General features: G+C 71.2%; 101 protein-coding genes and 2 pseudogenes (1 of these 103 only partly in view). 49 read left to right on the top strand and 54 right to left on the bottom strand.

Features of this window, described 5'->3' with window-relative positions; all coding sequences use genetic code 11:
* The 3 genes from CW359_RS11200 to CW359_RS11190 all read left to right on the top strand — a co-directional run.
* A protein-coding gene (locus CW359_RS11200) for a cation:proton antiporter (protein WP_105969709.1) crosses the window boundary here: on the top strand, positions 1-866 show its 3' portion. The gene continues 367 nt to the left of window position 1, outside the view; only the last 866 of its 1,233 coding nucleotides appear in the window; the start codon falls outside the window, past its left edge; its stop codon occupies positions 864-866.
* Positions 867-1,059: 193 nt separating this feature from the next.
* The gene (locus tag CW359_RS11195; RefSeq protein ID WP_105969708.1) at positions 1,060-1,599 is read left to right on the top strand and encodes a hypothetical protein; all 540 of its coding nucleotides are present in this window, start codon (positions 1,060-1,062) and stop codon (positions 1,597-1,599) included.
* A gap of 92 nt (positions 1,600-1,691) precedes the next feature.
* Positions 1,692-3,887, top strand: coding sequence for an immunoglobulin domain-containing protein (locus tag CW359_RS11190; protein WP_105969707.1), 2,196 nt, complete (start codon positions 1,692-1,694; stop codon positions 3,885-3,887).
* Here the strand turns inward: CW359_RS11190 and CW359_RS11185 are convergent.
* From CW359_RS11185 to CW359_RS11160, 6 genes are all read right to left on the bottom strand, one after another.
* On the bottom strand, positions 3,856-4,062 hold the full coding sequence (locus CW359_RS11185) for a hypothetical protein (protein WP_105969706.1): 207 nt from the start codon (positions 4,060-4,062) through the stop codon (positions 3,856-3,858). The two genes, CW359_RS11190 and CW359_RS11185, sit on opposite strands and share 32 nt — an antisense overlap.
* Complete coding sequence (locus tag CW359_RS11180) at positions 4,059-4,742, bottom strand: response regulator transcription factor (protein ID WP_105969705.1); 684 nt, start codon at positions 4,740-4,742, stop codon at positions 4,059-4,061. Before CW359_RS11180 ends, CW359_RS11185 begins: the two co-directional genes overlap by 4 nt.
* Positions 4,739-5,956 (bottom strand): sensor histidine kinase, encoded by a 1,218-nt coding sequence (locus tag CW359_RS11175; protein ID WP_105969704.1) that lies wholly within the window; start codon positions 5,954-5,956, stop codon positions 4,739-4,741. The genes CW359_RS11180 and CW359_RS11175 overlap by 4 nt, the downstream gene beginning before the upstream one ends.
* Positions 5,957-6,098: 142 nt before the next feature.
* Positions 6,099-8,312 carry an MMPL family transporter gene (locus CW359_RS11170; RefSeq protein WP_157968520.1) on the bottom strand — a complete coding sequence of 738 codons (2,214 nt, stop codon included), beginning with the start codon at positions 8,310-8,312 and terminating at the stop codon, positions 6,099-6,101.
* Between the two features lie 217 nt (positions 8,313-8,529).
* The gene (locus CW359_RS11165) at positions 8,530-11,334 is read right to left on the bottom strand and encodes a beta-L-arabinofuranosidase domain-containing protein (protein ID WP_105969703.1); all 2,805 of its coding nucleotides are present in this window, start codon (positions 11,332-11,334) and stop codon (positions 8,530-8,532) included.
* Between the two features lie 55 nt (positions 11,335-11,389).
* The gene (locus CW359_RS11160) at positions 11,390-12,802 is read right to left on the bottom strand and encodes a family 43 glycosylhydrolase (RefSeq protein WP_105969920.1); all 1,413 of its coding nucleotides are present in this window, start codon (positions 12,800-12,802) and stop codon (positions 11,390-11,392) included.
* A gap of 209 nt (positions 12,803-13,011) precedes the next feature.
* On the opposite strand from CW359_RS11160, the gene CW359_RS11155 reads away from it, so the two are divergent.
* Complete coding sequence (locus CW359_RS11155) at positions 13,012-13,515, top strand: phosphatase domain-containing protein (protein WP_105969702.1); 504 nt, start codon at positions 13,012-13,014, stop codon at positions 13,513-13,515.
* Positions 13,516-13,533: 18 nt separating this feature from the next.
* On the opposite strand, the gene CW359_RS11150 is transcribed toward CW359_RS11155, so the two are convergent.
* From CW359_RS11150 to egtA, 5 genes are all read right to left on the bottom strand, one after another.
* A complete protein-coding gene (locus CW359_RS11150; RefSeq protein ID WP_105969701.1) occupies positions 13,534-13,749 on the bottom strand; it encodes a dodecin in 216 nt (71 codons plus the stop codon).
* An 88-nt stretch (positions 13,750-13,837) separates the two neighbouring features.
* Complete coding sequence (gene egtD / locus CW359_RS11145; RefSeq protein WP_105969700.1) at positions 13,838-14,800, bottom strand: L-histidine N(alpha)-methyltransferase; 963 nt, start codon at positions 14,798-14,800, stop codon at positions 13,838-13,840.
* Complete coding sequence (gene egtC, locus CW359_RS11140; RefSeq protein WP_105969699.1) at positions 14,797-15,588, bottom strand: ergothioneine biosynthesis protein EgtC; 792 nt, start codon at positions 15,586-15,588, stop codon at positions 14,797-14,799. Before egtC ends, egtD begins: the two co-directional genes overlap by 4 nt.
* On the bottom strand, positions 15,588-16,919 hold the full coding sequence (gene egtB / locus CW359_RS11135; RefSeq protein WP_105969698.1) for an ergothioneine biosynthesis protein EgtB: 1,332 nt from the start codon (positions 16,917-16,919) through the stop codon (positions 15,588-15,590). Before egtB ends, egtC begins: the two co-directional genes overlap by 1 nt.
* Entirely contained in the window at positions 16,916-18,247 is a 1,332-nt protein-coding gene (gene egtA, locus CW359_RS11130) for an ergothioneine biosynthesis glutamate--cysteine ligase EgtA (RefSeq protein ID WP_105969697.1), read from the bottom strand. Before egtA ends, egtB begins: the two co-directional genes overlap by 4 nt.
* Positions 18,248-18,525: 278 nt before the next feature.
* On the opposite strand from egtA, the gene CW359_RS11125 reads away from it, so the two are divergent.
* Entirely contained in the window at positions 18,526-19,347 is an 822-nt protein-coding gene (locus CW359_RS11125) for a TIGR02452 family protein (RefSeq protein ID WP_198655178.1), read from the top strand.
* Positions 19,348-19,407: 60 nt separating this feature from the next.
* Here CW359_RS11125 and CW359_RS11120 read toward each other — a convergent pair whose 3' ends face one another.
* From CW359_RS11120 to CW359_RS11105, 4 genes are all read right to left on the bottom strand, one after another.
* A complete protein-coding gene (locus CW359_RS11120; protein WP_105969919.1) occupies positions 19,408-19,854 on the bottom strand; it encodes a type II toxin-antitoxin system PemK/MazF family toxin in 447 nt (148 codons plus the stop codon).
* 69 nt (positions 19,855-19,923) lie between these two features.
* Positions 19,924-21,405, bottom strand: a complete 1,482-nt coding sequence (locus CW359_RS11115) for a flotillin family protein (protein ID WP_105969695.1) — start codon at positions 21,403-21,405, stop codon at positions 19,924-19,926.
* 155 nt (positions 21,406-21,560) lie between these two features.
* Positions 21,561-21,779, bottom strand: a complete 219-nt coding sequence (locus CW359_RS11110; RefSeq protein ID WP_232838349.1) for a hypothetical protein — start codon at positions 21,777-21,779, stop codon at positions 21,561-21,563.
* A gap of 27 nt (positions 21,780-21,806) precedes the next feature.
* The gene (locus CW359_RS11105) at positions 21,807-23,231 is read right to left on the bottom strand and encodes an amidase (RefSeq protein WP_105969693.1); all 1,425 of its coding nucleotides are present in this window, start codon (positions 23,229-23,231) and stop codon (positions 21,807-21,809) included.
* A 268-nt stretch (positions 23,232-23,499) separates the two neighbouring features.
* Here CW359_RS11105 and CW359_RS11100 point away from each other — a divergent pair, with 268 nt between their 5' ends.
* On the top strand, positions 23,500-24,888 hold the full coding sequence (locus tag CW359_RS11100; protein ID WP_105969692.1) for an AbfB domain-containing protein: 1,389 nt from the start codon (positions 23,500-23,502) through the stop codon (positions 24,886-24,888).
* A 365-nt stretch (positions 24,889-25,253) separates the two neighbouring features.
* Here the strand turns inward: CW359_RS11100 and CW359_RS11095 are convergent, their stop codons facing one another.
* Entirely contained in the window at positions 25,254-26,276 is a 1,023-nt protein-coding gene (locus tag CW359_RS11095) for a LacI family DNA-binding transcriptional regulator (protein ID WP_105969691.1), read from the bottom strand.
* Positions 26,277-26,643: 367 nt separating this feature from the next.
* Between CW359_RS11095 and CW359_RS11090 the strand changes: the two genes are divergently transcribed.
* The 5 genes from CW359_RS11090 to CW359_RS11070 all read left to right on the top strand — a co-directional run bounded on the left by CW359_RS11090 (position 26,644) and on the right by CW359_RS11070 (position 33,333).
* Positions 26,644-27,912 carry an ABC transporter substrate-binding protein gene (locus CW359_RS11090; RefSeq protein ID WP_105969690.1) on the top strand — a complete coding sequence of 423 codons (1,269 nt, stop codon included), beginning with the start codon at positions 26,644-26,646 and terminating at the stop codon, positions 27,910-27,912.
* 89 nt (positions 27,913-28,001) lie between these two features.
* The gene (locus tag CW359_RS11085; RefSeq protein ID WP_105969689.1) at positions 28,002-28,874 is read left to right on the top strand and encodes a carbohydrate ABC transporter permease; all 873 of its coding nucleotides are present in this window, start codon (positions 28,002-28,004) and stop codon (positions 28,872-28,874) included.
* Between the two features lie 41 nt (positions 28,875-28,915).
* Positions 28,916-29,782 (top strand): carbohydrate ABC transporter permease, encoded by an 867-nt coding sequence (locus CW359_RS11080; RefSeq protein WP_105969688.1) that lies wholly within the window; start codon positions 28,916-28,918, stop codon positions 29,780-29,782.
* A 112-nt stretch (positions 29,783-29,894) separates the two neighbouring features.
* Positions 29,895-30,740, top strand: coding sequence for a glycoside hydrolase family 43 protein (locus CW359_RS11075; protein ID WP_105969687.1), 846 nt, complete (start codon positions 29,895-29,897; stop codon positions 30,738-30,740).
* A gap of 115 nt (positions 30,741-30,855) precedes the next feature.
* A complete protein-coding gene (locus CW359_RS11070) occupies positions 30,856-33,333 on the top strand; it encodes a carbohydrate binding domain-containing protein (RefSeq protein WP_105969686.1) in 2,478 nt (825 codons plus the stop codon).
* 22 nt (positions 33,334-33,355) lie between these two features.
* On the opposite strand, the gene CW359_RS11065 is transcribed toward CW359_RS11070, so the two are convergent.
* Complete coding sequence (locus tag CW359_RS11065; protein WP_105969685.1) at positions 33,356-34,396, bottom strand: helix-turn-helix domain-containing protein; 1,041 nt, start codon at positions 34,394-34,396, stop codon at positions 33,356-33,358.
* Positions 34,397-34,813: 417 nt separating this feature from the next.
* Positions 34,814-35,797: an alpha/beta hydrolase gene (locus CW359_RS11060; protein ID WP_105969684.1), complete on the bottom strand. Its 984-nt coding sequence runs from the start codon at positions 35,795-35,797 to the stop codon at positions 34,814-34,816.
* A gap of 295 nt (positions 35,798-36,092) precedes the next feature.
* On the opposite strand from CW359_RS11060, the gene CW359_RS11055 reads away from it, so the two are divergent.
* Together CW359_RS11055 and CW359_RS11050 are read left to right on the top strand one after the other, a co-directional pair.
* Positions 36,093-37,070 (top strand): TerC family protein, encoded by a 978-nt coding sequence (locus CW359_RS11055; protein ID WP_105969683.1) that lies wholly within the window; start codon positions 36,093-36,095, stop codon positions 37,068-37,070.
* Positions 37,071-37,139: 69 nt separating this feature from the next.
* On the top strand, positions 37,140-38,021 hold the full coding sequence (locus CW359_RS11050; protein WP_105969682.1) for an LLM class F420-dependent oxidoreductase: 882 nt from the start codon (positions 37,140-37,142) through the stop codon (positions 38,019-38,021).
* 145 nt (positions 38,022-38,166) lie between these two features.
* On the opposite strand, the gene CW359_RS11045 is transcribed toward CW359_RS11050, so the two are convergent.
* On the bottom strand, positions 38,167-38,727 hold the full coding sequence (locus CW359_RS11045) for an NADPH-dependent FMN reductase (RefSeq protein ID WP_105969681.1): 561 nt from the start codon (positions 38,725-38,727) through the stop codon (positions 38,167-38,169).
* Between the two features lie 127 nt (positions 38,728-38,854).
* Between CW359_RS11045 and CW359_RS11040 the strand changes: the two genes are divergently transcribed.
* From CW359_RS11040 to CW359_RS11030, 3 genes are all read left to right on the top strand, one after another.
* Complete coding sequence (locus tag CW359_RS11040) at positions 38,855-39,532, top strand: TetR/AcrR family transcriptional regulator (protein WP_105969680.1); 678 nt, start codon at positions 38,855-38,857, stop codon at positions 39,530-39,532.
* Positions 39,533-39,831: 299 nt separating this feature from the next.
* Positions 39,832-40,866, top strand: a complete 1,035-nt coding sequence (locus CW359_RS11035; protein ID WP_105969918.1) for a LacI family DNA-binding transcriptional regulator — start codon at positions 39,832-39,834, stop codon at positions 40,864-40,866.
* A gap of 267 nt (positions 40,867-41,133) precedes the next feature.
* Positions 41,134-42,579 carry an aldehyde dehydrogenase family protein gene (locus CW359_RS11030; RefSeq protein WP_105969679.1) on the top strand — a complete coding sequence of 482 codons (1,446 nt, stop codon included), beginning with the start codon at positions 41,134-41,136 and terminating at the stop codon, positions 42,577-42,579.
* A gap of 97 nt (positions 42,580-42,676) precedes the next feature.
* Here the strand turns inward: CW359_RS11030 and trxA are convergent, their stop codons facing one another.
* Positions 42,677-43,045, bottom strand: a complete 369-nt coding sequence (gene trxA / locus CW359_RS11025) for a thioredoxin (RefSeq protein WP_105969678.1) — start codon at positions 43,043-43,045, stop codon at positions 42,677-42,679.
* A gap of 129 nt (positions 43,046-43,174) precedes the next feature.
* Here trxA and CW359_RS11020 point away from each other — a divergent pair, with 129 nt between their 5' ends.
* Complete coding sequence (locus CW359_RS11020; protein ID WP_105969677.1) at positions 43,175-44,611, top strand: dihydrolipoyl dehydrogenase family protein; 1,437 nt, start codon at positions 43,175-43,177, stop codon at positions 44,609-44,611.
* 21 nt (positions 44,612-44,632) lie between these two features.
* On the opposite strand, the gene CW359_RS11015 is transcribed toward CW359_RS11020, so the two are convergent.
* Entirely contained in the window at positions 44,633-45,274 is a 642-nt protein-coding gene (locus CW359_RS11015; RefSeq protein ID WP_105969676.1) for a peptide deformylase, read from the bottom strand.
* A gap of 210 nt (positions 45,275-45,484) precedes the next feature.
* On the opposite strand from CW359_RS11015, the gene CW359_RS11010 reads away from it, so the two are divergent.
* Positions 45,485-46,912, top strand: a complete 1,428-nt coding sequence (locus CW359_RS11010) for a PepSY-associated TM helix domain-containing protein (protein WP_105969675.1) — start codon at positions 45,485-45,487, stop codon at positions 46,910-46,912.
* A gap of 96 nt (positions 46,913-47,008) precedes the next feature.
* On the opposite strand, the gene CW359_RS11005 is transcribed toward CW359_RS11010, so the two are convergent.
* The 5 genes and pseudogenes from CW359_RS11005 to CW359_RS10985 all read right to left on the bottom strand — a co-directional run bounded on the left by CW359_RS11005 (position 47,009) and on the right by CW359_RS10985 (position 49,875).
* Positions 47,009-47,359: a tetratricopeptide repeat protein gene (locus CW359_RS11005; protein ID WP_105969674.1), complete on the bottom strand. Its 351-nt coding sequence runs from the start codon at positions 47,357-47,359 to the stop codon at positions 47,009-47,011.
* 41 nt (positions 47,360-47,400) lie between these two features.
* Positions 47,401-47,859 carry a CBS domain-containing protein gene (locus CW359_RS11000; RefSeq protein WP_105969673.1) on the bottom strand — a complete coding sequence of 153 codons (459 nt, stop codon included), beginning with the start codon at positions 47,857-47,859 and terminating at the stop codon, positions 47,401-47,403.
* Positions 47,856-48,332 (bottom strand): MarR family winged helix-turn-helix transcriptional regulator, encoded by a 477-nt coding sequence (locus CW359_RS10995; protein WP_105969672.1) that lies wholly within the window; start codon positions 48,330-48,332, stop codon positions 47,856-47,858. Before CW359_RS10995 ends, CW359_RS11000 begins: the two co-directional genes overlap by 4 nt.
* Before the next feature lie 93 nt (positions 48,333-48,425).
* A pseudogene (locus CW359_RS10990) lies at positions 48,426-48,833 on the bottom strand (AraC family transcriptional regulator); the annotation flags it as partial.
* A 76-nt stretch (positions 48,834-48,909) separates the two neighbouring features.
* Positions 48,910-49,875 carry a pirin family protein gene (locus CW359_RS10985; RefSeq protein WP_105969671.1) on the bottom strand — a complete coding sequence of 322 codons (966 nt, stop codon included), beginning with the start codon at positions 49,873-49,875 and terminating at the stop codon, positions 48,910-48,912.
* A gap of 131 nt (positions 49,876-50,006) precedes the next feature.
* On the opposite strand from CW359_RS10985, the gene CW359_RS10980 reads away from it, so the two are divergent.
* Positions 50,007-51,524: a carboxylesterase/lipase family protein gene (locus CW359_RS10980; RefSeq protein WP_105969670.1), complete on the top strand. Its 1,518-nt coding sequence runs from the start codon at positions 50,007-50,009 to the stop codon at positions 51,522-51,524.
* Between the two features lie 7 nt (positions 51,525-51,531).
* On the opposite strand, the gene CW359_RS10975 is transcribed toward CW359_RS10980, so the two are convergent.
* The 4 genes from CW359_RS10975 to CW359_RS10960 all read right to left on the bottom strand — a co-directional run bounded on the left by CW359_RS10975 (position 51,532) and on the right by CW359_RS10960 (position 55,448).
* Positions 51,532-52,308: an SDR family NAD(P)-dependent oxidoreductase gene (locus CW359_RS10975; RefSeq protein ID WP_105969669.1), complete on the bottom strand. Its 777-nt coding sequence runs from the start codon at positions 52,306-52,308 to the stop codon at positions 51,532-51,534.
* On the bottom strand, positions 52,305-53,537 hold the full coding sequence (locus tag CW359_RS10970; RefSeq protein WP_105969668.1) for an amino acid deaminase/aldolase: 1,233 nt from the start codon (positions 53,535-53,537) through the stop codon (positions 52,305-52,307). Before CW359_RS10970 ends, CW359_RS10975 begins: the two co-directional genes overlap by 4 nt.
* The gene (locus CW359_RS10965; protein WP_105969667.1) at positions 53,534-54,364 is read right to left on the bottom strand and encodes an SDR family NAD(P)-dependent oxidoreductase; all 831 of its coding nucleotides are present in this window, start codon (positions 54,362-54,364) and stop codon (positions 53,534-53,536) included. The genes CW359_RS10970 and CW359_RS10965 overlap by 4 nt, the downstream gene beginning before the upstream one ends.
* A gap of 109 nt (positions 54,365-54,473) precedes the next feature.
* Positions 54,474-55,448: an SMP-30/gluconolactonase/LRE family protein gene (locus tag CW359_RS10960; protein WP_105969666.1), complete on the bottom strand. Its 975-nt coding sequence runs from the start codon at positions 55,446-55,448 to the stop codon at positions 54,474-54,476.
* 173 nt (positions 55,449-55,621) lie between these two features.
* Here CW359_RS10960 and CW359_RS10955 point away from each other — a divergent pair, with 173 nt between their 5' ends.
* From CW359_RS10955 to CW359_RS10935, 5 genes are all read left to right on the top strand, one after another.
* A complete protein-coding gene (locus CW359_RS10955; protein WP_105969665.1) occupies positions 55,622-56,215 on the top strand; it encodes a TetR/AcrR family transcriptional regulator in 594 nt (197 codons plus the stop codon).
* 33 nt (positions 56,216-56,248) lie between these two features.
* The gene (locus CW359_RS10950) at positions 56,249-57,406 is read left to right on the top strand and encodes an alpha-hydroxy-acid oxidizing protein (RefSeq protein WP_105969664.1); all 1,158 of its coding nucleotides are present in this window, start codon (positions 56,249-56,251) and stop codon (positions 57,404-57,406) included.
* 180 nt (positions 57,407-57,586) lie between these two features.
* Positions 57,587-58,738, top strand: coding sequence for an ABC transporter substrate-binding protein (locus CW359_RS10945; protein WP_105969663.1), 1,152 nt, complete (start codon positions 57,587-57,589; stop codon positions 58,736-58,738).
* Between the two features lie 117 nt (positions 58,739-58,855).
* Positions 58,856-60,097: a sensor histidine kinase gene (locus CW359_RS10940; RefSeq protein ID WP_105969662.1), complete on the top strand. Its 1,242-nt coding sequence runs from the start codon at positions 58,856-58,858 to the stop codon at positions 60,095-60,097.
* Positions 60,094-60,750, top strand: coding sequence for a response regulator transcription factor (locus CW359_RS10935; protein WP_105969661.1), 657 nt, complete (start codon positions 60,094-60,096; stop codon positions 60,748-60,750). Before CW359_RS10940 ends, CW359_RS10935 begins: the two co-directional genes overlap by 4 nt.
* A 48-nt stretch (positions 60,751-60,798) precedes the next feature.
* On the opposite strand, the gene CW359_RS10930 is transcribed toward CW359_RS10935, so the two are convergent.
* A complete protein-coding gene (locus CW359_RS10930; protein ID WP_105969660.1) occupies positions 60,799-61,860 on the bottom strand; it encodes a DUF2235 domain-containing protein in 1,062 nt (353 codons plus the stop codon).
* Positions 61,861-61,988: 128 nt separating this feature from the next.
* Between CW359_RS10930 and CW359_RS10925 the strand changes: the two genes are divergently transcribed.
* The 5 genes from CW359_RS10925 to CW359_RS10905 all read left to right on the top strand — a co-directional run bounded on the left by CW359_RS10925 (position 61,989) and on the right by CW359_RS10905 (position 66,841).
* Entirely contained in the window at positions 61,989-63,185 is a 1,197-nt protein-coding gene (locus tag CW359_RS10925) for a caspase family protein (protein WP_105969659.1), read from the top strand.
* On the top strand, positions 63,182-64,471 hold the full coding sequence (locus CW359_RS10920) for a hypothetical protein (RefSeq protein WP_105969658.1): 1,290 nt from the start codon (positions 63,182-63,184) through the stop codon (positions 64,469-64,471). Before CW359_RS10925 ends, CW359_RS10920 begins: the two co-directional genes overlap by 4 nt.
* A 28-nt stretch (positions 64,472-64,499) precedes the next feature.
* On the top strand, positions 64,500-65,543 hold the full coding sequence (locus CW359_RS10915) for a ComEC/Rec2 family competence protein (RefSeq protein ID WP_105969657.1): 1,044 nt from the start codon (positions 64,500-64,502) through the stop codon (positions 65,541-65,543).
* Positions 65,544-65,653: 110 nt separating this feature from the next.
* Positions 65,654-66,022 carry a cupin domain-containing protein gene (locus CW359_RS10910; RefSeq protein WP_105969656.1) on the top strand — a complete coding sequence of 123 codons (369 nt, stop codon included), beginning with the start codon at positions 65,654-65,656 and terminating at the stop codon, positions 66,020-66,022.
* Between the two features lie 117 nt (positions 66,023-66,139).
* Positions 66,140-66,841 (top strand): SDR family oxidoreductase, encoded by a 702-nt coding sequence (locus CW359_RS10905; RefSeq protein ID WP_105969655.1) that lies wholly within the window; start codon positions 66,140-66,142, stop codon positions 66,839-66,841.
* A gap of 10 nt (positions 66,842-66,851) precedes the next feature.
* Here the strand turns inward: CW359_RS10905 and CW359_RS10900 are convergent, their stop codons facing one another.
* Both CW359_RS10900 and CW359_RS10895 read right to left on the bottom strand, forming a co-directional pair.
* Positions 66,852-68,231, bottom strand: a complete 1,380-nt coding sequence (locus tag CW359_RS10900; protein WP_105969654.1) for a vWA domain-containing protein — start codon at positions 68,229-68,231, stop codon at positions 66,852-66,854.
* Complete coding sequence (locus CW359_RS10895; RefSeq protein WP_105969653.1) at positions 68,228-69,085, bottom strand: AAA family ATPase; 858 nt, start codon at positions 69,083-69,085, stop codon at positions 68,228-68,230. Before CW359_RS10895 ends, CW359_RS10900 begins: the two co-directional genes overlap by 4 nt.
* A gap of 151 nt (positions 69,086-69,236) precedes the next feature.
* On the opposite strand from CW359_RS10895, the gene CW359_RS10890 reads away from it, so the two are divergent.
* Positions 69,237-69,806: a TetR/AcrR family transcriptional regulator gene (locus CW359_RS10890; protein WP_105969652.1), complete on the top strand. Its 570-nt coding sequence runs from the start codon at positions 69,237-69,239 to the stop codon at positions 69,804-69,806.
* A gap of 82 nt (positions 69,807-69,888) precedes the next feature.
* On the opposite strand, the gene CW359_RS10885 is transcribed toward CW359_RS10890, so the two are convergent.
* The 8 genes from CW359_RS10885 to rhaI form a co-directional block, all read right to left on the bottom strand.
* A complete protein-coding gene (locus tag CW359_RS10885) occupies positions 69,889-71,199 on the bottom strand; it encodes an ABC transporter permease (protein WP_105969917.1) in 1,311 nt (436 codons plus the stop codon).
* A gap of 9 nt (positions 71,200-71,208) precedes the next feature.
* The gene (locus CW359_RS10880; protein WP_105969651.1) at positions 71,209-72,003 is read right to left on the bottom strand and encodes an ABC transporter ATP-binding protein; all 795 of its coding nucleotides are present in this window, start codon (positions 72,001-72,003) and stop codon (positions 71,209-71,211) included.
* Between the two features lie 144 nt (positions 72,004-72,147).
* Entirely contained in the window at positions 72,148-72,801 is a 654-nt protein-coding gene (locus CW359_RS10875) for a LutC/YkgG family protein (RefSeq protein WP_105969650.1), read from the bottom strand.
* Positions 72,798-74,279 (bottom strand): LutB/LldF family L-lactate oxidation iron-sulfur protein, encoded by a 1,482-nt coding sequence (locus tag CW359_RS10870; protein WP_105969649.1) that lies wholly within the window; start codon positions 74,277-74,279, stop codon positions 72,798-72,800. Before CW359_RS10870 ends, CW359_RS10875 begins: the two co-directional genes overlap by 4 nt.
* Entirely contained in the window at positions 74,276-75,031 is a 756-nt protein-coding gene (locus CW359_RS10865; protein WP_105969648.1) for a (Fe-S)-binding protein, read from the bottom strand. Before CW359_RS10865 ends, CW359_RS10870 begins: the two co-directional genes overlap by 4 nt.
* Positions 75,032-75,123: 92 nt before the next feature.
* Positions 75,124-76,563 (bottom strand): rhamnulokinase, encoded by a 1,440-nt coding sequence (locus tag CW359_RS10860; RefSeq protein WP_105969647.1) that lies wholly within the window; start codon positions 76,561-76,563, stop codon positions 75,124-75,126.
* Positions 76,560-78,599: a bifunctional aldolase/short-chain dehydrogenase gene (locus CW359_RS10855; protein WP_105969646.1), complete on the bottom strand. Its 2,040-nt coding sequence runs from the start codon at positions 78,597-78,599 to the stop codon at positions 76,560-76,562. Before CW359_RS10855 ends, CW359_RS10860 begins: the two co-directional genes overlap by 4 nt.
* 194 nt (positions 78,600-78,793) lie before the next feature.
* A complete protein-coding gene (gene rhaI / locus CW359_RS10850; RefSeq protein ID WP_105969645.1) occupies positions 78,794-79,954 on the bottom strand; it encodes an L-rhamnose isomerase in 1,161 nt (386 codons plus the stop codon).
* Positions 79,955-80,242: 288 nt separating this feature from the next.
* Here rhaI and CW359_RS10845 point away from each other — a divergent pair, with 288 nt between their 5' ends.
* The 8 genes from CW359_RS10845 to CW359_RS10810 all read left to right on the top strand — a co-directional run bounded on the left by CW359_RS10845 (position 80,243) and on the right by CW359_RS10810 (position 89,302).
* Positions 80,243-81,760, top strand: coding sequence for a sugar ABC transporter ATP-binding protein (locus CW359_RS10845; RefSeq protein WP_105969644.1), 1,518 nt, complete (start codon positions 80,243-80,245; stop codon positions 81,758-81,760).
* Complete coding sequence (locus tag CW359_RS10840) at positions 81,757-82,797, top strand: ABC transporter permease (RefSeq protein ID WP_105969643.1); 1,041 nt, start codon at positions 81,757-81,759, stop codon at positions 82,795-82,797. Before CW359_RS10845 ends, CW359_RS10840 begins: the two co-directional genes overlap by 4 nt.
* Positions 82,790-83,767 carry an ABC transporter permease gene (locus tag CW359_RS10835; RefSeq protein WP_105969642.1) on the top strand — a complete coding sequence of 326 codons (978 nt, stop codon included), beginning with the start codon at positions 82,790-82,792 and terminating at the stop codon, positions 83,765-83,767. Before CW359_RS10840 ends, CW359_RS10835 begins: the two co-directional genes overlap by 8 nt.
* A 100-nt stretch (positions 83,768-83,867) precedes the next feature.
* A complete protein-coding gene (gene rhaS, locus CW359_RS10830) occupies positions 83,868-84,950 on the top strand; it encodes a rhamnose ABC transporter substrate-binding protein (protein ID WP_105969641.1) in 1,083 nt (360 codons plus the stop codon).
* A 17-nt stretch (positions 84,951-84,967) separates the two neighbouring features.
* Complete coding sequence (locus tag CW359_RS10825) at positions 84,968-85,288, top strand: L-rhamnose mutarotase (protein WP_105969640.1); 321 nt, start codon at positions 84,968-84,970, stop codon at positions 85,286-85,288.
* A 49-nt stretch (positions 85,289-85,337) separates the two neighbouring features.
* Positions 85,338-86,762, top strand: coding sequence for a BNR repeat-containing protein (locus CW359_RS10820; protein WP_105969916.1), 1,425 nt, complete (start codon positions 85,338-85,340; stop codon positions 86,760-86,762).
* Between the two features lie 92 nt (positions 86,763-86,854).
* Positions 86,855-87,886, top strand: a complete 1,032-nt coding sequence (locus tag CW359_RS10815) for a LacI family DNA-binding transcriptional regulator (RefSeq protein WP_105969639.1) — start codon at positions 86,855-86,857, stop codon at positions 87,884-87,886.
* Between the two features lie 111 nt (positions 87,887-87,997).
* On the top strand, positions 87,998-89,302 hold the full coding sequence (locus CW359_RS10810; RefSeq protein ID WP_105969638.1) for an alpha/beta fold hydrolase: 1,305 nt from the start codon (positions 87,998-88,000) through the stop codon (positions 89,300-89,302).
* 14 nt (positions 89,303-89,316) lie between these two features.
* Here CW359_RS10810 and CW359_RS10805 read toward each other — a convergent pair whose 3' ends face one another.
* Together CW359_RS10805 and CW359_RS10800 are read right to left on the bottom strand one after the other, a co-directional pair.
* A complete protein-coding gene (locus CW359_RS10805; RefSeq protein ID WP_105969637.1) occupies positions 89,317-89,517 on the bottom strand; it encodes a DUF5999 family protein in 201 nt (66 codons plus the stop codon).
* A 107-nt stretch (positions 89,518-89,624) separates the two neighbouring features.
* A complete protein-coding gene (locus tag CW359_RS10800; RefSeq protein ID WP_105969636.1) occupies positions 89,625-91,100 on the bottom strand; it encodes a cytochrome P450 in 1,476 nt (491 codons plus the stop codon).
* Positions 91,101-91,217: 117 nt separating this feature from the next.
* Here CW359_RS10800 and CW359_RS10795 point away from each other — a divergent pair, with 117 nt between their 5' ends.
* Together CW359_RS10795 and CW359_RS10790 are read left to right on the top strand one after the other, a co-directional pair.
* On the top strand, positions 91,218-91,826 hold the full coding sequence (locus CW359_RS10795; RefSeq protein ID WP_105969635.1) for a TetR/AcrR family transcriptional regulator: 609 nt from the start codon (positions 91,218-91,220) through the stop codon (positions 91,824-91,826).
* A gap of 116 nt (positions 91,827-91,942) precedes the next feature.
* Positions 91,943-92,668 (top strand): DUF2470 domain-containing protein, encoded by a 726-nt coding sequence (locus CW359_RS10790; RefSeq protein ID WP_105969634.1) that lies wholly within the window; start codon positions 91,943-91,945, stop codon positions 92,666-92,668.
* Here CW359_RS10790 and CW359_RS10785 read toward each other — a convergent pair.
* The 3 genes from CW359_RS10785 to CW359_RS10775 all read right to left on the bottom strand — a co-directional run bounded on the left by CW359_RS10785 (position 92,636) and on the right by CW359_RS10775 (position 96,630).
* The gene (locus CW359_RS10785) at positions 92,636-93,862 is read right to left on the bottom strand and encodes a lactonase family protein (protein WP_198655176.1); all 1,227 of its coding nucleotides are present in this window, start codon (positions 93,860-93,862) and stop codon (positions 92,636-92,638) included. The two genes, CW359_RS10790 and CW359_RS10785, sit on opposite strands and share 33 nt — an antisense overlap.
* Positions 93,863-94,256: 394 nt before the next feature.
* Positions 94,257-95,300: a hypothetical protein gene (locus tag CW359_RS10780; protein ID WP_105969914.1), complete on the bottom strand. Its 1,044-nt coding sequence runs from the start codon at positions 95,298-95,300 to the stop codon at positions 94,257-94,259.
* 82 nt (positions 95,301-95,382) lie between these two features.
* Positions 95,383-96,630 carry an FUSC family protein gene (locus CW359_RS10775; protein ID WP_105969633.1) on the bottom strand — a complete coding sequence of 416 codons (1,248 nt, stop codon included), beginning with the start codon at positions 96,628-96,630 and terminating at the stop codon, positions 95,383-95,385.
* A 178-nt stretch (positions 96,631-96,808) separates the two neighbouring features.
* Between CW359_RS10775 and CW359_RS10770 the strand changes: the two genes are divergently transcribed.
* Entirely contained in the window at positions 96,809-97,675 is an 867-nt protein-coding gene (locus tag CW359_RS10770) for a DUF3626 domain-containing protein (RefSeq protein ID WP_105969632.1), read from the top strand.
* Here the strand turns inward: CW359_RS10770 and CW359_RS10765 are convergent.
* A complete protein-coding gene (locus CW359_RS10765; protein WP_105969631.1) occupies positions 97,672-98,754 on the bottom strand; it encodes a S1C family serine protease in 1,083 nt (360 codons plus the stop codon). The genes CW359_RS10770 and CW359_RS10765 overlap by 4 nt on opposite strands.
* A gap of 214 nt (positions 98,755-98,968) precedes the next feature.
* Between CW359_RS10765 and CW359_RS10760 the strand changes: the two genes are divergently transcribed.
* From CW359_RS10760 to CW359_RS10745, 4 genes and pseudogenes are all read left to right on the top strand, one after another.
* Positions 98,969-99,937, top strand: a complete 969-nt coding sequence (locus CW359_RS10760; protein ID WP_105969630.1) for a phosphotransferase family protein — start codon at positions 98,969-98,971, stop codon at positions 99,935-99,937.
* Positions 99,938-100,005: 68 nt separating this feature from the next.
* Complete coding sequence (locus tag CW359_RS10755) at positions 100,006-101,556, top strand: helix-turn-helix domain-containing protein (RefSeq protein ID WP_105969629.1); 1,551 nt, start codon at positions 100,006-100,008, stop codon at positions 101,554-101,556.
* A gap of 22 nt (positions 101,557-101,578) precedes the next feature.
* Complete coding sequence (locus tag CW359_RS10750) at positions 101,579-102,151, top strand: transcriptional regulator (protein ID WP_105969628.1); 573 nt, start codon at positions 101,579-101,581, stop codon at positions 102,149-102,151.
* A gap of 47 nt (positions 102,152-102,198) precedes the next feature.
* A pseudogene (locus tag CW359_RS10745) lies at positions 102,199-102,624 on the top strand (M15 family metallopeptidase); the annotation flags it as partial.
* Positions 102,625-102,728: 104 nt separating this feature from the next.
* On the opposite strand, the gene CW359_RS10740 reads toward CW359_RS10745, so the two are convergent.
* Both CW359_RS10740 and CW359_RS10735 read right to left on the bottom strand, forming a co-directional pair.
* Complete coding sequence (locus CW359_RS10740) at positions 102,729-103,691, bottom strand: SDR family NAD(P)-dependent oxidoreductase (RefSeq protein WP_105969913.1); 963 nt, start codon at positions 103,689-103,691, stop codon at positions 102,729-102,731.
* 73 nt (positions 103,692-103,764) lie between these two features.
* The gene (locus CW359_RS10735; RefSeq protein ID WP_105969912.1) at positions 103,765-104,841 is read right to left on the bottom strand and encodes a PHP domain-containing protein; all 1,077 of its coding nucleotides are present in this window, start codon (positions 104,839-104,841) and stop codon (positions 103,765-103,767) included.
* A gap of 180 nt (positions 104,842-105,021) precedes the next feature.
* Here CW359_RS10735 and CW359_RS10730 point away from each other — a divergent pair, with 180 nt between their 5' ends.
* On the top strand, positions 105,022-105,255 hold the full coding sequence (locus CW359_RS10730) for a hypothetical protein (protein ID WP_105969627.1): 234 nt from the start codon (positions 105,022-105,024) through the stop codon (positions 105,253-105,255).
* 50 nt (positions 105,256-105,305) lie between these two features.
* Here the strand turns inward: CW359_RS10730 and CW359_RS46375 are convergent, their stop codons facing one another.
* From CW359_RS46375 to otr(A), 3 genes are all read right to left on the bottom strand, one after another.
* Positions 105,306-106,043, bottom strand: a complete 738-nt coding sequence (locus CW359_RS46375) for a VanZ family protein (RefSeq protein WP_105969626.1) — start codon at positions 106,041-106,043, stop codon at positions 105,306-105,308.
* 85 nt (positions 106,044-106,128) lie between these two features.
* A complete protein-coding gene (locus CW359_RS10720; protein WP_105969625.1) occupies positions 106,129-106,788 on the bottom strand; it encodes a DUF4230 domain-containing protein in 660 nt (219 codons plus the stop codon).
* A 97-nt stretch (positions 106,789-106,885) separates the two neighbouring features.
* Positions 106,886-108,778, bottom strand: coding sequence for a tetracycline resistance ribosomal protection protein Otr(A) (otr(A), locus tag CW359_RS10715; RefSeq protein ID WP_105969624.1), 1,893 nt, complete (start codon positions 108,776-108,778; stop codon positions 106,886-106,888).
* Between the two features lie 488 nt (positions 108,779-109,266).
* On the opposite strand from otr(A), the gene CW359_RS10710 reads away from it, so the two are divergent.
* Positions 109,267-110,217 (top strand): ribose-phosphate diphosphokinase, encoded by a 951-nt coding sequence (locus tag CW359_RS10710; RefSeq protein WP_105969623.1) that lies wholly within the window; start codon positions 109,267-109,269, stop codon positions 110,215-110,217.
* A 50-nt stretch (positions 110,218-110,267) separates the two neighbouring features.
* On the opposite strand, the gene CW359_RS10705 is transcribed toward CW359_RS10710, so the two are convergent.
* Entirely contained in the window at positions 110,268-110,681 is a 414-nt protein-coding gene (locus tag CW359_RS10705; protein WP_232838348.1) for an anti-sigma factor antagonist, read from the bottom strand.
* A 175-nt stretch (positions 110,682-110,856) separates the two neighbouring features.
* Entirely contained in the window at positions 110,857-111,285 is a 429-nt protein-coding gene (locus CW359_RS10700; protein ID WP_105969621.1) for a MarR family winged helix-turn-helix transcriptional regulator, read from the bottom strand.
* A gap of 103 nt (positions 111,286-111,388) precedes the next feature.
* On the opposite strand from CW359_RS10700, the gene CW359_RS10695 reads away from it, so the two are divergent.
* Positions 111,389-112,843 (top strand): aldehyde dehydrogenase family protein, encoded by a 1,455-nt coding sequence (locus tag CW359_RS10695; RefSeq protein WP_105969620.1) that lies wholly within the window; start codon positions 111,389-111,391, stop codon positions 112,841-112,843.
* Positions 112,844-112,908: 65 nt separating this feature from the next.
* Positions 112,909-114,018, top strand: coding sequence for an NAD(P)-dependent alcohol dehydrogenase (locus CW359_RS10690; protein WP_105969619.1), 1,110 nt, complete (start codon positions 112,909-112,911; stop codon positions 114,016-114,018).
* Positions 114,019-114,159: the final 141 nt, after the last annotated feature.

Here is a 114,159-nt window from a genome sequence, read left to right as displayed (position 1 = left end):
TCACCTGGATCTCGTCCTCCGGGGTCATCGCGAAGGTGCTGGGCGACCTGGGCCGGGTCGGCAACCGGGAGACCCCGGTCATCCTCAGCATCCTGGTCCTTGAGGACCTGGCGATGGCGGTCTATCTGCCCATCGTCACCGCGCTGGTCGCCGGAGTCTCGCTCGCCGCGGGCAGCGTGACCCTGGCCATCGCGCTCGGGGCCGCCGGACTCGTACTGTTCGTGGCCGTCCGCTTCGGCCGGGTCATCTCCCGCTTCGTCTCCAGCGACGATCCCGAGAAGCTCCTGCTGGTCGTCCTCGGGCTGACCATCCTCGTCGCGGGCATCGCCCAGGAGCTTCAAGTCAGCGCCGCCGTAGGGGCGTTCCTCGTCGGGATCGCGCTCTCGGGGGAGGTCGCGGAGGGCGCGCACACGCTGCTCAGCCCGCTCAGGGACCTGTTCGCGGCCATCTTCTTCGTCTTCTTCGGGCTGCACACCGACCCGGCCAGCATCCCGCCCGTCCTGCTGCCCGCCCTCGCCCTGGCCGTCGTCACGGCGGGCACGAAGATCGCCACCGGCTACTGGGCGTCCCGGCGCGCGGGAATCTCGGTCAAGGGCCGCTGGCGCGCGGGCGGCGCGCTGGTCGCCCGCGGTGAGTTCTCCATCGTCATCGCGGGCCTCGCGGTCACCGCAGGCGTCGAGTCCGACCTCGGTCCACTGGCCACGGCGTACGTCCTGATCCTGGTCGTCGCCGGTCCGCTCACCGCCCGCTGGACCGAGCCCCTGGCGGCCCGCTTCGGCGCGTGGCGGGCCGGTCGCGCCGGTGCCGTGACCCCGGCCACGGCGCCGCCGGACGAGGCGGTGCAGCCCACCACCGTCGGCGACTGACACCAACCCCCGCGAAGCCACCCACCGCTCACGGTGGGTGGCTTCGTCATGTCCGGCTTCGTCGCCGTTTGCCGCAACTGCCGTATCCCCTGGGGTAATTGACGGTCTCTTTGCTTCCCGTTGACATTCTTCGCGGCTTGAAGTTAGGTATGCCTTACCTAATATTCGGTTCGAGAAGGGTGCTCCTTCGATCATGAGATCTCTGCTGTCCGCACGTTCCGCCGCCCGTACCGGTCTTGCCTTCGTCGCCTCCGCCGCGCTGACCCTGGGTCTCGCCACCTCGGCGTCCGCCGCGACCTCGACCCGCACGATCGTCGACGGCACGACCACCTACAACCTGTCGCTCACGGCGCCCGACACCGCCGCCGCGACGGGCCAGGTCATCACCGTCACGGGCAGCGGCTACAACACCGGCCAGGGCATCTACGTCAGCCTGTGCGTGGTGGACGGCGCCCAGGGCGCCACCAAGCCGACCCCCTGCCTCGGCGGCCAGGACGAGAGCGGTACGACCGGCGCCTCGCACTGGATCAACAACACCTTCGGCGGCCTGTTCGCCAACAGCTCCAAGTTCGGCACCGGCGGCACCTTCAGCGTGCAGATCTACGTCAAGGCCACCCTCGACGACGGTCAGGTCTGCGGCGAGGACGTCACCTGTGCCGTCGTCACCCGCGCCGACCACTTCGACACCAACGACCGCAAGTACGACGTCCACGCCCCGATCACCTTCCAGTAGTCGCCACCCGTAGTCGTCCGCAGTCGTCGCGCGGGGCCCGGCCGGTCGACACCCGGCCGGGTTCCGTGTGTGGCTCATCCACCGAGGACCCCATGACTCCCTCACGCCGCAGACTCTGGGCGGCGGCCTCGCTGTCCGCCGCCTCCGCCCTCTCGCTCGCCACCCTCGGCGCCGGTTCCGGTGCCCAGGCCGCCGACACGCCGAAAACCGCCCTCGGCAAAGAGGGCCAGCGGCTCACCGTCTCCGCCTCCGCCGGTCTCGCCCCCGACGGCGAGACCCTCCAGGTCACCGGCGCGGGCTACGACCAGGCCAAGGGCATCTACGTCGCCCTGTGCAAGGACAACGGCGACAACCGCGTCCCCAGCCCCTGCCTGGGCGGCGCCGACACCTCCGGCGACGGCGCGTCCTCCCGCTGGATCGTGCCGAAGGGCGACACCTACGAGGGCGACCTCGCCGTGGCGTACGGCGACGGCGGCACCTTCGACGTCACCCTCGACATCAAGGCCGCGGGCGACGGCCTCGACTGCGCCACCGTGTCCTGCGCGGTCGTCACCCGCGTCGACCACCGGGGCAGCGGCGACCGCTCCCAGGACGTACGCGTCCCCGTCACCTTCACCGGCCAGGAGCCCGGAGGCGGCGGCGAGGGCGTCGACGTACCCGCGGGCACCGTCAGCTACCGGCAGGCCGCCGAGTTCACCACCACCGGCAAGCCCCTCGACGTGCTCCTGCACCCCGACTCCGGGAAGCTGTACGTCGGTTCGGACAACCTCGCCGACACCGCCGACGTCGACGAGCGCGGCCTGTACGTCCTCGACCCGGTCACCGGCGCCGTCCGCAGCCACATCACCCAGGCCCCCGGCACCAACGGCGTCCTGCGCGTCGCGGCAGCCGCCCAGATCGCCGCAGCGCTCCCCGGGGACGGCGTCCTCTACCGCTACCCCCTGCGCGGCATCGGCACCGCGAAGGACGGCGACGCGAGCGCCAAGGGCGTCTGGCTGACCGGCGCGACCATCACCGACCTCGCCCCCGGCACCGCCGCCGACAGCGTCCTGGTCGCCCGGGGCGCCACCCTGTCCGAGCTGGAGACGGCCACCGGCGCCGTCCGACGCACCCTCACCCTGGACGGCGGCGGCCGAATCTCCGTCGACTCCACCCGGGCCGTTCTCTGGTCCGTGGGCTCCTCCGGCGGCGAGCTGCGCCGCGTCGACACCGGCACCTTCACCGTCACGGCGACCGCCACGCTCCCGGACGCCGCCATCGGGTTCGTCGAGACCGACCCCGCGACCGGCAACGTCTGGGTGGGCGTGGGCAGTTCGGTTCTTGTCTTTGACCAGGCCGCGAAACTCCTCGCCACCGTCGAGGGCACCGACGAGGCCGCCGCAGCCGCCTTCGACACGTCCACCGGCCGGGTCTTCGTCGTCCGGCAGGACAACGGCGACACCGGCAGCGGCGGCGACAACATCGGCTCGCTCGCCCTGTACGACACCACGACGTACAAGGCCGCTGCGGAGGCGGCGGCGCTGCCGGGCAACCACTCCCAGCTCGGGTCGGCCGCGATCACCGTCGCCGCCGGCGGCTCGACGGTCTATGTGACCAGCCCCGCCGAGGGCAAGGTCGTCAAACTGGACCGGTTCGTCTCACCCAAGGTCGTCCAGGCACCGACCGACCAGACGGTCGTCGTCGGAGACACGGTCACCCTCATCGCCCAGGCGGAGGGCACCCCGGAGCCGACCGTGCGCTGGCAGGTCAGCACGGACGGGGCGCAGACCTGGCAGGACGTACCGGACGCGACCGCGAACACGTACGCCTTCACCGCCCAGGCCGGTCACGACGGGCACCGCTACCGCGCCGAGTTCACCAACTCGGCCGGCACCACCCGCACCACGCCCGTCACCCTCACCGTGACCGCCGAGTCGACCACCGGCGGCGACACGGGCGGGGACACCGAGGGTGACACGGGCGGTGACACCACCGGCGGGACCGACGGGGGTTCCACCACCGGCGACGGCACCAACGGCGGTACGACCGGCGGCGGTTCGACCGGAGGGAGCGCGACCGGGGGCTCCACCACGGGCGGCACCGACAGCACCGGCGGCTCGGGCTCAACCACCGGCGGGACCACGGCCACCGGCTCCACCGGCGGCAGCCTCGCCTCCACCGGTGTCGGCGTCATCGGGATGGCCTCGGCCGCCGCCGCGCTCACCGCGGCCGGTGTGCTCGCCCACCGCCGAGGGCGGGGGAAGGGCACCGACGGGCTCAGCCCTCACACCGGAACAGATCGAACCTGAACGACTCCATGTCCCGCCGCCTGACCCTCCCCAGCACCGCGAGCAGCAGCCGGTAGGGGAGGGGCAGACGGTCGTCGCAGCGCCAGTGCTTCCGGGCTGTCACGTCGCCGAGCACGTCGTGCTTGTCCTGGTTGTCGAGGCCTTGGGCGGCAGCCCTTGTGGGCCCGCGTTTCACGACTCCTGCGGCGGCACCGCCCGTACCAGCCCCGACTGGTAGGCGATGACGACGAGTTGGGCCCGGTCGCGGGCGCCCAGCTTCGTCATCGCGCGGTGCACATGGGTGCGGACGGTCAGCGGGCTGACGTACAGCCTTTCCGCGATGTCGTCGTTGGAGCCGCCCTCGGCCGCCAGGCACATCACCTCCCGTTCGCGGGTGGTGAGTGCCGCGAGGGCCTCCGGGGTCGCCAGGCGGTTGCCCGGTGCGGGGGAGTCGAGGAAGCGGGCGATGAGGGTGCGGGTGGCGCCGGGGGAGAGGAGGGAGTCGCCGGCGGCGACCGTGCGGATGCCCGAGAGGAGTGCCTCGGCGGTGACGTCCTTGCCGAGGAAGCCGCTGGCGCCGGCCCGCAGTGCCTGGGCCACGTACTCGTCCGTCTCGAACGTCGTCAGGATCAGTACGCGGGTCGCGGACAGCTCGGGGTCGGCGCAGATCGCGGCGGTTGCGGCCAGACCGTCGGTGCCGGGCATCCGGATGTCCATCAGGACCAGGTCGGGCAGGTGGGTGCGGGTCAGCTCGACCGCCTCGCGGCCGTCCGTCGCCTCGCCGATCACCGTCATGTCGGCCTCGGACTCGATCAGGATCCGGAACGTCGCCCGCAGCAGGGCCTGGTCGTCGGCGAGCAGGACACGAATCGTCATGGGGTGCGCTCTTCCACTTCGGAGGGCTGAGGATAGAGGGGCAGCGCGGTGGAGACCTCGTAACCGCCCTCGGGACGGTGGCCCGCCGCCAGGTTGCCGCCGACCGACTGGGCGCGCTCCCGCATCCCGATGAGGCCGAATCCGCGCGCGGGCCTGACCCCGGCGGAACCCGCCGGGACCGCGTCGGCGGCGTTGTTGGTGACCGTGATGGTCAGCCGGTCCGCCGAGTACACGAGCCGTACACAGGCCGTCGCGCCGACGGCGTGCTTGGTGATGTTGGTGAGCGCCTCCTGCACGATCCGGTACGCCGTCAGGTCCACCCCCGGCGACAGCGGGCGCTCCTCGCCCACGGTGGTGAGGGTGACCGTGAGCCCGGCGGCCTGGACCGTGGCGATCAGCTCGGGCAGCCGGGCGAGCCCGGGGGCCGGTTCCAGGGGCGCGTCGGGGTCGTCGGCGTGGCGCAGCAGACCGACGGTGGCCTTCAGCTCGCGCAGCGCCGACGAGGTCGTACCGGTGAGGTCGTTGAGCATCCGGCGGGTCTGCTCGGGGTTGCTGCGCGCGAGATGCGCGGCGGTGGTCGCCTGGGCGTTGGCCAGGGCCAGATGGTGGGCGACGACGTCGTGCAGTTCCCGGGCGATACGCATCCGCTCCTCGGTCACCCGGTGCCTGGCCTCCTCCTCGCGGTTCTGCTCGGCGTGCTCGGCGCGGGCGTGCACGGCGTCCAGATAGGCGTGCCGCATCCGGCGCGCGCTGCCGGTGGCGACCGGGACCAGTACGTAGGCGATGGGGGCGATCGTCTTGAGGACGAGCGGGTGGTCCGCCGGGTCCAGGAACGTGGCCGCGGCGACCAGCAGGACGATCATGCCGACGCAGTAGCGGCGGGTCGTGCGGCGGTCGGTGAGGACCGCCAGCCAGTAGCTCGCCACCATGGCGGGGGCCAGCGTCAGCGCGGTCAGGAGATAGCCCAGCGCGCTCGCGGTCATGGCGCAGGACGTGGTCACCATGACGGCCGTACGCGGATGGCTGCGGCTGAGCAGTACGCCCGCGCACGCGTTGACGCCGATGATCACCGCAGGCCACAGCTCCTCGCGCCCGGTGGTGCCGGGCAGGGTGATCTGGGCGCCGACCAGGAAGAGGACGAACAGCGCCACGACGGTCACCGTGTCGACGACACGGGGATGGTCCGCGATGCGGCGCTCGATGTCGATGCTCATCGGTTCTCTCCGGGTTTCTGTCCGGCTCTGTCTCCGGTCGAAGGGTGTGGAGACCCATGGTCCACGAAGGTGCGTGACGACGTCCGGCGAGGGCCGCCCGTGTGTCCAGCACGGGCGGCCCTCAGGGCGAACGACCGATCGGTCAGACCCGGACCGCCTCCCGGTCCGCCGTACCGTCCGCCCCGTCTTCGGGTGTGGCCGCCCGGTGCGCGAGGGCCTCGCCCTCCACGTCGACCTTGGGCAGCACCTTGTCCAGCCAGCCCGGCATCCACCAGGCGGCCCTGCCGAGCAGCGCCAGTACGGCGGGGACGAACGCCATCCGGACGACGAAGGCGTCGAACAGGACGGCCACCGCCAGTCCGAAGCCGATCATCTTGATGATGGACTCGCCGGCCCCGATGAACCCGGAGAAGACGGCCATCATGATCAACGCCGCCGCGACCACGACCCGGGCGCTGTACCGGAACCCGGTGACGACCGCCTGCGCGGGCCCGTCCCCGTGGACGTACGCCTCGCGCATCCGGGCGACGAGGAACACCTCGTAGTCCATGGCCAGTCCGAAGACGATGCCCACCAGGAAGATCGGCATCATGCTCATGATCGGACCGGTCGTCTCCACCCCCAGCAACTCCGCGCCCCAGCCCCACTGGAACACCGCGATCACGGAACCGAGCGCCGCCAGCACCGAGAGCAGGAAGCCGAGGGCTGCCTTGATCGGGACCAGGATCGACCGGAACACCAGCAGGAGCAGCACGATCGCCAGACCCACGACCACGATCAGATACGGGACCAGCGCGTCCTGCATCTTCTGGGCCACGTCGATGTTCGCCGCCGTGGTGCCGGTGACGCTGAACTCCGCGTCCGTGCCGGCCACCGTCGCCGGTCGCTCGGAGCGGATCTTCTTCACGAGGTCCTGCGTCTTCGTGCTGGTCGGCGCGTCGGCCGGGACGGCGGAGAAGATCGCCGTGTCACCGGCCGTGTTGAAGCGGGCCTGGGAGACGGAGACGACGCCCTTGGTGGCGGCGATCTTCTCGGAGATCGTCGCGACCGCGCCCTTGGCGTCGGCGGCCCCCTTGGCGTCCACGACGATGGTCAGCGGGCCGTTGAAGCCGGGTCCGAAGGCGGTCGCCAGGTCGTCGTAGGCACGCCGCTCGGTGGTGGAGGTCGGCTTGGCCTCGTCGCCGGAGGTGCCCAGCTGGAGGTCCATCACCGGTATCGCGAGGGCGCCGAGACCGGCCACCGAGGCGATCAGCACCGGGATCGGACGGCGCAGTACGAAGCGGGCCCAGCGGGTGCCGCCGTTGTGCTCGGCCGCCGCCTTGATCTGCCCGGACCTGCGGGCGGAGCGCGCGAGCAGGGCGTTCGGCCAGAAGCCCACCAGGGCCGGGACCAGCGTCAGCGCGACGAGCACACCGACACCGACCGCGCCCGCCGCCGCGAGCCCCATCTTCGTCAGCATCGGTACGCCGACCACCATGAGCCCGGCCAGCGCGATGACGACGGTGAGCCCGGCGAAGACGACCGCCGAACCGGCCGTACCGGTCGCGAGCGCCGCCGCCTCCTGCGGGCTGTGCCCCTTGCCGCGCTCCTCCCGGTACCGCGACACGATGAACACCGCGTAGTCGATACCGCAGGCCAGGCCCAGCATGCTGGCGAGCGTCCCGGTCGTCGAGGACAGCCCGAGGGCGCTGCTCAGCGCCAGGATCGACGCCATGCTGACGCCCACCCCGATGATCGCGGTGAGCAGTGGGAGCCCGGCGGCGGCCATCGAGCCGAAGGTGATGATCAGGACGAGGGCCGCGATGGCGATACCGATCGCCTCCGCCGCCCCGCCCGCCGAGGGCGTCGTCGCCAGTGCCGTACCGCCGACCTCGACGGTCAGACCGGAGCCCTGCGCCTCCTTGATGGCGGCCTTGAGGTGGTCCTTGGTGGAGTCGGTGAGGTCGTCCGGCTTGGCCTTGTAGGAGACGGTGGCGTACGCGGTCGAGGCGTCCTCGCTGACGGCCTTGGCCTGGAAGGGGTCGGCGGCGGACGAGACCTGCGAACCGTCGCCCACCTCGCCGACGAACTTCTCGATCGCCGCCCGGTTCTCGGTGGCGGTGACCTTCTCGCCGCCCGGCGCCACGAACACCACCCGGGCGCTCGCGCCGAGCGCGTTGGAGCCGGGGAAGCGCTGGTCCATCAGGTCGAAGGCCTTCTGGGACTCGATCCCCGGCATGCTGTTGTCCGCGTCGGGAGCGGCGGGCGCCGTGGCCGCACCGGCACCGACGGCGGCGAGCACCGCCACCCACATCAGGGCGACGTACCAGCGCCGCCGGAAGGCCAGTCGGCCCAGCTTGTACAGGAAGGTAGCCACGAGGGGGAGGTCTCCACATCATCGGATCTCGGGTACCTGCCAAGACTCCCGGCACCGACCCCCTCCCGTCGTCGTGCACCTGTCGACAATCCCGACTACTGAGAACGCAGTACGGACACCCCACCGGTCGTCCCTACGACCGACGAGCGGCACCCCTCGGGTAGGGGTACCGCCCGTCGGACCACGAGACCTGTGAGGCCCAGGAGACGTACGGGGCTCAGGAGACGTACGACGCGCCCTGCGCCGTACTCACCACGGTGTTCGCGTTCGCCTGCGTGAGCAGCCCCGCCGACACCCAGGAGGCCGTCGTCGACTGCACCCGCGTCACCAGCGCCGCCTTGTTCGCGAAGGGCGCCCCCGCCCAGATCTCGTCGAGCAGCGTGGTGCCGTCGGTCTTCGCCGGGTTGGCGACCCCGGAGGAGACGGTCCCGAACACGACCGTCGGCTCGGCCCGCCGTATGTAGGCGTGCGTCGCGTCCTCGGTGCCCTCGCTGAACGGCGCGAACTCGGTGCCGTTCAGCGTGTAGTGCAGCGGCTTGCCGCTGACCGGAGTGAGGGAGGGCAGCAGATCGCCGGAGAGGGCCGCGTTGCGGTACAGCCCGAAGGACAGGTAGCTGGTGCTCGTGCTGCGGGCGACCAGGTTCACCGGACCGTAGAACAGGGTCTGCAGCGACGGGTCGTCGAGCGCCTTCTCGACGCGCAGCCGGAACGGCACGGTGATCCGTACGACGTCCCCGCTCTGCCAGGTCCGCTGGATCGCGAAGTAGCTCCCGGCGACCGGAGTCCCGCTCACCGCCTGCCCGTTGACGGTCACCTGGAAGCCGGCCGTCGCCCACACCGGCACCCGCAGCCGCAGTGCGAAGGCCGCGCTGCCGCCGCCGAAGGTGAGCGTGGTGCCCTGCTCCTGCGGATACGCGGTGGTCTGGGTGACCGTGACGCCCTTCTCGGCCCAGGTCAGGGTCGAGGGGCTGTACAGGTTGACGTACAGGGAGGCCCCGTCGGCCGACTTGAAGTACACCGAGTCCTGGTACTTCGTGGCGCTCTCCATGCCGGTGCCCTCGCAGCAGGTGGTGCCCTGCTTGGGCGTGTAGTCGCGCACATGACCGGGGTTGAGCCCGATGAAGTACGTGACGAGCGGCTTCTCGGCGTCGGCCTTGTCCTGCTTGGAGCCGAGCACCTGGTTGTAGAGCGCCCGCTCGTAGTAGTCCATGTACTTCGGGTCCTGCTCGTGGAAGAACAGCATCCGGCTCAGCTTGAGCAGGTTGTAGGCGCAGCAGGTCTCGGCGTTGGTGTCGGTGATCGACCCGGCGATCACCCCGCGCGCCTTCCAGAACTCGGCGGTGCTGGTGCCGCCGATCCCGTACATGCGCTGCGGGATGACCATGCCCCAGAAGTTCTTCGCGGCGGTGAGGTAGCGGGTCTCGGCCGTCGCGTCGTACAGGCGTACGTAGCCGGTGAAGATCGGGATGTGCTGGTTGGCGTGCAGTCCGTCGAGGATGTCGTTGTTCGCCGCGCACGCGTCGATGAGTGAGTCGAGGTCGAACAGCTTGGCCAGGGCGAGGTGTTCGGCCTTGCCGGTGATCGTGTACAGGTCGACGATGGTCTCGACGATGCCGCCGAACTCACCGCTGGAGAAGATGCCCCACATCCGCTGGAGGGTGGCGTCGGGCAGCACGGACAGCCGCGAGTGCATCCAGTCGCACATGCCCGAAGCGAGGTCGAGCGCCCGCGCGTCGTCCGTCGCGAGGTACGCGTCCAGCAGTCCCTTCAGGATCTTGTGCGCCGTGTAGTAGGGCGCCCACACCTTCGTGTAGTCGCCGCTCGTCATCGACTCCAGGGCGATGAACTGGGTCTCCGGGTAGGCCGCGAGGAAGCCCTGGTGGCTCGGGCCGCCCCACGTGCGGCGCAGGGTCGCGGTCAGTCCGCGCCCGGAGGCGTCGCCGAAGGTACCGCCGGTGGTCGCGGAGAAGTAGTACGAGGCGAGGTTGCCGAGCCCGGCCGAGGAGTTCTTGGCCTCGTTGCTCTGCAGCGAGGTGATGTCGGCGGCGGTCAGGGCGCGCGAGTAGACGTTGAACTCGTCGAAGGCGCCCGCGTAGACGGGGTCGCCGGAGTAGTTCGACCGGCCGAGCCAGTTGTTGGTGAGAGTGCCCAGGACCGACGGGTTGACGGTCATCGCGGTGTTCGTGGCGACGGCCGTGCCGTTGACGTAGAGCGTGCCCGTGGTGCCCGAGATGGTCACCGCGAGGTGGCTCCACTGGTTCAGCGGCAGCGCGGCGGTGCCGGTGAGGCCCTGTTCGGCGCCGGCCCCGTTCGTGGTGATGGCGAAGCGCGGTACGCCGCTCGCGTTGCGGGAGGCCAGGTACATGTACCGGGTGGTGTTGTTGCCGAAGTCGAACACCCGCTGCCAGTTGGCGTCGTGGGTGGGCTTGACCCAGACCGACAGGGTGATCGCCGCCGAGCCGTTCAGGACGGCCGCCGGGAGGTCCACGTACTGGTAGGAGCCCCGCACGTTCTCGTGCGCCCCGCCCCATTTCCCGGTGACGGTGAGCATGCGCGGGTCGGTGCGCAGAGCGGCGCGTACGTCGGTCAGCGCGCCGACCATCGTCGAGATCTTGCTTGCGTAGGCCTGGTCGCCGGTGCTCGCGTAGGCCTGCGACAGCATGCTCAGGAAGTGCCCGGTGTAGTGGCCGCGCAGATTGCCGTTGGCCTCGCCGTCCAGGCCCTCCCAGCCGCCGGGGGCGACCGCGCCGCCGGTGGAGAGGCCCGCGTTGGCGCGGAAGACCTGGAGGAGGCGGTTCACGTCGTAGCCGCGCCCGTGGTCCAGCATCAGCTGGCGCTTGCTCGCGAAGACGCCCGAGCCGAGCGAGACCTCCTTCAGCTCGAAGGGGCGCAGGGTCCAGGCGGACGGCGCGGGCAGGGCAGCGGCGGCGGCCCGGCCGGCGGCGGCGTAGGCGAACGCGGGCGCCGCCGCCGCGAGGATCGCGCTCTGCAGCAGGAACCGCCGGGAGAGATGGGGGGTCACATGTGCCTCGTCTCTGAGGTGACTGATGTGTCTGGTCCGGGGGCCGCGCGGCGCTCTACTCGGCGTAGTAGGTCGCGTCCTGCTGGTCCAGGGAGGTGCTGAGCAGCTGGAGCTGGATCAGGTTGTTGTAGTGCCGGATGTAGCGGCCCGGGAAGTTGTACGACTCGAAGGACACCCCGGCCGGGTCCGCGAGCCCCGCCCGCTGGCTGAAGGACGCGTCGGCCAGGAAGGTCGCCGTGCCGTCGTTCTTCTCGACCCACAGCTCGTAGTTCTTGTGCCGCAGGTAGTAGCCGGGGAAGTTCGCCGACTCCAGCGAGACCGTGCCGGAGCCGGTCAGCCCGGTGACGATCCGGAACTGCGAGTCGGCGAGGTTGGTGACGTTCGCCTCCAGCTTCGCCCGGTACTCCCAGTGCCGGATGTACCGGTCGGGGTAGTTGAACGAGGAGAAGCGGACCGGGGTGAGCCCGTCGGAGACCGGAATGCCGAAGTTCGGGGTGCCGTCCGCGTTCCAGTACAGCTTCTGGTAACGGGTGCGCCGGTTGGGGTCGTTGAGCGGATCGCCGCTGATGTCCCTGTAGTTGCGGTCGTGGTAGACGAGCACGTCGGACTTGCCGTCCTCCGAGACCGTGAAGGTGTTGTGGCCGGGACCGTACTGCCCGGTCGAGGCGTTGCTCGTGAACACCGGCGTCGAAGTCTTCGTCCAGGAAGCCGGGTTGAGCAGATCGGCGGAGGCGGACGCGGTGAGCAGACCCAGGCAGTAGTTGGCGTCGGTGGCGCTCGCCGAGAAGGCCATGAAGACCTTCCCGTTCCGCTGGATGACCGACGGCCCCTCGTTCACCGTGTGCCCGATGATCTCCCAGGACAGCGTGGGCCGGGAGATCATCGCCGGAGTGCCGCTGATCGTCCAGGGGTTGGACATCGTCGCCAGGTAGAGGTTGGTGCCGTCGCCGACCGCCGGGTCGTTCTGCGCCCAGCTCAGATAGCGCGTCCCGTTCACCACGAAGGTCGTCGCGTCGAGCGAGAAGGTGTCCAGGGGCAGCGCGATGCGGCCCTTCTCGGTCCAGGTCCCGGTGATCGGGTTGGCGGCCGAGGTCTCCAGGACGTACGGCCGGATCTTCCAGATGTCGTTGGCGGCGCCGGCCGCGAAGTAGATGTACCACTTGCCGTCGATGAAGTGGATCTCCGGGGCCCAGATGTGGGCGCCCATCTCACCGCTGGCGTGCTTGGTCCAGATGGTCGTCTCGGCGGCGGTCGCCAGACCCTGGAGCGTGGTCGCCCGGCGCATCACGATCCTGTCGTACGCGGGCACCGTGGCCGTGAAGTAGTAGTAGCCGTCGGTGTGCTTGTAGACGTGCGGGTCGGCGCGCTGCGCGGCGATCGGGTTGGTGAAGGTGACGGCCGGGGAGGCCGGGACGGCGGCGAACACCGGAGTACCGGCGGCCACGGGCACGGTCACGGCGACGACCAGGGCCGTGCAGGCTTTGAGGAGCGTGCGTCGGCTGGTCGAGCTGCTGCGGGTGCGGTCCACGGCGAGTCTCCTTCAGCGGCCTGTACCTCGGCCGACATTGTTCGATATATGGAACGGTGTACGGAGGTTCGACCAGAAGATAGGTATGGGGCGGGAGTGAGTCAATGTTTCCGACAGATTGAATTCCGGTACGGCTAGGGTCGGTTGCCGTGACACAGCACAGGAATACGACTCTCCCGCCACCGCTCGCGGTGTTCGATCTGGACAACACGCTCGCCGACACCGCGCACCGGCAGCGGTTCCTGGAGCGTAAACCGCGCGACTGGGCGGCGTTCTTCGCAGCGGCGCCGCACGACCCGCCGCTCACCGAGGGCGTGGCGCTGGCCCTGGAGCACGCGCGGGAGTGCGAGGTCGTCTATCTCACCGGCCGGCCGGAGCGCTGCCGCCGGGACACGGTCACCTGGCTCGCCGCGCAGGGACTGCCCGAGGGCCGCATCTGGATGCGCCGAAACAACGACCGCAGGCCCGCCCGTGCCACCAAACTGGAGATCCTCCGCACACTGGCCCAGAAGCGCGAGATCCGCGTCCTGGTCGACGACGACGAACTCGTCTGCCAGGACGCGGAACGCGCGGGCTTCACCGTCGTACGGGCCCGCTGGACGGCCGAGTCCACCGCGCTGAAGGAGGCGCAGGAGGACGAGGGCCGGACCTGAGCAGGTGGCCCGGAAGGGTCACTCGCCGTCCTCCAACCGGAAACCGACCTTCAGGCCGACCTGGTAGTGCTCGATCTGCCCGTCCACGATCTGGCCCCTGACCTGCGTGATCTCGAACCAGTCCAGGTTGCGCAGGGTCTGCGAGGCCCGGGCGACGCCGTTGCGGACGGCCTGGTCGACGCCTTCGTGCGAGGTACCGACGATCTCGGTGACCCGGTAGGTGTGGTTGGACATGCGGGTACTCCTCTTCGCCGTGCTCGGTGGTGCTGGCGGCATTCCACGTTCCACCGTGCCCCATGTGGCGGAGCTTCGCGAGGCGTCGTCAGTGGGCAACACTGAGCGACAGCGCGAAACGGCCCGCCCGGTCCGTCCACCACCGGACCGGCTCCAGCCCGGCCGCGCTCAGCTCCTCGCCCACCCCCTCCTTCCGGAACTTCGCCGACACCTCGGTACGCAGCTCCTCGCCGACCGCGAAGTCGACGGCGAGGTCGAGCGCCGGGATCTTGACGGTCTGCTCGGCGAGCGAGCGCAGCCGCATCTCGATCCACTCGTTGTCGGAGTCCCACAACGCCACGTGCTCGAAGGCGTCCGGCTCGAAGTCGGCGCCCAACTCACGGTTGACGACGGTCAGTACGTTCTTGTTGAACGCGGCCGTCACCCCCGCCGCGTCGTCGTACGCCGGCACCAGCACCGACTCGGCCTTGACCAGGTCCGTGCCGAGCAGCAGCGCGTCCCCCGGCGACAGCAGCGAACGCACCGACGACAGGAACGTGGCCCGCTCGGCGGGCAGCAGATTGCCGATCGTGCCGCCGAGGAACGCCACCAGCCGGGGCCCGGGCGTCCCCGGCAGCGCCAGACCGCCGGTGAAGTCGGCGATCAGGGCATGCACGCCGAGCCTCGGCCGCTCGGCGATCAGCGCCTCGCCCGCCAGCCGCAGCGCGCTCTCGCTGACGTCGACCGGGACGTACGTCTCCAGCTCCGAGAGCGCGTCCAGCAGATACCGCGTCTTCTCCGACGACCCGGAACCCAGCTCGACCAGCGTGCGCGCACCGGTCACGGCGGCGATCTCCCCGGCCCGCGCGACGAGGATCTCGCGCTCGGCCCGGGTCGGGTAGTACTCGTCCAACTCGGTGATCTGATCGAAGAGTTCACTGCCGTGGGCGTCGTAGAACCACTTCGGCGGGAGTGTCTTGGGCGTGCGGGTCAGCCCGTGGAGAACGTCGGCGCGCAGGGCGGCCTCCGTGGCGTCCTCGGGCAGGGTGCGGGTGACCAGGAACGGACTCACGTACGAAGCTCCTCGGGTGGTACGGATGCCAGGTCGTCGCTCAGGTCCCGGAGCGGGGTGAGCCGTACCTCGGTGCGGCTCGCGATGACGAGGGTGCGGTCGGGTACCTCCTGCCAGCGGGGATCGTCGTCGTACGGTTCGGAGGCCACGACCGTGCGCGGTCCTGGCCCGGTGAGGTGGAAGAGGGTGTCGCCCCAGGTGGTCGCGGCGATCGTGGTGCCGTCGGTGAGCAGCAGGTTGAGCCGGGAGCCGGGGGCCGCCTCGGCGACCTCCAGGACCGTCCGGGCCAGCGCCCGCCCGACGTCGTCACCGGCGCGCAGCCGGTGCAGCACCAGCGCCCACACGAACGCCGAGTCGCAGCGCGCCTCAAGCGACAGCAACTCCTCGGCGGGCAGGGCCTGTACGAGCGGCGCGAGGGACCCGGGCCAGCCCTTCACGGCCCCGTTGTGCCCGAACAACCAGGCACCGGCGGCGAACGGCGCCGCCGCGGCCTCCCCGTCCGCTCCGGCCACCGTCGCGTCCCGTACGGCGGCGAGCAGCGCGCCGGTCCGCACGACCCGGGCGAGGTCGGCGAAGGACGGGTCGGCCCAGACGGGACCGGTACGCCGGTAGCGGGCGGGCACCGGATCGCCCTCCGCGTACCAACCGACCCCGAAACCATCGGCGTTGACGGTCCCGTACCGCTGGTGCCGGGGCGCCCAGGACTGCCGGTACACCCCGTGCGGCGGCTCCACGACGAGGCTGCCGATCGCCTCCGGGGGCCCCAGGTAAGCCAATTGACGGCACATCAGACGGCCTCCGAGGCGCCCGGCGTACGGGCGGTGCGGAACCCGGAGAAGATCTGCCGCCGGATCGGATAGTCCCAGTTGCGGAACGTCCCCCGGCAGGCCACCGCGTCCACGGCGAACGAACCACCGCGCAGCACCTTGTACTCGGGCCCGAAGAACACCTCCGAGTACTCCTTGTACGGGAACGCGTCGAACCCGGGGTAGGGGGCGAGATCGCTCGACGTCCACTCCCACACGTCACCGATCAACTGCCGTACCCCGAGCGGCGATTCACCGGCGGGATAGCTTCCCGCCGGCGCCGGCCGCAGATGCCGCTGACCGAGGTTGGCGTGCTCGGGCGCCGGGTCGGCGTCGCCCCACGGGTAGCGCGTCGAGCGGCCGGTCGCCGGGTCGTGCCGGGCGGCCTTCTCCCACTCGGCCTCGGTGGGCAGCCGCCGCCCGGCCCAGCGGGCGTACGCGTCCGCCTCGTACCAGCAGACGTGCACGACGGGCTCGTCGTCAGGCACCACCTCGGTCACCCCGAACCGCCGCCGCAGCCACTGCCCGCCGTCGCGGAACCAGAACTGCGGTGCGTGGAGGGAGTGTTGACGGACATGGGCCCACCCTTCCGGCGTCCACCACCGCTGGTCGCCGTAACCGCCGTCAGCGATGAAGCGCTGATAGGCGGCATTGGTCACGGGCGTCGTGTCGATGAAGAAGGACGCCGCATCCCTCCTGTGCGCGGGCCGTTCGTTGTCCAGGGCCCATGGCTCGGTGGAGGTGCCCATCGTGAACGGCCCACCGGGGACCAGGACTTCGGCCGGACCGGCGAAGGGAGGAACGGGCTCGGGATCGGGAGCGGCGAGAACAGCACCGCCCTTCCTCAACTGATGGGTGATCAGCATCGTCTCGTCGTGCTGCTGTTCGTGCTGGGCGATCATCCCGAAGGCGAACCCGGCCTCGGTGAGCCGGGCGCCGGTCCCTTCGAACGCGGCGCTCTCCAGCACGTCCAGGGCCCGGCCGCGCACCTCCGCCGCGTACTTGCGTGCCTCGTCGGGCGGGAGCAGCGGCAGCGTGGGCCGTTCGGCGCGGGAGTGCTCGAAGGCGTCGTACAGGCCGTCGATCTCGGGCCGCATCGCCTCCCGCCCGGCGACCGCACGCAGCAGCCACAGCTCCTCCTGGTTGCCGATGTGCGCGAGGTCCCACACCAGAGGGGACATCAACGGCGAGTGCTGGGCGGTGAGTTCGGGATCGTCCACGGAGGTGAGCAGCGCCGTCCGGGCCCGAGCGGTGGTGAGCGCGGCGAGGGCCCGCTCCCGGAGCGCCTCCGGATCGAGGGCGGGGTCGGTCATGAGCGGAGATCCTTCCCGTACGAGGTCCCGTGCGCACGCCGGTCCGTGCCGCCCAGGCGGTCGAGCAGGTCGTCGGCGGGGCAACGGCCTTGGATGACATAGCGGTCGAGATACGCGGCGACGGCGTCGACGACCGACCGACTGGCGCCGAGCCGGGGCAGGGCCTCCAGCGCGGCCGAGAAGCAGACCACCGCCACCTCGTGCAGCTCGGGGTCGGTCAGGCCGTAGCGGGCCGCGTCGGTCCACAGCGGGTTGTGCGGGGCGGGCAGCGACTCGGTGCGCTCGGCGAGCGGCTTGACCGCGCGGTAGGCGCGCTCGGCGGCCTCGGGGTCGTCGAAGAGCGCGGCGGTGACGGCGAGCGGGACGATCCAGCCGTCGTCGCCGGGCTGCGCGTCGATCATGCGCAGTTCGAGATGGCCGCGCGGCCTGACCGGCGGGAACAGGGTCGTGAGGTGGTAGTCGAGGTCCTCCTGGGTCGGCGGCCTGGTCACCCCGGACCGGATCCACTCCCGGAACGTCAGCCCGTCCTCGGGCACGTCCCAGGGCCCGCTGTCCTGGCGTATGCACATCACCGGGGCGTCGAGCACGTGCTCGGCCCAGGCCTGCCGGGGTTCGGCGTCCAGCGCGGGCGCTCCGGCCCGTCCGGCGCCGATCTCCGTCCACAGCACCTGCCGGGTGGAACGCCAGCCGGTGGGGTCGCCGACGGCGAGCGGGGAGTTGGCGAAGGCGGCCACCAGGACCGCGCCGAGCTGGTGCGCGAGCCACCAGCGCCGTCCGTGCCCGAGGGGGCCCGGCTCCTCGTGCCCGGCGTCGAGGCACACCTGCACGGAGGCCGAGGTGCACATCATGGCGCGGCCGGCCGGGCCCGTGAGGTCGAGGCAGCGCTCCAGGGCGTCGTAGCGCGGTTCGTGCAGGAAACGGCGGGGCGGGTGCCAGGGGTCCTGGCCCATACCGACGAGCCCGAGACCGTCCTCGCGCAGTACGGCGCGGACGGCGTCGAGATCGGCGGAGACGGTGGAGATGCACTCCATCAGGGAGCCGGCGGGTGCGGAGCTTAGCTCCAGCTGACCGCCCGGTTCGACGGTGAGCGCCGACCTGAGAGGCAGGGTCCGCAGGGAAGCGTAGGCCGCTTCGAGCCGTGCGGGTGACACGGGGAGCCGCGGTTGCCGCAGCTCGTGGACGAGCCATTCCACCTCGACACCCAGGGTGCGGGGCGGTCCGGTCTTGAAGCAGATTCCCCGGACGAGGGCTTCGACCTCGGCCTCGGAGAGGGCGGTGCGGCGTTCGGTACAGCCACTCGCCGAAGTGGCAGTGGACGCATCTGACATGTCGGGATCCTCCTGAGATTCCACCATGCCGCCGACCCGGCTTCGGGTGGGCCGGTCAGGCAACGCTCGTCCCACCCAAACCCCTCGCGCCGAATCGCACAAGGGTGCACATGGGCGCTTTCAGGACAGTGGATCTCCGTTCGTACGGTGTTTCCGGACCGTTCGTGTACCCGGGAAACTCTGTTGCACCGCATGTCCAGCATCACCCACGATGCCTGTGTGAGCACGACGGGGGAGCGAGCACCAGGCACGGCAATGGCGCACACGGGGGTGGCGCCATGAGCGCCCGCCTGCGCGACCTCGCCCGTGGTACGGAGGAGATCGTCGCGGCCGGTTCCTACCGAACGTCCGACGGACGCGAGGTACAACTCGCCGCGGCGATCAAGGCCGCCCGCACAGCCACCCGCCTGTACGGCCCGGCTCCGCTGGGGCCACTTCCGACGGCACCACCGCTGCCCACCTCCTTCGAGGTGACGGGCGAGAGCAGCCTGGAGGCGGCACGCCGTCTCCCCGGCCCGGTGGCGGTCCTGAACTTCTCCTCGGCCCGCAACCCGGGCGGCGGCTATCTGAACGGCGCCCAGGCCCAGGAAGAGGCCCTGTGCAGAGCCTCGGCGCTGTACACCTGCCTCCTGGAGGTGCGCGAGTTCTACGACCACCACCGCACCCACCGCGACCCGTTCTACACGGACCGAGTCATCCACTCACCCGGCGTCCCGGTCTTCCGCGACGACCGGGGCCGCCTCCTGGACACCCCGTTCACGGCGGGCTTCCTGACCTCGGCGGCCCCGAACGCGGGAGTGATCCGCCGCACGACCCCGGAGCGCACCTCCGAAATCCCGGCCGCCCTGGCGAGCAGGGCGGAACGGGTCCTGGAGGTGGCGGCGACAGAGGGCTACCACCGCCTGGTCCTGGGCGCCTGGGGCTGCGGAGTCTTCCAGAACGACCCGCGCACGGTGGCGCAAACGTTCAGAAACCTGCTGGTGGGCGGCCGTTTCGAGGGCAGCTTCGAGAGGGTGGTCTTCGCAATCCTGGACCGCACGAAGGCAGCGACAACAAGGGCCGCATTTGAGCAAACGTTCGCGGGGCCGGCCGGCCTTTAGGGGCGCGGGGAACTGCGCGACCAGCCCCCACCGGGCGCGCACCCGACGAACAACCCAAACTCACCGCCACCCGTACCGTTCCTGCAGCCGCCGCACAACGGAGTTGAACCGCATCCGATCCAGCGCACAGGCCTCCCGCCGCATCCCGTCCTCGAACAGCCGCAGCACCCGATCCACATCAACCCACGACTCACGCCCGGTCCGGTCCCACGGCCCGCTGCCGATCGGCACCCACTCCCGATCCCCGTCATGCCGCTTACTGGACAACTGCACGGCAAGAAACGTCCCGGAAGCCTCACGGGCGACGACAAGGACGGGCCGGTCCTTGCCCCGTCCGTCGTTCTCCTCGAAGGGAACCCACGTCCACACGATCTCGCCGGGATCGGGATCCCCGTCATGGGCGGGTGAGTACTCCGTACGCACCCGCCCCACATCGCGAGGATCGGCCTCGGTGGTGGCGGAGGGGCCATAACGCCCCGGAACATCGGCATCGGGAAAGGCAGTCACGAGGCCCACGTTAGAGCCTGCGGACCGCCCTTCCCCGCATCACCCCTGCTCCTTCACCGACTCCTTGACCTACTCCTTCTCGACGGGCACCTTCTGGACCGGCGGCGCAGCCACCCCGTTCAGCGCCGAAGTCCCGTTCGCCGCCTGCCCGTTCTGGTTCATGGACGCGAGCAGCTGCCGCGCGAGCCCCAGCCCCGTACCGCCCATCGTGAGCGCCTTGGCGAGCATTTCGGCCATACCGTCGGCCCCGTTGAGCACCACCATGTTGTCCACGCTGCCGAACGCGGACGCACCGGCCTTCACGATCTCCGGCCAGTTCTCGGCGAGTTGCTGCGCGACCACGGCCTCCTGGTTCTCCGCGAGGGCCGCTGCCCGCGCCTTGATGGCCTCCGCCTCCGCGAGGCCCTGCGCACGCGTGGCCTCGGCGGCGGCGAGCCCCTTGGCCTGCGACGCGGCGGCCTCCGCCTCACCGGTGGCCTTGGTCGCCATGGCCGCCGCAGCGCCCCGCGCCTTGGTCGCCTCGGCCTCGGCGGTCGCGGCCGTCTTGACCCGGTTCGCCTCGGCCAGGGCGGCCAGTTCGGTCTCCTTGGCCTTGGCCTGCGCCGCCGAGATCCGCGCGTCACGCTCGGCCTCGGCCCGCGCCCGGGTCTCGTACGCCTGCGCGTCGGCCGGCTTGCGGACGTCCGCCTGGAGCTGCTGTTCCCGGCGCAGGGCGTCGAGTTCGGCGATCCGCGTCTCCTGGATGACGACGTCCTGCCGGGCGGCGGCGTCCGCGAGCGGTCCGGCCTGGCGGGCCTTCGCCGCCGCCTTGTCGCGCTCGGCCTGGTATCCGGCCTGGAGGATCTCGCTGTCGCGGGTGGCCTCCGACATCCGGGCCGCGGCCTTCTGCTCGGCCTCGGTGGCGAGCCGGTTGGCCTCGGCCTGCGCGATCCGCGCGTCCCGCTGGACGGCGGCGGCGTGCGGCATGGCGAGGTTCTTGATGTACCCGGTCGGGTCCTCGATCTCGTGGATCTGGAGCGAGTCGACGATCAGCCCGAGCTTCTCCATCTCGGTGCCGCACGCGGCCCGGGTCTGCCCGGTGAGCTTCTCCCGGTCGCGGATCATGTCCTCGACGGTCAACCCGCCGACGATGGACCGCAGATGACCGGCGAACACGTTGTGCACGCGCTCCGACATCATCTTCTGCTGGTCGAGGAAGCGGCGGCCCGCGTTGGCGATCGACACGAAGTCGTCGCCCACCTTGAAGATGACCACGCCCCGCACCTTGAGCGGAATGCCCTGCGTGGTCACGCAGTCCACGTGCAGCTCGGTCTCGTTGAGGTCGAGCGAGATCTTGCGGACCGCCTGCACCCCGGGCAGTACGAGGGTGCCGCGCCCCGTGACGATCCGGAACCCCATGCCTTCCTCAAGGCCTTCGGTCCTGTGCTTGGAACCGGAGATGATGAGCGCCTCGTTGGGTTCGGCGACCCGCCACATCATCTTGAACACACCTATGAGCACGAGAATCCCGGCAACCGCGATCCCCGCAACGACGCCGACGAACATCGGCATTCGCCCCCTTTGCATGGTGCCCTTTCGGCACCGAACGAAGGCAAGGGTGCTCCTGCGCGCCGCAGGGGTACAGATACCGACGAATCCTTGTTGCAAGCTTGACGCACACGTGATCATCCGCAGACGAACCGGTCACAGGCTGTGCTCGGACGACCTCAGCCATCGTACGCGGCGGTGACGTACACCGTCCGAGGCGGCAGGTACTCGACGACCATCACCACCGTCCCCCGCTCGATACGGTCCTGTGTCGAAGAGGGATACGCCAGGAAGTGCTCGGCGCCACCGCGCACCCGGACGATCACCTCGCCGACCAGCCCCGGTCCGATCGTGCCGGTCACCCGCCCCATCAAGCCGACCATCGGCGCGTCGTCCATGGTCACAGCGTACGGGCCGAAGCCCCCTTATGCCGCTGCCGAGTCGGCGACGGCTTCGAAGGGCGGCCACCGCTCGTGCCAGCGCAGGTCCGCCTCCAACTGCGCGGCCAGCGAGACGAGCAGCGGCTCACTGTTCGCGGGCCCGAGCAACTGGGCCCCCACCGGCAGCCCTTCACCCACGAACCCGGCCGGGACGTTCACCCCGGGCCAGCCCAGCACGTTCCACGGCCAGGCGTAGGGGCAGGCCGCGACCATCGCACGGTCGGTCGCGAACCCGTTCAGCGGCAGCATCGCCCCGATGCGCGGCGGGGGAGCGGCCGTGGTGGGCGCGAGGATCACGTCGTACGAGTCGAACAGGCCGCCGATCCGCCGCTGCAGGGCGGACTCCGCACGCCGGGCCAGCCGCAGCGGGGGCCCGCCGAGCAGTCGGCCGAGCCGGGCGGCGTCCCGGGTGCGCCGGTCGAGCAGCGCGGGGAAGGGGGCCTCGCGGACCCGCTCGGCGAGCCCGGCGGTGGCGCGGGGGAGGAAGGTGAGCCCGATCTGTCCGTACGCCGGGTCGGCCTCCTCGACGGTGTGCCCCAACGCGGCCAGCTTCTCGGCGAGTTGGAGAATCCTCGCCCGTACGTCGGGCTGGAGTCGGGCGGGCAGTGCGGTGAACGGGGGTTTGAGGGAGAGGGCGATGCGCAGCCGGCCGGGGTCGCGGCCGGCCGCCTCGGTCGCGCTGATCGCCGGGGGCTGGTGCAGGTCCCGTACGTGGTTGCCGCTCGCCGCGTCCAGGAGGAGGGCCGCGTCCGCCACCGTACGGGCCAGGGTGCCGTTGACCGTGATGCCCTGGAAGGACTCGGGACGCGGCCAGGTCGAGACGCGTCCGCGCTGCGGCTTGATGCCGATGAGGTGGGTCCAGGACGCGGGGATGCGCACCGAACCGGCGCCGTCCGAGCCGAGGGCGGCCGGGACCAGGCCCGCGGCGACGGCGGCGGACGAGCCGCCGGACGAGCCGCCCGGGGTGTGGCCCTGGTGCCAGGGGTTGCGGGTGGCGCCGAAGGCGGGGCCCTCGGTGAAGGGCCACTGGCCCAGCTCGCAGGTGTTGGTCTTGCCGACGACGATCGCACCGGCCGCGCGCAGCCGCCGTACCGCCTCCCCGTCCTCGGCCACCGGCGGGAACTCGCCCGGGCAGCCGAACGCGGTCGGCTCGCCCGCCACGTCCGTGTCGTCCTTCACCGCCACCGGTACGCCGAGCAGCGGCCGGCGCCCGCCCGCCGCCAACTCCCGGTCGGCCGCGTCGGCTTCGGTGAGCGCGGCCTCGGCCCGGACGAGCCGGAAGGCGTTGAGGGTGCCCTGTGTCGCCTCGATCCGGGCGAGGGTCTCCTCGACGAGCGTCCGCGAGGTCACCTCGCCGTCAGCCAGCGCACGGGCGGATTCCACGAGCCCGGCGGCACGTTCGGCAGTCATACGGACACCTCCGTCGCACACACCGTCAGGCCGTACCGGCGTGTTCCCCATAGCTATTTCACAGCTTCCTACCGAACGGTAACGGCTGGCGGGCCGACGTGGTGCGGTATGTCGAATGTGCCCTGGCCGCACGGAAGTTCACAGGTCCGGAGCGTGTCGGAAGTATTGACGTGTGCACGCCTCGGACCTACGGTCTGACCGATTTACCGAACTGCGTTCGCAATGTCGAACGTGGAGAGCCGTCGGTTGGATCACCAAGGAGCCGCACGTGACCAGTTCCCGTCCCACGCCCTCCCGCCGCAGCCTGTTGCGCGCGCTGGCCGCACTGCCCGCCTCGGCGCTCGTCCTGGGCGAACTCCCCGGACTGCTCGGCACCGCCGCCGCGGCGGCCCCGCCCAGCGGCTCCGCGACGCGGTACACGATCGTGCCGTTCCTCAACAGCAACGACGGCACGGTGAACGTCTACCAGTCCGACGACGCCACCGACTTCCGGCTCGTGCAGTCCTCGGCCTACACCCCGCCCAGCAACCGCATCCGCGACGCGAGCATCTTCAAGCACACCAACGGCTACTACTACGTCACCTATACGACGCACACCTGGCAGGACACCAGCACCACCATCGGCTTCGCCCGCAGCACGGACCGCGTCAACTGGACCTTCCTGTACGACTACACGGTCCCGATCAGCAACCTGTCCCGCGCGTGGGCGCCCGAGTGGTTCGTCGACAGCGACGGCAGTGTCAACGTCATCGTGTCCTGCTCGGTCACCAGCGACGAGTGGATCTTCACCCCGTATCTGCTCAAGGCGACCAACACCGCGCTCACGGCGTGGAGTTCACCGGTCGCCCTGTCGGGCATCGGCTCGAACCACATCGACACGTACATCGTGAAGAGCGGCTCGACCTACCACGCCTTCACGAAGAACGAGACGACGAAATACATCGAGTACGGCACGGCGACCAGCCTGGCCGGCCCCTACACGATCTCCAGGACGGGCAACTGGGCGGGCTGGGGCAGCTACCGCGAGGGCCCGTCCGTGATCCAGCTCGACAACGGCGGCTGGCGGCTCTTCTTCGACGGCTACGGCGACGGGTACTACTACTACAGCGACAGCTACGACACGTTCGCCACCTGGACGACCCCCAAGGCGCTGCCGGTCGTCTCCGGCACGGCACGCCACTTCACGGTCATCAAGGAGACGGTCACCGGCGGCCCGACCCTCTCGACCGGCGTGACCCGCTCCCTCCGGTCGGTCAACTACACGACGCGGTACTGGACGGTGGAGTCCTCCCTGCTCAACCTCCCGGTGGTGACCAGCTCCAGCACGACGGCGGTCAAGCAGGCGGCCACCTTCACGGTGGTGGCGGGCCTGGCGGACGCCAACGGCTACTCCTTCAGGGACAGTTCGGGCAACTACCTGCGCCACTACAACTACCGAGCCCGCTTCGACGTCAACGACGGCACGACGACCTTCGCGAAGGACGCCACGTTCATTGCCCGCACGGGCACGGCGACGGGCTCGATCCGCTTCGAGTCGTACAACTACCCCGGCTACTTCCTGCGCCACTACAACTACCAACTACGCGTGGACGTGACGGACGGCACGGACACCTTCCGCCAGGACAGCTCCTTCGTACCGGTGACGGCCTGGGCCTGAGCGGCTCGGAGATCAGTGGTGCGGTGAATCCCGAAGTGTGCCCGGGTCCCCTGCGCGCGTTCGTCGCCGCAGGGGGCGCGGGCCACGCGCTGTGTGCCCGCCGGCGGGAGCCCGCGCCGCAGGACGGAGGGGACCCGGTGAACGCGTCCCCGCGTGCCGGTCGCTGTGTTCGTACGGCGTGTCGCCACCGGGTACCCCGTCGGCGCACTGCGTGCGTGTCGGCCTGTGCCGACGCTTCGCCTGGCGGTGCCGCAGCCGGGTGACCGAGGCCCCGGCGGTGCGCCTGGGGCCTGTCCACTGACGGGTCCCGTGCCGGTCACCGTCTGCCGTGAGCCGCCTCGGACACCCCGCTCAGCTCTCGTGGATCACGCCGCCCCGCCGGCCGCAGGCAGAGCCGTGGAGTTGCGCACCACCAGTTCGGTGGCGACCTCCATGTGCTCCATGAGCAGCTGCTGTCCTTCGATCAGGGACAGCAATGCCCTGGCCGCCTTCTGGCCCATGTCGTGCAGGGGCTGGCGGACCGTCGTCAGGCCCGGGAAGCTCTGGGCCGCCTGGGGGAGGTCGTCGAAGCCCACGACCGAGAAGTCGGCCGGGACCGTCAGGCCCAGCGCCCTCGCGGCGTCGATCGCGCCCAGTGCCATCAGGTCCGCGCCCGCGACGATCGCCGTCGGGCGGTGTTCGCTGATCAGGCGGGTCGCCGTGCGGAAGCCGCAGGCGTAGGAGAAGTCGCAGGAGTCGACCAGTCTCGGGTCGACCTGGAGTCCAGCCAGGCGCATCGCGTCCTCGAAGCCCTGGAAGCGGACCGACGTGCTCTCCAGGTCCTCCTCGCCGCGCAGATACGCGATCCGGGTGTGCCCGAGGTCGATCAGGTGCTGGGTGCCGACCCGCATACCGTGGTAGTTGTCGACGCTCAGCCGGGGCAGCGGCACCTCCAGGCGCCGCGGGTCGATGACCACGCAGGGCAGTTTCTGCCGGCGCAGCAGCTTGACCGTGTCGTCCTCCAGGACGGGGGCGATCAGCAGCACGCCGTCGACGAGACCGCGGGACAGGAACTCGATCCGGTCCTTCTCCCGGGCCGCGTCGTGGTACGAGGCGTTGACCAGCAGTTCCTGCTCGGCGTCGGCCAGTTCATGGGCGACGCCACGGAGGATCTCCAGGCCGTACTGACTGGTCAGGTCGAGGGCGATGAGGCCGATCAGCCCGCTGCGGCCGGCCTTGAGGTTGCGGGCCGAGACGTTCGGCCGGTAGCCCAGCTTCCCGGCCACCTCCATGACCCGGCGCCGGGTCTCCTCGGAGGCACCCGGCTTGCCGTTCACGACGTTGGACACGGTCATCGCGGAGACGCCCGCCTCCTCGGCAACCTGCGCGATCGTCACCCGCCCGGCCACTCAACTCCCCCTTCTGCGCCCCCGATTGAGGCGCCCACTCTTTCATTGCCCCGAAGGAAACGCCAAAGTTTCAACCGAAGGTAATGGAAACTGTAACGATAAGGCTCGCGTCGCGTCAACAAAACCCGGCCTGAGCGGGACTCCTGCTGCGGTGCGAGCCGAGTCGGACGGTCACTGAAAGTTACGTATAGATGTCGCCTAAGTTTTGCGTTACAGTCCCGGCCATCAACTCGTAACGTTCGCCGCAACTCCGGCTGACCTACTCCTTCCGTGCCCCTCGGTGCCGTACCCACACGGACACCGACCGGACGGGTCAAACCATTCACAGAGAACAAGTCGGTCCTACCGACGATGGGTGAGGTGTGCAATGAAGCGCTCTGGGAGACGAATCGCGGTCGCCACCACGGTCGCCGCCATGGCGGTGTCGCTGGCCGCGTGCGGCGGTGGCTCGTCCGGCGCCTCCAGCGACGGCACGGTGACCATTCACGTGCAGGCATGGAAGGGCGGCGGCGCGGAACCCGCCAACGTCGCGGAGATCAACAAGGCGTTCGAGAAGGCCCACCCCAAGATCAAGGTCGACTTCGAGTACATCACCGCGAACGACACCTACGTCCAGAAGCTCCAGCCCGAACTGCTGGGCGGCAAGGCCGGCGACGTCATCATGGTCGACACGGACAAGATGAAGAAGTGGGGTGCCTCCGGCTACCTCGCCGACCTGTCCAAGGAGACCTGGGCGAGCCAGATCGCCCCGGACGCCAAGCCGTTCGCGCAGTCCGACGGCAAGACCCTCGCCATGCCGATGGAGCTGATCGGCATCGGCCTGTACGCCAACATGGACCTGCTGAAGAAGGCGGGCATCACCGAAGTCCCCGCCGACTGGCCGACGTTCCTCGACGACCTCGCCAAGGTCAAGAAGGCCGGCATCAACCCCATCGCGCTGCCCGACAAGAGCGCCTGGACCGGCAGCTCCGTACTCCAGGCCGCCGGTTCGACCGTCGTCTACCAGAAGAACAAGCAGTGGGACGCGGACTTCCTGGACGGCAAGGCGTCGTTCGACCCCGACTGGAAGTCATCTCTTGAGCAGTTGAAGACCCTTGAGGACAAGGGATACGTCAACTGGAAGAACGAGATCGGCACCGACGAGTGGTCGCAGGGCCCGCAGGACTTCAGCGCGGGCAAGAGCGCCTTCTGGTACCAGGGCGCCTGGCAGGTCTCCAACATCAAGAAGGCCGGTTTCCCGGTCTCCTTCGCCCCCTGGCCGGGCGGCGCGGCCGGCACCAAGCCCAACGGGATGCTCTTCTCCGGCACCATGTGGGGCGTCAACTCCCAGTCCCAGCAGGGTGACGCGGCCCGCGAGTACGTCAAGTTCTGGTCCCAGAGCGAGAACCTCTCCAAGTTCCTGGCAGCCGAGAACGCGGAGTCGCCCTTCACCGGCGGCCTCACGCCGGAGAGCACCGAGACCTCGGTCTTCACCACCGCATTCAAGGACGGCCGTTACCGGATCCTCCCGTCCGACTCCTGGTACGGCGCGACCGCCGAGACCGCGATCGGCTCCAAGATCCAGGCCTATCTGCTGGGCTCGGCGTCCGCCGCGCAGACGCTGAAGGACATCCAGACCGCGGCGTCCGCGAAGTAACCCGGACACCCCTGGTCCGTCGTGGTGGGGGCGGAAGGACGGCTCCGAACCGTCCCCACCACGACCGTCATAGGGAAGAGGAGACCCCTGTGTTCCACCGACGGCGTGCCACCATGGCCGCCTTCCTGCTCCCGGCGATCGTCGTGTACGGCGCCTTCATGCTGTACCCGCTGGCCCGCGGCGTGTACCTGAGCATGACCGACAGCCTCGGCGGGCCGATGGCCAACTTCGTCGGCACCGAGCAGTACCGCAGCATGGCCGACGACCCGGCCGTCACCTCGGCCCTGTGGCACACCGTGCTGTACGCGGTGGTCGTCGTGGTCGTGCAGAACGGCCTCGGGCTGCTCTTCGCGAGCATGCTCTTCCGCCGTCCCAAGGTCCGCAAGACGCTCAGCGTCGTCCTGCTGACACCGGCGCTGATCTCCCCGGTGATGGCGGCCTTCATCTGGTCGTACCTGTTCGCCCCGACCGGCGGCATCAACGCGGTGCTCGACCTGGTCGGCCTGCACAGCCTCAACCACGTGTGGCTCGGTGACACCTCCACCGCGCTCTACTCGGTGGCCGCCGTCAACATCTGGATGTTCACCGGCTACTCCTGCGCGATCTTCCTCGCCAGCTACATGAGCATGCCGACCGAACTCCTGGAGGCGGCCGAACTGGACGGCGCGCGCGGCTGGCGGCGCTTCGCCAGCATCGAGTGGCCGCTGCTCGCCCCGGCACTCACCGTCAACGTGACGCTGAGCCTGATCGGCTCGCTCAAGGTCTTCGAGTTCCCCCTCGTCCTGACCAACGGCGGCCCGGCCGGCGCCACGGAAACCCTGACCCTGCTGGTGTACCGGAACGTCTTCGGCGGCGGGAAGTTCGCCTACGGCGTCGCGCTGTCGGTCGTCCTCCTGGTCACCGTGGTCGTCCTGTCCAGCGCCACCTCCTCCCTGCTCCGGCTGCGCGAGCGACGCATCTGACGGCCTCCCGGGCCTCTCACGGAATCTGACGGATCGCCACCATGACTTCAGACACCACCGCGACCTCCACGGCACCCGGCGGCGGGCTGCGCCGCCTGACCGGCGGACTCGGCACCGTACTGCTGTGCCTCGGCACGCTGCTGTTCGTCCTGCCGTTCCTCTTCACGGTCGTCACCTCGCTGCGCACGGCGGCGGACGTGGCCCGGTCCCCGCTGGGCTTCCCGGACTCCCTGACCCTGAAGAACTTCTCCCACGCCTTCAGCCAGATCCACTACGGGCGCAGCACCCTCAACACCCTGCTCATCACCGGGCTCTCGTGCGTCATCGTCACAGTGATCGGCTCGCTCGCCGCCTACCCGCTCGCCCGGATCACCCAGCACTGGTCCACCGCCGTGTACCGGCTGTTCATCCTGGGCACCTCCGTGCCCGTGTTCGTCGTGGTGGCACCGCTGTACCTGCTGATGCGCGACCTGAACCTGCTGGACACCTACGCGGGCGTCGTCCTCATCTACACGGCCCTGAACCTCCCGGTCGCCGTGTTCTTCTACACCAGCTTCATCCGTACGATCCCGGGCGACCTGGAGGAGGCGGCGGCGCTCGACGGCTGCGGTCCCTTCCGGACCTTCTTCACGATCATCCTGCCGCTGCTGCGGCCGGTCACCAGCACGCTGCTGACCTTCGTCTGTCTGCAGATCTGGAACGACCTGCTGGTCCCGCTGGTCTTCCTCCAGGACCCCGACAAGCGGACGGTCATGGTGAACGCGTACTCCTTCATCGACCCGCACACCGTGCAGCCGACCACCCTCTTCCCGGCCGCCCTCCTCGGTGTGCTGCCGCTGCTCGTCATCTTCGTCTTCTTCCAGCGGCAGGTGGTGGCCGGCATGTCCGCCGGCGCGGTCAAGTCCTGATCCACACCGGCCCGTTCCTCCTCCCTCCCCCCCCCGCGGTCTCCAGACACTCGACGCCCTCACCGTCGGGCGCTCCCCCCTGCCCCGACGTCCCGGAAGGACCCTCCCCCCGATGTACGTGGTCTCCTATTTCACCGACGCCGACGAGGCGCTGCACCTGGCCCACAGCGACGACGGCCACGCCTTCGTGCCCGTCAACGACGGCCGTCCCGTCCTGCGGGGCACGGTCGGCACCGGCCGGCTGCGGGATCCGTTCATCGGACCGGGCCCCGACGGCCTCTACCACCTGCTGGCCACCGACGGCTGGACCAGCCCGTACATCGTCCATGCCACCTCGGCCGACCTGCTCGACTGGTCCGAGCAGCGGCTCCTGCCGGTCATGGCCGGGGTGGAGGGCGCCCAGAACGCCTGGGCCCCGGAGTTCTTCCTGGACCGGGGGACGGGGCTCCACCACCTCATCTGGTCGTCGGTCGTCGAGGCCGGGAGCACGGCCGAGGGCCGCGACTTCGAGCACATCACCCAGAACCACCGCATCTGGCACTGCACCACCGAGGACTTCACGACGTTCTCGGCCCCGGACGTCTTCTTCGACCCCGGCCACTCGGTCATCGACGCCACCGTGCGGGAACTCGACGGCGGCGGATTCCTCATGGCCTACAAGGACGAACGCGGCACCAACGACCTCGCGACCGCGCACAAGGACATCCACCTGATCACCTTCGACACCCCCGGCGGCCCGCGCACCTCCACCGTCGGTCCGGTCACCCCCTCGGTGGTGGAAGGACCGTCCATCTTCCGGCGCGGGGACGAAATGGTCATGATCTTCGACCACTTCCTCGAAGGCAGATACGGGGCTGCCCGCAGCCGGGACGGCGTGGACTGGGAGCCCGTCTCCCTCACCCTGCCGTCGGGCATGCGCCACGCCTCGGTCCTGGAGACCTCACTCCCGCTGCGCTGAGGCCCCCCTCCACAGACCCCGGGCGGGTCCGCCTCGACCGGTCCGCCCGGTGCAGGAAGCCCCGCGTCGCATCCCGTGGCGCGGCGGACCCCTTCACCCAGCAAGGAGCGCCGCAATGAAGCGTCGCAGAACGGACCGCCCGGGAGTCCGGGCGTCCCGTGTCCTCACGCTGCTCGCCGTCCTGGCGGGCACCCTCCTCCTCCCGGCCCAGACCGCCCTGGCGGCGGGCACCTCCTACTACGTGAACTGTTCGGCCGCCAGCAACGGCACCGGCACCCAGGCCAGCCCCTGGAACGCGGTCACCAGCGTCAACAGCACCACCTTCGGCGCGGGCGACAGCATCCTCTTCGCCGCAGGCACCACCTGCACCGGCCAGCTGTCCCCGGGCGGCTCGGGCGCCTCCGGCAGCCCCATCACCGTCGGTTCCTACGGCACCGGAGCCAAGCCGGTCATCGACGCCGCCGGCGCCACCGGCCCCGTCATCCATCTCCTCAACCAGCAGTACTGGGAGATCGGCGGCCTGGAACTCACCAACGCCGCCGCCTCGCCCGCCTACCGCTCCGGCGTCCTCGCCGAGAACAGCTCCGGCGGCGTCCTGCACCACATCCGGGTGCACGACATGTACATCCACAACATCAGCGGCTGGTCGGGCGGCTGGTACGCCACCAACGCGGGTGTCGGCGTCCAGACCAACCACACCACCCCGGCATCCACCTGGGACGACGTGCTGGTCGAGGACAACACCTTCGACCACGTCGACCGGATCGCCGTCGCCGTCACCCCGGACGGGGACGGCCAGGGCACCAACCAGACCACCAACACCGTCATCCGCGACAACACGATCACCTACAGCGGCGCCGACGACATCCTCGTCGTCAAGAACGACGGCGCCCTGATCGAGGGCAACAAGGCCGGCTACGGCGGCGCGAAGGCCACCTGCCCGCCGTCGGGCCAGTACTGCAACGGCGCCTCGGCCGGCATCTGGATGTCCGGCAGCAACGACACCGTCGTGCAGAACAACGAGGTGTACTGCCACGTCAACGGCGCCGACGGCACCGGCTTCGACGTGGACTGGGGCAACCACAACACCACGTTCCAGTACAACTACAGCCACCAGAACCTCGGCGGCTTCATGCTGATCATGCCGCCGTTCACCATCGCCAACGAGCCCACCTCGACCGTCCCCAGCGACGGCACGGTGATCCGCTACAACATCAGCGAGAACGACGGCACCAACGCGGGCTGCCCCGCATCGGGCACCCAGACCCACGGCCGGGGCGTCTTCCACTTCGTCGGCGGCGTCCCGAACAAGAGCGGCAGCTCGGTCGCGGTCCCGCAGATCTACAACAACACCCTCTACGTCAACAAGAGCGGCCTGAACACCCCGATCCTGTACTCGCGGGGCGGCTCCAGCATCTCCGGAGCGCTGTCCTTCCGGAACAACGCGGTCTTCAACTACGGCACCGGCGGCTACTTCACCACCACCGGCTCGTCCGTCTACTCCAACAACCTCTTCTACGGCACCCACCCGTCCTCCGAGCCCACCGACGCGGCGAAGGTCGTGACCGACCCCGAGTTCCGCAACCCGGGCAACACGGCCACCTCCTCCTCGTACACCGGGAAGAACGCCTACCAGGTCCACCCGTCCTCCCCGGTGATCCGCGCCGGTGCGGTCATCAGCGACAACGGTGGCAAGGACGCCCTCGGCAACACGGTCTCCGCCACGGCCGCGCCCAACATCGGCGCGTACAACGGCACCGGCGGCAACCTCGTCTCCAACGCGGGCTTCGAGACAGGCGCGTTGAGCCCCTGGGTGAACAGCGGCTCGGCCCCGGCCGTGACTGCCGCCAACGCCCGCACCGGCGGCTACGCCCTGACCACCCAGGCCGGCGGCAGCGGCGCCAACCAGACCCTGACCGGGCTGAGCCCCAACACCACCTACCTGCTCACCGGTTGGGCCAAGGTGGCGAACGCCGGCGAGACCCTCGCGATAGGCGTCAAGGGCTACGGCGGCACGGAGACGTTCACCAACGTGGCGACGGCGTCGTACACCCAGGCGGCGGTCCTCTTCACCACCGGCGCCTCCAGTACCTCGGCCACCGTCTACTGCTGGAAGAACTCCGGCGGCAGCGGCGCGGGTTACTGCGACGACCTCGCGGTGGAGGCGCTGTCGTCCGCGACCAACGCGGTCACCAACCCGGGCTTCGAGACAGGGGCGTTGACCCCGTGGACCCAGAGCACGGGTACGGCGTCCGGTGTGGTGGCGTCCAACGCCCGCAGCGGTACGTACTCGCTGCAGACCGGGGTCAGTGCGAGCGGCGCCATCCAGTCGGTGAGCGGTCTGACCGGCGGCGGCACCTATCTGGTGGCCGGGTGGGCCAAGGTGGCCACCGCGGGTGAGGAGGTGGCGGTCGGGGTGAAGAGCTTCGGGGGTACGGAAACGTTTCTGCGGAACTCCACGACGTCCTACGCCCAGCAGCCGATCTTCTTCACGACGGGCGAGTCCACCACCTCGGCGAGCCTCTACTGCTACAAGAACTCCGGATCGGGGGCCGGTTACTGCGACGACTACAGCCTGATCAGGCTCTCCTGACGCCGGTCCGCCGGACGGTCCGCTAGACGCGTCCCAAATGCCGCAAGGTCAGGGCCAGTTGCAGTCGGAGCCGGCCCTGGGGGGTGCGGACGGGCCACCCGAGCAGTACCTCGGCGTGGCCCAACCGGTCCTGCAGCGTGGAGTGGTGGACGTTGACCTCGACGGCGGCCGACCGCAGGCTCGCCGTCGAGGCGACGGCGTGCAGCGTGGCCAGCATCCAGGGCGCGTCCGCGACCGCCGCCTCCAGCGCCTGGACGTCGGGCGGCGGATCGGCCCCCGGCACGACCAGCTCGGCGAGCAGCCCGATGCCGCCGAGCTGATCGGCGTACACGATCCGGGGGCCGGGGGAGTGCGGGGTGCCTTCGGCGGTGAAGCGGAGGGCGGTGCGGGCGGCTGCCCAGGAGGCGGGCAGGTCGAGCACGGGTACGGCGGGGCCGACGCCCGCCCGGCCGGGCGGGTGCGGGTGCGTGAGGTCGGCGGAGGGTTGCCTGCCGTGGGCCCGGGGCGGTGCGTCCGGCTCGGTGGGGAGGATGCGGGGCGGGCCGTCGGACGGGGCGATCACACGGGCCGGGGCGGTGGGGTCCAGGCCGAGGCTCCGGGCCGCGTGCAGGCGTACCGGCTCGGGGGCGGTGGCGTCGAGGAGGGTCTCGACGAGTGCCGGGTCGTCGGCGCGGGCCGCCGGGGCTCGGCCCCGGGTGCGGTCGAGGACCAGGCGGATCGCGGCGGCGGCGCGTTCCAGGACCACCGCGTCGACCACGGTGGGGGTCCCGGTGCGCTCCAGCCACAGCGCGGGGGCGCCGTCCGGTGCCAGCGGGGCGGACGGCCACGCGGGGTCGGGGGGCTGGTCGGTGTCGCGGCGGCGGCCGTCGGTGTCGACGCGCAGGTGTACGCGCCGTCCGGCGTCGGCGAGGCGGGCGGGGCAGCCGGCGAGTACGGCTGCGCCGCGTACCAGTGCTTCCAGGCCGGCGCGGTGTTCGGCCAGCCGGTCGAAGTAGGCGATGACCCGGACGGCTGCGCCGGCGTCCGGGTCCAGCGCGGTGAGGCGCCCCGCCAGCTCTTTCATGACTCCATGTTGCCAGGTGCGTCGCGGGTTGGGCGGTTCTCCGGGTGCGGGCCGGTGGGGGCTGGTCGCGCAGTTCCTCGCGCCCCTGGAGGGGGCTGCGCCCCCCGGCCCCGGGGCAGGGGTTCGGTTTCGGGTGCGGGTTGGATGGGGGTTGAGCGCGCCGTTCCCCGCGCCCCTTGGGGGCTGCGCCCCCCGGCCCCGGCCCAGGGGCTCTGACTTTGGCTGCGGGTCGGTGGGGGCTGGGCGCGCAGTTCCTCGCGCCCCTTGGGGGGCTGCGCCCCCCTCCGGGGCAGGGGTTCGGGTTCGGGTGCGGGTTGGGTGGGGGCTGGGCGCGCCGTTCCCCGCGCCCCTGGAGGGGCTGCGCCCCTGGTGGGGGCTGTGCCCCCAGGGGCGCCTCGGGCGGGGGCGGTGTTTTCGTTACTCCGCCAGTAGCCTGCGCAGCCATTCCTGCTGGGCCGTCTGGCAGGCCTGGGAGAGGGAGGCCTGGGGGGCGAAGCCGTCGAAGCCGTGGAAGCCTCCTGGCCAGACGTGGAGTTCTGCCTGGCCGCCTGCCTGCCACAGGCGGGTGGCGTAGGTGACCACCTCGTCGCGGAAGGTTTCCGCCGAGCCGACGTCCAGGAAGGTCGGGGGGAGGTCCGTGAGGTCCTCCGCGCGGGCCGGGGCCGCGTACGGGGAGACGTCCGGGCCGCCTCGGGCCGGGCCCAGCAGGGCCGTCCAGCCCGTTTCGTTGGCCGTGCGGTCCCAGATGCCCAGGCCCGCCATCTGGTGCGTGGACGGGGAGTCGTTGCGGTCGTCGAGCATCGGGCACATGAGCAGCTGGCCTATGGGGCGCGGACCCTTGCGGTCCCTGAGCAGCAGAGCCAGCGCTGCCGTCAGGCCACCGCCCGCGCTCGCGCCCGCGATGACGATCCGCTCGGGGTCGCCGCCGATCTCCTCCGCGTGCTCGGCGGTCCACAGCAGACCGGCGTACACGTCGTCGATGGGAGCCGGGTACGGGTGCTCCGGTGCCAGGCGGTACTCCACCGACACCACGACCGCGCCCAGCTCCTTCGCCCACCTCAGCGGGCCGTCCACGCCCACGCGGTTGTTGCCGAGCACCATGCCGCCGCCGTGCACGTGGTAGATCACGGGGAGGTGGGTCCCCGTCCCCGGTGTCCGGGTGGTCGGGCGGCAGATCAGCAGGGAGATGTCGGGGGCGTTCTCCGGGCCCGGTACGGTCCTGTCCTCGACCTCGAAGAACCCGTCCAACGACAGGTCCATGTCCGCCAGCATCGAGATACCGGGGCCGTTGCGCACGACCTCGATCTCCTCCATGGTCAGCTGGGGCCGGATCGCGTCCTTGATCATCTCCAGGACGGCGGCGAGTTCCGGGTCGAACGGCGGCGGCGGCGTAAGCGTCATTGCTTCTGCTCCTCGTGCTGCGTGTGGTGCGGTGCGGTGTGCGGTGGTGGTGTGGGTGCCGTGGATCGTAGGGCGATGATCCGTGCGCGACCCCGGTGTCGGCGCACCGCCGTCCGGCGGGACTTGCCCGCCATTCGGCGGGTAGCCCGGTCCTGCCCGCTCCGGACGAAACGTTGCTCCCGCCGATGACCTCGGGATTTTGCCAGGTAATGGGGCTCTGTTCACCGCTTCGGGGTGGAAGTGATCACAAGAGATGACAACGCTGCCATTGCGCATCTTCCCCCCTGGAGTACCTGTGAACGTCTCATTCACCGTCTGGGCGCTGACTGTCGTCGCCCTGTGTGTCCTCGTCGCCGTCGACTTCTTCATCGGCCGCAAGCCCCACGACGTGTCCCTGAAGGAAGCCGGCACCTGGACCGTGGTGTGGGTTGTCCTCGCCTGCCTGTTCGGGCTCGGGCTGCTGATCTACGGCGGTACCAAGCCCACCGGTGAGTTCTTCGCCGGGTACATCACCGAGAAGTCGCTGAGCGTCGACAACCTCTTCGTCTTCGTCCTGATCATGGGCAAGTTCGCCGTGCCCTCGCAGTACCAGCAGCGCGTGCTGATGGTCGGCGTCCTGGTCGCCCTCGTACTGCGGGCCGGGTTCATCGCGGCCGGCGCGGCGATCATCTCCACCTTCTCGTGGGTCTTCTACATCTTCGGCGCCTTCCTCATCTGGACCGCTTGGAAGCTGGTCCAGGACGCCAAGAAGGGCTCGCACGAGGAGGAGTACGAAGAGAACAAGCTGCTCAAGATGGCCGAGAAGCGGTTCGGTGTCGCGGACCGGTACCACGGCACCAAGTTGTTCATCGTGGAGAACGGCAAGCGGATCATGACGCCGATGATGGTCGTCATGCTCGCGATCGGCTCCACGGACGTGCTGTTCGCGCTCGACTCCATCCCCGCGATCTACGGCCTGACCCAGGACCCGTACATCGTCTTCACCGCCAACGCCTTCGCGCTGATGGGTCTGCGCCAGCTGTACTTCCTCATCGGCGGCCTCCTGAAGAAGCTGGTCCACCTCAGCTACGGCCTGTCGATCATCCTCGGCTTCATCGGCGTGAAACTCGTCCTGCACGCGCTGCACGAGTCCGGTGTCCACGTCCCGGAGATCTCGATCCCCTTCTCGCTCGGCTTCATCGTCCTCGTACTGGCCGTCACGACCTTCACCAGCCTGCGGGCCTCGAAGAAGCAGGAGGAGGCCGAGCGGGCCCAGGGCCGGCCCCTGGCTTGACTTCGTGTGCGCTCCAAGAACTAGCGTCGTTCGCGGAAGACCGCTGGATGCAGGCGAACGGAGACGGACATGCGGCTCGGCGTGCACATCAACAGGTTCAACCACTCCTCGGGTGCCGCCGCGCTCGGTCCCGAGCTGGCGGCGGCCGGTGCCGCGGCCGAGGCGGCGGGGGTGCACCGGCTCACGGTCATGGACCACTACTTCCAGATGGAGTTCAACGGCGGCGCCGAGGACCCCATGCTGGAGGCCTACACGACCCTCGGCTTCCTCGCCGCCCACACCTCCACGGTCCGCCTCGGCGCCCTCGTGACGGGAGTGACGTACCGCCATCCCGGACTGCTCGCCAAGATCGCCACCACGCTCGACGTGCTGTCCGGCGGTCGGGCCACACTCGGGATCGGGGCCGCCTGGTACGACCGGGAGCACGAGGGCCTCGGGGTGCCGTACCCGGCGACGGCCGAGCGGTTCGAGCGGCTGGAGGAGACCCTGCGGATCTGTCTCCAGATGTGGGACCCGGACACCAACGGCGCCTTCGAGGGCGCCCATTACCGGCTCGCCGAGACCCTCTGCGTCCCGGCGCCCGTCAGTTCACCGCACCCCGAGATCATGATCGGCGGGGGCGGGGAGCGGAAGACGCTGCGCCTGGTCGCCCGGTACGGGGACGCCTGCAACCTCTTCGCGACCAGCCCGGAGGAGGTCGCCCACAAGCTCGACGTCCTGCGCGGCCACTGCGACAGCGTCGGGCGCCCGTACGACGACATCACCCGGACCCTGCTCTACATGGGCGGCGCGCTGGCCGAGAACGACGTCGACGGCTTCGTCCGGGACATCGAGCCGTACGCGAAGTTCGGCATCGAGACGGTGATGCTGGGACCGGTCACGGACGAACCGGCGGCCTGGATCGAGGAGTTCGTGGCCCCGGCGGCCCGCCGCGCGGCCGAACTGGGCTGAGCCGCACTCGGCAGGGCTCGGATCGGTGGCCGGGGGCCGGGAGGACAAGAAGGAGTCCCTGGTGGAGTCAGGAAAAGGGGCTCTGCGGAGACAGGAGAAAGGGCCGGAGCCCGTGGGCTCCGGCCCTTTCGTGTGCCCGTGTCGATCAGGCGGCGGCAGCCGTGGTCTGGCCGTGGATCAGGCCGATGACCTCGGTCAGCTGCGCGGCGACCTCTGCGTCGTCGGCGGGGTGGGTCTCGGCGAAGCGGACCACGGAACCGGGGATGGAGAGCTTGACGTCCTCCAGCACCTTGGCGCCCGCGATGCCGACGGCCTTACGGGTCTCGTCCTGCGCCCATACGCCACCGAACTGGCCGAAGGCGGTACCGACCACCGCGACCGGCTTCTCGGAGAGCGCGCCGGCGCCGTAGGGGCGGGACAGCCAGTCGATGGCGTTCTTCAGGACGGCCGGAATCGTGCCGTTGTACTCGGGGGAGAAGAAGAGCAGGGCGTCGGCGGTGCCGGCGGCCTCGCGCAGCGCGACGGCGGAGGCCGGGACGCTGCCCTCGACGTCGATGTCCTCGTTGTAGAACGGGACGTCGGCGAGGCCTTCGTACAGGACGACCTCGGCACCCTCGGGGGCGAGCTTCACGGCAGCCTCGGCGAGCTGGCGGTTGTGCGAACCGGCGCGAAGGCTGCCGACGAGGGCAAGGATGCGAACAGACATGGGGGACTCCACGGGCTGTACAGAGGGCTGAAACATTGTCGTTACGATCCGGACCGAGGTCCGTTTAAAGTTGTAGCAGCTAAACGGACCAGGGTCCAGTTTCATTCCTGGGCGTTACGCTGGCTTCATGTCCGAGTCCCTGCCCCCCTTCCCGAACCCCTCTCAGGAATGGGTCGACGAGCCCCGTCTGCTTCAACTCGGCGCCGAGATCGGCCCCGAGGCCGACGAGCCGTGCCTGCGCGCCGACGCCGCGCGCAACCGCGCCCGCCTCCTGGAGGCCGCCGCACAGCTGGTCGAGCAGTGCGGTGTGGGGTGCGTCACCATGGAGGCGGTGGCCGCCGCGGCGAAGGTGGGCAAAGGCACGGTGTTCCGGCGCTTCGGCGACCGCACCGGCCTGCTGATGGCCCTGCTCGACCACTCCGAGAAGAAGCTCCAGGCCGCCTTCCTGACCGGCCCGCCGCCGCTCGGCCCCGGTGCGCCGCCCGTGGAGCGGCTGCGCGCCTTCGGTGTCGCGGTGCTGCGCCGCATGGTGGACGAGCTGGAGCTGCAGCTGGCCGCCGAGGGCGGGCCGGGCCGCCGCTTCGCTTCCGCACCGCGCATGGTGCTGTCCGCGCACGTCACGATGCTGCTCCGGCAGGCCATTCCGGACGCCGACTGCGAACTCCTCGCGAAAACGCTGATGGGATATCTGGATCCGGCCCTTGTCCACCACTTGACCCAGCAGTGCGGGATGCCGACGACCCGCCTGGAGGCGGGCTGGATCGACCTCGTCGACCGGATCGCGGGCGGTACGCCTCGCTATTGACCGCGAGTTTCGGCCAATCGCGCAGGCACCGCCTCGGCAGGCACAGGTGGTCAACGGGTGGAATCTGTCCGTGACTTGGCGCGGGCTGTCCGGAAAGCGCGTTCGCTGCGCGGCCGTTCGGGGCGAGGGGCTCAACCCGTTGTCCGGCGGGTTCCGGCATTCCGCGAACGATCTTTCTGAAGCGTTTCAGTAAAGCGCTTTCCCCAAGCGCTTTCGTCAACCGCCTTTGCTTCCGGATCGATTGCGAAGTTCCCCCGCTCCGATCCATGCCCCGAGCTTCTGCAAAGATGCCGTACGTCATGGTGCAGATACCGAATTCGGCCGCCCCGGCCGCGCCCCAACCGCGCTCCGTGCCCACGAGCGCGGATGTGGCCCGCCTGGCCGGCGTCTCACGCGCAACCGTCTCCTACGTCCTCAACAACACGAGTGCCGTCCGGATCAGCGAACCCACCCGCCGCCGCGTCCACGAGGCCGCGGAGGAACTCGGGTACGTTCCGCACGCGGCGGCCCGCAGCCTGCGGGCCGGCCACAGCCGCATGGTCCTGATGCCCGCCCCGAACGTGCCGATCGGCCCGCTCTACAGCCAGTTCATCAACGAACTCCAGTGGGCGCTCAGCCGCCTCGACTACACCGTCGTCCAGTACGCCTCCGTCGGCCTGCGCGGCGACGAGGCCGCCCGGGCCTGGGCCGAACTGCGGCCCGCCGCCGTCCTCGTGCCCGTCGGCGGGCTCGGACCGCAGGGCGTGGCCGTCCTCAAGCGCTCCGGCGCCCGGGCCGTCGTCACGCTCGGCTCCGAGCGCATCGAGGGCGCGCACAGCCTCCTCATCGACCACGAGGGCGTCGGCCGCGTCGCGGGCGCCCACCTGTACGCCCGTGGCCGCCGCCGGATCGGCGTCGTCGTGCCCGAGGAGCCTGGTCTGAAGGTCTTCTCCAAGCCCCGCCTCGACGGGGTGCGCGGCGCGCTGGAGGGTACGGACGCCACGGTGACCGTGCTGCCACTCGCCTACGAGGAGGAGTCCGCGGCCCGGCTCGCCGCCCGCTGGCCCGAACTCGGCCTGGACGCCGTCTTCGGGTTCAACGACGAGTACGCGATGCTCCTGATGCGCGCCCTCCAGGACGAGGGCGTCACCGTCCCGGACGACACGGCGCTGGTCGGCGCCGACGACCTGATCCTCGGCCGGCTGCTGCGGCCCCGACTCAGCACGGTGCACATCGAACTCCCGGCCGGCCGGGACCTCGCGGAACTCGTCGACCGCGCGGTACGCAACCCCGGTGCCACCCCCGAGACCCATCACGTCCTGGGTGCGACGCTGGTGCACCGCGACTCCAGTTGAGTCGCTGCGCTGGGCTTGGGCGGGCGGGTGAGTGAGGTCGGGGGTCGTCCGCGGGTCCGGTGGGGCTGGTCGCGCCCCGCGGCGGAGCCGCTGATCGATGCAGCCCCGCGCCCCTATGGGGCGCGTCCTGGTGGGCGGGCGGTGTGAAGTGCCGTTGCTTTTCGCCGACCCGATCCGTCTGACAAGCCATAGGATGTTGCGCGCTCAACCACATAGGGATGCCGTCGACTCCGCGTGTCCCGCCGGTGACTGAAACGGAGAGCCGCAATGACGCTGCTGGACCCCAAGACCTGGCAGTCCCACGCCGCCCGGCCCCTGTCGGGCCCCGAGTACACCGTCAGCGAGCCCGCCACCGGCGAGGCGCTCGGCACGGTCGTGCTCGCCACCGGTGAGGACGTCGGACCGGCCGCGCAGGCGGCCCGCGGCGCCCAGGCGGCCTGGGCCCGCACCCCGCACTTCGTCCGTGCCGGGGTGCTCCGCAAGGCCGGGGACCTCTTCGCCGCGCACGCCGACGAGTTGCGCGACTGGATCGTCCGCGAGTCCGGCTCGATCCCCGGCAAGGCCGAGTTCGAGCTGCACGTCGCCGCCCAGGAGTGCTACGAGGCCGCCGCGCTCGCCTCCCGCCCCGCCGGGCAGGTGCTGCCCTCCGAGGCGCCCCGGCTGTCCTACACCCGCCGGGTACCTGTCGGGGTGGTCGGCGTGATCTCGCCGTTCAACGCCCCGCTGATCCTCTCCATCCGCTCCGTCGCCCCGGCCCTCGCGCTCGGCAACGCGGTCGTTCTGAAGCCGGACCCGCGTACGGCGGTCTGCGGCGGGCTCTCCCTGGCCGCGGTCTTCGCCGAGGCGGGCCTGCCCGAGGACCTGCTGCACGTGCTGCCCGGCGGCCCTGACGCGGGCCAGGCCCTGGTCGCCGACCCGCTCGTGCCCGTCATCTCCTTCACCGGCTCCACGGCGGCGGGCCGTGCCGTCGGCGAGGCGGCCGGCCGCCACCTCAAGCGCGCCCACCTCGAACTCGGCGGCAACTCCGCCCTGATCGTCCTGGAGGACGCCGACCTCGACGCGGTCATCTCCACCGCCGCCTGGGGCTCCTTCTTCCACCAGGGCCAGATCTGCATGACGACCGGCCGCCACCTGGTCCACCAGTCGCTCTACGGCGAGTACGTCGACCGCCTCGCCGCCAAGGCCGACTCCCTCGCCGTCGGCGACCCGCACCGCGCCCAGGTCCACCTCGGCCCGATCATCGACGGCGCCCAACTGGCCAAGATCCACGGCCTGGTGGAGTCCAGCACGGGCAGCGGCGCGAGGCTCGCCGCCGGCGGCACGCACGAGGACCTCTTCTACCGGCCGACGGTTCTCGCCGAGGTCGACGACAGCACCCCCGCGTATGCGGAGGAGGTCTTCGGGCCGGTCGCGCCCGTACGTTCGTTCGCCACCGTCGACGAGGCCGCCGCGCTTGCCGCCGCCGGTGAGTACGGGTTGTCGCTCGGAATCGTCACCCGGGACACCGCGCGCGGGCTCGACCTCGCGGAGCGGATCCCGACGGGGATCGTCCACATCAATGACCAGACGGTCAATGACGAGGCCGTGGCGCCGTTCGGTGGGGTCGCTGCCTCCGGGACCGGTGCGCGGTTCGGTGGGGAGTCGAACTTGGAGGCGTTCACCGACGTGCGGTGGACCACCGTGCGGGGGGATGTAGCGCCGTACCCCTTCTAGGCGAGCCGTCGAGGGGGTGGTGGGTCACTGCGGGACCGTCGTGGCTGGTCGCGCAGTTCCCCGCGCCCCTTGAGGGGGCCTGCGGCCCCTCAACTGGCTACTCCGCCTGCTGGGCCGCCACCGACTTGCGGACCTCGTCCATGTCCAGCTTGCGGGCCTGGCCGATGATGTCCGTCAGGGCGGCCTCGGGGAGGGCGCCGGGCTGGGCGAAGACGGCCACCTGGTCGCGGACGATCATCAGGGTCGGGATCGACTGGATGCCGAAGGCCTGGGCCAGCTCCGGCTGGGCCTCCGTGTCGATCTTGCCGAAGACCAGGTCCGGGTTGTTCTCGGCGGCCTTCTCGTACACGGGGGCGAACTGACGGCACGGCCCGCACCAGGACGCCCAGAAGTCGATCAGCACGAACTCGTTCTCCGTGACCGTCTGGTCGAAGTTCTCCTTGGTCAGCTCCACGGTGCTGCTCATGACCTGATTCCTCTTCCTGCTGTCGGGTCGTTGCCGGTGGATCGCGCTCGCACAACACGTCCCGGCGACGGCGTATTCCGCGCGCGTACCCGTGTGGCCACCCGCCACACCACCCACCAGACTGGCTCCATGACGGAAACGGAATCCAACGTGTACGACGTAGTGGTGCTGGGTGCCGGACCCGTGGGGGAGAACGTGGCCGACCGCACCCGAGCGGCCGGTCTCTCCACCGCGATCGTGGAGAGCGAACTGGTCGGCGGCGAGTGTTCCTACTGGGCCTGCATGCCCAGCAAGGCCCTGCTGCGGCCGGTGATCGCCCGCGCCGACGCCCGCCGCGTACCCGGCCTGAGCCACCTCGTCCAGGGTGACCTGGACGCCGCAGCGGTCCTCGCCCACCGCGACTACGAGACCTCGAACTGGCAGGACGACGGACAGATCGGCTGGCTCGACTCCATCGGCGCCGACCTCTACCGGGGCCAGGGCCGCCTCGCCGGGCCCCGCGAGGTGACGGTGACCGGCGCGGACGGCTCGACCCAGGTGCTGACCGCCCGGCACGCGGTCGCCGTGTGCACGGGCACCAGCGCCCTGCTGCCCGACCTGCCGGGCCTCGCCCAGGTGGGGCCCTGGACGAGCCGCGAGGCGACCAGCGCCAAGTCGGTGCCCGGCAGACTGATCGTGGTCGGCGGCGGGGTCGTCGCCGTCGAGATGGCCACCGCCTGGCAGGCCCTCGGCTCCCGGGTCACCCTGCTGGTGCGCGGCAAGGGCCTGCTGCGCGGCATGGAGCCCTTCGCGGGCGAGCTGGTCGCCGAGGCGCTGGCGGAGGCGGGCACCGACGTCCGTACGGGCACCTCGGTCGCGTCGGTGACCAGGGAGAACGGCACCGTCGTCGCGGTCACCGACACCGGCGACCGGATCGAGGCCGACGAGATCCTCTTCGCCGTCGGCCGGGCCCCGCGCACCGAGGACATCGGCCTCGACACGGTCGGCCTCGAACCGGGCTCCTGGCTGCCCGTCGACGACAGCCTCCGCGTCACCGGCAGCGAGTGGCTGTACGGCGTCGGCGACGTCAACCACCGCGCCCTCCTCACCCACCAGGGCAAGTACCAGGCCCGGATCGCGGGCGCCGCCATCGCCGCCCGCGCGGCCGGCGTACCGCTCCTGGAGACCGACCCCTGGGGCGCCCACTCGGCCACCGCCGACCACGACGCCGTCCCGCAGGTCGTCTTCACCAACCCGGAGGCGTCGGCTGTCGGCCTCTCCCTCGCCGAGGCCGAGCGGACGGGCCGCCGGGTGCGCGCGGTCGACGTCGAGTTCTCCTCGGTCGCGGGCGCCGGTCTGTACGCCGACGGCTACCGGGGACGCGCCCGCATGGTCGTCGACCTCGACCGCGAGACCCTCCTCGGCGTGACCTTCGTCGGCCCCGGCGTCGGCGAACTGATCCACTCGGCGACCATCGCCGTCGCCGGAGAGGTGCCGCTCGGGCGGCTGTGGCACGCGGTGCCGTCCTACCCGACGATCAGCGAGGTCTGGCTGCGTCTGCTGGAGAAGTTCCGCGACGGCAAGTAGGAACCGAAGGGCGGGCGGCGGTCAGAGGGAGAAGCCCAGTTCCTCGGCCGCCGTCGCCGGGGTCGGCTGGGCCCACCGCTCCACCACGGCCGCGCTGGAGGACAGCGAGCGCAGTTCGGCCCGGTCCAGATAGAGCGTGCCGTCGAGATGGTCGGTCTCGTGCTGGACGATCCGGGCCGGCCACCCCGTGAACACCTCGTCCACCGCACGCCCGTACTCGTCCTGGCCCGTGAGCCGTACCGCCGCGGGCCGGGACACCACCGCCTGCCAGCCCGGCACGCTCAGACAGCCCTCGAAGAACGCGGCCCGCTCGGTGCCGACCGCCTCGTACGCCGGGTTCACGAGCACCCGGAACGGCAGCGGCACCCGGCCGCGCACCACGCGCACCTCCTCCGGCACCGGCGCCGGGTCCTCGATGACCGCGATCCGCAGGCCCACCCCGACCTGCGGGGCCGCCAGGCCGACGCCCGGGGCGTCGCGCATGGTCTCGCGCAGGGCCTCGACGAAGCGGGTCAGCAGTTCCGGGCCGAGCTGCCCGTCGAAGGGCGCGGTGGGGCGGCGCAGCACCGGGTCACCGGCGGCGACGATCGGCAACGGCCCGCCGGCGGCGAGGAGTCGCTCGACGTGCTCGGCAAGGGCGCTGCGGTCCTGGGGAGTTGCCATGGCGTCAGGATGCCACGAGCCTCCGACAACGGGCGTCCACCGCTGTGACGTACGCCACTTGTGTGGCCGGGAACTCGACGGTCCGACCGTACGACTACTGAACCGGCCCCCACAGCTCCACCCGCTCGCAGTGTCCTTCCCCCGCAGTCGCGCTCCTCCCCGCGCGGCGTCCCTCGCTCACCGTCCCCTGCCCACCGGAGAAGCCCGCCGATGTCCACCGCATCCAAGACCACGACGGAAGAATCCCCGGACTCCCCGGATTCACCGGACGCGTCGACACCCTCCGCCCCGGCGAAACCGTCCCCGGCCGCCACACTCCGTCCCCTCGTGCTGCGGCTGCACTTCTACGCGGGCGTCCTCGTCGCCCCGTTCCTGCTGGTCGCCGCCCTGACCGGCTTTCTGTACGCGGGCTCCTTCCAGGCCGAGAAGATCATCTACGCCGACGAGATGACGGTCTCCGTCGGCGACACCAAGCTGCCGATCTCCGAGCAGGTTGCCGCCGCGAGCAAGGCCCATCCCGAGGGCACCGTGGCGGCCGTACGCCCCTCGCCCGAGGACGACGAGTCGACGCGGGTGATGCTGTCCGGCGTGCCCGGTGTCGGCGAGGGCCACACGCTCGCCGTGTTCGTCGACCCGTACACCGCGAAGGTGCAGGGCGCGCTGGAACAGTACGGGTCCTCGGGCGCGCTGCCCGTGCGCACCTGGATCAGCGAGTTCCACCGGAATCTGCACCTCGGCGAGAACGGCCGCCTCTACAGCGAACTCGCCGCGAGCTGGCTGTGGGTGGTCGCGGGCGGCGGTCTGGTGCTGTGGTTCGCCCGCCGCCGTTCGCAGCGCAAGGTGCGCGGCACCAGCGGACGCCGCCGCACCCTCGGGCTGCACGGCACCGTCGGCGTCTGGGCTTCGGCCGGTTTCATCTTCCTCTCCGCGACCGGTCTGACCTGGTCGACCTACGCGGGCGCCAACATCGACGTCCTGCGCACCTCCCTCGGTCAGTCCACCCCGTCCGTCTCGTCGGCGGGTGGCGAGCACTCGGGTCATGACGCGGCGGCCGGTGCCGGGAGCACCGCCGAGCACGGCGTCGGCCTCGACAAGGTGCTGGCCGCGGCCCGCGCCGAGGGCCTGAGCGACCCCGTCGAGATCGTCCCGCCCGCCGACGAGACCTCCGCGTACGTCGTCAAGCAGACCCAGCGCAGCTGGCCCACCAAGCAGGACGCGGTCGCCGTGGACCCGTCGACCGGCGAGGTCCTCGACACCCTCCGGTTCGCGGACTACCCGGTGCTCGCGAAGCTGACCCGCTGGGGCATCGACGCGCACACCGGTCTGCTGTTCGGGATCGTCAACCAGCTCCTGCTGATGGCCCTGGCGCTCTCCCTGGTGCTGCTCATCCTCTGGGGCTACCGCATGTGGTGGCTGCGCGGCCGGGCCTCCGCCTTCGGCCGCCCGATCCCGCGCGGCGCCTGGCAGCAGGTGCCCCCGCTGCTCCTCGTACCGCTGATGGCGGGCGTGGCCGTCGTCGGCTACTTCGTGCCGCTGCTCGGCATTCCCCTGGCGGCCTTCATCGCCGTCGACGTGATCCTGGGCGAGATCGACTACCGGCGCGGCAACCGGACGTACAAGGAGCGCGCGGGCGCGTAGCGGGGAACACGGCGAGTCATACGCATACGGAACGGCCCGGCACCCCGTCCTGGGGGAGCCGGGCCGTCGTGTCTGTCGGGTCCGTCGTGCGGGCGGTTACTCGAAGTCGCCCGCGAGGGCGGCGGCCAGCCTCATGTGCGGTGCGGCCTCCTCGTGGCGGCCCTGGCGCTGGAGCGTGCGCCCGAGCAGCAGCCGGGCGTACTGCTCCACCGGGTCGCGCTCGACGAGCACGAGCAACTCGGCCTCGGCGCGAAGCAGTTGGGCGGAGTGGTAGTAGGCGCGGGCCAGCAGCAGCCGGGGTGCGGTCTGCTCCGGCACCTCCTCGACCAGCCCGCCCAGCACCCGCGCCGCACCGGCGTAGTCCTTGGCGTCGAAGAACAGCAGCGCCCGCTCCCAGCGCTCCGCCGCGGTTCCTTGGTCGTAGTACGTGTCCGTCGTGGTCTCCACTCGTGCCTCCTTCGGGTGCGGTAACCGGCCCCGAAGGTGATTCATTCCGCGGCCGGTCCCGCCATGGCGGCCAGCTCCGCGTCGGCCCGCTCGGTGATCAGCGTCAGCACCCGGCCGGCGACGGCCAGTTCCTCGTCCGGGATGCCGGCGTAGACGCGCGCGGAGTAGGGGGCGGTCTCGGCGCTGGTGGTGCGGAACAGCTCGCGTCCCGCGTCCGTGACCGTGAGGAGTTCGGCCTCGGCCGTCAGCAGCTCGCGCTCGACGAGTTCGCCAACGACCGTGTGCGCGTCCGCCCTGTCGATCTTCAGCGCGTCGACGACCTCGCCGACGAGACGCTCCCGCCCGACGGGCCCGTCGGCGACGACGGCGAGCCTGAGCGTCACCGACTGCGTGAAGCCGAGGCCGTGCCGGGCCAGTACGTTCTCCAGGACGGCCCGTGCCGCGTAGTGGGCCAGGGCTATGACGCGAGGGTTCAGCACCGGTGCCGTGGACGTGGTCATGGCTGCTCCTTCTCGGGATCGGCGTGGAGAGGCGTGTCGAGCAGCAGCGCCAGGTCGCGGGTGAAGTCCCGGGTGCGCGCGCTGTCCAGGCCCCCGAGGGGCTCCAGCAACCGCTGAAGCAGCCCCTGCACGACCTCGATCGCGCGGCCGGTGACCTCGCTGCCCTGCTCGGTGAGGGTCAGCCGCACCGCGCGCGGGTCCCGTGGGTCACGGGCGCGTTCGAGCAGGCCGGCGGTCTCCAGGGCACGGGCGAGCTTCGACACGTACAGCGGTTCGAGGCCGGTGTGGTCGGCCAGTTCCCGCTGACTGGGGCGCAGCCCGGCCCGTCGCATGCCGTACAGCGAGGCGACGATCGAGTACTGCGCGTGGGTCAGCCCGAGGGGCGCGACCGCCCGGTCGACGGCCACGCGCCACTTCGTCGACAGCCGCCAGACCAGATAGCCGGGGGTCGCGCCCTCGGAGGTCGTACTCATGCCGAATACAGTACATGGCTACTATATCCATGGCTACTAAATCCCATCAGGAAACCGGGAGGGAGAAACGGCCACGGGGAGCCGATGGTGGGCGACCCGCCGGCTCAGCGCGTAGTGCTCGCGGATCCAGCGCACGGCCCGGTCGCGGGGCTCGTCGAGCAGGCGCAGCAGCCGTACCCCCGCGTCGAGGAGCGCGTCCGGAGCGTCGCTGACGGCGATGCCCGATGGGCGTGTCCCCCCCGGTGCGCGGGGCGTCTCCGGGCCCGGCCTGGAGCAGGAGTTCGGCGACGGCGGAGGGTTCCAGTACGAGCCCGAAGCCGAGCGCAGGCTCCTCGGGGTCGGCCTGGGTGAACTGCCCGGTGACGGGCAGATCGACGGACGCGACCAGGTACTGCCCGGGCCTGTACTCGTACACCCGGTCGCCGAGGGCGAGGCGCTTGGCGCCCTGGGCGATCACCGCCAGCACCGTGCCGGACATCGGGGCGACGGCGGGTCGGGCCGGTACGTCGAGGTGTCGGGCGGCCACGACCTCCAGCGGCAGCCCGCGGACCGTCTCGGTACGCGGATGTCCCGCCGGTCAGCGCACCCGGCCGCGCGGCTTCAGCGGGGTGTCCGGCAGGGAGGGGGCGGGCAGCGGGGACCCGTCATAGCCCTTCACCTCGCCGAACCTGGACCCCTTCGCCCAGTCCTCGCGGGCCTGCACGATCTCCTCCTGGGACCGGCCGATGAAGTTCCACCACATGATCAGCTCCTCCTCGAACGGCTCGCCGCCCAGCAGCATCACGCTCGCGTCCGACGCGGCCCGCAGCGGGAGTTCGGTCCGGCCGCAGCCGAGATAGAGCATCGAGCCCGGCAGCACCGGTACGCCGTCCACGTGCACCTCGCCGGACATCGCCAGCACCCCGTACTCGAAGTCGGGCACAAGCGGTAGGCGTACGTCCGCGCCGTCCGCGAGGGTCAGGTCGGCGCCGACGATCGGGGTGTACGTCGTGCCGGGCGAGGTCGCGTCGTCCAGGGAGCCGAGGATCACGGTCGCCGTCACGCCGGGTGCGGTCACCGTGGGCAGGGCGGCGTGGTGTTCGAAGCGGGGGTCGGTGTGGCGGTGGCTGTCCGGGAGGGCGACCCACAGCTGGGCCCCGTGCAGGAAGCGCGCGTGGGACCTCGGGCTCTCCTCGGAGTGGCTGATCGCCCGGCCCGAGGTCATGAGGCCCAGCTCGCGCGGGCGGATCGTCTGCAGGCTGCCCGTCGAGTCGCGGTGCAGCACCTCGCCCTCGTGCAGCCAGCTCACCGTCTGCAGGCCCATGTGCGGATGCGGCGGCACCTGCATGCCCGGCTCGTCGGCGATGTCGTCGGGACCGTAGTGGTCGACGAACGCCCATGCGCCGATCATGCGCCGCCCGAGGTTCGGCAGCAGACGGCGTACCTCGGTGCCCTCGCCGAGCTGCACACGGCGGGGGCTCAGCAGTTCACGTACGGGCTCGGCGACGACGAATCCACGGCCGCCACAGACGCTGGGTACGGGCGTGCGGTCAAGGTTGCTCATGGCGCACAACCTAGTGGGGGAGCGGGCCCGTGCCGTCGCGCGGAGGGCAGAAAGTCGGCGGCCTTGATCCCTCCGTGACACCAGGGTTCGTATAGTGAAAAACAATTCACTACGACGTGAGGGGTCTGTCGATGAGCGCAGCCGAGTTTCCCGAGGTCAGCACGGTGGCGGGCGCCGTGCGTGGGCGCCGTGAGGGCGGCCTCTCGGTGTTCCGCGGGATTCCGTTCGCCCAGCCGCCGGTCGGGGAGCTGCGGTTCGCGGCGCCTCGGCCCGCCGAGAGCTGGGACGGGGTGCGGGAGGCGTTCGCGTTCGGGCCCCCGCCGCCGCAGGAGATGACGGCCCCCGGGGGCTCGCCCGCCGGGGACGACTGGCTGACCGTCAACGTCTGGACGCCGGACGCGGATCCGGCGGCGCGGCGCCCGGTGCTGGTGTGGATCTACGGCGGCGCCTACAAGTTCGGCTCCGCCGACGACCCGAACTACGACGGCAACCGCCTCTCCCGCGAGGGCGGGACGGTCGTGGTCACCCTCAACTACCGGGTCGGCATCGAGGGGTTCGCCCGGATCGAGGGCGCCCCCGCCAACCGGGGACTGCTCGACCAGGTCGCCGCCCTGGAGTGGGTGCGCGAGAACATCGCCGCGTTCGGCGGCGACCCCGACCGGGTCACCGTCTTCGGGGAGTCGGCCGGCGCCGGGTCCATCGCCGCGCTGCTCGCCATGGAGCGGGCGCGCGGACTGTTCCGGCGGGCGATCCTGCAGAGCGTGCCCGGCACCTACTTCTCGGACGCGCTCGCCGGGGACATCGCCGAGACGCTCGCCGCCGAGATCGGGCTGCGCCCGACCGTGGCCGACCTGTCCGGCGTCGACCCGCGCAAGCTGCCCGAGGCCGGGGCCGCGCTGAGCGCCCGGATGCGTGAGTACGTGCCGAGGTGGGGCGCGGTCGCCCTCACCCCGACGCCGTTCTCACCCGTCGTGGACGGCGATGTCCTGCCGGTCACCCCGTACGAGGCCCTGGCCGCCGGTGCCGCGCGGGACGTCGAGCTGATCCTCGGGCACAACCGGGACGAGTACCGCCTCTTCCTCATGCTCGGCGGGCTGTTCGGCCGCGTGGACGACGGACTGGCGTCGACCGTCCTACGCCTGTTCGGACCCGGCGCCGACGCCGAGCAGGCCTATCGCACCGCCTTCCCGGACGCCTCCGCTGAGTACCTGTTCGAACTCGTGCAGTCCGACTGGCTCTTCCGGATGCCCGTGCTGCACCTCGCCCAGGCGCAGGCGACCGCGGGCGGCCGGGCCCACGTCTACGAGCTGACCTGGGCCGCTCCCGTGAACGGCGGTGTCCTGGGCGCCTGCCACGGCCTGGACGTGCCCCTGACCTTCGGTATCGGCAGCGGCATCGAGGGCGGCCTCGGCGGCATGCTGATGGGCCCCACCCCGCTCCCCGAGGCCGAGGCGCTCTCCGCCCGCATCCGCGCCGCCTGGACCTCCTTCGCCGCCACGGGCGACCCGGGCTGGCCCGCGTACGACACCGAGCGGCGCCTGGTCCAGCTCCTCGACACCGAACCGGCCGTCGCCCCCTACCCGGAGGAGACCTCCCGGCGCCTGTGGGAACGGCACACGTTCGGCGCGCTGCCCCTGACGACGGGGTAGCGCGGCGCTATCCGGCGGCGAGCAGCCGCAGCACCCGGTCGGCGACCGGCGCGGGCAGGGCGCGCAGCGTGCGGACCAGCGCCGTCGTCTGCCAGGGGAAGCAGGCCTGCGCCGGTTCCCGCTCCAGGGCGCGTACGACGTACCGGGCCGCCCGCTCCTGGCTGACCTGGAAGGGCTTGGGCAGACCGTCCCCGTCGACCCGGTCCGTGCCCACGAAACCCGGGTGGATCGAGGTGAACCGGATGTTCCTGGGCGCCAGTTCGACCCGCGCGGCGTCCAGGAGGGTGCGTACGGCAGCCTTCGCCGCCGAGTACGGGCCCTGGCGCGGGACGCCCATCAGGCCCGCCAGGGAGTTGGTGTGCGCGATCAGTCCGCCGCCCGGCTGCTCGCCCAACTGCCCTACCAGCGGCACCAGATAGTTGACGACGACGTCGTAGTTCAACGCCATGATCCGGGAGACGTCGGCCGTGCTCACCCGGTCCATGGCCATGTCCGGGCCCTGGCCCGCGTTGAGCAGCGCGATGTCGACCGAGCCGAACTCCGCGACGGCGGTGGCCACGACCCCGGCCGCCGCCTCCGGGTCCAGGGCGTCGGCGGGGAGGTCGAGACAGTCGCTGCCCGCGGCCCGTATCTCCCTTGCCACGGCGGCCAGTTCGGGGGCGCGGCGGGCCGTGAGGACGAGCCGGTTGCCCGCCGGGGCGAGCTGCCGGGCCACGGCCGCGCCGATGCCGGAGGAGGCGCCGACGATCAGGACCGTCCGGCCGGTGAGGGGCGTGGTGCTCACAGGAAGTGGCGGCCCTCGCCTCGGTAGGTGGGCACGGTGTCGACCACCGCGCCGTCGCTGACCAGGTGCAGATCGCCGATCCGCTCGCACAGTTCACCGGCCTTGGCGTGCCGCAGCCACACCCGGTCCCCGATGTTCAGGACGCTCGCGGCCCGGCCCAGCAGCGGGGTCTGCACCTCGCCGAAGGACTCGGTGGCGGTGACCCGCAGCCCGGGCGGCCAGGCCAGCGTGGGCAGCCGGTCCTTGCCGAGCGGCCCGGACGCGATCCAGCCGCCGCCGAGGAGTGTCGCCACGGAGGACGAGGGGCGGCGTACGACGGGCAGCACGAAGTAGGCCGCCGGGACGGGCCGGAAGGCGCGGTAGAAGTCGAACAGGCCCGGGCCGTACAGGCCGGAGCCCGCCGCGAGTTCGGTGACGGAACCCTCGCGGCTCGTCGTCTCCAGGCTGCCCGTGCCGCCGCCGTTGACGAACCGCAGCGGTGTCACCGCCCGGACGGCCGCGACGGCGGCTTCCCGGCGCAGGCTCAGCTCCTGCACGGAGGAACGCTGCATCGCCCGTACGGCGGCCCGCTTGAGCGCGTTGCCGGGGACGTTGTCGCCGAGCCCTGCGACCTGGCCCTCGTACCCCATGATGCCCGTCAGCTCGAAGCCCGGGCGCGAGGCGATCTCGCGGGCGAACGCCGCCGCCTCCTGCGGGGTGTACACCGGCGATCTGCGCGGGCCCAGGTGGAGCCGGCCGCCCGCCAGGCGCAGGGCCGCGTCCAGTTCCAGGCAGACCTGGATCCGGGTCTCGCGCGGGCCGGTCGCCGCGTCGATCAGGTCGAGGTGCTCGACGCAGTCCACCATCAGGGTGATGCGGGAGGCGAGCCGTTCGTCGGCGGCCAGGCGGCGCAGGGCCGCGCGGTCGGCGGTGGGGTAGCCGACGACGATGTCGTCGAACTCCTCGGCCAGCCACAGGGCTTCGGGGAGCGTGAAGCCGAGGACGCCCGCGAATCCCGGGCGGTCAAGCGCGCGCCGGATCAGGGCGCGGGAGCGCAGCGACTTGCTGGCCAGCCGGATCGGCTTGCCGCCCGCACGCCGTTCCAGGTCGAGGGCGTTGGCGTCGAAGGCGTCCAGGTCGATCACGCCGAAGGGCGGTTCGAGACCGGCGGTCGCCGCCCGCAGCCGGTCGAAGTGGCTCTGCGTCGCCGGAGCCGAACTCGCTCTGGGAGGTGTGGTGTTGATGGTCATCGGTCGGTCTCTCCTTGTTCGGGTACGGCCGCCGGGGCCGGGGTGAGGCTCTTGCTGCGGCGCTCGGCCATGGACACCACCTTGGGGATCACGAAGCGCATCAGCCGGGGGAACACACCGGCCGCCCGCTGCACGCGTCCACCGATGGCGGGGTGGACGACTTCGACCGGCTTGCGCTCGATGGCGTCGACGATCACCGAGGCGACCTTCTCGGGGGTGAGCGGCTTCTCGGCGAAGGTGATGACCGCGCTGGGATCGGCCATCTCCTGCTCCAGCATGGGAGTTCGGGTGCCGGGCGGATGGACGATGCTGAAGGTCACCGGCCCGCCCCGCTCCTCGATGGCCACGCTGTGGTGGAAGGCGCGCAGCCCGTGTTTGGTGGCGCCGTAGGTGGTGTAGCCGGGCAGCGGCAGGAACGACGTCATGCTGCACACGGTGACGATGTGCCCGTGTCCCCGCGCGCGCATCCGGGCGAGGGCGGCCAGGGTGCCGGTGATCGGGCCGAGGAGGTTCACCTCGATCATGTGGCGGTGCTCGGCGGGCGCCAACTGGCGTGCGTAGCCGGTGTGGATGATCCCCGCGTTGTTGACCAGCACGTCCAGCGGCCCGAGTTGATCCGCGACCGCGTCCAGAGTCGCCTCCCAGGCGGCCTCGTCACGGATGTCCAGCTCGAACGCCCGCGCGTCGGGCCCGAGTTCACCGGCGATCCGGGTCGCTCCGGCGAGGTCGATGTCGGCGAGGGCGACCCGGTGACCCCGGCGCACCGCCTCGCGCGCGGTCGCCGCACCGATGCCGCTCGCGGCGCCGGTGACCAGCACGACACTCACCGGACACTCCCGTCCTGGGCGACGGCACGCGGGTGCGGGGCGCCGTCCGTTCGAGGTGTGTGCATGAGAACTCCTGGGAGGGTAGGCCGAGTTGGCGAGGGATACGCGGTCAGGACGGCAGGACGTACGCCTCCAGCCGCGATCCGCCCAGCCCCGCCGCGCGCTGCGGGTCGTCGGTCGGTGTCGTCGCCGCGTACAGGGTGTTGCCGTCCGGGCCCGCGACCAGGCAGCTCAGCGTGGGCTGGCTCGTGGCGACGCGGTCGAGGATCGCGCCGCCCGGTCCGACCCGGACGCACTCGCCGCGCAGCGCGTTGGCGACCCACGCCGTACCGTCGCGGCCGGGTGCGATGCCGTCGGGGGCGATCGGGCTTGCCGAACGGTCCGCGATGGCGCGGTGGTCGAGGAGGGCCGAGACCCGCCGGGTGATCCGGCCCAGGAGCCCGGGGTGGTTGAGGGACGACCACAGGGCGGCGGGGATCAGCGGGGCCCAGGGGCGGGGCGGGCCCAGCCGGCCGTCGGGGAGAATCGGGAGCGCGGTGAGGCGCATCGCGAGGGTCTCGGCGACCAGGAGCGTGGACTCGTCGTCGAGCGCGAACATGCCGTTCGGGAACACCAACGGCTCGCTCAGGCCCAGCAGTTCACCCTCGGGGGAGAAACAGGCGACAGCTGTCGTCGGCGGTCCGGGCGGGATGTAGAGCATCGAGTTGGGCCGCTCGCGGACGAAGCCGTGGTAGTCGAAGCCGAAGTTGCCGACGTAGGCCCGGCCCAGCCGGTCGACGAACATGTCGTTGGCCGGACCCCCGGCGATGTCCGACAGATCGGCGTGCACGACGAGCGAGCCGTCCGGCTCCCGCCGGTACACGCGGTGCTCGTCCATGGACACGACCAGCAGCCGTCCGTCCGGCAGCCAGCCCAGGCCACCCGCCCGGCCCGGCACCTCCAGCACCGTCTCCGGCTCGCCCCGGGTGTCCCAGCGGTGCACCGTCCCGTGCGCGAGGTCGCAGAACCACAGGGCGTCGTCGTGCCAGCGCAGTGACTCCAGGACGCCGTAGCCGTCCAGGACGACTGTGGCCTTCGCTCGCACCCTGCCTCCTGAGGCTGCTCCTGCCCGGCGTTCGTCTTCCGCTACCGTGGCCCAAACGACAGAAGTAAGTCAAGCGTCCTGGACAGCTGACTTACTTCTGCCGGGACGGTTGGCTATCCTGACGGCCGAACCAACAGGTGAGACCCCTGCGCAGAGGAGAACGCGTGCCCCGCATGGCGGCGAGCGACCGGAGGGCGGAGCTGCTCGAAGCGGCCATCCGGGTCATGGCGCGCGACGGCGTCGCCAAGGCCACCACCCGCGCGGTGGTCACCGAGGCGGGCATGACCCTCGGTGCCTTCCACTACTGCTTCGAGTCCAGGGCCCAGCTCCTCGAACTCGTCACGGAGACCCTCACCGAGCGGTACGTCGCCGAGGTGCGCGGCCTGTTCGCCCCGCACAAGGACATCCGCGACAGCGTCCTCGACAGCCTGCACGCCTTCTGGAAGGGCTTCGAGGCCAACCCCGGCGAGCACCAGATCAGTTACGAACTCACCCAGTACGCGCTGCGCAACCCCGGCTTCGAGGACGTCGCCGGGAAGCAGTACGAGATCTTCCTGCGCGCCTTCGCCTCGCTGCTCGAACTCGCCGCCGACAACGCCGGGATCGAGTGGACGCGGCCCGTGCCGGTGCTCGCGCGCTACGTCCTCTCGACGATCGACGGCCTCAACATGATCTGGCTCGTCGACCGCGACACCGACGACAGCCAGGCCGCGCTGGAACTGCTCGCCGACCACCTACTCCTGCACGCCCGGCCACGGGCCGTCTGAGCCGCTCGACCTGAGGGAAAGGGAGCCGCCCGCATGGCGTTCGCCGACTACCAGAACGAGATCTACCTGGGCGGCCTGGGCGGTGTTCTCCCGTCCTTCCCCATGGAGTTCGCCGAGTTGGAAGAGCGCGCCCGCGCCGCGCTCCCGCCCTCCGTGTGGTCGTACGTCGCCGGGGGCGCGGGCGACGAGCACACCCAGCGCGCCAACGTCGCCGCCTTCGCCCGCTGGGGACTGATCCCGCGCATGCTCGTCGGCGCGGCCCAACGCGACCTGACCGTCGAGCTGTTCGGTACGACCCTGCCGTCGCCGGTGTTCCTCGCGCCGGTCGGCGTCATCGGCCTGTGCGCCCAGGACGGCCACGGCGACCTGGCAACCGCCCGCGCCGCCGCCCGTACCGGCGTGCCGATGGTCGCCTCCACGCTCTCCGTCGACCCGCTGGAGGACGTGGCCGCCCAACTCGGCGACACCCCGGGCTACTTCCAGCTCTACACCCCGACCGACCGGAGCATCGCCGAGAGCCTCGTCCAGCGCGCCGAGCGGGCCGGGTACCGGGGCATCGTCGTCACCCTCGACACCTGGATCACCGGCTGGCGCCCGAGAGACCTCGCGACGGCCAACTTCCCCCAGCTGCGCGGCCACTGCCTCGCCAACTACCTGACCGACCCCGCCTTCCGGGCCACGCTCGCCCGGCCGCCCGAGGAGGACCCGCAGTCCGCGATCCTCCAGTGGACCCAGATCTTCGGCAACCCGCTCACCTGGGACGACCTCGACTGGCTGCGCACACTGACCGACCTCCCCCTGATCCTCAAGGGCATCTGCCACCCCGAGGACGCCCGCCGGGCCCGCGACGCCGGAGTGGACGCCCTGTACTGCTCCAACCACGGCGGCCGGCAGGCCAACGGCGGCCTCCCCGCGCTGGCCGCCCTGCCCGGCGTCGTCGAGGCGGCGGACGGACTGCCGGTCCTCTTCGACTCCGGAGTCCGGGGCGGCGCCGACATCGTCAAGGCCCTCGCCCTGGGCGCGACAGCGGTCGGCATCGGCCGCCCGTACGCCTACGGCTGCGCCCTCGGCGGCACCGACGGCATCGTCCACGTCCTGCGGTCCCTGCTCGCCGAGGCCGACCTGATCATGGCGGTGGACGGCTACCCGTCCCTCGCCGACCTGGTCCCCGAGGCCCTCCAGGCGCTCTGACCGGCCCGCCGCTCCCGCCCGCCTCGTGATGGCCCCCGTTCAACCGATCGGTTGAACGGGGATTCGTCCGGCCGCCCGCCGCCACGCTCCGTACAGCCGACGCGGACACCCTCTCGCCCGCGTCAGGATCGAGCCGAAGACCCCCCAGGAGAACTTCCCCCCATCAGAGAGGCCCGCAGAGTGTCCAGCTTCCTCAGCAGACGACGTGTACTCGCCACCGGAGCCGGAGCGGCCCTCGGCGTCGGCGCTCTCGGTGCCACCGGGACCGCCGCCGCCGCGGCCCCGGCCACCACCGGCTCCCGCCCGGCGGGCGGCGCCGAGGAGACCCGGACCCTCGACGAGCTGTACAAGGCCGCGCTCGCCGAGGGCGGGAAGCTCGTCATCTACGCGGGCGGCGACATCGACGGCCAGGGCAACGGGATCCGGGCCGGTTTCGCCGCCCGCTTCCCCGAGATCGACCTCAAGGTCGTCGTGGACTACAGCAAGTACCACGACGTCCGCGTCGACAACCAGTTCGCGACCGACACCCTCGTCCCCGACGTCGTCCAGCTCCAGACGCTCCAGGACTTCACCCGCTGGAAGGAACAGGGCCGACTGCTCCACTACAAGCCGGCGGGCTTCTCCAAGGTGTACGACGGCCTCAAGGACCGGCACGGCGCCTGGACCGCCATCGCGGTGATCGGCTTCAGCTACTCGTACAACGTCGCCGCGGTCGGCGCCGACGTCCCCAAGTCCCCGCTCGACCTCGTCGACCCGAAGTGGAAGGGCCGGATCGCGTCGTCGTACCCGCACGACGACGACGCCGTCCTCTACCTCTTCAAGCTCTACGTCGACCACTACGGCTGGGACTGGGCCGCCAGGTTCGCCACCCAGGACGTCCGCTTCGCCCGGGGCAGCCACACGCCCGGACTGGCCGTCGCCGGCGGCCAGAAGGCGCTCGGCGTCGGCGGCTCGGGCTCGCTCGTGGCACCGTCCACGGCGGCGTCCCGCTGGGCCGTCGCCGAGGGGCACCCCTTCATGGCCTGGGGCCAGCGGGCGGCGATCCTCAAGGCGGGCAGGAACACGACGGCCGCGAAGCTGTACCTCAACTGGCAGCTGTCGGCCGCTCAGCAGCAGAGCGCGTTCAACGGCTGGTCGGTGCGGACGGATGTCGCTCCGGCGGGCGGGCTGAAGCCGGTCTGGACGTATCCGAACGCCCATCTCGACGGGTTCCCCCGGTTCATGGCGGACCGGGCGGGGATCGAGCGGTGGAAGCAGACGTTCGCTCTGTACTTCGGTGAGGTGAAGGGCGATCCGACGCCCGGGTGGTTGGGGTTGCACCCCGGGGCGTAGGCGGGTACTCGGCTGCGGGCCGGTGGGTGCTGATCGCGCCCCTCACACGGGTCATACAGGCGGTCGATAGGATCGGGTCCTTGTTCGATTGATCAAGTCCGCCCTGGGAGACCTGCCGTGCTCGACCGTTTTCGTGGGAGTCGGCCCACGCTGGAGCATGTGTCGCACCTGGCGTTCTTCGTCGTCGTCGCCTCCGCGCTGCTCCAGCTCGCCCGGCTGAACAGCCCGCTGTGCTGGTACGTCGCCACCGTCAGCGGGCTGCTCGCGCTCACCTACGCGGCCGGACTCGTCCTGTGGGAGCGGCTCGGGGCGGTCGGGCGAGGGGCGTGGATTCCCTCGCTGCTCCTGCTCTGGGGGACGCTGCTCTTCCTCGTCCCGGACGTGCTGACCTCCGCCTATGTGTGGTGCGCCCTGCCGCTGGCCTGTGCGGCGCAGCGGGTGCTCGGGCGGCGGTCCGCGGGGGCCACGCTCGCCGTGATCACCGTCGTCCTCGTCGTCGCCCTGGTCGAGGCGAGCGGGCGGTTCGTGCCGGACGTCGTACTGGTGCCGGTGGCGGCCGTCTGGGGCACGGTCGCCCTCTACCGCGCCCAGCAGCGGGACGCCGAGGTGCGCCGCCGTCTCGTCGAGGAGCTGCGCGACACCCGGGACCTCGTCGCCCGGCAGCAGCGCCGGGCCGGTGTGCTGGACGAGCGGACGCGCATCGCCCGCGATCTGCACGACACGCTCGCCCAGGAACTCGCGGGCGGGCTGATGCTGCTCCAGGCCGCCGAACGCGACTGGGACGACCGCCCCGACGTGGCCCGCACCCGGGTGCGGGCGGTCGCCGACGGCCTGGGCACCAACCTCACCGAGACCCGCCGCATGATCGGCGACCTCACCCCGTCCGCCGTCGCCGAGACCGGCCTCGAAGGCGCGCTGCGCGTCCTGTGCGCCCGCTCCCAGGCCGACGGCACGGCGGCGCGGGTGCGGTTCCGGTCGGTCGGCGACCCCCAGCCCGTCCTCGACGAACACGCGGCCACCACCCTGTTCCGGGTCGCCCAGAGCACGCTGGCCAACGTCCGCGAACACGCCCGCGCGGTGAACGTGCAGGTCACCCTCAGTCGGCGGCCCGACCGGGTGGACCTCGAAGTCAGCGACGACGGCGTCGGCTTCGACCCGGCCGAGACCTTCGCCCGCACCGCGCAGACCCCGGGCCGCGGCTTCGGCCTGCCCGCCGCACGGGCCAGGCTGCGCGAGTACGGCGGCGACCTGGACGTCCGCGGCGAACCGGGCCGGGGCACCCGCGTCCGCGCCACACTCTCCGCCCGACCCCGCCCGCAGCCCACCGCAGTGCCCGTCCCCACGGCGGCCGTCGGATGACGGCGGAGGCGGCCGGACCGCTGCGGGTCGTCATCGCCGACGACCACGCCGTCGTACGGGCCGGACTGCGCGCCCTCCTGGACGGCGAACCGGACCTCGACGTGATCGCCGAGGCGGGCAGCGGCGAGGAAGCGGTCGAACTGGTCGTCCGGACGCGTCCCGACGTCGCGCTGATGGACCTCCGGTTCGGCGGCCGGGGCGCCGGGATCGACGGCATCGAGGCCATCCGCAGGCTCGCCGCCGAGGCGCCCGGCGTGGCCGTGGTGATGCTGACCAGCTATGCCGGACGGGCCGAGGTGGTACGGGCGTTGGAGGCGGGCGCCCGGGGCTACGTCCTCAAGGCGGGGCCGCCGGAGGAGCTGTTCCGCGCGGTGCGCGGGGCCGCCGCCGGGGCACTGGGCCTGGCACCGGAGGCCGTCGGGGCGCTCGTCGGCCAAGTGGTCGACCCGGAGCGCGAGTTGAGCGGGCGCGAGATCGAGGTCGTACGGCTGCTGGCCGAGGGGCTCGGCAACCGGGCCATCGCCGAGGCCCTGTTCCTCAGCGAGGCCACGGTCAAGACCCACCTCGTGCGCGTCTACCGCAAGCTCAAGGTCGACAACAGGGCGGCGGCGGTCACGGAGGCCGTACGCCGAGGCGTACTCGAACTCACCTGACGGGGAGGGGGAGTCGGAAGTGCTCGCCGGGGGAGTCCGGGCGGACCGTCATCCCCGGGCGGTGAGCCAGTCCTCGTCCGCCCAGGGCGCCGTCCCCGGGATGCGGGAACCGTAGTCCTGGAACTCCTCCGCCCGGGCCCGGACGCTCGCGTGCACCCGGACCTGAGGGGGCAGCCGACGGCGCCGGTACGTCAGCAGCGCCCAGACCCAGCCCATCCGGTGCACCTTGCCCAGCGCGAACCCGGGGTCGAGCGTCACCTCGCGCCGGTACGCCCCGGGTCTCAGCAACAGCCCCTTGCCGTCGGGGCCCAGCGCGCCGTCCACGACCCACTTGAGGGCGATGCTCGCCAGCCGGTGATCGTCCTCGAAGGTGCCGCCGACGTCCGAGTGCACCCCCGCGAACCACACCTGCTCGACCCCGTCCGGCAGCGCGGGCCGCTCGCCCGGCGTCACCAGGTACTCCCGGTAGGGCGTGCGCTTCTCGTCGATGGCGACGGCGTGCCGGACCCGGTCGGCGTTCGGGAGTTGGCGGGTGTGCGGCCAGCGCAGGTTCCAGCGCAGGATGCCGGCCGCCTTCACGGAGTCCCAGATGCCCAGGTACTCGACGGGGATCCCGGTCCTGCCCTCCGCCTTGATACTGAACGTGCCCGCGAAATGGTGCAGTTGGGCCCAGTCGGCGGCGCTCAGGTTCTTGTTCCTGGCGTAGACCGACACGGCGTACGGCACCAGGTTCTCCATACCGGGCCGCAGCAGACCGACCGCCTTGAGCATCCCGGTGAGCGCCCGGGCCGTGTACGCGCCCCGGCTGAAGCCGAACACATAGATGTGGTCGCCGGGTCGGTAGTGCCGCATCAGATAGGTGTACGCCTCCGCGAGGTTGACCCGCAGCCCGGAGCCGAAGGCGAGCCCGAAGAGCTTCGACAGTTTGCGGCCGAAGGCCGTCCAGGCGCCCGCCGAGGAGAAGGTGCCGACCCCGGGGTCGTAGTACGCGAGCTGCCTGGCGGGATCGGAGAGGTCCAGCATCTCGTAGAGCCGCACGACGTTCGTGTTGCCCTTCGCCCGCAGCTGGTTGCCCGTGCCGTCCAGGCAGATGACGAGGTTCTTGGCCATGGCGGGCCTCGCGTTCGCTGACGTCGGCCGTCCCCGGCGTATGCCAGGACATAGCCGCCTTAAAGAAATATAGTAGGAGAAATACTGCCCGCGGGCATGCTCGGGAGCCGTGGTGTTCCGGAGGATCCATGGCCGGTTCAGTGATCCATCTCGAAGAGGCGGCCGACCCGCCCCGCACCCACGCGCTGGTCGTCGGCGTCGGCAGATACCCGCACCTCGCGGGCGGCGAGTCACCGGTCGCCGACTCCGACGGAATGCGGCAGCTCAGCTCGCCCCCGCTCTCCGCCCGCGCCTTCGCCACCTGGCTGCTCACCGAGTACAACGACCCCGAACGCCCCCTCGGCAGCGTCGCCCTGCTGCTCGGCGAGGAGCGTCCGACGCCGTTCACCGACCCCCGCACCGGGACCGGACACGACATCGACGACGCCACCATCGACAACATCGTCACCGCGGTCGCCGACTGGTACGACCGGGGGGACACCCACGTCGACAACCGGCTGCTCTTCTACTTCTGCGGCCACGGCATCTCCCAGGGCGAGGACATGGCCCTGCTCGCCGCCGACATCTTCGCCGACCACCACAACCCCCTCAACGGCGCACTGGACTTCGCGGGCCTGATGAACGGCCTCAAGCGGTGCAAGGCCGGCCAGCAGGTCTTCTTCGTCGACGCCTGCCGCTCCAACTCCGATGTCCTGATCGAGAGTTCGGGCACGAGGTTCGCCGGCCGCACCCCGCTCGGCGCGGGCCCGCGCCCGCTGGACCTGCCCCGGCGCTTCCACATCCCCTACTACGCCACCCTGTCCGGCGACCGCTCGCACGCCAGGCCCGGACAGGTCAGCCTCTTCACCGAGGCCCTGCTGAAGAGCCTCGCCGGGGCCGCCAGCGACGACCCCGAGGGCGACTGGCGCGTCAACACCTCCCAACTCCTCACGGCGATCGACCACTTCATGCACCAGCCGCGCTTCGCCGGAGCCGTCGCGGGCGTCCAGGTCCCCTCGGTCGGCGAACTCCCCGTCTTCGTCCTCCACCGGCTCCCCGGCACCCCGGTCGTCCCGGTGTACGTCGGCTGCGACCCGGCCAGCGACAACGCCGCCGCCGAGTTCGTGTGCCGGGAGGACGGACAGGACGGCGGAGGCGGCGGCCGGGAGCCGCTGCGGCGGCCGGCCGACGACATCGACGGGGACGACCCCGAGAGCGAGTGGGCCATCGAACTCGGCTTCGGCAACTACGTCTTCGAGGCCCACCTCGGCGACGACGAGGTACGCACCAAGCCGGTGACCGTACGCCCGGTGTTCCGGCGCGTGCAGCTGGGGAAGCCGTCATGAGCACCGGCCTGAGCGTCACCGTGGCACTGAGCCTGCACGAGTCCGACCTGCCCGACGGCGCGAAGGTCGTCGGCGACATCCACCCCGCCGACGGCACCGGCAGCGCCCACCGGGGCGTCCTCTTCCCCTGCGGGACCTCGGCACCGGCGGCCCGCTACGAGGTCGACCCCGGGCACTACATCGTCTCCGCGACCCTGCCCTCAGGCGTCGTCCTGTCCAAGGACGCCGAGGCCAGCGAGGGCCGCGACACCCAGGTGACGCTGCGCACCGCGCCCTCGCCCTACGCGTCGCACTCCTGGCAGTACCTCATGGGCAACATCGAGCCGTACGGCGCCTACCACGACGACGCGACGATCCCGGTGCCCCGCTCGCGCGGGTCGCGATCCGGGGTGTGGGGGACGAGCGGCGGGGTGGTGCCGCCGGGGAGCGCGGTCTGGGTCGGCGACCCGAAACCGGAGAGCCGGCACTTCGGCCCGCTGCTCGCCCTGACCGACGCTCCCTCCCCGGAACCGATCGCCCTCGGCCTGGCCCGCTCCGCGCCCCACACCGTGCCCAGCCTCGACCTCGGCGACGCCGCCGCCCGCCTCTACCGCTTCGGCCCGCACGGACCCGTCGACGAACAGGGCACACCGACCCGCCCCCGGGACCCCATGGGCCGACGGCAGTTCCTCGTCGTCTCGCTCACCGGCGCCGAGTACGTCGTCACCCTCCCCGCGCCCTGGGGCGACGCGCAGATCGAGGTGCTGGTCAACGAACGCCAGAGCCCGACCGGCAGCACCGTCTCCGTCGCCGTCCGCGACAGCCGGGTGGGACCCGCCCTCGGCTACATGGCCCGGGGCGCCTTCGACACGGCGGCGGCGCTGGTGAAGGACGCCGAGGAACTGCTCTACGCCAAGATGGACAACCCTCTCGCGGCAGTGGCCGGCGCCTATGTCCTCGTCGGCAGCGAGCTGACCGACCGGCGGCACCGCTGGGACGCCTGGCTGGACCATCTGCGCCGGGAGTTCCCCTGGCTCAGCGACGGCTCGGTGCTGTGGGGCATGCGGCATCTGCGCCGCGCCCACACCGAGGCCGAGCTGCGCGCGGCACGGGACGCGCTCGTCGAGGCCTTCGACCGGGGCGTCCCCGTCTTCACCCTGGGCCTGAGCCGCCTCATCCACGGCCTCTCCGAGTTCCCCGACGACCCGGAGTGCGCGAGCCGCCTGGATCAGGCCCGGCTGCTGTCCTACCGCGTGGACATGCGCGAGCCCTTCGTGATCGTCGGCCTGCGGGGAGTGCCCCAGTGACGCGAGAGACCCGGCGAGGGAGGCCGCGATGATCCGGCTCACGATGATGTCCGGCGAGGACGGCGACTGCCTGCTCCTCGAATACGGTGACGACACGTTCGTCCGGCGGATCCTCGTCGACGGCGGCCGGGCCGGAACGTATCCGCGGATCAAACCGGTGCTCGCCGGACTCGACGGACTGGTCGACCTCCTCGTCGTCACCCATGTCGACCAGGACCACATCCTCGGCGTGCTCGCCCTGCTCGACGACCCGGAGCGGTCGGTGGAGTTCGGGGACGTCTGGTTCAACGGCTTCGACCACCTCCTCGACGCCGAGGGGTTCGGCGCACAGGACGGGGAGAGGCTGACCAGCGCGCTGCTGGAGCGGAAGATGCCCTGGAACGACTCCTTCGGCGGGCGGAGCGCCGAGGTGGGGCGGCAGCTCGGGTGGTTCGACGACGGGTCCACGATGGAGGTGCTCTCGCCCGACCGCCGGCAGCTGGAGCGGCTGGCCCCGGTGTGGGTGAAGGAGTGCGCCGCGCACGGGCTGATCCCGGGCCGGGACCCCGACGAGCCGCCCGCCGTGCCCGGCTTCGAGCACTTCGGCGGCGCCGTGGACGTCGAGCGGCTCGCCGCCACCCCCTTCAAGGCGGACACCTCGCCGACGAACGTCACCAGCATCGGACTGCTCTTCGAGTTCGAGGACCGGCGGATCGTCCTCACCGGCGACGCGGACGACCGCCGGCTGGCCGCCTCGCTGCGGCCCCGGGCGGAGGCGGCGGGCGGGCGGCTGCACGTGGACGCCCTGAAGGTCGCCCACCACGGCAGCGGACGCAACCTCTCCACGGATCTCCTGGACCTCCTCGACTGCGACCGCTATCTGATCTCCACCAGCGGGGCCAGGCACGGCCACCCCGACGACGTCGCCATGTCCCGGATCCTCCGGCACGGCGGGGACCGCAAGGAGATCGTCTTCAACTACCGCGACCGGGCCGCGCTCTGGGACGTCACCTCGCTGAAGAACCGCTTCGGCTACACGGTGACGGCACCGCCCCCGGACGCCGACGACGGCTTCGTGACCTTCGAACTCTGACGCCCGTCCGTAGCCCGGATGGCGGCCACGGCTTGACAGGCGGACGATGGAAGGGAACGCCAGGGACCGGGGGGTCCGACAGCCATGGAGGGGTTTGGGAGGCAGACGACATGCTGGAGATCAAGACCGTCGAGAAGCCGGACGAACGGCGCGACTTCCCCAAGGGGCACGTCGAGGCCGTACACCTCACCGGGCTCGACTTCGCCGTGGGGACCTTCGAGCCGGGCTGGCGCTGGTCCGAGTCCGTCGGGCCGATCGCGGGCACGACGAGCTGCGAGATCCACCACAACGGCTATGTCGTCCAGGGCCGGATGCATCTGCGCATGGACGACGGCGGCGAGGGCGAGGTGGGCCCCGGCGACGTCTTCATGTGCCCGCCCGGGCACGACGCGTGGGTCGTCGGTGAGGAACAGGTCATCCTCTACGACTTCGCGGGTGGCATGGCACAGGACTACGCGAAGGCGCCGGAGGGAAGCTGAGATTTGCCCCTGGGAAACCGATCGGTTTACTCTCGTGGAGTCGGCGAGGAAACCGATCGGTTTTCTGTTTCGTCCCGGCTGTCCCGCACCCCCCGTTCCACGCCCCAGGAGAACCTCATGACGCGCATCGAAGGCTCGGTCGCCCTCGTCACCGGCGGCAGCCGCGGCATCGGCCGGGCACTGGTCGAAGCCCTCTACGAACGGGGCGCGAAGAAGGTGTACGCCACGGCCCGCGACCCCCGGACCGTCACCCACCCCGACGCCGTGCCGCTGGCCCTGGAGGTCAGCGACCCCGCGTCCGTCGCGGCGGCGGCCGAGCTGGCCCAGGACGTGACCGTCCTGATCAACAACGCCGGCGCCTCGGTGAACGCCAACTTCCTGGACTCGCCCGTGGACGACGTGCGCCGCGAGTTCGAGACCAACTTCTACGGCCCCCTCCTGGTCACCCGCGCCTTCGTCCCGGTCATCGAGCGCAACGGCGGCGGCCACCTGCTGAACGTCCACTCGGTGCTGTCCTGGATCGGCCTCGCGGGCTCCTACAGCGCCTCCAAGGCCGCCTTCTGGTCCCAGACCAACTCCCTGCGACTCGACCTGAAGCCGCGCGGCATCGACGTCACGGGACTGCACGTCGGCTATGTCGACACCGACCTGACCGCCGGAATCGACGCCCCTAAGTCCACGCCCGAGGGCGTCGCCGCACAGGCCCTGGACGGCATCGAGACCGGCGCCTTCGAGGTGCTGGCCGACGACCTCAGCCGCCAGGTGAAGGCGGGACTGTCGGCGGGCGTCGAGGCGCTCTACCCGCAACTCACCGCGTAGCCCGCCGCCGTCACACCGGCAGCAACCGGGTGATCAGCGCGCCGAGTTGGCGGGCGTTGCGGCACTCCCGCATCTCCACCAACTCGGCGTACGCGGGCGCCGCCGAGTCACCCGTGCCCCACTGCGAGCGCCCCTCGGGGTTCAACCAGTAGACCCGGCGGGCCCGTTCGGCCAGCAGGCGTACGGCGGGCAGGTTCGGGTCGCTCATGTTCGTCCGGGCGTCACCGAGCACGAACACGGTCGTCCGCGGCCCGACCACGCCGCCGTACCGCTCCGTGAACTCGCCCAGGGCGACGCCGTAGTCGCTGCTGCCGTGCCAGCCCGTCAGGGTCGCCTCCGCGCGGATGCGGGCGCCCAGCCCCTCGGGGTCGGCCGTGCCGTGCGCGAGCAGCCCGGTCACCTCGTCGACCCGGTTGACGAAGGCGAACACCCGCACCTTGCTGAACTGGTCGTGCAGCGCCTGCACCAGCAGCATCGTGAAGTCGGAGAAGCCGGCCACCGAGCCCGACACATCGCACAGCAGCACCAGTTCGGGCCGCGCGGGCCGGCGCCGGCGCAGCACCGGCCGCATCGGCACCCCGCCCGTCGACAGCGACGCGCGCACCGTGCGCCGCAGATCGATCGAGCCGCGCGCGGCCTTGCGGCGGCGGGCCGCCAGCCGGGTGGCGAGCTTGCGCGCGAGCGGCTGAACAGCCCTGCGCAGTTCGGCCAGTTGGGCACGTCCGGCGATCAGGAAGTCGACCCGGTCGGCGGTCTGCGCGACCGCCCGCCGGGCGATCTCGTCCCGCCCGCGCCGCTCGGCCACCCGGCGCCGCGCCTCCGCCCCGACCAGCCGCCGGAACTCCTCGATCCGCCGCCTGATCTCGTCGTCGAGCAGCCGGTCGGCGAACCCCGACTCCCCGGCCCCCTCCCGCAGGCTCGCCCGCACCCGGGCCAGCAGGGTCTGCGGCCGGAGCCGGTCCAGGGTCTGGTACGACGACCAGCCGTCCGAGCCCGGCGAGGAACCGTAGCCGCCGAAGCCGTCGACCGCCTCGACGGCCAACTGGGCAAGCAGCGCAAGGTCGTTGGCGGTGAGCGCGGCGGCGAGCCGGTCGCGCAGTTCGTCACGCTCGGCGGGCTGTGCGTCGGGCGCCCCGACACTGCGGGGAAAGTACAGGTCGAAGACGGGGTCGAACACCGGGCGCTGGTCGTGGCCGTGCAGCAGGGTCGCCGCCAGTCCCTCGCGCAGCAACTCCCTGTCCGTGAAGCCGAGTACGGCCACCGCCTGCGCCGCGTCCACGGTCTCCCCGGTGCCGATCCGGACGCCGTGCGAGCGCAGCGCCCCGACCAGTCCCGTCAGCCGTTCACCGACACCGTCGGCCGAACCGGCCTGCGTCGAGCGGGCGTTCACAGCGCGTCCAGGTCCAACTTGGCGCTCGCCTTGAGGACGTCGTCCTGATGCTTGAGGAGAACGCCCAGGGTGTCCCGTACGACCGTCTCGTCGAGGGTGTCCGCGCCCAGGGCCAGCAGGGTGCGGGCCCAGTCGATGGTCTCCGCGACCGACGGCACCTTGCGCAGGTCCATGGCGCGCAGCGCGCCCACCACCCGGACCACCGACTCGGCCAGCGCCGTGTCCAGGCCGGGCACCTTCAGCCGTACGATCCTGCGCTCCAACTCGGCGTCGGGGAAGCCGATGTGGAGGAACAGGCAGCGGCGGCGCAGGGCCTCGGAGAGTTCGCGGCTGGCGTTTGAGGTGAGGACGACGAAGGGGCGGCGGGTCGCGGTGATCGTGCCCAGCTCGGGGACCGTGACCTGGAAGTCCGAGAGCACTTCGAGCAGCAGGCCCTCGACCTCGACGTCCGCCTTGTCGGTCTCGTCGATCAGCAGGACCTTGGGCTCGTCGCCGCGAATCGCGGTCAGCAGGGGCCGGGGGAGGAGGAACTCCTCGCTGAAGATGTCCGAGCGGGTCGCGTCCCAGGTCTCGTCGCGGCCCGCGCTGATGCGCAGGAGCTGCTTGGCGTGGTTCCACTCGTACAGTGCCCGCGACTCGTCGACGCCCTCGTAGCACTGGAGGCGGATCAGCTCGGCGCCCGCGATCTCGGCGACTGCCTTGGCCAGCTCGGTCTTGCCGACGCCCGCCGGGCCCTCCACCAGGAGCGGCTTGCCGAGCCGGTCGGCCAGGAAGACCGTGGTGGCGACGGCGGGGGAGGCCAGGTAGCCGGTCTCGGCGAGGCGCGCGGAGACGTCGTCGACGGATGTGAACAACGGGGCCTCCAGCGTGGGCGTGCTCGGCGTTCGTGGGGTGCGAAGGTGTGCGAACAGGTTCGGATCTCCTATCTAAGCGCTTGTTCACCACCTCTGTCACGGGTGAACCGATCGGTTTCCCCGCTGCCCGGCCGCGAGGTAACCTCGCCGTATGGCCACCACGGACAAGGCGCCCCCGCGCGACCGGCTGCTCGACGCCGCCGCCGAGCTGTTCTACCGCGACGGCGTCTCCATCGGCGTCGAGGCCCTGTGCAAGGCCGCCGGGGTCTCCAAGCGGTCGATGTACCAGCTCTTCGCGAGCAAGGACGACGTTCTCGCGGCCAGCCTCGACCGACGCTCGGCCGCCTACGCGGAGCAGCTCGTGCCCGGCCCGCTGGACGCGGATACCCCGCGCGAGCGCATCCTGGACCTGTTCGAGCGGCTGGAGACGGCCGCCCTGGAACCCGGCTACCAGGGCTGCCCCTTTCTGGCCGCGCTCGTCGAGCTGAAGGACCCGGCGCACCCGGCGAGTCTGGTCGCCCAGGCGGCCAAGGAGAGCCTCCAGGAGTGGTTCCGTGGTCAGGGAGAAGCGGGGGGCGCGCGTGAACCCGAGCTGCTGGCCCGGCAGTTGATGCTCGTCTTCGACGGTGCGAGCGCCCGGGCCGGCGCGCGCATCGAGTCACTGACCGGGCTGACCACGGTGACGGCGACGGCCCTGATGGACGCGGCCGGACTGGCGTGAGCGGACTGGCGTGAGCGGGCTGTGCGGGGCCGGTCACCGAAGCGACCGGCCCCGCACAGCCCGCACAACTCGTGAAGCCGGCTCACGCGGCGACCGCGACCGCCACCACCGCGGGCGTCCGCAGCACCCGCCGCGCCGTGACCAGACTCGTCCCCAGCGTCACCGCCACGGCCACCGCGACGACCGCCAGCCAGATCCCGAGCGTCTGCCCCGGCAACACCTCGTCGGTACGGACGACCGTGAACGGCACGATCCCGGCCAGCCCCGCCGCCGTACCGAGGAGTACCCCCGTCGCCGTCACGATCACGCCCTCGACGGCGACCGTGCCCAGCACCTGGCCCGGAGTCGCACCCGCGAGCCGCTGCTGGCCGAACTCCCGTGCCCGGTACGTCGTTTCGGCGTAGAGGGAGTTGACCAGCATCACGCAGACGAACACCACGACAATGCCGACGACCGTGAGGTTCAGCGTCTCCAGGTTCTTCGCCTCGACCGACTTCCGCAGCCCCGAGGCCGCCGTCGCGTCGCTCTCCACGGACTGCATGCAGAGGGTCGCCGTCGCCACCGCCGTGAACAGGACCAGCGACATGAGGATCCCGGCGAGCCGCCCGGCCCGCTGACGCAGATCCCGTACGGCCAGCCAGCCGCTCGCGCCCGTCAGCGGCAGCCGGTCGAGCACCCCCGTCAGCAGCTTCGGTGAGAGCAGCGCGCAGCCCACCGACAGCAGGATCGCCCCGTAAGCCGGAGCCGCCATCAGCGCCGCGTCCGTCGCCGAGAGGGCGAAGGTGGAGCAGACCGCGAGACCGCCGGTGAGCAGGGCCGCCCAGGCGGCGAACTTCCGTACGCGGTCGTGCCGCCCGGCCCGGCGGGTGGTCCGGCGTACGGCCAGGAACGCGGCGCCCGCCGAGGCGAGCAGGGTGATGTCGACGCCGGACAGCAGCGCGACGGGACCGAAGGCGTGGTCGACGGACCGCGATACCTGGCCGGTGTCCTGGAACATGTCCAGCAGCGCCCGGCCGCCTAGCATCGCCGGGCCGACCGCCAGCAGCGCCCCCACCAGGGCGACGACCACCGCCTCACCCACGACCATCCGCTTGATCTGCGCCGGAGTCGCCCCCGAGCAGCGCAGCAGCTCCAACTCGACCGAGCGGCGGCGGACGTTGACGGTGAGGGTCGAGGCGACGGCGAAGAAGACCAGCAGCGTGCCGTAGCCGCCGACCACGCCCGCCGCCATGGACAGGGTCTCCGCGCTCACGGAGTCCACACCCGGCTGCCCGGCCGTGTCGTGCAGCGAGTTGAACGTCATGATCACCCCGGCGCCCAGGAAGGCGGCGAGCAGCGTCGACGCGAACTGTCCGGGCCGCTGCCGGACCGACCGCAGGGCGAGCGTCAGCATCACCATGACTCACACCCCCGTCGGCATGTCGTCGCCCAGGTGCGCCAGCCGCTCGGCCACCGCGTCGACGGTCGGCGCCTGGAGCCGGCCCGCGAGCCGCCCGTCCGCGAGGAACTGCACGGAGTCCGCGTAGGAGGCGGCCACCGGGTCGTGCGTCACCATGACGACCGTCCTGCCGTGCACCTTGACCGCCTGCTGCAGCAGCGCCAGCACGTCCCGCGCGCTGCGCGAGTCGAGCGCGCCCGTCGGCTCGTCCGCGAAGATCACCCGGGGTTCGGCGACCAGCGCCCGCGCGATGGCGACCCGCTGCCGCTGCCCGCCGGAGAGCTGGTCGGGGCGGTGCCCGAGCCGGTCGCCGAGCCCGACCGCCGTGAGGATCTCCTGGACGCGCCCACGGTCGACGCGCCGGCCGGCCAGCTTGAGCGGCAGGATCGTGTTCTGCGCGACGGTCAGCGTCGGCAGCAGGTTGTACTGCTGGAAGACGAAGCCGATCCGCCGCCGCCTGAACCGCGTCAGCGCGGCCTCGCCGTCGCCCGTCAGCTCCGTGCCGTCGACCGTCACGATCCCGCCGTCCGGCCGGTCGAGCCCGGCCGCGCACTGCAACAGCGTGGACTTGCCGGACCCCGAGGGCCCCATGACGGCGGTGAAGGTGCCCCGCCGCAGACTCAGGGTCACCTCGTCGAGGGCCCGCACCGCGCTGTCGTCGCTCCCGTAACTCCCGTACGTCTTGCTGACCTTGACCAGTCGCAGCGCCTCCGGGGCCGGTCCCTGGTCGTGCGTCCGTCGTGCGCCTGAGCGGAACATCCCGTCATCACCCTCTGCCGGAAGCCGAGTTGAGCACCGTCCGGTGCCTCGCTCACGACGCTACGGAGAGGGCGGGCACACCACATTGGGTGCAGGACCCGTATCGGGGGGTGTACTCAGCGACACCCCCGGCAGAGCGCAGCTTCAGCCGCCCCCGCCGCTCACCAGCACCACTTCCAGCGTGCGCGGCCCGTGCACGCCCTCCACCCGGTCGAGTTCGATGTCGCTGGTCGCGGAAGGACCGGAGATCCAGGTCAACGGGCGTACGGGGTCGAGGAGTTCGAGGGCCTGTGGGACGGACGCGACGACCTGCTCGGGGACCCGCACGACACAGATGTGGTGGTCGGGGACGAGGGTGATCCGGCGGCGGCCCTGGTCGGGGGAGCCGTCCAGGACGATGGTGCCGGTCTCGGCGACTGCCAGGGCGCAGGCCGTGACGACGCTCTCCACCTTGTCCAGGTCGTACACGGTGCTGTCCGCGCGGTCGTGGACGCGGGTGGTGTCGGCGGCCGACAGCCACTCGGGTGGGAGCCCCGGCGGGACGAGCACCGACGCGGAGCCGCGCGCGGCCAGTATCCCGGCGAGCAGGGCGGGCAGTTCACCGGCGGTGCAGCGGTGCACGATCGCCCGGTAGTCCGCCAGGTTCTCGGCGAGGAGTTCGACCGTCTCCTCGACGCTCCGGTCTCCGTGCTCGCGCAGATAGTCGCGGTCGACGGCCTGGTCGTACGGCGTGTCGTCGTGGGGCACGTCCGCGAGCGCGCGGCGCACCCGGCCCAGGATCAGTTCGCGGCTGTTCACTTGGAGGTGTCCTTTCCGCCGTTGGTGCGCTGCCACCAGTCGCGGAACGGCTCCGCAGGAACGGCCGGCAGATCACGGGTCCCGCTCCAGGCCTTGCCGGGCCCCGGCAGGGTACGGGGATGGAAGCGGCGCGTCCGGGACGCGAGCCGCTGGCCCGTGCGCAGGGCGCCGGGGTGGCTGAACGCCCAACGGGCGGCACGCATCGCGGCCCGCTCGGCGGCATGGCCCTTCGCCGGTTTCAGCACCACCTTGTTGCCGTCCCGCGTCACCGGCCCGCCCTCGACGACCCGCTCCCTCAGGTGCACGAGCACCTCGGGGATGTCGATGGCGACCGGGCAGACCTCGTAGCAGGCCCCGCACAGCGAGGAGGCGTACGGGAGTGAGGCGTCGATCTCGCTTGCGGTGCCCCGGAGTTGGGGGCTGAGGATGGCGCCGATCGGGCCGGGGTAGACCGAGCCGTAGGCGTGGCCGCCGGCCCGCTCGTACACCGGGCAGACGTTGAGACAGGCCGAGCAGCGGATGCAGCGCAGGGCCTGGCGGCCGACCTCGTCCGCGAGGGTGTCGGTGCGGCCGTTGTCGATCAGGACCAGGTGGAAGGTCTGGGGGCCGTCGCCGTCCGTCGTGCCGGTCCAGGTCGACGTGTACGGGTTCATGCGCTCGGCGGTCGAGGAGCGGGGGAGGGTCTGGAGGAAGACCTCCAGGTCGCGCCAGGTCGGCACGATCTTCTCGATGCCGACGACCGAGATCAGCGTCTCGGGGAGGGTCAGGCACATCCGACCGTTGCCCTCCGACTCGACCACCACCAGGGTGCCCGTCTCGGCGACCATGAAGTTGGCGCCGGAGACGCCCACCTTGGCGCGCAGGAACTTCTCCCGGAGGTGAAGGCGTGCCGCCTCGGCCAGTTCGGCGGGTGTGTCGGTGAGGCCCTCGGGGGCCGGGCGGCCCCACTCGCTCATCTCGCGCGCGAAGATGTCCCGGATCTCGCCCCGGTTGCGGTGGATCGCCGGGACGAGGATGTGCGAGGGCCGGTCCTTGCCCAACTGCACGATCAGCTCGGCGAGATCGGTCTCGTAGGCCGCGATGCCCTCGGCCTCCAGAGCCTCGTTGAGCCCGATCTCCTGCGTGGCCATCGACTTGACCTTGACGACCTCCGACTCCCCGGTCATCCGCACCAGTTCGACGACGATCCGGTTGGCCTCGTCCGCGTCGGCGGCCCAGTGGACGACACCGCCCGCGGCCGTGACCGACTCCTCCAACTGCACCAGATAGGTGTCGAGATGGCGGAGCGTGTGGTCCTTGATCCGCTTGCCCGCCTCCCGCAACTCCGCCCAGTCGGACATCTCGGCGACGGCCTTCGCCCGTTTCCCGCGGATCGTGTGGGTGGCGTGACGCAGATTTCCGCGCAGGGTCTGGTTGTTGACCGCCTCGTGGGCCGCCTTGGGAAAGGCCGGCATCCCGACGAACGTCCCGCCGCTCATGTGAGGGGCTCCTCTTCCGTGCTCGCCAGGATCTCCGCGATGTGCACCGGCCGCATCCCCGTGGAGAGCCGGGTCATGGTGCCGCCGATGTGCATGAGACACGAGTTGTCGGCGGCGCACAGCACCTCCGCGCCCGTCGACTCGGCGTTGCGCACCTTGTCCGCGCCCATCGCCGCCGAGACATCGGAGTTCTTCAGCGCGAACGTCCCGCCGAACCCACAGCACTCGTCGGCCCCCGGCAACTCGCGCAGTTCCAGCCCCTTGACGGCCTGGAGCAGCCTGCGCGGCCGGTCGGCCAGCCCGAGCCCGCGCAGACCGTGGCAGGTCGGGTGGTAGGTGACGGTGTGCGGGTAGTAGGCGCCCACGTCCGTCACCTCCAGCACGTCCACCAGGAACTCCGTCAGCTCGTACGTCTTCGGCACGACCGGCGCCAGCGTGGCCGCGAGCGACTCCCCACGCCCCTCGGCCCGCGCCCGCTCACCCATCCGGGGATACAGCTCCCGCACCATCGCCCCGCACGACCCGGAGGGCGTCACGATCGCCTCGTACCCCCCGAATACATCGGAGAAATGCCGGGCGAGCGGCTCGGCCTCGTGCCGGTACCCGGTGTTGTAGTGCGCCTGCCCGCAGCAGGTCTGCGCCATCGGGAAGTCGACCTCGACGCCCAGCCTGGTCAGCAGTTTCACCACGGCGCGGCCCGTGTCCGGATAGAGCGTGTCGTTGACACAGGTCAGGAACAGGGCGACACGCATCGCAGCTCCTAGTGGTCGATCATCGGATGAGTGCAGGGTACGCGGACGGCGGGCAGGGAGGGAGCCCCCTCACCGGGCCTCGGTGAGCCGCCCTAGGTGAGCCGGGCCTCCGCCGCCCGCCAGGTCGCCGGGTCACCGGAGGGCTCGTAGCGGGTCAGCGGCTGGGTACGGGCGAGCAGCCGGCGCATGTCGGTACGGTCGCCGACGAGCCCGTGGGCCCGGCCCTGCACGAGGACGTTGCCGAGCGCGGCGGCCTCCGCAGGACCCGCCACCACCGGCAACCCGCAGGCATCGGCGGTGAGTTGGCACAGCAGCGCGTTGCGCGTCCCGCCCCCGACGATGTGCACGACGTCCACGGCGTGCCTGGCGAGCCGCTGGGCGTCCAGCACCGCACGCCGGTGCGCGAGGGCGAGGGAGTCGAGGATGCAGCGCGTGATCTCACCCGGCGACCGCGGCACCGGCTGCCCGGAGACCCGGCAGGCCTCGGCGATCCGCTCCGGCATCCGCCCCGGCGCGAGGAACGCCGAGTCCCCGGCGTCCACCACCGACCGCAGCCCCGGCGCCTCGGCGGCGGCCCGCAGCAACGCACCCAACTCCGGGTCACCCCAGGCCCGTACGCACTCCTGGAGCAGCCACAGTCCCATGATGTTCCGGAGATAGCGGACCGTGCCGTCGAGCCCCAGCTCATTGGTGAAGTTGGCGGCCCGGCTCTCCTCGGAGAGGACGGGCGCGTCCAGCTCAAGACCGGCCAGGGACCAGGTGCCGGTGCAGATGTAGGCGAACCGCTCGTCCACGGCGGGCACGGCCGCGACCGCCGAGGCGGTGTCGTGCGAACCGACCGTGGTCACCGGCACGGGCCCGGTGAGCCCGGTCTCCTCCAGCACATCCGCCCGCAGCACGCCCGCCGGATCGCCCGGCTGCCGAAGCGGCGCGAACAGCCCGAGGTCGATGTCCAGCTTCCGCGCGAGGTCGTGGGCCCAGTCGCGGGTGCGGGGATCGATCAGCTGGGTGGTCGAGGCGTTGGTCAGCTCGGTGCCAGCCTCGCCGGTCAGCCAGTAGGTGAGCAGATCGGGGATGAGCAACAACCGCTCGGCGGAGGCCAGTTGCTGTGAGCCGCGAGCCGCCGTGAGCTGGTAGAGGGTGTTGAAGGGCGCGTACTGCAACCCGGTCGCCGCGTACAGCTCGGCGGCCGGGACCGACGCCCACACCTTCTCGGCGACGCCCTCGGTGCGGGCGTCGCGGTAGTGCACGGGGTTGCCGAGCAGCGCCCCGTCCCGGTCCAGCAGCCCGTAGTCCACGGCCCAGCTGTCGATGCCGACGGAGTCGACCTGCCCGGCGGCCCGCAGCCCGTCCAGGACGCCCGCGTACAGGGACAGCACGTCCCAGCGCAGCCCCTCCGGCACCCGCACGGGCCGGTTCGCGAACCGGTGTGCCTCGGTCAGCTCCAGCGTGTCGGACCCGAGCCGGCCGACCATGACGCGCCCGCTGGACGCGCCGAGGTCGACAGCGGCGTACGACTTGACCACGCTCATCGCAGGAAGGCGGCGGCGACGCCGGCGTCGACCGGGACGTGCAGCCCCGTGGTGTGCGTCAGCTCGCCGCCGGTCAGCGCGAACACAGCGTTGGCAACATGCTCCGGCAGCACCTCGCGCTTGAGGATGGTCCGCTGGGCGTAGAACTCGCCGAGCTTCTCCTCCTCGATGCCGTAGGTGGCGGCGCGCTGGGCACCCCAGCCGCCCGCGAAGATCCCGGACCCGCGCACGACCCCGTCGGGGTTGACGCCGTTGACCCGGATGCCGTGCTCGCCCAGCTCGGCGGCGAGCAGCCGCACCTGATGCGCCTGGTCGGCCTTGGTCGCGGAGTAGGCGATGTTGTTCGGCCCGGCGAAGACGGCGTTCTTGGACGCGATGTAGATGACATCGCCGCCCAGCTCCTGCGCGATCATCACCCGGGCCGCCTCACGCGAGACGAGGAAGGACCCGCGCGCCATGATGTCGTGCTGGAGGTCCCAGTCCCGGGCCGAGGTCTCCAGGAGCGGCTTGGAGATGGAGATCCCGGCGTTGTTGACGACGAGGTCCACGCCACCGAAGGCGAGCACGGCGGCCCGGAAGGCCTCGGTGATCTGCTCCTCGCTGGTCACATCGACAGTGACGGCGACGGCCTTGTCCGGGCCACCCAGTTCCTCCGCCACCGCAGCCGCGTTCTCGGCGTTGAGATCGGCGACGACGACACAGGCCCCCTCGGCGACCAGCCGCTCGGCGATGGCCTTCCCGATCCCGCTGCCCGCACCGGTGACCAGGGCGACCCGGGTGGCCAGCGCCTTCGGCTTGGGCATCCGCTGGAGCTTGGCCTCCTCCAGGGCCCAGTACTCGATGCGGAACTTCTCCGACTCCTCGATCGGCGCGTACGTCGAGACCGCCTCGGCCCCGTGCATCACGTTGATCGCGTTGACGTAGAACTCGCCCGCGACCCGGGCGGTCTGCTTGTCCTTGCCGAAGCTGAACATGCCCACGCCCGGGATCAGCACGATCGCCGGGTCGGCGCCGCGCATCGCGGGGGAGTCGGGCAGGGCGTTGCGCCCGTAGTAGGCGGCGTACTCCTCGCGGTACTCGGCGTGCAGCTCCTTGAGCCGCGCGATCGCCTCGTCGAGGGGAGCGGAGGCCGGCAGGTCGAGGACGAGTGGCCGGACCTTGGTGCGCAGGAAGTGGTCGGGGCAGGAGGTGCCGAGGGCGGCGAGACGCGGGTGCTCGGCGCGCGAGACGAAGTCGAGCACGACGTCCGCGTCGGTGAAGTGCCCGACCTGCGGCTTGTCCTGCGAGGCGACGGCCCGGATGTAGGGGGCAAGGGCAGCGGCACGCTCACGCCGCTCGTCCGGCGCGAGGGGACCGTACCCCTCGACGACCGGCCCGAACGGCTCGGCCTTGCCCTTCTCGGCCAGGAACGCCTCGGCGGTACGGATGATGTGCAGCGAGTTGCGCTCGCACTCCTCGGCGGTGTCGCCCCAGGCGGTGATGCCGTGCCCGCCGAGGACACAGCCGATCGCCTGCGGGTTGTCGGCCTTCGCAGCGGCGATGTCCAGCCCGAGCTGGAACCCGGGCCGCCGCCACGGCACCCACACCACGCTGTCCCCGAAGCACTCGGCGGTCAGCTTCTCCCCGTCGGCCGCGCAGGCGAGCGCGATCCCGGAGTCGGGGTGCAGGTGATCCACGTGGGCCGCGTCCACAAGCCCGTGCATGGCCGTGTCGATCGACGGCGCCGCCCCACCCTTGCCGTGCAGGCAGTAGTCGAACGCGGCGACCATCTCGTCCTCGCGCTCCACCCCCGGATACACGCCCTTGAGCGCGTGCAGCCGGTCCAGCCGCAACACGGCCAGCCCACCCTCGGTCAGGGTCCCCAGGTCACCACCGGACCCCTTGACCCACATCAGCTCGACATCACCCCCGGTGACGGGGTCGGTGTCGGTCCCCTTGGCGGACGTGTTGCCACCGGCGTAGTTCGTATTACGGGGGTCGGCACCAAGCCGACGAGACCGAGCGAGCAGAGCGGCGGCTTCGGGATGGATGGCCATGCGTGATCAATCCTTACAGTGAGATGGGGATGAGCGAGGGGATCAGGGCGCGTTGTTCGGGTGCGGGCCGGTGGGGGCTGAGCCCCCTGCTTTTAGGGCCGCAGGCCCGGGTCTTTGCCTTTAGGGGCGCGGGGAACTGCGCGACAAGCCACGACGAACCGGCACCCCGCATCGGACAGAAACCCGGCAGCCGCTCACGCCCCCCAACCGGCCTGCTCCCCACCAACCCGCTCCGCAGCGATCTTCGCCCCCCACCCGCTGCGCGCATACGCAGCGATCGGATCCCCGTCCAACCCCAACTCCTCCCGAACCTCCACCAGCAACGGCCGAACATCCGTGTTGTACGCGTCCATCAACACCGCGTTGGCGGCCAGCACATCCCCGGCCCGCTGAGCAGCACCCAACGCCGACGCGTCAACAAGCAGCGCCTTCGCCGTCGCCTCCTGCACATTCATCACCGACCGAATGATCGCCGGAATCTTCGCCTCGATGTTGTGGCACTGATCCAGCATGAACGCCACCTCAGGCACGAACCCCCCACCCCGAATCACCTCGTACATGATCCGGAACAGCTGGAACGGATCAGCGGCCCCGACCATCAGGTCGTCGTCCGCGTAGAACCGCGAGTTGAAGTCGAACGCGCCCAGCTTCCCCTCGCGCAGCAGCGTCGCGACGATGAACTCGATGTTCGTCCCGGGAGCGTGGTGACCCGTGTCCACCACGACCTGTGCCTTCGGCCCGAGCTTCAGGCAGTGGGCGTACGCCGTGCCCCAGTCGGGCACGTCGGTCGTGTAGAACGCCGGCTCGAAGAACTTGTACTCAAGGAGCATCCGCTGGTCGTCGCCCAGCCGCTCGTACACCGCCGCCAGCGCCTCCGCGAGCCGGTCCTGCCGCTCACGGATGTCGTCCTGGCCGGGATAGTTCGTCCCGTCGGCGAACCACAGCTTCAGATCCTTGGACCCCGTCGCGTCCATGATGTCGACGCACTCCAGCAGATGGCCCAGCGCCTTGCGCCGCACCACCGCGTCCGGGTGGCAGATGCTGCCCAGCTTGTAGTCGTCGTCCTGGAAGGTGTTCGAGTTGATCGCGCCCAGCTTCAGGCCGCGCTCCTCGGCGTGCTTCGCCAACGCCGCATAGTCCTCGACCTTGTCCCACGGAATGTGCATCGCGACCGTCGGCGCGACCCCCGTGAGGGCGTGCACCTGGGCCGCGTCGTCCAGCTTCTCGAAGGGGTCGCGGGGTACGCCGGGCTGGGCGAACACCTTGAAACGGGTCCCCGAGTTCCCGTACGCCCACGACGGCGTTTCGATGGCCTGGGTCTTGAGAGCGGCCTTCACCGCGCTGCGCTCGGTCACTGCGGGACTCCTGTGACATCGGGTCGGAACGACGACTGGGAAACAGCCTGCGGAACGACGATCTGATGAAACGATTCAGAACGGGAAGCTATGAGCCCCCCGAAGGGGTGTCAACCCCCCTGACCAACTCCGACTCCCGTGACTTGGCCGTGACCTTCGACTATCGAAAGAAATTCGACACGGACCCATTGACGTGACATGGCTCCCGTGTCTAACGTCCCGGCAACCCAGTTGAAACCTTTCACGACGCCGTGAGGGCCTTGCCACCGGCGTCGTCGAGGAGCACTCATGACCCACCCGTCCGACCCGGGGCCGGCCCCCGTGCTGGCACTCAAGGACATTTCCAAGTCCTTCGGTGCGGTGCGTGCCCTGCGGGACGTCTCCCTGGAGCTGTTCCCCGGCGAAGTGCACGCACTCGCCGGTGAGAACGGCGCCGGCAAGTCGACCCTCATCAAGACGCTCGCCGGCGTGCACCGACCGGACGCGGGCCAGGTGCTGCTCGACGGCACGCCCGTCGTCTTCCACGGTCCCGGCGACGCCCGCGACGCCGGAATCGCCGTCATCTACCAGGAGCCCACGCTCTTCCCCGACCTGTCGATCGCCGAGAACATCTTCATGGGCCGCCAGCCCCGCCGCGCCCTCGGCCGGATCGACCACAAGGCCACCCACTCGGCGACCGCCGCCCTCATGCGGCGCCTCGGCGTCGAACTCGACCCCGACCGTCCCGCCCGCGGCCTGTCCATCGCCGACCAGCAGATCGTCGAGATCGCCAAGGCCCTCTCCTTCGACGCCCGCGTCCTGATCATGGACGAGCCGACCGCCGCCCTCACCGGCAGCGAGGTCGCCCGCCTCTTCGGCGTCGTGCGCACCCTGCGCGAACAGGGCGCCGCCGTGCTGTTCATCTCGCACCGGCTGGAGGAGATCTTCCAGATCTGCCAGCGGGTGACGACCCTCCGCGACGGCGCCTGGATCGCCAGCGAGCCGGTCGAGGGCATGACCGAGGACGACCTCGTACGCCGGATGGTCGGCCGCGACCTCGACGAGCTGTACCCCAAGCAGGACGTGACGGCCGGTGAAGTCGCCCTCAGCGTGCGACGGTTGACCCGCGAAGGTGTCTTCACCGACGTCTCCTTCGAGGTGCGGCACGGCGAGATCGTCGGCCTCGCGGGGCTCGTCGGCGCCGGCCGCACCGAGGTCGCCCGGGCCGTCTTCGGCATCGACCGCTGGGACGCGGGCGAGGTCGAGGTCGACGGCACGATCCTCACCAACGGCGCCCCTTCCACGGCCATGGCCGCCGGGCTCGCCCTGGTCCCCGAGGACCGCCGCGCCCAGGGCCTGGTGATGGACATGTCCATCGAGCGGAACATCGGCCTCACCGGTCTGCGTACGACCGTCAGGGCGGGCTTCATGGACCGGGGCGCCGAGCGCAGCCGCTCCCTCGACTGGGCCGTCAAGCTCCAGGTCAAGTACGCCCGGATCGCCGACACCGTCAACACGCTGTCCGGCGGCAACCAGCAGAAGGTCGTCCTCGCCAAGTGGCTCGCCACCGGCCCCCGGGTGCTGATCGTCGACGAGCCCACCCGGGGCATCGACGTCGGGACCAAGGCCGAGGTGCACCGCCTGCTCAGCGAACTGGCCGCCGACGGCGTGGCCGTCCTGATGATCTCCTCCGACCTGCCCGAGATCCTCGGCATGGCCGACCGCGTGCTCGTGATGCACGAGGGCCGCCTCGCCGCCGAGATCCCGCGCTCCGAAGCAACCGAGGAAACGGTGATGGCCGCAGCCACCGGGAGGGCCGCCGCATGACGGTGACCGCTCCCAACCCCGCCCCCGCCGCCGAGGTGCCCAAGGCCGGCGCCACCCGGCTGGTGGACCGTGTCTTCAAGATGCGCGAACTCGCCATCCTGGTCGTCTTCCTGGTGATGATCGCCGTCACCCAGGCAGGCAACAGCGAGTTCCTGTCCGAGCAGGGCATCAAGGACCTGCTGCTGAACGCCACCATCCTGGTCCTGGTCGCCACCGGCCAGTCCCTGGTGGTCATCAGCCGCAACGTCGACCTGTCGGTCGGCTCCACCCTCGGCATCAGCGCCTTCGCGGCCGGCCTCTACCTCCAGGGCGGCGGCAGCTCCTTCGTCGCCATCCTGCTCGCGGTCCTGATGGGCGTCGGCTTCGGCCTGCTCAACGGCCTGCTGGTCAGCTTCGGCCAGGTGCCCGCCCTGGTCGTCACCCTCGGCACGATGTACATCATCCGGGGCATCGACTCCATCTGGGTCGGCTCCCGCCAGATCACGGCGGCGGGCCTCCCGGACGGATTCATCGACTTCGGCTCCGGCGGCATCTGGGCGGTGCCCTACCTGGCGCTCATCGCGGTGGCGGTCCTGGTGGCCACCGCGTACTACCTCAAGCACTACGGCAGCGGCCGTGAGCTGTACGCCCTCGGCTCCAGCCCCGAGGCCGCCCGGCTCGCCGGCATCCCGGTCCGCAAGCGGATCCTGACCGCGTACACCTTCTGTGGCGGCCTCGCCGGCCTCGCGGGCGCGATGTACCTGGCCCGGTTCGGCAACGTCGACTCCAGCACCGGCAACGGCTACGAGATGACCGTCGTCAGCGCGGTCGTGGTCGGCGGTGTCGTCTTCACCGGCGGCTCCGGCAGCGTCTACGGCGCGGCGCTCGGCGCACTGCTGCTGACCTCCATCAACAGCGTGCTGCCCGCCCTCGGCGTCAGCTCCGTGTGGGTGCTCGCGATCAACGGCATCCTGCTCATCCTCGCCATCGCGGTCGACCGGGTCGTCGCGCTGCGCGTGGCCTCCGCACTGAAGAAGAGGAACGCCCGCCATGGCTGACTTTTCCCTGAGCCGAGCGGTCCGCTGGGACACGGTGGTCGGCGTCCTCCTGATCGTCGTCCTGCTGCTGTCCTTCGGCACCGTCGACGGCTTCGGCAACGCGCTCAACCTGTCGTTCCTGATCGGCAACACCCTCCCGATCGCGCTGATCGCCCTGCCGATGACCCTGCTCGTGGTCTCCGGCGAGATCGACCTGTCGGTCGCCTCCACCGCCGGTCTGTCGGGCGCCGTGATGGGCGCCCTGTGGAACGAGGGCCTGACCATCGAGGCGATCATCCCGATCTGCCTGCTGCTCGGTGTGGTCTGCGGGCTCGTCAACGGTCTGCTCGTCACCCGGCTCGGGCTGCCCTCCCTCGCCGTCACCATCGGCACCCTCGCCGCCTACCGGGGCATCGCACAGATCGTGCTCGGCTCGGACGCGGTGACCGACTTCCCCACCCAGTACCTGGACTTCGCCGCCGGCCGGATCGGGGACTCGTTCCTCCCGCAGGCCGTCCTGCCCTTCGTCGTCCTGCTCGCCATCGCCGTGGTCGTGCTGCACGCGACCCCCTTCGGGCGGGCCACGTTCGCCATCGGCGCGAACGAGGAGGCGGCTCGCTTCGCCGGAATCCGGGTGAAGCGGCAGAAGCTGATCCTGTTCACGGTGACGGGGCTGATGGCCTCGCTCACCGGGATCTTCTGGGCGCTGCACTATGCCAGCGCCCGCTACGACAACGCCACCGGGCTCGAACTCTCCGTGATTGCCGCCGTGTTGCTGGGCGGGATCGACTTCGACGGGGGGAAGGGCACGCTGGGTGGCGCCATCGCCGGGGTGTTCCTGCTCGGTGCTTTGCAGAACGTGATGAGCCTTCAGGATGTTTCGGCTCAGTCGCAGATCGTCGTTACCGGCGTGCTGTTGGTTCTCTCCGTGCTCGGTCCCCGCGTTGCACGGCAGGTTGCGCTGGCCAGGGCGTCCCAAAGGCTTACGTAAAAAGGGTCGTTCGTTTGCTGCGGGCTCGCTGTGGCTGGTCGCGCAGTTCCCCGCGCCCCTGTCGGGGCGCTCCACTCACCCTCTGTCAGAAGGAACCGTCATGCGCAAGTCGTCCATCCGTCGTGCCTCCGCGGCCCTCGCCGCCGCGACCTCGCTCGCACTCGCCCTCACCGCCTGTGGTGGTACCACCAAGGAGGACGTGAAGGACGAGGGTGCCTCGGCCGCCGCGACCGGCAAGGCCGACCCGAACGCGGCCACCAAGAAGGGGCTGACCGTCGGCTTCCTGCCGAAGCAGGTCAACAACCCGTACTTCACCTCCGCCGACAAGGGCGGCGAGAAGGCGCTCAAGGCGCTCGGCTCCAGCTACAAGGAGGTCGGGCCGTCCAGCGCGACCGACACCTCCGGGCAGGTGTCGTACGTCAACACCCTCACCCAGCAGCAGGTCGACGCGATGGCCGTGTCCGCGCAGGACCCGGGCGCCCTGTGCACCGCGCTCAAGCAGGCCATGAAGAACGACATCAAGGTCGTCACCTACGACTCCGACACCAAGGCCGACTGCCGCAACGCGTTCGTCTCGCAGGCCAGCGCCGAGGACCTGGGCCGTACCGAGGTGCAGCTGCTCGCCGAACAGATCGGCTACAAGGGCGAGATCGCGATCCTGTCCGCCGCGCAGACCGCGACGAACCAGAACGTCTGGATCGACTTCATGAAGAAGGAGCTGGAGGACCCGAAGTACAAGGACGTCAAGCTCGTCAAGGTCGCCTACGGTGACGACGACGCCCAGAAGTCCTTCCAGCAGACCCAGGGCCTGCTCCAGGAGTTCCCGAACCTGAAGGGGATCATCTCCCCGACCACGGTCGGCATCAAGGCCGCCGCCCAGTACCTGTCGGGCTCCAAGTACAAGGGCAAGGTCAAGCTGACCGGCCTCGGCACCCCCAACGACATGCGCAAGTACGTCAAGGACGGCACCGTCGACGGCTTCGAGCTGTGGGACCCGGCGAAGCTCGGCGAGCTGGCCGCCTACACCGCCGTCGCGCTGGTGTCGGGGCAGATCACCGGCAAGGAGGGCGAGACCTTCAAGGCCGGCGAAATGGGCGAGTACACCATCGGCGCGGACGGTGTGATCAGCCTCGGCAAGCCCACCGTGTTCACCAAGGACAACATCGACCAGTTCGACTTCTGATCCCCTGGGGGCTGTTGATGCAGCGCGTGTGCTTTCTGCTGAAGGTCAGGGCGGACCGCCTCGACGAGTACCGCGAGCGGCACGCCGCCGTGTGGCCCGAGATGCTCGACGCGCTCTCGGCCACCGGCTGGCACAACTACTCGCTCTTCCTGCGCGAAGACGGCCTGCTGGTCGGCTACTTGGAGACCGAGGACTTCGCCGCGGCCCAGGCAGGCATGGCAGCCGCAGAGGTCAACTCCCGCTGGCAGACGGAGATGGCGCCGTTCTTCGAGTCGCTGGACGGCGCCAACCCCGACGAGGCCATGAAGCCCCTCACCGAGGTGTTTCACCTCGCCTGAACCACCATGTGAACTCCCCTCACCTCGCCAGACAATGGAGTCCCACGAGATGAACAGACGTACGTTGCTGGGCGCCGCGCTCGCCGGTGCCGTGGTGACCCCCGCCTTCGCCGTCGGCAGTGCGCGCGCCGCCGACCCCGGACCCTCGGTCACCCGGACCGGCAACACCACGCTCGACTCCCAGGCGGTCTTCTTCGTCTCCTACGACGGCCTGGTCAACAACAACTCGTTCCAGAAGAACGCCCTGTTGACCTACAAGGGGTACCAGTACGCCGTCTGGTACACCGCCGACAAGAACGCCGTCGTCGGCCGCCGCGTCCTCGGCGCCACCACCTGGTCGACGGTCCAGGTCGGGCACACCCTCAAGTACAGCGACTCCCACAACGTCATCTCCATGGGCGTCTCCAAGACCGACGGCCGCCTCCACCTCAACATGGACTCGCACAGCGACGGCTTCACCTACGTCAAGTCGGTCGCCGGCCTCCTGGACAACCCGTCCGGCCTCAGCTGGACCGCCGCCCGCTTCGGCTCACCCCAGTCGACGCTCGACGGACTCGCGCTCACCACCCAGTTCACCTACCCCCAGTTCGTCTCCACGCCCGAGGGGAGGCTCCAGCTCAGCTACCGCGTCGGCGTCTCCGGCAACGGCCGTAACGCCCTTGCCGAGTACGACGGTTCGAGCTGGACGGCGCTCGGCGAGTGGAGCAGCTCCACCGGCACGTACACCAGCGAGCACGGCTCCTCGACGGTCCGCAACATGTACCTGCACGGCATCGACTACGACAGGAACGGCCGACTGCACTCGTTCTTCACCTGGCGCGAGCAGAACGGCGCCGTGATGTGCAACAGCGGCGGCATCACCAACCACGACACCGGCTACGTCTACTCCGACGACCGGGGCCGCACCTGGCGCAACAACGCGGGCACCCTCGTGGGCACCACCGGGACCTCCAACACGGTCGCCGTGACCGACAGCGGACTCGTCGTCGACTCCCTCAACCCGGACCACTCCCTGATGAACCAGGAGAGCCAGTTCACCGACTCGGCCGGACTGCCGCACGCGATCATCAGCTACGTACCCGGCCGTTTCGGCCAGTGCACGACGAACTACGTCACCAACCGCACCGCCAACGGCCGCGCCTTCCACGTCCGCAAGAACTCCAGTGGCACGTGGCAGAAGACCGAGATCCCGGTCCCCCTCAACTCCAGCCAGCGCACCAAGCTGGTCCTCGACAAGTACGACAACGCCTACGCGATCTTCCCCTTCGGGCGGATCGCCGGCGCCTCGAAGTCCTCCGGCTACACCGACTGGGCGATCCTCTACGACGGGAGCACCCTCAACGCCTTCGGCGAGGTCGTCGTCGACGAGACGCGGATCGCCCAGGACAACGTCCTGTCAGTCCTCTACCAGGAGAAGTCGAGCGGTACGACCCCCTCGGCGCTCCACGTCGTCGACTTCGGCCTTCCCGCGTGAGCGGATGAGGCCGGAATAGCAAGGGCCGGGCAGGCCGCGGATAGTGTAAGGGCCTGCCCGCCACCGTTCGTTTCCCTGGAGGTCCCCGCCCGATGGCCCAACCGGTGGGTATCAAGGACGTCGCCCGCGCCGCCGGAGTCTCCGTCGGCACGGTCTCGAACGTCATCAACCGTCCGGACTCGGTCGCCACCGAGACCCGGGCCCGCGTGCTGTCCGCGATCGACCGCCTCGGCTACGTCCGCAGCGAGTCCGCGCGCCAGCTGCGCGCAGGACGCAGCCGCATCATGGGGCTGCTCGTCCTCGACATGGGCAACCCCTTCTTCGTGGACGTGGCACGCGGTGCCGAGCGGGCCGCGCGGGACGCCGGGCTCGGCGTGATGGTCTGCAACAGCGCACAGAGCGCCGGCGAGGAGGCCGACTACCTGTCGCTCTTCGCCGAGCAGCGGGTACGCGGAGTGCTGCTCACCCCGGCCGACGCGACCGGCCGCAACATCGCCTCCTTCCGCCGGCACGGCATCCCCTTCGTCCTGGTCGACCGGGTCGCCGAGGGCACCACCGAGTGCTCGGTCTCCGTGGACGACGTCGCGGGCGGCGCCCTGGCCGTCCGCCATCTCGTCGACGCCGGCCACCGCTCCATCGCGTACGTCAGCGGCCCGCCCGGCTTCAACCAGGTCCGCGACCGCCGCACGGGCGCCCTGAACGCGCTCGCCGAGGCCGGCCTGAGCCCCTCGGCCCTGCGCGAGCTGCCCACCGAACGCCTCGACGTGGCCGCAGGGCGCGACGCGGGCGCCCGCCTCCTGGGCCTCGCCGAGCGCCCCACCGCCGTCTTCTGCGCCAACGACCTGCTCGCCCTCGGCGTCCTCCAGGCCATGTACGCGGCCGGCGTCGGCGTCCCCGACGACCTCGCGATCGTCGGCTACGACGACATCGAGTTCGCCGCAGCCGCGGCCGTCCCGCTGACCTCCGTACGCCAGCCCGCCGTCACCATGGGCGCCCTGGCCGCCGAACTGCTCCTGGAGGAGACCGAGGCGGAGACGGAGACCGGGCCCCGGCGGCACGAGCACCGCAGGGTCGTCCTCCAGCCGGAACTGGTGGTCCGCCGCTCCAGCCTGTCGGCCCGCTGACACCCGGAACTGATCGCGCGTTCAGTACGTTGTCATGATCCCGGGGCTCGGCAGGGCCCCGATCATGTGCTGAACTGGGGCGGCCCGAATCCAACCGTCCCGGGAGCACCGTTGACCGTCAGCTACCGCCAGCCCGGCGTCGTCCTCACCGACCGCCGCTTCATCGTGCCCCTGGACCACGCCGACCCCGAGGGCGAGACGATCGAGCTGTACGCCCGTGAGGTCGTCGCGAGCGGCGAGGCGGACCGGGACGAGCTGCCCTGGCTGCTCTACCTCCAGGGCGGTCCGGGCTTCGGGGCGAATCGTTTCGTCGGCCAGAGCGCCTGGCTCGGCCGGGCCCTGGAGGAGTTCCGGGTCCTCCTCCTGGACCAGCGCGGCACCGGCGCCTCGACCCCCGCCAACCGCCAGACGCTCCCGCTGCGCGGCGGCCCCGCCGAACAGGCCGCCCATCTGACCCGCTTCCGCGCGGACTCGATCGTCCGGGACTGCGAGGCGATCCGCCCGCAGGTCACCGGCGGCGCCCCCTGGACCGTCCTCGGCCAGAGCTTCGGCGGCTTCTGCGCGGTCAACTACCTGTCGACGGCCCCCGAGGGCCTGACGGCGGCGCTGATCACCGGCGGCCTGCCGTCCCTCACCGCCCACGCGGACGACGTCTACCGGGCCGCCTATCCCCGTATCGAACGAAAAGTCGCCGCACACTACGCGCGTTACCCCCAGGACGTGGAACGCGCGAGACGCATCGCCGAGTACGTCATCCGCCACGAGCCGCTCCTCCCGAACGGCTACCGCCTGACCGTCGAGGCCTTCCAGTCCCTCGGCATCCTCCTCGGCGGCGGCGAGGGCAGCCACCACCTCCACTACCTCCTGGAGGACGCCTTCGTCCGCACCCCCGACGGCACGGTCCTCGCCGACGCCTTCCTGGAGGAGGTCCAGGGCCTCCTGTCGTACGCCGGACACCCGCTGTACGCCCTTGTCCACGAGGCCTGTTACGGCCAGGACGCCCGCCCCACCGACTGGTCCGCCGAGCGGGTGCGCGCCGAGTTCCCGCAGTTCGACGCGGGCAAGTCCCTCGCGGACGACGGCCCGTTGCTGTTCACCGGCGAGTCCGTCCACCCCTGGATGTTCGACGTCGACCCGGCCCTGCGCCCCCTGCGCGATACGGCCGAACTCCTCGCCGCGCACACGAACTGGCCGCCCCTGTACGACCGTTCACGCCTCGCCGCCAACGAGGTCCCGGTCGCGGCTGCCGTCTACCACGACGACATGTACGTCGACACGGGCCACGCCCTGGAGACCGCGCGGGCGATCCGGGGCCTGCGGACCTGGGTGACGGACGAGTTCGAGCACGACGGCGTACGGGCGGGCGGACCGCGCGTACTCGACCGGCTGCTCGCCCTGACCCGCGACGAGGTCTGAGGACGCCCGCCCGCTCAGGCGGCGACGGCCAGGCCGCCGACGCCGCGCAGCGGGCCGACGGCCCGTCCGTCCGGCAACAGCTCACCCGTGTCGTCGAACACGATCGTCCCGTTGCAGAGCAGGTACCAGCCCTGCTCGGGATGCGCGGAGACGATCGAGGCGGCGTGGTGGTCGGGGCTGTCGGCGGTCGGGCACGGAGGCTGATGGGTGCACATGGTCTCTCCCGCGTGACGAGGGTCTGCCTCTGTAGTAGAGCGGAGGTTGTTTTCCTCTGTATGTGGAGACCCCAACACCCGGGGAAATTCATCTGTGAGGTGCGAAGTCAGGCAGCCGCCAACTCCGTGCCCGGCGCCCGGCGTTCGAGGTGCAGCCGCAGCCCGTCCGGCATCACCGTCAGCCGTTCCGTCACCCGCAGCCGGTAGTCCGGGTCGGGCCTCAGGTCGTAGCGGCGCAGCAGCAGGCCGAGGACGAGTGTCGCCTCGTGCAGCGCGAACTGGCGGCCGATGCAGGCCCGGGCGCCAGTGCCCCAGGGCTTGAACGCGTGGGCGGGGCGGGCGCGTACGGCCGCCGCGTCGAAGCGGTCCGGGTCGAACCGGTCGGCGTCGGCGCCCCAGACGGACGGATCGCGGTGCAGCAGCGGGGCGAGGACCAGTGTCCAGGCGCCCTTGCGCATCGGATGCTCACCGCCGAGCACCGTGTCGCGCCGGGCCTCACGGGAGAAGCCCGGCGCCGTCGGCCACAGCCGCAGCGACTCGTCCAACACCCGCCGCACATACCGCAGTTTGGCGACCTGGTCGTAACCGGGGACCGCCGTCCCGCCCCACACGCGGTCCACCTCGGCGCGGGCGCGGGCGGCGGTCTCCGGGTGCTGGGAGAGGTAGTGCAGGGCGAAGGAGAGCGCGCCCGATGTCGTCTCGTGGCCCGCGATGAGGAAGGTGAGCACCTGCCGGCGGACGTTCTCCGGCGCGAGACGTTCACCGGTCTCCGGGTGGGTGGTGTCGAGCATGCGGTCGAGCAGATCGCCGGTGCCTGTGGCGTCCGCCGCCCGGCGGGCCCGCACCAACTCGTCGACCGTGCGGTTGAGATAGGCCATCGACGCCTCGTTGCGGCGCGTGGCCCGGCGCAGCAGCAGCGGGGCGAGCGGCGCCGGGACCATGTTCAGGGACTGGGCGTGGTTGAGGGTGCCGACCATCGCCGTCACGAAGGGGTGCGGGCGGTCGCGCTCGAAGGAGCCGAAGTCGTGGCCGAAGCCGGTGCGCGCGATCGTCTCCAGGGTCAGCTTCGTCATGTCGCCGGGCACGTCCACCGCGCGCCCCGCCGCCTGCTCCCGGTCCCAGTGTTCGGTGAGCCGCTCGGCCACGGCCAGCATCATCGGGTGGTAGCCGGCCATCGCCTCCCGGCTGAAACCGGGCGCCAGCACGTCGTGCGCCAACTGCCAGTTGGGCTCGTGGTTGTACGCCGTGAACAGCCCGTCCCCGGCGATCGGGCGCAGGTTGGCCACCCCGAGGCCCACATGCTTGGCGAAGCGCGCCTCGTCCGCGAGATCGGCGGTCAGCTCCGCGCCCCACACGAACACGATCTCCTTGCCGAACGCCTTGCGCCGGAAGATCGGCCCGAGCCGCCGCCCGACCCGCATCGAGTCCTGGAGGGGAGTACGCGGACTGACCCCGGCCAGGTCACCGAGCAGCGGGATCCGGCGCGGCGGGTACGGGATGCGGTGCAGCTCCGGCCAGTCCAGCTCGGCACTGCGGAATCCCCTGGCCCGGGCGGGCGAGGTCCCGGTCGCCGTCTCGGTCATGACGCCATCTCCCTTGATGCGCTGGCTGGTTGAGACTGTTGTACGTCGGTTCAATAGCGGATTCAGTCTGGTCCCGCTGTTGAATCCACGTCAAGTAGCGTCAAGTAAAGTGCGGACATGGCCGCGAAAGAGGGGGAGCGCACACGTCGGCGGTTGAGCACCGGCGAACGCCGGGAGCAGCTCCTGTCGGTCGGTGCGCGGCTGTTCTCGGAGAGTCCGTACGACGAGGTGTGGATCGAGCAGGTCGCCGAGATCGCCGGGGTCTCGCGCGGGCTGCTCTACCACTACTTCCCGACCAAGCGGGACTTCTTCGCGGCGGTCGTCGAGCGCGAGAGCGAGCGCATGATGCGGATGACGGCGGCCGTCCCTGGCGTGCCCGCCCGCGAGCAACTGGACGCCAATCTCGACGCGTTCCTCGCGTACGTCGAGGAACACGCGCACGGCTACCGCGCCTTCCACCGCGCCGACGCCTCCGGCGACCAGGCCGTACGGAAGGTCTACCAGCGGGCGCTCGCCACGCAGGAGCGGCAGATCCTCGAAGCCCTCGCCGCCGACCCGGAGTTCGGGCCGCTGTGCGAGGAACGGCCCGAACTGCGGCTCGCCGTCCGGGGCTGGCTGGCCTTCACTACCGCCGTCTGCCTGGAGTGGCTGCGCGGCCCTGAGCTGTCCCGGGAGCAGGTGCGGGAGCTGTGCGCGCGGGCGCTGCTCGGCACCCTCGCGCCCTGAGTCAGGCGGGTTCAGCGTCCGTCTGCGGTACAGGAATCGCACAGGATCGCCGGAGGTGGTTGGCGTACACCCAGATCTTCGATAGGTTAGGCAAGGCTTACCTAAGGAGGTTTGGGATGGGTGACAGTCCGACCTGGACGGCCGCGCCCGCGGCGGCGGAACGCGCGCGCTCGGTGCTCGCGGCGGCATGGTCCTGCGCGGTGACCGCGGACGGCGGGCGCGAGGAGTTCGTCGGCGCGCACACCGTCGGCGAGGACGGCCGGGTGATCCTGGACGTGCCCGCGGACAGCACACTGCTCGCCGCCGCCGTCTGCGCCCCGCGCGGCGAGCCGTCGGCCGTGCTGGAGTTCGCGGACGTCTCGCCCGTCCCCGTGCGCAACCGGATCCGCGCCCGGCTCTGGATGGCCGGCTGGTTCTCCGTCGAGGGCGAGCAACTGGCGTTCCGGCCGACGCGCGTGGTGCTGCGCCAGACGTCCGGTGCCACCGTCATCGACCTCGACGAGTTCGCCGCCGCCGAGCCCGACCCGCTGGCCACGGCCGAGGCGAGCCTGCTGACCCACCTCGCCGACTGCCACGGCGACGCCGTCGAGCGCCTCACCCGCCTCGTCGAGCCGGAGAGCCTGCACGGCGCCGTCAAGGTCCAGCCGCTCGCCGTCGACCGGCACGGCCTCACCCTGCGCATCGAGCGGGCCCGCGCCCACGGCGACGTACGGCTGGCGTTCCACCGGCCCGCCGACACCGTGGCACAGCTCACCGAGCGCATGCACATCCTCCTGACCCAGGCCAGCGCCGCCTCGTGCCCCCGCGCACTACAGCGGCAGCGCACAGACGACGACGGGTGACGCGAACGGCTCGCCCACGAGCCGCAGTCCACCACTGACGGGGTCGACGCGGAAGACGCTGACGGTACCCGACCGCTGGTTCGCCGCGAACAGCAGATTCCCGTACGGGGAGAGGGCGAGCTGACGCGGGAAGTCACCGGCGACGGGCACCGTGTCGAGCAGCCGGAGGCGAGCACCGTCCGCCTCCACCGCGTACCGCGTCAGGCTGTTGTGGCCGCGGTTCGCCAGATACGCGTACCGCCCGTCCGGGGTCACCACGAACTGGGCCGGGTAGCTGGTGCCCGCCCCCGTCCCCGTGGACTGCGCCTCCCCGATGGTCAGCCGCCCGTCGGTGGGGGAGTAGGTGCAGACGGCGACCGTGTTGTCGACCTCGTTGGCGAGGTAGGCGTACCGGCCGCCGGGGTGGAAGGCGAGATCGCGCGGACCCGCGCCCGGGCGGGTCGACGCGCGCGAGGTCTCCGTGAGCGTGCCGCGTTCGAGGTCGAGACGGTACGTGTAGACCGTGTCGGTGCCCAGGTCGACGGCGAGGACATGACCGCCGTCGGGACCGGTGACGAACTGGTGCGCGTGCGGGCCCTGTTGACCGGGGCCGGGCGCGGGACTGGAGTGTGTGACCAGCTCGACCCGCTCGCCTAGCGCACCCGAGCCGTCGATCGGGTGCACGGCCACGCTGCCGGAGCCGTAGTTGGCGCTGAGCAGCCACCGCCCACTCGGATGCACGGCCAGCTGGCAGGGCCCGGCGCCGCCGGTGCCGCGCGTGCCGAGTACGTGATGCTCGTGGTTGCCGGCGCCGAGCCGGACCGCGGTCACGCCGCCGCCCTCGCGCTCGTTCACCGCGTAGAGGGTGCGGCCGTCGGGATGGACGGCGAGATACGAGGGGTCGGCGACGCCGGTGAGGGTGCCGACGCCGGTGATCCGACCCGAGGTGGGGTCGTAGGTTGCGAGGCCGATGCCGGTACCGCCCCCTTCGGCGGAGGTGTAGGTGCCGAGGAACAGGGGGCGGGGGGTGATGGGGCCGGACGGCTCGGGGGTGGGCGCGGGCGCCTCCGGGGCGTCGACGGGCTCCACGGGGACGGCGGCGAGCGCTCTGGCGGGCACGGTGGCCACGGCGGCGGTACCCGCGGCGGCCCCCACGAACCGCCGCCGACTCCACCCGCCACGCCCACCGCGCACCGGTTCCGTACCACCGTTCATTGCCTGCACCCCGGGTCTCGGTCGCGTCAGCTGTGTTCAGCTGTGGGGCAACTCTGACGTGGATTGGGGTGGGGGTGCAAGAGGAGCAATGCGCGTTGCGTGGGCTGCAACGGGTGGGGGGCTTTTTCCTCGCCCCGCCGCCCCTACCCGTTCCCATCCTCGGGGGCTCCGCCCCCGAACCCCCGTATCGCGCTGAACGCGCTCGTCCTCAAACGCCGGACGGGCTGACTACCTAGCCACGGCCGGCACCACTCAGCCCGTCCGGCGTTTGAGGACGAGGCCGTCAAGGCCGATCAACCCCCCACCCACCCCCGCCTTGCCCACCCACCCAGGGGGGTCTGGGGGCACCGCCCCCAGGGATGGGAACGGGTAAGGGCGGCGGGGGCGAAAACCGCTACCAGTCACCGTCCTCCACCGGCTTCCCCAGCACCGGCTTCACCTGCCCCGCCGAAGGCTCCTCCCAGGGCTCATGGTCCCCGCCCAGCCACTCACCCACCGGCTGCACCGCAGCCAGCGGATCCGTCGGAGCAAGATCCGCGGCGTCCTCGTCGAAGTAGTCGAACCACGGCAGGCCCGCCCGCGTGTACGCCGCGCGGTCCACGGGCGACGGCGGTGGGGCCTCGCCCGTGATGCGGCGCCACTCGGGCGGCGTCACCAGGTGCACGAACACCCGGCCTCCGGGGCGCTCGGCCCAGTGCTTCAGCGGCCGGTCGTCCTGGTAGACCTCCTGGCGCATGGAGCCGCCGACCCCGAGCCCCATCGCCGCCCCCGACCGCTGCGGCCCCGCCGCACCGCTCGGCGCCGGCGGAGCGCCCACCGCCATGGGTGCCGCAGGCATGGCCCCGCCGTAGCCCCCCGACTGAACGGGCGCCGCCCGCATCCGCTCCGTACGCAGCCGCTCCTCCTCCCGCCACTTCGCCAGTTCCCCGTCGGTCAGCGGGAACGACTGCAACTGCACGCCGCCCCACACCTCCTCGCCGGTGACCTGGCCCTCGACGGTCGCCCCCAGCCCCAGCGGCACCGCCACGAACTGACGCACCGTGCCCTTGCCGGAGTTGATGCCGTCCAGCCAGGGCTGACGGGGCAGCACCACGTAGTTCTGCGGCTTCCGCGACAACCGGTCGCTCCACGGCTTGCCCGACACCGCGCACACCTTGCCCACACCCACCTGCAACGCGGCGGGCTGCGAGGTCCCCGCGAAACTCAGCCACATCGCCTCGCGCAGATACACCGGGAGCAGCACACCACCACGCGCCCGCCAGGCCTCGGGCACGGTGTCCGCGTAGTCGGCGACCCGGCGCACCGGGAACTCGCCGAGCCCCGGCGGCAGCGGATGCGTGCCCGTCTCCGGCAGCCGGAGGGTGCGGACGAACCGTACGGACACCCCGCCCGGCAGCCTCAGCGTGTTCCCGTCGATCCGCACACCGGAGTCACTCATGCGCCGCCCCTCAACCTCGGTCGTCCTGTTCACGTTCATGTTCATGTGAGTTCTTCATGTGACTTCGTCACATAGAACGACGTCACACGGCCCTGCGGTTCCTGCCCGGCACCCGTACCCGCACCCGCTGCGCGAACTTCCGCAGCCGCGCCAGCCACGGCATCCGCTCCCGCTCCTCGCGGGTGCAGCGGTCCAGCTCCTCCAGGAGCCGCCGGGAGCGGTGCTCGGTGTCCAGTTCGTCGAGGATGCGGTTGACCTCGGTCAGGACCGCGCCGTGCAGCTGCCACTGGGTGGCGTCCTGCTGGATCTCCGCCAGGAGCAGCTGGGCCAGCTTGTCGCGGGTGGCCGTCGCGGCCCGTAGTTCGGTGGCCAGCCGGGACTCCGCCGACTCGGCGCTCACGCTGACGTCGGTGGTCACGAGGACCGCGAAACTGACCACGGCGTCGGCGATCTCGGACAGCAGCCGCTCCAGCGCCGCGCCCGTCTCCGGGGCGAACAGCGGCTCGGGATCCCGTTCCTTGGCCAGGTCGGTGAGGCTGCGGGCGAGGACACGCAGGACGACCGTGCAGATCTCCAGCGTGTCCAGACCGGTGCGCAGCACGACCCGGTGCAACAGGCCTTCCCGGACACGCGGGTTGAGGCGCAGGCTGTCCTCGGCCTGTTTCAGGGCCGCGTCCACCTCGACGATGTCGTGGTCGAGCCGACGGGCCTCGTGGAGGCGGGCGGTCGCGTGGTCCACGGGAGTGCGGCCCGCCGCCTCCTCGCCCATCCGCAGCATCAACTGCCGTACCCGGCGCGCCAGATCCTCGATGGACTCACCGGCCGCGTCCACCCACACCGGGGGCGCCAGCAGCAGGTTGAAGGCGAGCCCGACGACCGCGCCGATCACCGTCTCCAGGACCCGCGCCCAGGCGGTGTCGCCGACCCGGGTGACGCCGAGCACCAGCATCGCGCTGATCGCCACCTCGGGCACGAACTCGCTGACCCGCACCAGATGCCCGACCGCCAGCGAGGCCAGGATGAGCAGTCCCAGGCTCCACCAGGTGAGCCCCACCAGCACGCTGAAGCCGATCGCGATGACGACCCCGGCGACCACCGAGTTCACCCGGCGGATACCGGTGGTGATCGTGGCGTACAGGGTGACCTGGACGACCAGGAGCGCGGTCAGCGGAGCGGTGAGCGGCGCGGACTCGGGGCTGACGCGGAGGGCGACGACGTAGGCGATCGTCGCGGCGGCGGCCGACCGCAGCGTCTGCACGACCACCGGCTCGCGATGCCTGTCCACGAACCGGACGACGGACGCCGTCCACTCACCGGGTACCACTCGCACGCGTGCATGCCTCCTTCTCCGCCGTCCCGTCCTTCCCGCAAGCGGACCGAGCGTACTCACGGGGGTCCGGAAGTGTGTGCGACGGGAAGGGAGGTATTCCTCACGTGATCAGGGATGTTTCCCTTGTTGACCAACAGGTTGTTGATCTCTGAGACCGGCCGGTGATCTCCTGGTCGGTATGGCCGACGACCCCGACTCCCCGCACACGAGGGCCCTGCGTCATGTCGCCGCCCTCTCCGGCGGCCGGGCCGTGCCGCCGGACCTGCGGGTGACCCTGAACTTCCACCCCGACCGGACGGTCCGCGACCTGCCCCTGCTCCGGGCGCTGGCCCAGGACGGCGTCTACCACTCGCAGTTCGTCACCGGCACCAGCAACGGCGGGCTCACCGCCAGTCCCGGCGGCGACCGTTGGCGCTGGGAGAGCCGGATCTTCGCGGCGGCGTACGACAGCGCGCCCGCCCACCAGCGCCCGGTGTACGGCGCGTTGAACTTCCGCCGCCAAGTCGTCGGCGCCGCACCGAGGTTCGGCTCCTCGCACTTCCGGCTGACCGGCGCCGCCCTCACCCGGGCCACCTTCTGCTACCCGGACAGCGCGGCGGAACCAGCCCACTTCGGCGTCGCCGCCGGTATGTCGCTCATCGCCCTCGCCGAGGCGGACGACCGGGACGCGCTCGACGACTACGTCGAGGCCCAGATCCACGGGCCCGTACTCCTCGACCGGGACGTCGAGGCGCTGGTCCTCGACGCGAGCTATCGCGGCACCCCGGTGGAGAAGGCGGCCCGCACCCTGCCCGTACCGCTCGAATGGCACCCCGGATACCGGCTCACCGTAGGGGAGTTGCGCCGGCACGCCGACTACCGGGGACCCGAGTACGTCGAACTCGGCGCCCGCATCGCCGAGGACGGCCGGCTCGACCCGCGCGTCATCGGGGACGCGGTCCGCACCGGCCGTCATGAACTCCAGCACCTGAAGATGGTGTGGCACTGCCTGGCCCGGTTCGGCGCCCCGGAGGGCGCGGGCACGGCCCGTCCCGACAGGGCCTAGCTCCCCTTGCCCGGCAGCGTCAGGTCGGTGGACCATGTATCGCCGATCGTGTCCTTGGGCGTGGCGGCGTTGTAGGTGTAGATACCGGCGAGCGGCAGCTTCTCGCCCGGCGCGGCGGACTGCAGGACGTCGCACAGATCGCTGACGGTGCGCATCGGCACGTCCTTGACGCTCGTGATCACGTCACCCTCCTCCAACTGGGCCTTGTCTGCAGCGGAGTTGGAGGCGGTACTCATCACGAACAGCCCGGTGTAGCCCTCGTCGAGGAGCTGGTTCTGCATGTCGAGGACGTACCGCTGGTCCTGGAGGTCCGGGAAGTAGTACGCGGAACTCAGGTACGGGTCCTCCAGGGAGACGAGTTCCCACCCGGGGTCGTTCTTCCGGTCGCCCGCCACCAGCCCGTCGAGCAGGGGCTTCGCGTGGTCGCCGGCGATCGAGTAGTACTGCCCCTGCGCCTCCGAGTTGCCCAGGGTGTTGATCCCGACGACCTTGCCGTCGGAGTTCAGCAGGGGCCCGCCGGAGTTGCCGTGGTTCAGCGTCGCCGAGTGCTGGATGGTGGCCGGGAGATGGGGATAGGACACGCTCAGATCGGCGGGGACGTCCGGCGACTGCACGCTGCCGGACGTGTACACGGGCTTCTGCGTGGCGTAGTCGGTGAGGGACGTCGGATAGCCGAGGGCGGTCACGGTGTCGGCGGCCTTGAGGTCACCGCTGTCGCCGAACTCCAGCTCCTTCAGGTCGTCCTGAGGAGCCGTCAGCTTCACGACGGCCAGGTCCTCGCAGGGATCGCTGCCGAGGACCCGTACGGCCACCGGCTCCTTGTCGTCGATGACCACCTTCAACGCGCCCTGGCCTTCGACGACATGGGCGTTCGTCAGGATGAGCCCCTGATCGGCGTCGTAGACGAAGCCGCTGCCGAGCGCCGAGTTGCCGATCACGTGCACGGTGGCCGGTGCGGCCTCTTCGAAGATCTCCTGCGGCGACGGATCGTCCGCCGGGACGGCCACCGCGGCCGTCCCGCCCAGGGCGACCAGCACGGCCGAGGCACCCGCCACCGCGGACTTGGTTCTCACGCCCATAAGACGCCGCCCTCCGACACCGGGCGGTCCGCCCCACCCCAGGACCCGGCCCGGAATTGATCGTTACCACCTCCAGAGTATCCCCGTATGTCGGCTCTGTCCTGTCTGTGTCGCGGCGGCGGACGGGTCAGGGCCCGCCTGTCCTCCGTACCCTGTTCCGGTGGCGCACGCGGGGCGCGGGCGCGGCTGGTCGAGGCCGGGGGAGGCACGGACGATGAGCGATTCGTGGGAGCGGGCCAGGCGGGTCCTCGCGTCGGCGGGGCTGCCACCGGACGACCTCACGGACTGCCGTCCGCTCACGGGAGGGACGTACAACGTCGTCGAGGAGCTGCGGCTGGTCGACGGCAGTCGGTACGTCCTGAAGATCCCGCCGCCGGAGACGGTCCCCGGGATGCGCCACGAGGTCCGACTCCTCGTCGCCGAGGCCGAGTTCTACCGCGCCGCCGGCACCGTCGACGTACCGGCGCCGAGCGTCGTGGCCCTCGGCGACGGCCACCTGCTGATGACCGCCGTCCCGGGCGACCCGTGGGACGACTCCGTGACCGACGCCGAGCGGACGGTCCTGCGGAGCGAGCTGGGCGCCCTGGTGGCCCGCCTGCACACGGTCACCGGACCGGCCTTCGGCTACCCCTCCGGCGCGCTCGGCCCCCTCGCCGCCGACTGGCGTACGGCCTTCACCACCATGCTCGACGCCGTCCTCGACGACGCGGCCCGCTACGGCGCGTGGCTGCCGGTCCCAGTGACGGAGGTGGCCCGTGCCCTCCGGGGCGCGTACGACGTGCTGGACGAGGTCACCGTCCCCCGACTGGTCCACTTCGACCTCTGGCGGGGCAACATCCTGGTCGACCGCTCGGCCGGACCGCCCCGCATCGGCGGCCTCATCGACGGGGAACGCATGTTCTGGGGCGATCCGGTGGCCGACTTCGTGTCGCTGGCGCTGCTCGGGGACATCCAGGGCGACGAGCCGTTCCTGAGGGCGTATCGGGAGGCGGGCGGATCGGTCGGGTTCGAGGAGAACGTCTGCCGACGCCTCGCCCTCTACCGCGCCTACCTGTACCTGATCATGCTGACCGAGGTGGTGCCCCGGGCCACGGGGGAGGAGTGGGTGCGGGAGGTGGTCGGGCCCGCGCTGATGGAGGCTCTGGAAGATCTTCCCCCGCGCGCCGCCCACGGGGGTCAGTGAGGTCCCAGTGCGTAGTCTGATGCGGTGCAACTGTCCTTGGGAGAACGTGTGCGGCCGGCGGTGGCCCGATGACGGACTTCGGCGCGATCGACGCCCTGCTGGCCGGTGCCCGCCAGGAGGTGCCCCTGCCCTCGGTCGAGGTGCGGCGCGGGCTGCGGGAGGGGCTGAACCTCTCGCGCGCCCAGGTCGCCCAGGCGCTCGGGGTGAGTCCCTCCACCGTCGGGGGGTGGGAGTCGGGGCGCGACCCCGGCGGCGAAGTCCGCGAGAAGTACGCCTACTTCCTCGACGGGGCGCGTACGTGGCTGGAGGCGCAGGCCGAGCAGGCCGCTGAGGAGGTCTCGGCGGACGACGACGATGCCTCCGCCTCCGGGGACGCAGAGCTTGAGGAGTCGGAGGCAGGGGCAGCGGAGGCCGAAGGTGAGGCCGAGGGCGAGTCGGAGACCCTGGCCGTCGCCCAGCCCTGCGTGCTCTGCGGGCACCCCGCCCGTCACCAGGTCGCCGGGTTCCCGCAGCACCTCGACCCCGGTGAGTGCGGCGGGGAGACGGCCACGGTCAGCGAACCTCCCGCGAAACCCGCAGCCGCTCCGGTCGCCCCGCCTGTCAAGGTCGTGCCCGTCGGCCGGCGCGTCCAGGCCGTCTCCGACGGGCCCGATCCGATCGCCGCCGCAGTCGCCGGTGCCCTTGCCGAACACGCGGGGGACGTCGACGCGGCGACCGCCGCGCTGATCAAGCGGGCCATCCCGGACGCGATGGCGCTGCTCGACTCGACCCGCAAGGGCGGGCGGTACGACGTCGTGGCCCACCCCTGGATCCCGGACATCCTGCGCAAGCAGACCGCACGCGGTGCCGACCAGATCTGGGAGGCCCGCCCCAAGTGGGCCCGCCGCGAACTCCCGCCCGGCGCCCACGAGGTGACCGCGCTCGACATCAACGGCGCGTACCTCTCCGCGCTCAAGACCCATCTGCCCATCGGCCAGTTGGAGCACTCCACCGGGTTCGGCCACGACCGCCGCCGGGCCGGCGTCCACCTGATCACGCCGCCCGTCTGGGACCACGAGGCCGAACTCCCCAACCCGGTCGGCAACCGCGACGAACCGGGCCCGCTGTGGGTGACCGAGCCGACGCTGCGGCTGCTGCTCCGGCTGTCCGGGCCGAAGTACGGACTGTGCGAACCGCCGGAGATCCACGAGTCGTTCACCTCCGGCGCGACCGAGAACCTGCTGGAGAAGTTCCGGATCGCCCTGAAGGACGCGCGCGACCGGGCCATCGAGCAGGACGACGAGGTCACCCTCGAATACGTGAAGGCGATGTACTCCAAGTTCGTCTCCACGATGGGGGAGTCGAACTACAACCGGGAGCTGTACCGCCCCGACTGGATGCACCTGATCCGCTCGCAGGCCTTCGCCAACCTCTGGACCAAGGCGTACAAGGCGTACGGCGAGGGGCTGACCGTCGTGCGCGCGATGGGCACCGACGAGCTGCACGTCATCGGCGACTGGCGGAGCGTCTTCCCGGAAGGGCGTGGCGTTTCCGAGGTCAAGATCAAGGACACCTACACCGTCGGCGAGGATACTGATCCCGCCGCCACGGGCGAGCACGAGAACGAGCACGAGGACTGAGCGACAGTGAGGGAGGCGGTGCATGCCTGAACACATCCAGGAGTTCGGGAAATACGGTGCCAGGGGCATCAAGGGCAGCGCGGCCGTCGCACGCCGGCTCGACATGCTGGCGGGCGGAATCGTCACGCCGATCACGACACGGCGCGGGCTGCTGGCGCGGCTGCACTACCTGACGCGCACCGACCACGCCCGGTCGGCGGCACGGGAGGCGGGGCTGACGGTCACCGACCGTACGCTCAAGGCGTGGCTGGAGGGCCGGCGCAGCCCGTCGAAGCGGAACCTGGAGAAGATCGAGCGGGCGTACTGGACGGTCCGTCGGCAGAACGTCGCCCGGTATCTCGTCGGGCGGCTCAACGCCCGAGGTCGTGGCACCCGCGTCGAACTGCACCCCGTCAACCAGTCCCAGGTGGACCGGCCACGCCAGCGCGTCGTCGAGTTCCGCACGCTGAACATCCGGCACTGGGACCAGCTCGTCCAGGCCTGGTCCACCGGTGACACCCAGGCCTTCGACGACGCCTGGACCGACCAGATCGTCGACCTCGGGTCCCAGTGGGGCCAGTACGAGTACGTCACGAACGTCGGATTCGCCGCCTGAACCCCGGCCCCGCGGTCGGGGCCGGGACGGCGCGAGATGATCGTGGCATGAGTGAGATCATCCTGATGTCCGACGCGAAGGTGGCCGCCGTACCCGTCATGGAGTGCGGTGAGCGGCTGGTGGACGTGCGCGGCGCCCTGCTCACCGACGACCGGCAGCAACACGCGTCCGGCGGCGCCCAGTTCCGGCTGCGGCAGGGCGTCCTCGACCGACTGCTCGACGCGCAGGCACAACTCCCCGACGGCATACGGCTGCTGTTCGTCGAGGGCTACCGGCCCCCCGCCCTGCAACGCCGTTACTTCGACGAGTACTCCGCCGAACTGCGCGCCCAGCACCCGGACTGGCCCGACGACCGCCTCCGTGCCGCCGCCAGCCGCTACGTCTCCCCGCCCGAGATCGCCCCGCACAGCGCGGGCGCCGCGGTCGACCTGACCCTCGCGGACGCCGACGGCCGCGAACTCGACCTGGTCACGAGCCACTCCTAGGCCCGATGGGGCGCAGCCCCCAGGGGCGCGGGGAACTGCGCGACCAGCCCCTACCGGCCCGCGGCCGAACGAACTGCCCGACCAGCTGAGCGCTACGCGGAGAACGCGTTCACCCCCGTAAGGGCAGCCGACACCTCCCACAGCCGCGCAGCCGCATCCGCATCGACCGCGTAGTCCCGCACCCCACCGCTCTGGTCGCCCGGAGTCGCGGGCTCGGCGATGTCGCAGTCCTCGCAGTAGACGCCGCCCATACCGGCGAGCTGCGGGGAGGTCGCGGCCCACACCTGCGTCGCCGCACCTTGCTCGGGCGTCTTGAACCCCGCCAGGTCGAGCGCGTTGCCCTCGGCGTCCCGCCAGCCGCGTTCGATCTGCTCGGCGATCGGGATGTGGCGCTGGAGCGGGGTGAGGATGGCGCCGGGGTGGAGGGAGAAGGCGCGGACGCCCGCGTCGCGGCCGAGCCTGTCGAGGTGGACGGCGAACAGGACGTTGGCCGTCTTGGCCTGGCCGTACGCCTCCCACTTGTCGTAGCCGCGCTCCCAGTGGAGGTCGTCCCAGCGGACGTCGGAGAAGTGGTGGCCGCGGGAGGAGACGGAGACGACGCGTGCGCCGCCGGGCGCGATGGCCGGCCACAGCCGGTTGACGAGGGCGAAGTGGCCGAGGTGGTTCGTCGCGAACTGGGCCTCCCAGCCGGGGCCGACCCGGGTCTCGGGGCAGGCCATGATCCCGGCGTTGTCGATCACGAGGTCGAGGGGGCGCCCGGAGGCGAGGAAGCGCTCGGCGAAGGCGCGCACGCTGTCCAGGTCGCCGAGGTCGAGCGCGTCCACCTCGACGCCCTCGACACCGGCCAGCGCCTCCCGGGCGTGCTCCGGACGACGCGCGGGCACGACAACCCGCGCGCCCGCCTCGACGAGGGCACGGGTCGTCTCCAGGCCGAGCCCCGAGTAACCGCCCGTGACGAGCGCGAGCTTCCCGGAGAGATCGATGCCCGCGAGGACGTCGTCGGCGGTGCTACGGGCATCGAAGCCCGAGCCGATCTTGTGCTGTGCGGTGGTCATGGACAGCACGCTACGAATTGGAGTGCGCTTGAAGTCAACCCTCACCGCCGTCACCCCAACCCCCACCCCACCCTCAGCCCGCCGGCAGCCGACGCTCCCGCGCCCACCCCAGCACCTCCTCCGCCGACCACGTGGTGACCACCCGCTCCGCGGGCACCCCGCACTCCTCCGCGCGGGCGCAGCCGAGGATCTGCCAGTCCAGCTGGCCGGGGGCGTGGGCGTCCGTGTCGATCGTGAAGAGGGTGCCCGCCGCCACCGCCTGCCGTAGGAGTCGGCGTGGTGGGTCCAGGCGTTCCGGGCGGCTGTTGATCTCCACCGCCGTGCCCGTCTCCGCGCACGCAGCGAACACCGCCTCCGCGTCGAACTCCGACTCCGGACGTGCCCGGCCCCCGCCCCGCTCGCCCCGCCCGCCTCCGCCACCCCTGGGCTCCCGCCCGACCAGCAGCCGCCCCGTGCAGTGACCGAGCACGTCCGAGTGCGGATCGCGTACGGCGGCCACCATCCGCCGGGTCATCGCGCGGGCGTCCATGCGCAGCTTGGAGTGGACGGACACCACCACGACGTCCAGCAGGGCCAACAGGTCCGGGTCCTGGTCCAGGGAGCCGTCGTCGAGGATGTCGCACTCGATGCCGGTGAGCAGCCGGAACGGTGCCCAGGCCGCGTTCAGCTCCTCGACCACCGCCAGCTGCTCGCGCAGTCGTTCCGCCGACAGGCCACGCGCCACCGTCAGGCGCGGTGAGTGGTCCGTGAGCACCGCCCACTCGTGGCCGAGCCGGGCCGCCGTGCGGCCCATCTCCTCGATCGGGCTGCCGCCGTCCGACCAGTCGGAGTGCAGATGACAGTCCCCGCGCAGGAGCGCCCGCAGGCGTTCCCCGGCCCCGGGCGACGGGGCCACGCCCTGTTCGCCTTCCAGTTTCTCCAGGTAGGCGGGCACCTGCCCGGCCAGCGCCTCGCGCACCACCTGTGCCGTCTTCGGGCCGATGCCCTTGAGCGACTCCAGCCTGCCGGTCGCCGCCCGCTGCCGGATCTCCTCCGGGGGCAGCTCCGCCAGCACGTCGATCGCGGTACGGAACGCCCGTACGCGATAGGTGGGAGCCAGCGAGCGCTCCAGCAGGAAGGCGATCCGGTCCAGGGCCTCGACCGGACCCAGCGATCTCGGCGTCGGTATCGGTGGCGGTGGGGGCTTCGAGGGCGGCATCGGCAATCTCACCTCCGCCCCCAGCGTCGCGCGCGTTCGGCCGGCGCGCACCACGGCGGGGGACGGAGGCGGCTCTCCTGGGGCTGCCCTGTGGCCGGTACATGATGGCCGGATTCGCTCTACGCTCTATCCATGACCGAAATCGGGAGCCCTTACATCGCTCACCCCCGGATCATGGTGCTCGGGGTGCAGCCGGGCGTGCCGCCGTTCCGCATCATCGAGATCGACGGGGAGGTGGTCGGTGCCGCGCGGGCGCTCACCGATGTCCTGGTGGTCGCCGCCGCGGCCGGCATCACCGTCCACGATCTCGACGATCCGGACGTGATCCGCTGGGTCGGCGGCGACAAACTCACCTGGACGAGATAGCGACCGGGCAGCGACGGGAGGCGTAGCTCTCCACGGTTCTCTACGAATCTCTACGCCCGTTTCTTCGGCGCGTGCACCGCGCGGCTGATCCGGCGGCCCAGGAACAGGTAACCGATCAGCGCGCCCGTCGTGTTGAGGATGACGTCGTCGATGTCGAAGGCACGCCCGGTGATCAGCGTGCCCTGCGCCAGCTCGACCATCAGCATCACGGTCGCGGTCAGGAACAGCACCCGCAGGACCCCCCGCGCCTTGGGCAGGATGACGGGCACCAGCAGGCCGAACGGCACGCCCAGCAGCACGTTCCCGCCGATCTGCCGGGCCGCGTCCCGCATTTCGGGCTGGTCGAGATAGGCGCGCAGCGAGCGGCCCGGGTGCAGGTTGGTGTGGGTCAGCGCCACGGACGCCGGGGACGGCTCAAGGGTCAGCCGGGCCAGGATCACGGCGAACGCCACCATGAACACGAAGGCGCACAGCACCGTCAGCAGCCGGGCCAGGAAGACGAACGGCCGGCGCTTCGGCGCAGCCGCCTTCTCGGGTGCCGGTTTCGGGGATGCCTTCGGCGCGGTCCTCGGCGCGGTCTTCGAGGGCTTCGCGGCCTTCCTGCTCCTCAACGAGAACTTGGGCCGAGACTTGGCCGCGGGTTTCGACGCCTGCTTCGAGGCCGGCTTCGACGCCGGTTTCGACTGCGACTTGGGCGTGGACTCCTGCGGGCTCTTGGGCGGCTTGCTCTCGGCCTTCGCGGGGCGCAGGCGCAGCGCGGCGAGGGAGCGCGGAGCTGTTCGGGCCATCAATGTCCTCCGGTCTTCAACTGACCCCCGTGCAACGGCGGTTACCCCCGAACAGGGCGAGGATTCCGCTCCGAACGGCTTTCCCTCAGCTGCCGTAGGTGACGGTCACCTTGGTGAAGCCGAGGGAGCCGAGCAGGCCCTTGAGCATGCCCGTGGTGTTCTGCTCGGCGCGAGCGGTCAGACCGCTCTCCTTCGCCGCGTCGCCGATGTGCCGGGCCGCCAGCTTCTGGACGGCCTGTTCGTCGTTCGGATTGTCGGAGAAGAGATCGGTGATCCGGTCGAACAGTCCGCGCTGCTTCGAGACCGCGTACGAGCGGTCGGGGTTCAGCGCGGGCTTGCCCAGTGCCGCGTGCGGCAGCCGGAGCGTCGCGGCCGTACGGTCCTCGTTGACCGTCACGTCGCTCTTCGCGACCTTGCCGAGATCGACATAGGCGTCGACCGTGCCCGCACCCACATAGAGGACGCGGGTGCCCTTGATGGCGTCGGGCAGGTACTTCGTGTCCTTCTCCAGGTCGACCACGACCTGGAAGTTGCCGGACGCCGCGTCGTAGCGGCTCATGTCCTGGATGGACTCGAGGAGCGCGGGTCCGGAGCGGTCCTTCGTCTCCTCGCCGAAGATGTCCCCCAGCCCAGGAAGCACCGCGAGCCGGAGCCCGGCCAGCAGCAGCACGAACACCAGCACCACGGCACTCAGTACTTTGGCCCACACCGGCATACGTCGCACGGCCTTGATGGACGTCGTCATGGCGACGGACCCCTTTCTTCCTGCGTACTGAACCGAATGCCCGCCAAATGCCACGGCAGACCGCTCTGTTGATGGATCGGGACAATTGCGTGGGGGCCTACCGGAGCGCGCGGTCGCCCGACGGGCGCGACCACCACACACCCTCCCCGTGTGTGAGCCCCGGCAACCGCAGTTCGGCCTCGCGTACTCGCCGCGCCGCCAGCGCACCGGTGAGCTGCCAGCCGGCCCCGCCGTCCGTGCTCCCGCCCGCCCTGGTCGGCCCGAACTCCGCGCCGAGGGACGCCAGCAGACCGGTCACCGGCGCCAGCGCGCTCGCCGGGATCTCCAACTCGAAGGCGTGGTACGGCTCGTACACCCGCGTCCCGGCCCGCTCCAGCGCCCGGCGCAGCACGACCGGCGTGAGCGCCCGGAAGTCCGCGGCCGTGCTGAGCGGCCCGACGAACCCGGAACGCACGAGCACGACCCGGCAGTCCGTGACCGGCCACTCGCAGGGTCCGGCCAGCAGGCTCGCGTGCACCGTGTCCTCGATCGCCTGGTGGAACGCCCGGGGCAGCGCGCCGAGTTCGGTCTCGTACGTGAACACCGTGCCCGAGTCGATCGGTCCCGGTTCGACCCGCAGCCCGACGGTCGCGTAGCAGCGGGCGCGGTCGAGCCACGGGTACTCCTCGTACGCCTCACCGGTGCCCGCGGGTCGCTCCAGGTACCGGACGCGGCTGGGCTCGAACTCGGCGTCGATGCCGAAGTCCTGGGCGAGGGTGGCGGCGACGACCTCCTTCTGCACCTCGCCGTAGAGGAGCAGGGCCGTGCTGCCGTCGGCCGCCGGACGGGCGTGGGTCAGCGGGTCCTGGTCGGAGAGGGCGAGGAGCGCTGCGCGCAGCCGTGCCGACTGCTCCGGGCGGCGGGCCCGGACCAGGGTCTCCAGTGACGGGGGCGCGAACTGCGGGGCGCGGTCGGTGAGTTCGCCGAGGCGGTCGCCGCCCCGGACGGTGGGGAGACCGGTCAGGGCGGCGATGTTCCCGGCGGTGAGCGGGCCCCGGCGGCCGATCACTTCGAGGCCGGTGACCCGGCCGGGGACCTCGGTGGTCCGCCCGTCGGCGCCGCGCCGCAGGAACGTCAGTCGCTGACGTTCCGTCACCTCACCCTCGTACAGCCGGAGATACGCCGTACGCCCGCCGTCCGGAGCCGGACGGACGGCGAACACCGTGCCGCGCGGGGGTACTTCGGTGGCGGTCGGGTCGGGGCGGGGGATCAGCCGGGTCAGGGCCTCGACGAGTTCGGGGACGCCCTGGCCGCCCAGCGCGGAGCCGAAGAGGAGCGGGTGGAGCGAGCCGTCGGCGGTACGGGCGGCCAGGGCCTTCGCCAGCTCGTCCGGAGTCGGCGCGGGGCCGTCGACGACGGCCGCGAGGATGCCGGGATCGACCTCGGCGACGGCTTCCGCCGTGGCCGGCGCAGTCAGCGGGCGGGGCCGGGTGCGGGCGGCCGGGGTGCCGACGGCGGTCACGTCGGTGAGCGGGACGATGTGCGGGGTGAGTCGGCGGCGGATGTCCGTGAGGAGGGCCTCGGAGCGGGCGCCCGCGCGGTCGATCTTGTTGACGAAGACCAGCGTGGGCAGCCGGAGCCGTCGCAGCGTCCGCATCAGCACGCGGGTCTGCGCCTGGACGCCCTCCACGGCCGACAGCAGCAGCACGGCGCCGTCCAGGACCTCCAGGGCCCGCTCGACCTCGGCGATGAAGTCGGAGTGGCCAGGTGTGTCGATGAGATTGATCTGCGTGTCACCGGCCGTGAACGCGGCGACAGCCGAGCGAATGGTGATCCCGCGCTGCCGCTCGATCACGCCGTCGTCCGTACGGGTGTCCCCGCCGTCGACGCTGCCGAGCCGGCCGATCGCGCCCGCGTCGAACAGCAGCCGCTCGGTGAGACTGGTCTTACCGGCGTCGACGTGGGCCAGGATCCCGATGTTCAGGGTGGGCCGGGAAGACAAGGAGTGCATGGGTGGGCGAGTCCTCAAGAACTGTGGTCCGGCATGGGCGGCGGAGAGTTCCGAGGAAACGGCGCATTCCGGGCTCCTGAGGTCGGGTCGACTAGGCAGCGGCCATCATGCCGCGGCCCCGCCGCCCGACCGCAACCGGATTTCCGGGCCCCGAGCCCTTCTCCCGGCCCCGCCGACCGGCATTGCCGACCGCGACCGGTTCGTCACGCCACGACCGGCTTTCCGGCCCGCGACCGCTTCTCCGGGCCGCAACTTGTTTTCCGGGGCTGCGACGGCTTGTCCCGGCCGCGACCGGCTCTCCGGGCCGCCAGCGAACTACCCAGCCGCGCGCGGCTCCCCTGCCACGCACAGTTCCCCCTGCCACGACCGATTCGCCCCCGCCGCCACCGACCGTCCGGGCCCACCCGGATTTCCCGGCCGACCGTGACGGCGGACCGGCCCGTAACATGGGCGTCGGCCAGGGGGAATGATCATGCTAGGAGCAGATCGTGCGAGACATCGCCGTGTTCAGCGGTAGTGCCCACCCCGAGTTGGCGGTCGAGGTCTGTGAGCATCTGGGGGTGCCGCTGCGGCCCATCCGGGTCAGTCGGTTCGCCAATGACTGTCTTGAGGTGCAGCTCCAGGCCAACTGCCGTGAGCGGGACGTCTTTCTCGTTCAGCCGCTGGTCACCCCGGTCCAGGAGCATCTCGTCGAGCTGCTGATGATGTGCGACGCGGCGCGCGGGGCCTCGGCCGGGCGGATCTCCGTCGTCATGCCGCACTACGCCTACGCCCGCTCCGACAAGAAGGACATGCCCCGGATCTCGCTCGGCGGCCGGCTGGTCGCCGATCTGCTGGTCGCCGCCGGGGCGAGCCGGGTGCTCGCGATGACCCTGCACTCCCCGCAGGTCCACGGCTTCTTCTCGGTCCCGGTCGACCACCTGCACGCCCTGCGCGAACTCGCCGCACACTTCCGCCGGTACGACCTGTCCCGTACGACGGTCGTCTCGCCCGACCTCGGCAACGCCAAGGAGGCCGCGCACTTCGCCCGGCTGATCGGCGCCGAGGTGGCCGCCGGGGCCAAGCAGCGGTTCGCGGACGACCGGGTGCGCATCAGCTCCGTGATCGGGAAGGTCGCCGGACGGGATGTGATTGTGTTGGACGACGAGATCGCCAAGGGCAGTACGGTCCTCGAACTCCTGGAGCGGCTCAGGGAGTTGGGGCCGCGGTCGATCCGGGTCGCCTGTACCCACGGACTGTTCGCGGCGGGTGCGCTGAAACGGCTGAGCGAGCAGCCCGACGTACTGGAGATCGTGTGCACCAACACCGTGCCGATCCCGGAGGGCGAGCGCACCGAGAAACTGAAGGTGCTGTCCATTGCCCCGGCGCTCGCCGAGGCCGTACGGCGCATCCACAACGGCGAGTCGGTGAGCGCCCTGTTCGACGCACCGGGGACCTGACGGGCGCGGCGCCGGGCGGGTGCGGCCCGGTCAGCCGGTGGCCCGCGCGGTCATAAGGTGCCGCCGGACGTGCCCGGCGTACCGGAGGCGGCCTCGGGCAGCTCCAGGTCCGTCTCCAGGGCCAGGTCCAGTGACGCGACCGGCGGCAGCACCTTGGCCAGACCGGTGACCTTGAGGACGCGCAGGGTGAGCGGGTGCGCGCAGACCAGGTGGAGCCGGCCGCCGTGGGCGTGCACCCGGTGGCGGGCCCGGTACAGCAGGCGCAGGCCCGAGCAGTCGAAGAACTCGACACCCGTCAGGTCGATCACGACCAGCGCGTCCGGACGCCCGGTCGCCTCGTCCAGATGCGGGATGATCTCGACGGCCGCGGCGATGTCGATCTCGCCGTGGAACTCCAGCACCGTGTGGCCCCGGTCCTCGTGCACACGCAGGTGCCGGGTGGGCGGTGCAGGATCCTGCTGCACGATGACATCGCCTCCAACCGGCTGCTGGGGTGACGGGACCCGCAGCTGAGCACAACTGAGTTCCCCGCCCTGCAAGTTACCCCCGATGGAGTGAATTTGAGCATGTTCGATTGACATATGTCTTTGAAATCGCTGCGTATTTCGTACGGCTCTCCCCGCGAACCGCCCGCCGGGCCTACGACAGCGCGTGCCAGGCCTTGGACAGCGACTGCCGGAGCTGGTCCGCCTGATGCGAGGTGAGGTCGCGGATCATCCGTTCCTCCAGCTCCCGCACAGGCTCGGCGAAGCGGTCGAGCAGCTCGCGGCCGGCGTCTGTCAGCAGGATCAGCAGCTCCCGGCGATTGCGCGGATTGCGCTCCCGGCGGACCAGCCCGCGGTTCTCCAGGGACCGTACGAGATCCGCGATGGACTGTGCGGTGACGAAGGAGTCCCGAGCCAGCTGGGCCGCCGAGAGGCCGTCGTGTCGCTCCAGAACGGTGAGCGAGGTGTACTGGAGTGCGGTGATTCCGGCCGGTCTGACCAGCTCGTCCAGATGCGAGCGGACTACCAGCTCCACCTGCTTGACCATGTAGAGCAGTGACGGGGGTGCCTTGGTGCTGACCATGGATTCAGATTAGAGCATTGACAGGAAACCTGTCTGTAATCAGACTGCGGACCAACAGGAATCCTGTTGATTGACATCTTGGCGACGATGCTGAGGAGCGGTGATGACCACCTTCGAGATCGAACCCGGGCGACTGTTCGTCGGAGGGCAGTGGCACGAGGCGGCGGACGGAGCGCGGACCGAGGTGGTCGACCCGTCCCGGGGCACGGTCCTCACGACGGTCGCCGAGGCGTCGGCGGCGGACGTGGACGCGGCCGTACGGGCGGCCCGCGAGGCCTTCGACAGCGGCCCGTGGGCCAGGACGACGGGCCGCGAACGAGGCCGGATCCTGAACCGGGTCGCCCAGCTGATCCGCGAGAACGCGGACGACATCGCGCGGCTGGAGAGCCTCGACGTGGGCAAGCCGATCAGCCTGTGCCACGCGGTCGACGTGACGAACGCGGCCAACGACTACGAGTACTTCGCCGCCCTCGCCTACTCCCTGGACGGCGCGACCCGCGAGACCGGACACAACGCCCTCGCCTACACCAAGCGTGAGGCCGTCGGCGTGGTCGCCGCGATCACGCCCTTCAACTTCCCGCTGATCCTGGCCGGTTCGAAGCTCGGCCCGGCACTGGCGGCGGGCAACACGGTGGTGCACAAGCCCGCCGACGAGACCCCGCTCAGCGCCCTCTACATGGCGAAGCTGCTCCAGGAGGCGGGCGTCCCGGACGGCGTCGTCAACGTAGTGACGGGCACAGGCCCGGTGGCGGGCGAGGCGCTCCTGCGCCACCCCGGCGTCGACAAGATCGCCTTCACCGGCTCCACCACCATCGGCCGCCATGTCGCGAGCGCGGCGGGCGAGGCCCTGAAGCCGGTCACCATGGAACTGGGCGGCAACGCGGCCCACATCGTCTTCGAGGACGCCGACGTCGAGAAGGCGGTCGGCGCGGTCATCAAGGGCTTCGTCTTCAACACCGGCCAGTTCTGCATGGGCGGACCGCGCCTGCTGGTCGCCCGCCCGGTCTACGAGACCCTGCTCGGCATCCTCGCCGACGCGGTGCCCGGCGTCCCGGTCGGCGACCCGAGGCAGCCGGAGACCGTGGTCGGCCCGATGGCGGGCGAGAAGCACCTGCGCAAGGTCGAGGAGTACGTGGCGCTGGCCCGCAAGGAGGGCGCCCGGATCGTCTGCGGCGGTGAGCGGCTCGACCTGGACGGCGGCTACTACTACAAGCCGACCGTGATCGCGGACCTCGCGAACGACTCCCGGGTCGTCCAGGAGGAGATCTTCGGCCCGGTCCTCACCGTCCAGCCCTTCGACTCCGAGGACGAGGCGGTCCAGCTCGCCAACTCCACGCCGTACGGCCTGGCTTCGGGCGTCCAGACCACCAACCTGGCCCGCGCCCACCGGGTCGCGAACCGGCTCCAGGCGGGCATCGTGTGGATCAACGACTGGGCGATGCTCGACCCCGCGATCCCCTTCGGCGGCGTCAAGGACTCGGGCTTCGGCCGCGAGTACGGTCCCGAGGCGCTGGCCGCGTACACCAGGGTCAAGTCGGTCGTCGTCTCGCTCGACTGAGCGCGCACGGCGCACCCGCGAACTCGAAGTCCCCCCAACTCGTACACCCCGTAAGGGAGTTCAGCATGCCCATCACCACCCGCGCCGCGGTCGTCGAGTCCGGCGGTGCGCCCTTCACCCTCTCCGACGTCGAACTGGCCGAGCCCGCGCCCACGGAGGCGCTCGTACGGCTGGTCGCGACCGGCCTGTGTCACACGGACCTCGGCGTGGCGAGCGGCGGACTGCCCTTCCCGCTGCCGGGAGTCCTGGGCCACGAGGGCGCGGGCGTGGTAGAGGCGGTCGGCTCCGCGGTGACCGGCATCGAGCCCGGCGACCACGTCGTCCTGTCCTTCACCTCCTGCGGCGACTGCCACAACTGCCGTGCCGGACACCCCTCGTACTGCGCGACCTGGCTGCCGCTGAACCTCCTCGGCGGCCGGCGGGCCGACGGCTCGGCCACGATCAGCCGCGACGGTACGGAGCTGGGCGGCCACTTCTTCGGCCAGTCCTCGTTCGCCGAGCGGGCGTTGGTCGATCAGCGGAGCCTGGTGAAGGTCGACGCGGAGGTGCCGCTGGAGTCGATCGCGCCGCTGGGCTGCGGAGTCCAGACGGGCGTGGGCGCGGTCTGGAACGTCCTGAAGCCGGAACTGGGCAGTACGGTCCTGGTCCTGGGCGCCGGGGCGGTGGGCCTCTCGGCGGTGATGGCGGCGGCGCTGACGCCTGCGACGAGGATCATCGCCGTGGACCGGGTGGGCGAACGCCTGTCTCTGGCACGGGATTTGGGGGCGACCGATGTCGTCAACGCGGGGGAGTCGGACCTCGGGGAGGCGGTGGCGCGTCTCACCGGCGGCCGGGGGGCCGACGGCATCGTCGAGACCACGGGCAATGTGGGTGTGCTGCGGCAGGGGGTCGACGCGTTGGCGCAGCGGGGCACGTTGGTGGTGGTGGGGGCGCCGCCGTTCGGTACGGAGGTCGCGCTGGATGTCAACGGGATGCTGGGTGGCAAGCGGGTGGTGGGCCTGACGCTGGGGGACGTCGAGACGCAGACGTTCATCCCGGCGCTGGTGGAACTGGTGAAGGCGGGGCGGCTGCCGCTGGACCGGCTGATCAGTACGTACCCGTTCGGTGACATCGATCAGGCGGTACGGGACATGGGAGCGGGCAAGACGATCAAGCCGGTACTGACCTTCGGCTGACCGCAGCCGTACCCGTTCCCATCCCTGGGGGCTGCGCCCCCAGCCCCCCTTTGTCCTCAAACGCCGGACGGGCGGGATATTTCAGCCCGTCCGGCGGTTGAGGACGAGCGGGGTCGGCGGGAGGCGGGGGTTCGGGGGCGG

It is taken from the genome of Streptomyces geranii, from assembly GCF_002954775.1.
Taxonomy (GTDB): Bacteria; Actinomycetota; Actinomycetes; order Streptomycetales; family Streptomycetaceae; genus Streptomyces; species Streptomyces geranii.
The sequence above is the reverse complement of the archived record's forward strand: the minus strand, read 5'-3'. Positions and strand labels throughout refer to the sequence as shown.

Coding starts and splice junctions, on each gene's coding strand:
- CW359_RS10785 (WP_198655176.1), bottom strand. CDS start 93,862: ATGAACGGTGGTACGGAACCGGTGCGCGGTGGGCGTGGCGGGTGGAGT.
- CW359_RS10690 (WP_105969619.1), top strand. CDS start 112,909: ATGCCCATCACCACCCGCGCCGCGGTCGTCGAGTCCGGCGGTGCGCCC.
- CW359_RS10820 (WP_105969916.1), top strand. CDS start 85,338: ATGAACAGACGTACGTTGCTGGGCGCCGCGCTCGCCGGTGCCGTGGTG.
- CW359_RS10805 (WP_105969637.1), bottom strand. CDS start 89,517: ATGTGCACCCATCAGCCTCCGTGCCCGACCGCCGACAGCCCCGACCAC.
- CW359_RS11065 (WP_105969685.1), bottom strand. CDS start 34,396: ATGAAAGAGCTGGCGGGGCGCCTCACCGCGCTGGACCCGGACGCCGGC.
- CW359_RS10985 (WP_105969671.1), bottom strand. CDS start 49,875: ATGAGCAACCTTGACCGCACGCCCGTACCCAGCGTCTGTGGCGGCCGT.
- CW359_RS11125 (WP_198655178.1), top strand. CDS start 18,526: ATGAGCGCCCGCCTGCGCGACCTCGCCCGTGGTACGGAGGAGATCGTC.
- CW359_RS10995 (WP_105969672.1), bottom strand. CDS start 48,332: ATGAGTACGACCTCCGAGGGCGCGACCCCCGGCTATCTGGTCTGGCGG.
- CW359_RS10980 (WP_105969670.1), top strand. CDS start 50,007: ATGAGCGCAGCCGAGTTTCCCGAGGTCAGCACGGTGGCGGGCGCCGTG.
- CW359_RS10905 (WP_105969655.1), top strand. CDS start 66,140: ATGACGCGCATCGAAGGCTCGGTCGCCCTCGTCACCGGCGGCAGCCGC.
- trxA (WP_105969678.1), bottom strand. CDS start 43,045: ATGAGCAGCACCGTGGAGCTGACCAAGGAGAACTTCGACCAGACGGTC.
- egtC (WP_105969699.1), bottom strand. CDS start 15,588: ATGTGCCGTCAATTGGCTTACCTGGGGCCCCCGGAGGCGATCGGCAGC.
- CW359_RS10915 (WP_105969657.1), top strand. CDS start 64,500: ATGATCCGGCTCACGATGATGTCCGGCGAGGACGGCGACTGCCTGCTC.
- CW359_RS11070 (WP_105969686.1), top strand. CDS start 30,856: ATGAAGCGTCGCAGAACGGACCGCCCGGGAGTCCGGGCGTCCCGTGTC.
- CW359_RS10740 (WP_105969913.1), bottom strand. CDS start 103,691: ATGACCACCGCACAGCACAAGATCGGCTCGGGCTTCGATGCCCGTAGC.
- CW359_RS10800 (WP_105969636.1), bottom strand. CDS start 91,100: ATGACCGAGACGGCGACCGGGACCTCGCCCGCCCGGGCCAGGGGATTC.
- CW359_RS10885 (WP_105969917.1), bottom strand. CDS start 71,199: ATGCTGACGCTCGCCCTGCGGTCGGTCCGGCAGCGGCCCGGACAGTTC.
- CW359_RS10925 (WP_105969659.1), top strand. CDS start 61,989: ATGGCCGGTTCAGTGATCCATCTCGAAGAGGCGGCCGACCCGCCCCGC.
- CW359_RS10840 (WP_105969643.1), top strand. CDS start 81,757: ATGACGGTGACCGCTCCCAACCCCGCCCCCGCCGCCGAGGTGCCCAAG.
- CW359_RS10845 (WP_105969644.1), top strand. CDS start 80,243: ATGACCCACCCGTCCGACCCGGGGCCGGCCCCCGTGCTGGCACTCAAG.
- CW359_RS11175 (WP_105969704.1), bottom strand. CDS start 5,956: ATGAGCATCGACATCGAGCGCCGCATCGCGGACCATCCCCGTGTCGTC.
- CW359_RS10870 (WP_105969649.1), bottom strand. CDS start 74,279: ATGAGCGGCGGGACGTTCGTCGGGATGCCGGCCTTTCCCAAGGCGGCC.
- CW359_RS46375 (WP_105969626.1), bottom strand. CDS start 106,043: ATGGCCCGAACAGCTCCGCGCTCCCTCGCCGCGCTGCGCCTGCGCCCC.
- CW359_RS10835 (WP_105969642.1), top strand. CDS start 82,790: ATGGCTGACTTTTCCCTGAGCCGAGCGGTCCGCTGGGACACGGTGGTC.
- CW359_RS10700 (WP_105969621.1), bottom strand. CDS start 111,285: ATGGTCAGCACCAAGGCACCCCCGTCACTGCTCTACATGGTCAAGCAG.
- rhaS (WP_105969641.1), top strand. CDS start 83,868: ATGCGCAAGTCGTCCATCCGTCGTGCCTCCGCGGCCCTCGCCGCCGCG.
- CW359_RS10780 (WP_105969914.1), bottom strand. CDS start 95,300: ATGAGTGACTCCGGTGTGCGGATCGACGGGAACACGCTGAGGCTGCCG.
- CW359_RS11090 (WP_105969690.1), top strand. CDS start 26,644: ATGAAGCGCTCTGGGAGACGAATCGCGGTCGCCACCACGGTCGCCGCC.
- CW359_RS10750 (WP_105969628.1), top strand. CDS start 101,579: ATGCCTGAACACATCCAGGAGTTCGGGAAATACGGTGCCAGGGGCATC.
- CW359_RS10930 (WP_105969660.1), bottom strand. CDS start 61,860: ATGGCCAAGAACCTCGTCATCTGCCTGGACGGCACGGGCAACCAGCTG.
- CW359_RS10950 (WP_105969664.1), top strand. CDS start 56,249: ATGGCGTTCGCCGACTACCAGAACGAGATCTACCTGGGCGGCCTGGGC.
- CW359_RS10765 (WP_105969631.1), bottom strand. CDS start 98,754: ATGGGCGTGAGAACCAAGTCCGCGGTGGCGGGTGCCTCGGCCGTGCTG.
- CW359_RS11190 (WP_105969707.1), top strand. CDS start 1,692: ATGACTCCCTCACGCCGCAGACTCTGGGCGGCGGCCTCGCTGTCCGCC.
- CW359_RS11180 (WP_105969705.1), bottom strand. CDS start 4,742: ATGACGATTCGTGTCCTGCTCGCCGACGACCAGGCCCTGCTGCGGGCG.
- CW359_RS10890 (WP_105969652.1), top strand. CDS start 69,237: ATGGCCACCACGGACAAGGCGCCCCCGCGCGACCGGCTGCTCGACGCC.
- CW359_RS11030 (WP_105969679.1), top strand. CDS start 41,134: ATGACGCTGCTGGACCCCAAGACCTGGCAGTCCCACGCCGCCCGGCCC.
- CW359_RS11035 (WP_105969918.1), top strand. CDS start 39,832: ATGGTGCAGATACCGAATTCGGCCGCCCCGGCCGCGCCCCAACCGCGC.
- CW359_RS11040 (WP_105969680.1), top strand. CDS start 38,855: ATGTCCGAGTCCCTGCCCCCCTTCCCGAACCCCTCTCAGGAATGGGTC.
- CW359_RS10695 (WP_105969620.1), top strand. CDS start 111,389: ATGACCACCTTCGAGATCGAACCCGGGCGACTGTTCGTCGGAGGGCAG.
- CW359_RS10815 (WP_105969639.1), top strand. CDS start 86,855: ATGGCCCAACCGGTGGGTATCAAGGACGTCGCCCGCGCCGCCGGAGTC.
- CW359_RS10860 (WP_105969647.1), bottom strand. CDS start 76,563: ATGAGCGTGGTCAAGTCGTACGCCGCTGTCGACCTCGGCGCGTCCAGC.
- CW359_RS11050 (WP_105969682.1), top strand. CDS start 37,140: ATGCGGCTCGGCGTGCACATCAACAGGTTCAACCACTCCTCGGGTGCC.
- egtB (WP_105969698.1), bottom strand. CDS start 16,919: ATGACCGACCCCGCCCTCGATCCGGAGGCGCTCCGGGAGCGGGCCCTC.
- CW359_RS11010 (WP_105969675.1), top strand. CDS start 45,485: ATGTCCACCGCATCCAAGACCACGACGGAAGAATCCCCGGACTCCCCG.
- CW359_RS11020 (WP_105969677.1), top strand. CDS start 43,175: ATGACGGAAACGGAATCCAACGTGTACGACGTAGTGGTGCTGGGTGCC.
- CW359_RS11110 (WP_232838349.1), bottom strand. CDS start 21,779: ATGGACGACGCGCCGATGGTCGGCTTGATGGGGCGGGTGACCGGCACG.
- CW359_RS11150 (WP_105969701.1), bottom strand. CDS start 13,749: ATGTCCAACCACACCTACCGGGTCACCGAGATCGTCGGTACCTCGCAC.
- CW359_RS10730 (WP_105969627.1), top strand. CDS start 105,022: ATGACCGAAATCGGGAGCCCTTACATCGCTCACCCCCGGATCATGGTG.
- egtA (WP_105969697.1), bottom strand. CDS start 18,247: ATGTCAGATGCGTCCACTGCCACTTCGGCGAGTGGCTGTACCGAACGC.
- CW359_RS10865 (WP_105969648.1), bottom strand. CDS start 75,031: ATGCGTGTCGCCCTGTTCCTGACCTGTGTCAACGACACGCTCTATCCG.
- CW359_RS11080 (WP_105969688.1), top strand. CDS start 28,916: ATGACTTCAGACACCACCGCGACCTCCACGGCACCCGGCGGCGGGCTG.
- CW359_RS10795 (WP_105969635.1), top strand. CDS start 91,218: ATGGCCGCGAAAGAGGGGGAGCGCACACGTCGGCGGTTGAGCACCGGC.
- CW359_RS10770 (WP_105969632.1), top strand. CDS start 96,809: ATGGCCGACGACCCCGACTCCCCGCACACGAGGGCCCTGCGTCATGTC.
- CW359_RS10855 (WP_105969646.1), bottom strand. CDS start 78,599: ATGGCCATCCATCCCGAAGCCGCCGCTCTGCTCGCTCGGTCTCGTCGG.
- CW359_RS10910 (WP_105969656.1), top strand. CDS start 65,654: ATGCTGGAGATCAAGACCGTCGAGAAGCCGGACGAACGGCGCGACTTC.
- CW359_RS11060 (WP_105969684.1), bottom strand. CDS start 35,797: ATGACGCTTACGCCGCCGCCGCCGTTCGACCCGGAACTCGCCGCCGTC.
- CW359_RS11115 (WP_105969695.1), bottom strand. CDS start 21,405: ATGCCGATGTTCGTCGGCGTCGTTGCGGGGATCGCGGTTGCCGGGATT.
- CW359_RS10790 (WP_105969634.1), top strand. CDS start 91,943: ATGGGTGACAGTCCGACCTGGACGGCCGCGCCCGCGGCGGCGGAACGC.
- CW359_RS11105 (WP_105969693.1), bottom strand. CDS start 23,231: ATGACTGCCGAACGTGCCGCCGGGCTCGTGGAATCCGCCCGTGCGCTG.
- CW359_RS10720 (WP_105969625.1), bottom strand. CDS start 106,788: ATGACGACGTCCATCAAGGCCGTGCGACGTATGCCGGTGTGGGCCAAA.
- CW359_RS10920 (WP_105969658.1), top strand. CDS start 63,182: ATGAGCACCGGCCTGAGCGTCACCGTGGCACTGAGCCTGCACGAGTCC.
- CW359_RS10760 (WP_105969630.1), top strand. CDS start 98,969: ATGAGCGATTCGTGGGAGCGGGCCAGGCGGGTCCTCGCGTCGGCGGGG.
- CW359_RS10970 (WP_105969668.1), bottom strand. CDS start 53,537: ATGACCATCAACACCACACCTCCCAGAGCGAGTTCGGCTCCGGCGACG.
- CW359_RS10955 (WP_105969665.1), top strand. CDS start 55,622: ATGGCGGCGAGCGACCGGAGGGCGGAGCTGCTCGAAGCGGCCATCCGG.
- CW359_RS11015 (WP_105969676.1), bottom strand. CDS start 45,274: ATGGCAACTCCCCAGGACCGCAGCGCCCTTGCCGAGCACGTCGAGCGA.
- CW359_RS10755 (WP_105969629.1), top strand. CDS start 100,006: ATGACGGACTTCGGCGCGATCGACGCCCTGCTGGCCGGTGCCCGCCAG.
- CW359_RS11075 (WP_105969687.1), top strand. CDS start 29,895: ATGTACGTGGTCTCCTATTTCACCGACGCCGACGAGGCGCTGCACCTG.
- CW359_RS10880 (WP_105969651.1), bottom strand. CDS start 72,003: ATGTTCCGCTCAGGCGCACGACGGACGCACGACCAGGGACCGGCCCCG.
- CW359_RS11045 (WP_105969681.1), bottom strand. CDS start 38,727: ATGTCTGTTCGCATCCTTGCCCTCGTCGGCAGCCTTCGCGCCGGTTCG.
- CW359_RS11000 (WP_105969673.1), bottom strand. CDS start 47,859: ATGACCACGTCCACGGCACCGGTGCTGAACCCTCGCGTCATAGCCCTG.
- CW359_RS10935 (WP_105969661.1), top strand. CDS start 60,094: ATGACGGCGGAGGCGGCCGGACCGCTGCGGGTCGTCATCGCCGACGAC.
- CW359_RS10825 (WP_105969640.1), top strand. CDS start 84,968: ATGCAGCGCGTGTGCTTTCTGCTGAAGGTCAGGGCGGACCGCCTCGAC.
- CW359_RS11195 (WP_105969708.1), top strand. CDS start 1,060: ATGAGATCTCTGCTGTCCGCACGTTCCGCCGCCCGTACCGGTCTTGCC.